This window comes from Bifidobacterium xylocopae (assembly GCF_003315615.1).
In the GTDB taxonomy this organism is placed as follows: domain Bacteria; phylum Actinomycetota; class Actinomycetes; order Actinomycetales; family Bifidobacteriaceae; genus Bombiscardovia; species Bombiscardovia xylocopae.
Genome location: NZ_PDCH01000002.1, coordinates 114,206 through 219,084 on the forward strand (window position 1 = coordinate 114,206; position 104,879 = coordinate 219,084).

Sequence of the window (104,879 nt, forward strand, 5' to 3'; positions counted from 1 at the left end):
CATGGCGGCAGCTGGGGTTGCCGACTGAGAACCTATAAGGCGATGGAATCGGGCGTGCGCTATGAGCGTGGGGAGGTCCCTCCTCCCCACGCTTCCGGCGCGCGCCCGATTCCGATGGGATGAGTGGTTCAGTCGGCTTCGGGCCGGGCGGGCTGGTTCGTGCGTTCGTTGAGGGCGGGCATGCCGGCGGTGTCCGAAGCATAGAAGCGTTTCAGGTCGTCGGCGAACTTGTGGTACCCCTCCGTACTGGTGTAGACCATATGCCCCGCAGGATAGTAGGTGAAGGCGATGTTGCTGCGCAGGGAGGGGGCCAGGCCCAGGTGATCGATGTCGTACTCGGTCTGCCCGAATGGGGTGGCCAGGTCGTAGATGCCGTTGCAGACCAGGACCTTGAGTGTGGGCAGGCGGCTGATGGCGGCGGCCAGATCGGGCGTGACCTTGGGGAAGGGCGTCTTGTCGCCGAAAGAGGACAGGGTCCGGGGCGGCAGCTGGTGCCACCAGGTCCAGCCCTTGCCTGGCTCGGGTGAGTTCCAATCGAAGCCGGCGAAGGACTTGCGTTCGGCCCGTCCCTGCCAGCCCAGGTCGTCGCGCAGGTAGGCGTTGGCCAGGCTGGAGTATGGCGGCTCCAGGAAGTTATCGTCGACCACGAAGGTCTCGGTCTCGGATACGCGGTCCATGTCCAGCCCACGGACACGGCCGTCATAGCGGCCGACGATGCTGTCCTCGTCCCGTAGGAGCTGCTTGCGGAAGCGGTCGTCCATGACCCGCAGATTGCAATCGGAGACGTACCGCTCGTCCAGACCGGTCAGCTCGGCGTAGCGCCTGGACACAAGTGCGCGTTCATCGGACCCCAGCCGGTCGCCTTTCCACAGGGCTTGGCGCAGGGGTCCGTTCGCGAAATCGCGTGCGGTCTGGAGGTGTCGGGCCATATCGATGCCCTGACCCGCCTTGCCGTGGTATTTGGCGATCGCGGCGTAAGTGGGGAAGTAGCCGATGTAGTACTGGTCGGACGTGTCGAAGGTGAAGGCATAGTCCAGGATGTTCGACAGGAGCGTCAGGCCGTTCAGGGCCACACCGTCCTGCTGGAGGCGGAAGGCCAGCGCCGCGCCGCGTGTGGTGCCGTAGGACTCTCCCAGGATGTATTTGGGGGAGTTCCAACGGTGGTGGCGGCTCAGCCAGGCGCGGATGAAGGCGGAGAAGCCCTTGACATCGCCGTCGACCGACCACAGTTCCTTCTTGGCCTCCTCTGCTATCTGGGAGAATCCGGCGCCGGCCGCATCGACGAAGACCAGGTCGGAGGCCGGCAGGAGGGTGTCGGTGTTGTCGCTCAGTTCGTATGGAGCAGCCGGTTGGGGTGCTGCGTCGGGGATGTTGATGCGTTTAGGCCCCACGGAGCCCATCATCAGGAAAGTGGAGGCCGATCCGGGGCCGCCGTTGAAGATGAAGGTGACGGGTCGTTTGATGTCGGCTTCGCCCGATTCGCCCACAGCGGTGAATGCCGTGTAGAAGATCGAGGCCGCCGGTCTGACGGTTTCGGTGTCGATGGTGATTGTGCCCGCAGTCGCGTCATACCGCCATGCATGCCCGTCGATGGTGATCGAATGATGGGTCACGTGCTCCTCGTCAGGCTGCAGGGTTTCGCCTGCTTTCGCGCTTGTCTGGTCCTTGCCGGTCGTGTCGCTCTGTTCGCTCATGCCTGCTCCTCTGATCCGATGTGTTCCGATGCGGTTCGACCCGTTCGGGCCGTGCCTGCAAGGATGTTCACTCCGATATGAAGTGCCCCCAGCCTACAACCCATCCGTGGCGACGGCCCGGTCTGGTCCGGCATTCGGTCACTGCCGTGCATGGCTGGTATCTGCAGTTTCCATGGGCGGCGCAATGGCACATCGGGGATATACCGGCCATGGCCTAAGCGCGGAGGAGTGGGATATGAAGTATTCAGAATCTTGTAGCCCCGGAGAGAGTCGAACTCTCGTTGTCAGATTGAAAGTCTGGTGTCCTAACCGTTAGACGACGGGGCCGAACGAGACCAGAATACCCGCCACCCCCGGACTAGGCAAACCGCCCGGTGGGCCTCGGCCTCATCCCACCTCCTGGTCGCGCCTGTGGAAGAGCTCCATCTGCTCCTTGATCCAGACGCGCTCGGCCGGATTGATGTCGGCGGATTCCAGGTATTTCTGGTAGACGGGGTAGAAGGTCCGCAGCACCGGGTAGAGGGCGTAGAGCGTGCGCTCGGGCTTCTGTTCGCGCGTGTGGCGTGGGTGGGCGTCGAAGGTGTTCTTGAACCGTTGCATATACCGGCGGAAGGAGGCGAAGGAGGTATCCATGCGTCGGGCGGATATACCGGCGTTCATCTCCTTGCAGTAGACGGTCTTGAACCCATGGTCTATCAAATGGAGGGAGACGTCCACATCCTCGTGCATGATGTCGGCTTTATCCCGACAGACCTCACCGCGGATGGCGCTCCAGGCCGAGGAACGCAGGGCCATGTTCGAGCCGAAGAGCAGGTACTGTCCGTCGTCGGCCCGGTACACGGAGCGGCGCACCCTATTGTCTCCTTTGAGACCGATCTCCTTGCCCGGCATGTCATAGTAGGCCACCGGTCCAGTCGCCCCCATGGCCTGCGGGTCCCGCTCGAACAGGGAGCCAACCACCTGGACCCAGTTGGGTCTGAGCATGCAATCGGCGTCGATTCGGCCCAGTACCTGGCCCCGGGCCTGGTCCAGGCCGAAGTTCCGCGTAGGGATGAGACCTTGCTCTGCGTCCTGGTGGAGGAGGCGGACAGGTGTGTCCGGGTGGGCGTCGATGAAATCGCGAACGATCTGGGCCGTACGGTCGGTGGAATGGTTGTCCACGACAAGCACTTCGAGCGGGGCCACCGACTGGGTTGTGGCGTTCAGTATGCAGTCGGCGATGCGCTCTTCCTCGTTCCAGGCTGGCACGACAACGGAAACGGTCAACATAGCCATCAGGATACTTGCCCGGGGATACAGTGCCGGGTGGATCGGACCGCCTTGTCAGCCTGGCCGGGATAATGGTAGGCATGAGCGATCGCGAGAAACAGCAGTTCGACCTGGGTTCGGTGTTCCCGGACAAGGGTGACCCGCGCCGGCCGCCGGAATGGTTCGGCAGGGGTCTGCTCTATACGGCCATCGCTGTATTCCTGGCCTGGTTCGCCTATAGTTCGTGGTCCAAGGTCGAGTTCGTCGTCCTGGACGTGGTCATCGCCACTTTCATCGCACTGGCCATGGAACCCTTGGTGCTCCTGCTGGTCAAGCACGGTTGGAAGCGGGGCGCCGCTTCGGGTGCAAGCCTGGCCGGGCTGATCGTTGTCGTGATTGGGCTCATGGCCCTGTTCGGCAACATGTTCGTCCAGCAAGTCATCGGTATGGTCCGAGGGGCCCCGGCCTTTTATGACCAAGTGGCGCAACTGGTGCGGGACAAGACCCACCAGGAGCTGCCGGCCATGCAGGACCTCGGCGGCCAGATCGCCAACAACATCCAGACCTCATGGGTCACCGATTTCGCGGGACAGGCCTACTCCACGACCGTCGGCCTGCTGGGCTCGCTGCTGAACATTCTGACGGTCCTGCTGGTCACCTACTACATCTCCGCCGCAGGCCCCAAGCTGCGCCGGAGCCTGTGCCAGTGGATGAGCCCGTCAAGCCAGCGCCGCTTCGTGTCCGTGTGGACCATCGCCCAAGATCAGATCTCATCCTTCCTGTTCTCCCGAACCATCCTGGCTTTGATCTCTGCCGCGTGCATGTCGGTCTTCCTGGTCTTCCTCAAGGTGCCCTACTGGCTGCCGCTGGCCCTCTTCTGCGGATTGGTCTCCCAGTTCGTGCCCACAATCGGCACTTACGTCGGCGGCGCGCTGCCGGTGGTGGTGGCCTGGGGGTCCAACGGGTTGGGTGTCGCACTGGCCGTGCTGATCTATATCATTCTCTACCAACAGGTCGAGAACCTGATCCTCGCTCCAAAGATCTCCCAGCGGACCATGGATCTCAACGCGGCCATCGCCTTCCTCTCAGTCCTGGCCCTGGGCGCGGTCTTCGGAGCCCTGGGCGCCTTCCTTGCCCTCCCTGTGGCGGCTTCGTTCCAGATCATCTTCAAGGCCTCCACCAAACGGTACGACCTGATCGACTCCCCGCTGATGAACGATCCGACACCCACCAAGAAGTCCATGGTCGTGGAAGGTGCCGAGGCTATCAACGAGCATGTGATCAAGCCTGTGACCGGCCATATGCCCCGCTCGGTGCGGGGTGCAGCCGGCAAACGTACGGGCACTACAAAAGACGGGACCGAGCGCGCCCGTGACGAACTCAGCCGCCTGCCTGGCAGTGAGGCGGATTCCGCCGAGACTGTGGCCATCCCCAAGCATCTGGTCAGCCCCGATGGGGCGCATGCCCTTGTGGGGACTGACCGGGACGGGGACGGGGAGGAAGCGCAAGCTGACCGACCGCCGGAACGAGACACACAGCCCGAGGGCGGCCATCCTTCGCCCAACCCCCGCAAGGAGTGGCACTGAATGGCTTTCCTTTCCGTCGTTGATGCACTGATGCTCATTCTCGGCTCCGTCGGCATCATCTACCAGGCCGTCTGTGTCGTCACTTCCTTTGTGGCCAAGCCGGTCGTCTTCCCCGACGCCCCCATGGACAAACGATTCGCCGTCCTGATCTCCGCACGCAATGAGGAGCTGGTTGTCGGAAAGCTGATCGATTCCATACGGGGGCAGACCTACCCTTCCGACATGGTGGACATCTGGCTGGTGGCGGACAACTGCACCGATGATACAGCGGGCCTGGCCAGGTCCAAGGGCTGCCATGTAGTGGAGCGCAGCAACCAGGAGCAGATCGGTAAAGGTTACGCCCTGTCATACCTGTTGGACCGCATCATCTCCACCGGCGCTTCCAGGACCTACGATGCCTTCTTCGTCTTCGACGCCGACAACCGGCTGGACAAGCATTACATAGCGGAGATGAACAAGGCTTTCCAGGCCGGTTTCAAGATCCTGACCTCCTACCGCAACTCAGTCAATTTCACCGACAACTGGGTGTCCTCCGGATCCGCCCTATGGTTCATTCGTGAGTCACGTTTCCTGAATTCCTCGCGTATGGTCTTCGGGTCCTCCTGCCATGTGGGTGGAACTGGATTCATGTTCTCCCGCGAGGTGATGGAACGCAACAATGGCTGGAAGTTCCATCTGCTGACCGAGGACCTGGAGTTCACCATGGACTCCGTGCTCCATGGCGACCGGATCGGCTACTGCGGCACGGCCATCCTTTACGACGAGCAGCCGGTCACGTTCAAGCAGTCCTGGCGTCAGCGTCTGCGCTGGTCCAAGGGCTTCCTCCAGGTCTTCCGTTATTATGGCCCGGCGTTGATCTCCCGGGCGGTGCGTGAGCGCGACTTCTCAGCGGTCGATCTGACCATTCTGATCTGCCCCCTGACCGTGCTGTCCGTGGCCCGTTTTGTTGTCGGGGTCCTGTTCGCCGCTTTCGGCTTCGTCACCTGGACCAGCCAGATCGAAGGCCTGCTCAAGGCCGTTGTCTATGCGACGATCGGTTTGCTGGCCATGATGGGACTGGCCGCCCTGACCGTGGTCGCCGAGCGTGACAAGATCGGCGCTTCCAACAAGGAGCTGTTCGCATACTGCCTGTCCTTCCCGATCTTCATGCTGTCCTACGTGCCCATCTCCTTCCAGGCGATCTTCGCCAACCCGGGTTGGAAACCGATCGAGCACAACGGAAAGTAATGATGGCCGACAGACCCATGCCGTGGCTTTGCGGGTACTGACCGCCCTGATGGGGTCTATGCTCTAAGCATGAGTCCAAGCCAGAACATTCCCATAGGCGCCGCACCGGCGCCGCTGCTGCCTCCGTCCGACCCTACGGCCGCCGTGTCCATCCGTGGCCTCTGCAAGCGTTTCGAGTCCAAGCTGGCCGTCAATGGCCTGTCCCTGGATATACCGGTCGGCTCCTTCTACGGGCTCGTGGGTCCCAATGGGGCTGGAAAGACGACCACGCTGAACATGGCCACAGGCTTGTTGCTGCCGGATGCCGGCAGCGTCTCGGTCATGGGACGCGACGTATGGAGCGACGTCAACAGGGCCAAACGTTCGATAGGCGTCATGCCCCAGGCCGGGCAGGTCTTCGACCGTTTGACCGGCCTGCAGCTTCTGGTCTACTCGGGCATGCTGCGTGGCATGAAGCGGGCCGAGGCCGTGGCGCGGGCGAAGGACCTGCTCGCCGCCTTCGATCTGGTTGATGCGGCCGATCGTATGGTGTCCGACTATTCGTCGGGCATGGGCAAGAAGATCTGTCTGGCATCGGCGATGATCCATTCCCCCCGTCTGCTGGTCCTGGACGAGCCGTTTGAGTCGGTCGACCCGGTGTCCTCGGCGAACCTGAAAGACATCTTGGCGGAGTATGTCTCGACGGGCGGCACGGTCATCGTCTCCTCGCATGTGATGGCGTTGGTTGAGAGGATGTGCACGCATGTGGCGGTCATCAATGACGGTCATGTGTTGGCCGACGGTACCGTGGCCGAGGTCGCGGCAGGTGAGGATTTGGAGGATCGGTTCCTGGATCTTGTTGGAGGAAGGCACGCGGCGGCCCGGATCGACTGGCTGAACGGCGGTGCCGATCCGACCGGCCCGGCCGGTCTGGGCCATGATGTGAGGCCTGCGGAAGGGGATGGTCCGACGGGCGAAGGATTGGATCCGGCAGGCATCCGGTCACCGGGCGGGCTCAATGGTTCGCAAGGCAGTGATCCGGGTGACGGGGCGGGGGCCCGATGAGCGAGATCCTCACCATCGCCCGCCTGCGCTGGGCGTTGACCTTCGCTACGGTCAAGAGGTCCTCCTGGCAGCTGGTGGGGGCCACCATCGCGGTCATCCTGGCACTGCAGGCCGTCGCGGGGTCCTGGTTCCTCGCGGTGACCGAAGGTGAGGGGCTTGATAGAACGTCGGCGGCGGATGTACGGGTGACCATGGTCTGCGCCCTGGCGGCATTGAGCGTCACGGTCATCATGTTCCAGCTCATGGTCATCGGCGAGGGATCGACCCTGAGTCCCAGGCGATTCGTCCTTTTCGGTATCCCGGATCGCCGCCTGCAGGCCGGCCTGATGGTCGCCGGTTTGGTGGGCCTGCCGGCCATATGCGCCCTGATCTGTTTTCTGGCTTTGGCTTTCCTCTGCCGAGGGTTGGGGCCTGTAGTGGTGATCGTGTCCATCCTGGCGGCTCCGGTCGCGGTGCTGACCATGATGAGCCTGTCAAAGGCCGTTCTGTCCCTGGCCACATCACTGGCTTCCTCCCAGCGTGCCCAAAACGCGCTCTACCTGGTGGTCTTCATCCTGTTCATGCTCATCTGCTCCCTACCCCAGACCATCTCCCCGGCGGCGGATGCCGGTACCCTGTCTGTTGCACAGGTAAGGCCTTTCGCCGACATCCTGGCCTTCACACCGTTGGCTGCGGCCTTCCAACTCCCCTTCGACGCGGCGAACGGCGATTGGGCTTTCCTTCTGCTTCGTCTGCTCATTCTCGCACTGACCTGCTGGTTCTGCTTCGCCATATCCACCTGGTGCCTGCGTCATCTGCGCCTGAGCGAGGGCCGGACGGGGGCACGGAACAAGGCGCACGGGCTGGGAGTGTTCACCCGGATGCCGGACTCGCCCTCGGGTGCCATCAGTGCGCGTCTGGTCATTTACCTGCGTCGCGACCCCAGGCAGCTGCTTTACTTCCTGCTGCCGGTCATCTTCCTGGTCGTCTTCGGTATCCAGGGTCGTGGGCTGCCTGGACTGGCCTGGCAGGGGGTCTTTCTGGGGGCGCTCTTCCTCTGCATGTACACCGCGAACAACCTGGCCTACGACGGGCCGGGGATCCGCATGCAAGTCATGGCGGGACTGCCGGGTAAGGCGGACCGTAAGGGCCGTGTGCGTGTCTACCTGTGGATCATGTCCACCTACATGATCGTCGAGTGCTTCGTGGCCGCATTCATATCCGACTACTGGTGGGGCGGGCGACATCTGGCGTACGCCTTGGTGATCGCCTGTGTCGTGGAGGGGGTGCTCATGGCCGGCATAGGTTTGGCTCAGGTGCTTTCCTGCCTCCTGATCTATCCAGTGGCCCCTATCGACAAGCCTTTCTCTTCGCCTCAGGGCCGGGCCATGGCCCAGGGCTTCTTCCCGTTCGTGCAGCTCCTGGGCAACATCCTGGTGGTGCTGCCGACAATCATCGCTTTCTTCGCCCTTGATGGCACAGGGGCCGGTGGGAGGCCGGAGTGGCTGCTGGCACCGATCGCACTGGTCAACGGCCTGGCGGTGCTGGCCTTGGGCGTCAATTGGGGCGGTCGGATTCTGGATCGACGGCAGTTGGCCATCGTCGCCATCCTGGACAGGTACGCATCCCTATGACCCTGGTGGCCGGCCCATCAGGCCGCTGGCGCTTTCGGCGGCCCTCCCGCTAAGCTGGCAGAAGGAACCATGGGGTCCGGCCGCCGGAAGGTCGGTGGGACGGTCGGTCGCACGCATGATAGGAGAGGCGAGTGGGAGCGCATGCCCGAGGAGGACGCCGCACATGGCGCCCGGTCATGGCCGCCGCGACGGTGATTGTGGTCTTCGCCGGCTACCTGGTCGCGGACGCGACGGATGTGATTCCCGGTCCTTTGACGCTGGCGGGTTCCGCCGTAGGTACCGGACCGCGGTACCGGACTGAGGCTTTGGCCCCAGCCGTCGTGGGCGCGGACCTGGAATCGGACACCCCGGTGGATGCGTCCGCGGCCCAGCGGGTGATCGACGGATTCGCCGCTTCACCAGGCGTCGGCGGCGACTATTCGGTGGTGATCGCCAACCGTGATGGTTCCGTGGCCGCTGAGCATGCCCAGGGGACCTTGCGGCAGCCCGCCTCCACCCTCAAGACCCTGACCGCCGCAGCAGCGGCATTGAGTCTGGATATGGGGTCGACACTGACCACCTCAACATATTTGGACCGTTCGGCAGGACCGGACCCGCGCCTGGTGCTCCAAGGGCATGGCGATATGCTTCTGGGCTCGGGTGATTGTGATCTTTCCCATGTGAATGGCAGGGCCGGGCTGGGCACCCTCGCCAAGGAGACGTCACAGGCACTCAGAGCGGGTTCCATCGGTAAGGTGAGTCTGGCGTACGACCCGGGATTCTTTGGCCCCGAGCGCTCGCCCCAAGGCATCGACGAGAATAATCCGGGTGGAGTTTATTTCACTCCCACTTCGACACTCGCGGTCGACGAGGGTCGCATGCGCTCGGATGCGGACCGCTCCGCCGACCCCGACGGCGGTGGCGTCTACCTGTCTCACGACCAGGACCCCGAGATGCGGGCGGCGGACACTTTCGCCCAGCGCCTGGCCGAAGAGGGCATAACCGTTGTGGGCGATCCGGCTGTCGGGCAGCTGCCTGCCACTTCCAAGCCCAAGTCCCTGGCCAGCGTCGAATCGGCACCGCTGGGCCAGCTCATGGCTTACATGCTGCGCAACTCCGACAACAGCCTGGCCGAGCTCTTCGGTAGGTTGACCGCCGTAAAGCTCGGCAAGGAGAACTCCCCTAGGGGTGCGGTCCAGGCGGTCCAGGAGGCCCTGGGCCGGGAGGGTGTGAATCTCGGGGATGGAGCACGGATGGCCGACTGCTCGGGACTGACGCCCGGTTCCCTGGTGAGTGTGGCCACCTTGGCCGCGATTCAGCGCCTCGCCTGCGATGGACGCCATGGCAGGCTGGCGCCGCTGGCCGAAGGTATGGCGGTTGTCGGCCTGGTGGGCACGGCGGCCGGCCGGGGCAAGGGGAGCGACCCGAATGGGCTGGTCAGGGTCAAGACGGGGAGTCTGGACCAGGTGACTGCCATGGCCGGCAACGTCTCCCGGATGGGTGGAGGCCTGCTGGTCTTCTCGGTCATCGTCAATAATCCCGGCGATATGGGCGGCGCGGTGCAGGCGGTCAACACACTGATGTCCGCCCTTCCCAAGCTCTAGGCTCGCAGGAGGGGGAAGTAGCCATGGTCTATGCGGCACAGATCAAGCAGGGCATAGGTGCCCTGCGTACCAGTCTTGAGGAGGCGGGTCTGGGGCGGCAGTCGGAGCGCTTCGCCAGGCATGGCGAGCATGCCCCGGCCCCTGGCGCGCCGCTGGTTCTGGTGGCCTGCTCGGGAGGCAGGGATTCTACGGCTCTGGCGGCCTTGGCCTCTATCGTCTGCCCTAGCCTGGGGCTCAGATGCGGTGCTGTCATCATCGACCACGACCTTCAGGAGGGATCGGGGCTGGTCGCTGCGGAGGCCGGGAAGCGCTGCGAGGACCTGGGGTTGGATCCGGTCATGGTCAGGCGGATACGGGTGGGTAGAACCAGGGCCAAACTTGAGGCCGATGCCCGCGAAGCCCGGTATGCGGCTCTGACCAAGGCCGCCATGGAAGCCGGTGCGGCGGCCATCCTTCTGGCCCACACCAGGGACGACCTGGCCGAAGGGGTCCTGATCGGTCTGATCCGCAGCTCGGGTGTCGGTGCACTGGCTGGCATGCAGGCGGCTTTTCGACGACAGGGCGTGCTCTACCTGCGCCCTATGCTGGATCTGGGCCGGGAGCAGACCACAGCCATCTGCCGCCTGCTGAAGCTGAACTGGTGGGATGACCCGACCAACGGCGACGATGTACCGGCGGACCGCGCCCTCCCGTCCCACTACCCCTTGCGTTCCCGGATTCGTCACGACCTTTTGCCTGCGTTCAGCGACCTGGCCGGGAGGGACATGTCGGATCGGCTGGCCAGGTCCGCGCAGCTGGCCCGCACGGATGAGGATTACCTGTGCGCCCAGGCGGACCAGCTCCTGGCCCGGGTGCGCCGCGAGCCCCTGGAACGGGAACGGAACGAAGGGGTCCTGGTGCGTATCGATGCGCGGTTGTTGGCGGCCGCTCCGGCTTCCTTGCGCTATCGGGCGTGGGCACGGGTGTTGACGGATTTGGGGGCGCAGGTCTCCAGCAGGCAAATTGTCAGTCTCGATGCCTTGGCCGGCGACTGGCACGGGCAGCGTGGCCCGGTCCTGTCCGGGGGGTTCTCGGCCGATCGCCAGCGACACGTCATTCTCATATGCAAAGATGGGGACCATGCGCATCGCTGATATTCAGTCCCACATCGACCACGAACTGCTGACCAAGAACCAGATTCAAGACCTCATCCGCAAGACCGCGGCCCAAATCAGTCGCGATTACGCGGGCAGGGACCTGCTGATGCTGGCGGTGCTCAAGGGTGCCGTCAACACCTTGGCAGCCTTATCCCAGGAGGTGAGCATCCCCGCCCAGTTGGAATTCATGAGTCTGTCCAGCTATGGATCCGGTACGACCTCATCCGGCAGCATCACGGTGCGCCAGGACCTGGATTGCGACGTTCGCGGGCGGCACATTCTGATTGTGGAAGATATCATTGACTCCGGTCGGACCTTGCGTTGGCTGGTTGATGAGATGAAGTCACGGGGGGCGGCATCCGTCGAGGTGTTCGCCCTGCTCGACAAGGTCTGCCGGCATGAAGTCCAGGTGGACGTGAAATACCCGGGCTTCGTCATTCCCGATGAGTTCGTCGTGGGCTTCGGTCTCGACTATGACGAGCGGTACCGGAACCTGGACTCCATCGCTGTGTTGAAGCCGTGCGAATACCAGGATGAGGATCAAGGAGAGCAGTCATGACCTATCCGAAAGGCCCCCAACGGCCGCCGTCCGGTGGCGGACGACCAGGCAAGGGCAACAACCCCTTCAACTTCAAGGGCAACGGGGACGGTAAGGGGCCCGGCAACGGCAAGTTCTGGCAGTCGCCTTGGCTCTGGGGCGTTCTGGCGGTCCTGATCGCCTTGAGCCTGTTCGGATTCTTCAACGCCCAGGGCGGTGTGCAGACCATCGACACCCGTGACGGGCTGGAGCTTCTGGCCAAGTTCGATGCCAAGGACAAGGACTCGGTCAACACCATGGTCAAGTCCGCTGAGATCACCGAGGGCAAGCAGGTGGTCGAGCTCAAGCTCAAGAACGACTTCGTCAAGAAGGACAACGGCGTAGCCGGCAAGCGAAGCCAGAAGAACTACGGCAAGGACGTCCAGTTCTACTATGTCAAGGACCAGGGTCCGCAGGTGGCGAAGGCCGTGGAGTTCGGCCACCTGGAGGAGGGTTTCAACTCGGTTGTTCCCCAGACCAGTATGTTGAGCTACCTGCTCACCTCCTTCCTGCCGGTCATCCTGCTGCTGGTCGTCTTCTGGTACTTCTTCTCCCGCATCGGCGGCTCCGGCGGCGGCATGCTGGGCATGGGCAAGAAGAACAGCGGCAAGCTCCTGGAGGGCAAGACCCCCAAGACGAAGTTCTCCGATGTTGCCGGAGAGGAGGCCGCGGTCCAGGAGGTCGAGGAGATCAAAGAGTTCCTCAAGGACCCCTCCAAGTACAAGGCCCTGGGTGCGCGCATCCCGCGTGGCGTCCTGCTCTATGGCCCTCCGGGAACTGGTAAGACCCTACTCGCGCGCGCCATCGCCGGTGAGGCTTCCGTGCCCTTCTATTCGATGGCGGGTTCGGACTTCGTGGAGATGTTCGTCGGCTTGGGTGCCTCCCGCGTGCGTGAGCTCTTCGACGAGGCGAAGAAGAACGCCCCGGCCATCATTTTCATCGATGAGATCGATGCGGTGGGCGGTAAGCGCGGCGGTGGCGGCATGGGCGGCCATGACGAGCGCGAGCAGACCCTGAACCAGCTCCTGGTTGAGATGGACGGGTTTGACAACGACACCAATCTGATCATCATCGCCGCGACCAACCGGCCGGACATCCTGGATCCTGCCCTCCTGCGCCCCGGCCGCTTCGACCGTCAGGTGGCAGTCGAGGCCCCCGACCTCGAAGGACGCGAGGCCATCCTCAAGGTGCATGCCAAGGGCAAGCCCTTCGTTCCTGACGTGGACCTGCACACCGTGGCTGTCCGCACGCCCGGCTTCACCGGGGCGGACCTGGCCAATGTGCTCAACGAGGCTGCCCTGCTGACCGCTCGTTCCAACGCCCAGCTGATCGACAACCGAGCCATCGACGAGGCCATTGACCGCGTCCTGTCCGGGCCTCGACGCCGCACCCGTGGCATGGCCCTGGACGAACTGCGCAACACGGCCTACCACGAGGGCGGTCATGCCTTGGTGGCTGCTGCCATGCACCACACGGACCCGGTGACCAAGGTCACCATCCTGCCGCGAGGCCGGGCCTTGGGCTATACGGCCGTCATGCCCACCGAGGACCGATACTCCCAATCCCGTAACGAACTCCTGGATCAGATGGCCTATGCCATGGGAGGCAGGGTGGCCGAGGAGGTCGTCTTCCACGACCCGACGACCGGTGCCTCCAACGACATCGAGAAGGCGACGCAGATCGCCCGGCAGATGGTTGTCGAGTTCGGCTTCTCCTCCAAGCTCGGGGCCATAAAGTGGGCGGATGAAAACGATCAGGACCAAGGCATGGATGCGTTGAAGCCGCGGAAGTACTCAGACGAGACCGCTCGTCTGATCGATGCGGAGGTCCTGCAACTGGTCGAGACGGCTCACGATGAGGCATGGAAGGTCATCTCCGAAAACCGGGACGTCCTTGATGAGCTGGTCCGCCAGCTTTTGGTCAAGGAGACCCTGGGGAAGGACGAGCTCGCCGCCATCTTCTCACATATGCGCATGTCGCCCGAGCGGCCACTATGGCTGTCGAAGCCGAACCGGCCGGACTCGGAACTGCCGCCGGTGGAGATTCCCGAGTCCTTGAAGCGCAGCGTCAACGGACAGGACGTCCGCTAGGCGCCCGCCGGTGATAGTCAACGGTCCGTCGGCTGCCTCCAGCCGACGAGCCTTTCGGAAGGGAGCCACGCATGGATTCGATACGGCTGAGCGATATCCGCGCCAGCTCCCGGCCTCATGCGGGCGATGAACCCTTCTCCTACTCGGTGGATGCTGAGCTGTATTTGGATGTCCGCGCGGCTGCGGATGGGGACGACCTGACCGAAACGGTCGACTACACGCAAGTGGCCCGCAGGATCGTCTCCCTGATAGAGGGCATGGATGCGCTTCTGGTTGAGACGGTGGCCGTCCGGGTGGCCGACTCCATCCTCCTGTCGCACCAGGTGTGCCGGGTCGAGGTCACTGTGCGGCGTCTGGATGCAGGCAGTCGTGCCGGCATACCCATGGGTGCTGTCGAGGTCAGGTTGGCGCGATCTGCCGACGACGATGAGCCGCAAGCGGCCACATCGGCCTCCATCGCCGCCGCCCAAGCCGTAGAGCACGCCCGCCGCCGGCGCTCCCAACAGGGCCATCCGTCCTTCGACGATGTTTCCGGCAAGGACGCGGGCGCAGGGGACCCCGAGGGGGCAGTCCACCAAGCGGTGATCGCCATGAGCGGTAACATCGGCCCCGTCCGTGAGGCCATGCGCACGGCGATCGTATCCTTGGACGGTGTTCCCGGCAGCCAGATTCTCGGTATCTCCCCGCTGTATATGAAACAGGGAGGCAGTGTACCAGACCGCCTGTGCGCGGTCGTCGTGATTGAGACCGCTTTGGGGCCGGCCGACCTCATGTCGGCCCTATGGATGATTGAATCCGCCCATGGCCGCTCCCATGGCCTGCGACTGCCATCCTTCCCCTTGGAGCTGCGTCTGATCGACGAGGATGGGAGACAATGGGAGAGCGAAGACCTGCTCGGTGATCGCCCCAGGTCCCCGCAGTGGACAGCGGCCCGGGCTTCGGTCTGGAGCCTTCCGGATGATAAGGCCTGGCAGCAGGCGGAGGTGCTCAAGCCCTGGTCCGCGGTGGACCCGCAGGCCCGGCTGTGCGGAGAGCACGGGGGGCCGGTGGATGAGCTGGCGGCCGCCGCACCGGACCGTGACCAGGTCACCCTGGTTTCCGACTCGTGGATTCTGGGAGGTTCGGTATGAAAATGCGGCGCACTCCGCCTACCTACTATCTGCTGGCTGTGGGGCTTGGGCTGGTTGGTGGCGTCTTGCTGGTCCGTGCCGGCGAGCGCTGGAGACTCGATCTGTTGGGCGCCCCCTGGCTGGTACCGGCACTCCTGCTGATCACCGGCCTGATTGTCCTGTCCATGGCGGTGCAGGTTCACAGGTATGCCAAGGGTGAGCGCAAGGAGATGGACCCACGGTTCGCGGTCAATGCCCTGCTGCTCTCCAAGGCCCTGGGGCTCGCATGTGCGGGACTCCTGGGTTGGTACGCGGGACAGGGGCTTATGTGCCTGCCTCATCGGGAGGCCCCATATTATGGGCGTGTGATCGTGGAGTGCCTGGTCGCTGCCCTGGTATGCCTGGTCGACATCATCATCGCAGTGGCGGGGGAGTGGCTCTGCCAATTGCCGCCCGACGACGGTCCGGACAGCCCTGAGTCCAAGCGCCGGGCCGAGCAAGGACGACTGGCCGGAGCCGCCGAGCGCAAGCTGTCAAAGAGCCGCCAGCACCGATCCTGACGGCCCTATCGGGCTGGAGCGGAGTTCAGCCGGCCTGCGGCACCCGCAGCATGGCCTCCTGCGCCATGGCCGCCAGCAGGTCGCCGTCCTGGTTGTAAACCTTGGCTGAACATAGGGCCCGTCCATGGCCCGCCACCGCGCTGTCCTGGACAAAGAGGAGCCAGGAGGCCATGTCGATGTCCTCATACCACCACATGGCATGGTCTATGGAAGCATAGGAGATGCCGGGCGTGGCGATCGACAGACCCGTCCTGCGCAGGGCCGGCTCCATCATCAGCTGATCGCATGCCAGTGCCAGCAGGGCCCGCTGCATGGTCTGCCCCACGCCATCGGTTTTGCCGTCCGCACGCAGCCAGACCAACTGTCGGCCGCTGTCCCGCGACTGGGCGTCCTTGTAGGGGCCGAGCATGATCGTCGGGGTGATGTGGCGGATGTCGAAGGGGGATTGGTTGGCATAGTAGGCGGCGAAGGCGGACTTGTCCGCATACGGTGCCATAAGGTCCCGGGCCGAAGTCAGTTCCTCTGCGTCTGGCAGGCCGGTCGGCATGGAGTCGGCATAGCGTACGCCGCCCTGACCGCTCTCTTGGAAGGAGACCATGGCTTTGAGTATGGGGCGCCCGGGCTGGGAGACATCCACCATGCGGGTTGAGTAGGACCGGCCGTCACGCAGGTCCTCGACATCGAAACCCACTTCCTGGTCCAGGAGACCGGTTCGAATGTAGTAGCCGTGGACCGAGTTCGGTTCCCTGCCTTCGGGCACGGTCCCGGCGGCGGCCAGGATGGACTGGGCCATGATCTGGCCTCCGTAGATGCGGCCGGTTGGAAAGGGCAGGGAGTCTGCCCGCCAGGTTGATGCCGACCGTCCACGCCCGGTTTCCTCCGGGCTGAGCACTCGGATGGCCTGCTGTAAGGGCGTTTCATTCATAATGTCTCCCAACCGTCGCCGTCCTGCAGTTCCGCCCGTGAATTGGGCGACCGTGACGCTGTGAGCAGTCTATAGGGAGGTGAAAACAAGACACCCGTGGGGCGATCGCGAACGACCGGAGCCTACGGGTGTCGTGCCATGCCTGATGTGCCGGTTGCGCAGACCGAGCTCAGCGTGTCAGCTTGCGGTGGATCCGATGCGGACGGGAGGCTTCCTCGCCCAGGCGGGCCACCTTGTTCTCCTGGTAAGCCTGGAAGTTGCCTTCGAACCAGTACCAGTTGGCCGGATTCTCATCCGTGCCCTCCCAAGCCAGGATGTGGGTGGCGATGCGGTCCAGGAACCAGCGGTCGTGGGTGATGACCACAGCGCATCCGGGGAATGCCAGCAGGGCGTTCTCCAATGATTCCAAGGTCTCCACGTCCAGATCGTTGGTGGGCTCATCCAGCAGCAGGAGGTTGCCGCCCTGCTTCAAGGTCAGGGCCAGGTTGAGCCTGTTGCGCTCACCGCCTGAGAGCACTCCAGCCGGTTTCTGCTGGTCCGAGCCCTTGAAGCCGAAGGAGGCCACGTAGGCGCGGGTGGGCACCTCGATGCCACCCACCTCGATGAAGTCGTTGCCGTCCGAGACGACCTCCCACAGGTTCTTGTCGGGGTCGATGCCTTCGCGGTTCTGGTCCACGTAGGAGATCTTGACCGTGTCACCGACCTCCAGCTTGCCGGAGGTCAAGGGCTCGAGTCCCACGATGGTCTTGAACAAAGTGGACTTGCCCACGCCGTTGGGGCCGATCACACCCACGATGCCGTTGCGGGGCAGGGTGAAGGACAGGTCGTCGATCAGGACGCGCTCGCCGAAGGCCTTGTGGATGTGCTCGGCTTCCAGCACCTTGGAGCCCAGGCGGGGCCCCGGCGGGATCTGGATCTCGGAGAAGTCCAGCTTCTGGTTGCGCCTGGCTTCGTCCTCCATCTGCTCGTAGCGCTCCAGACGTGCCTTGTTCTTAGCCTGCCGGGCCTTGGGGGAAGAGCGGACCCAGTCCAGCTCTGAGTTGAGTCGCTTGGCCAGCTTGGCGTCCTTCTGCCCCTGGACCTCCAGGCGCTTGGCCTTGGTCTCCAGGTAAGTGGTGTAGTTACCCTGGTAGGGGTAGAGCTGGCCGCGGTCCACCTCGCAGATCCATTCGGCGACATTGTCCAGGAAGTAGCGGTCGTGGGTGACGGCCAGGACAGCACCCTTGTACGAGTGCAGGAACTGCTCCAGCCACAGGATGGACTCGGCGTCCAGATGGTTGGTGGGCTCGTCCAGGAGCAGCAGGTCAGGCGCTTCGAGCAGGAGCTTGCATAGGGCCACGCGGCGGCGCTCACCGCCCGAGATCACTGATACCGGGGTGTCGGGATCAGGGCATTGGAGGGCGTCCATGGCCTGCTCCAGCTGGGAATCCAGGTCCCATCCGTCGGCCGCGTCGATTTCCTCCTGGAGTTTGCCCATCTCGGCCATCAGGGCGTCGTAGTCGGCGTCCGGGTTGGCCATCTCCTCGCCGATCTGGTTGAAGCGGTTGACCTTGTCCATGATTTCGCCGAAGGCTTGCTTGATGTTCTCGCCCACGGTCTTGTCTTCGTCCAGGGGTGGCTCCTGCTGAAGGATGCCGACCGTATAGCCGGGGGTCAGCTGGGCCTCGCCGTTCGAGACGGTATCCAGGCCGGCCATGATCCTGAGCAGGGTGGACTTGCCCATGCCGTTGGGGCCGACCACGCCGATTTTAGCTCCGGGCAGGAAGCTCAGGGTCACGTCGTCGAGAATCGCGCGATCACCGAAGGACTTGCGCGCCTTGATCATTTGATAGATGAACTCAGCCAAGAGGCAACCTCACAAAACTGTTGGAATTCGGGCGAATGTCACTGCTGCCATGCTATAGGGGGCTTGCGACGTGCGGACCTTACGTTCGCCCCTGGGCAAGCCCATGCCTCGACCTCGTCTTCAGGCAGGAGGCTTTGGGCCGACTAACGGATACGCCTACGGCTCCACCCCTATGCAGACGGGCCCTGCCGGGATAGAGTTACGCTGAGCGTTCCGCCCGACGTGTGCAGGTCCAGGGGCGCCCACGGCCTGATGGCTCCCTGTGGTGGGAGGCGTCATAGGGCCGGTCCCAGACTGTGCGCACGGGCCGCGGCCACCGCGGGTGAATCTCTGAGGAGCGTCATGACAACACGAACAACGAACAAGACGGCACATGCCGGAACCGTCGGCCAAGTCCACCGCCTGCGCTGGCGGCCGGTCGACATTGCGGTGGGCGCGGCCCTGGGCGTGGTCTCCGGGCTGATCTACTGGGCGGCCTCGGCCCTGTCCTCGTGGATTTTCCCATTGATGACCGCCCTGCTGCCGGGCGCGGCTTCCCTCCTGCACGGCCTCTTTTACTTCCCGGTGACCATGAACCTACTGATCATCCGCAAGCCAGGGGCCGCGGTGTATGCCAATGTGGTCGGTGCCCTGGTCGAGATCCTGTTCGGTAATGCCTATGGTTCGGGCATGATCATCATCGAAGCCGTCGTGCAGGGCCTGTGCGCAGAGATTGTCTATGCTCTCTTTTTGTACAGGCGCTGGACCCTATCGGTCACCATCGCCGCCGGCCTCCTGGTGTCCATGGTCTATAACGCCTTCCTCCTGGCCTTCTTCTACCAAGGTGTCTCCTTCCTCAGCCCCAGGGGCTTGATCGGTACGGCCTGCGAGGCCGTCAGCGGGATAGTGTTCGCGGGATTCGTCAGCTGGCTGCTCTTCAAAGCCATCGCCAGGACAGGCGCCCTCGATCGGTTCGCCTCCGGTCGCCAGATCCATGCCGAATAGAAAGGTCCTGCGGAGATGCGTGCACGAATGATCGGTGCCCTGGGCGCGGTGGTGGTAGCGGCCCTGGTGCTGGAGGGGTGCGGCTCCACGACCCCCGGGGGGCACCCAGGATCGGCTGATGAGCGGGGAGCCGTCACAGTCAACAACGTCGAGCCGGTGTCTGACCTGACACCCAGCAAGGTGACCGATACGGCCGGATGGAAGGTAGTCAGCCTCCTGTTCGACGGACTGGTCACTTTCGGCCGGGAAGGCAAGCTGATTTACGCCGACGCCGAATCAATCACCCCCAACCAGGATGCCACCGCCTATACGATCAAGCTCAAGCCGGGCCTTGCATTCTCCGACGGTGAGCCCGTCACGGCGCGCTCGTACGCACGCTCCTGGTCCTACGCCGCCAACGCCGCGAACGGGCAGACCGGTGGATCCATCTTCTCTGGCATCGCCGGTTACGGGCAGCTGCAGGATCCGCATGGCGACAGGGATGCCATCCTGTCCGGACTGTCCGTGGACGACGAGCGGACCCTCCAGGTCAGGTTGTCGGCACCCGATTCCTCATTCCCATACAAGGTCGGCGACATTTCCTTCATGCCACTCCCGTCGGTGGCCTACCGGGACATGACGGCCTTCGGGCGGCATCCCATCGGCAACGGCCCCTACCTCTTCCAGTCGTGGACACCCAACCAGGCGATCAGACTGATCAGGAGCCCCAAGTACCACGGGCCGCGCCATGCCCGCAACTCCGGCATCACCTTCCGCGACTATACAGATCCGAACACTGCCTACGCTGATGTGGAGGCCGGGAACCTTGACCTGCTGGACACCGTTCCCACTTCCTCCCTGGCCAGCTACCGCAAAGACCCCCGGGTGCGTTCCTTCTCACAGCCGGGGCCGTCCTTCAGGTCACTGGCCATTCCCTCCGGTTTGGCGCATTTCCAGGGTGAGGAGGGGAGGCTGCGCCGGACGGCCATTTCGCATGCCATAGACCGTGCGGAGGTAGCGGGCAAGGTCTTCCATGGCTCGGTCACGCCCGCCACCGACTTCACCGCTCCGACCATAGCCGGTTACTCCAAGCAGCTGGCGGGTTCGGAAGTGTTGGGATATGACCAGGCCAAGGCCAGGGAACTCTGGAGGCGGGCGGACGCCATTTCGGCCTGGAGCGGCGTGTTCGGCATCGCCTACGCTTCCGACAGTGGAGACAAGGATTGGGTGGACGCCCTGATCCATGCCCTGCATCGGACGTTCGGGATCGAGGTCAAGAGCGACGTCTTCCCCACAGCCAAGGAGTTCAGGACCGCAATCAACAACAGGCAGGTTCACTCGGCCTTCAGCTCGGGCCGTCAGTCCGACTACCCCCATCCCGAGGGTTATCTCTTCCAGGGCTACTCCTCGTCGGCCGCCGACGGTAAAGGGTTGAACTATGGCGATTACAAGAGCGAGGCCTTCGATGCTTTCCTGGCTCAGGCAGCCCGGCAGACCGACCAGTCAGCCGCTTTCGACACCTACCTCCGGGCGCAGTCACAGCTCTTACACGACCTGCCCGCCATACCGCTGTGGTATGCGAAGGTCTGTGCCGTCGCGAACCCGGCCATGGGGCATGTCGCTTTCAACCACATGGGTCTTCCCTCATACACGGAACTGACCAAGCGAGCGGGCTAGTCCGTGGCCCTCATATTCGGCCTGCCGGTCGGGGTGCATGACCCCGGCGGCATGGCCGGGAGGGGTTGACGAGCGTCTTTGCTAGACTGTCGCTGTTGGCTATTTCGCCAATGTGGGGCCCTAGCTCAGTCGGTTAGAGCAAACGACTCATAATCGTTCGGTCCAGGGTTCAAGCCCCTGGGGCCCCACTCGAGAAACCAGCCCCGCCAGTACCCGGTCGCTCACGGGCTCGTCCCGCATCCTGGCCGGCGGGCATGGGATGTGATTGGTCGTGGTAAAACCAGTGAAATCCTCGCCAGGGTGGTTGCATTCGCTCCGATTGCGCTTGACAGGCGTACGCGCGAAACCCGCTGCGCTCGCTCTCCATGCCCCTCGTTTCAAATGGTCCCTGGCCCTCAAAGCGGTGCTCTGCGGGCTCGTGGCCGGTATCCTGGTCGTGCTATATCGCAAAGGTGTCAGCTACGGGACCGCCTTCGCCCGATGTGCATACTCACTCATTCTCCAACGCCCCCTGCTTGCGTTGCCATGGGTGGCGGCCGCCGTGGCCGTGGGACTGTTCGTTGCTTGGCTCATCAAGCTGGTGCCCATGGCCTCTGGATCGGGCATACCCCAGGTCGAGGGCGTGGTCCTGTGGGGGCTCAGGATGAGGGCGTTGCCGGTTTTGGCCGTGCGTTACACGGGTGGGTTCCTGTGTGCCTTGTTCGGTATGTCACTGGGACGTGAAGGTCCTTCCATCCAGATAGGGGCGGCCGGTTCCCAAGTCGCGTCGCGTGGCATGCGACAAGGGAACGATGCGGAGAACTATCTGGTGACAGCCGGAGCGGCCGCTGGTTTATCGGCGGCCTTCAACGCCCCGCTGTCCGGTATGGTATTCGCCCTGGAGGAGATTCACCGGTCATTCTCCCCGGTCATCCTGCTCTCGGCGGCGGCGGCCTCCCTGTCCGCGGATTTCGTCTCGAAGAACTGGTTCGGGCTGAGGCCGGTGCTGGATTTCACTGCCATGCCCATGCTTTCGGTCCCGGAATACTTGCTTATGATTCCGTTGGGTCTGATCGCCGGACTGGTCGGTTCGGCATGCAACAGGCTGCTTCTGGGTGCCCAGGACGCATATGGCGTGCTGCCTGCCTGGAGCCGGACTGTAGTTGCCTTTCTCATTGCCTTGCCGGTCGGGATTTTCCTTCCTGCCGTCCTGGGCGGAGGGGAGGACCTGATCGGCTTGGCTGAACGCACACACGAGGTCAGCCCGTCGGTGGCCAGTAATCTCCTCCTGCTGCTCGTCGTTAAAATGATGTTCACCGCCGTCTGCTTCGGTTCAGGTGCTCCAGGGGGCATTTTCATGCCCATCCTCGCAGTGGGTACGCTGACAGGTGGCCTATGCGGTGTGGGGGCGGTGGCGCTGGGTATGCCCGTCCGCATGATCTCGGTCTTCGCCGTCTGCGCCATGGCGGGGGCACTTACCGCATCCGTCAAGGCGCCAGTCACTTCCATCCTGCTCACGGTGGAGATGTCGGGAAGCCTCGTTCACATGCTGCCGGTCGCCCTATGCGCGTTCACCGCACTCCTGGTCTCCGACCTTCTGAAGGTCCGGCCCATCTACGAGGCATTGCTGGAGCGTTCCATGAGACGTCGAAGGCAGGGGCAGAAGGAAGGAGCGCCGCCTTCGGCCCTGGGGGTTGTGACGATGGAATTCGTGGTGGAATACGGCAGCAGGGTGGCCGGGCGCCGGATCGGACAGGTGGACTGGCCCGGGGATGCTGTCGTCGTAGGTCTGCGACGGGGTGATGAAGACATGGTACCGACGCCGGAACGCCGTTTGCTGGCCGGAGACTACATCTACCTGCTCTTCGATGGCCGCCGTCTGCCGCACATACGTAATGCCATGGCCGACATGTGCCGTTGATCGATGTCAATTGGCCGGTGCCGGTTCAATCCCTGTCTTCCGCCGCCAGCCTGTCTGTTAGCGGGGGGAGGGGGTGAACAGGATATTCGAATCTTGTGGTAGGGGTGAGTTCCACATTCCAGATGTGAGACCAATAGGGAGTTCCCCAGACGGTCGTTCGGGCCTGTGAGGGACCATTGTTGCGGATAGAAAAAGCGGGCTTCGGCATAAAGCCGAAACCCGCCTTCCCCGCAGTCTGACTCTCGCATCCGCGGATGGCGAACCACCCGTTTCAGCCGGGGGAATAGAGCCAGATCGCGTCTTTCATCCCTTCGGACCGGAAGCCCGACTTGCGTCGGACTGCGGGACAAGATGATGAGCCCCAACCATTGAGCTCTCATCCGGATGTCCCGCTATATTGCCGGATATACCGATCCGGGTCCAGATTCTGTGCGAATCCCCTTCATTTATATGGCAATGACCGCCTCTGCATGATGTGAATGGCCCCAGTAGCCGCGCTTCCTGCAGGCAGCGCTCACATTCATATCAGCTAGGCTTCAGGGCAAACATTCGAATTTCCCCTGTGGCTAGTCATTCATGCGTTCCCCAACACATGCGAGATTGCTCTCTGCTGTGAGAGTCTATCGTACGATTTCCGCGGCTGTCAATCGCATCAAAATTTGGTAAGGCAATGTGAGTACTGGAATGGCTTGATTCCAAGGCTCAGATGCTAATGTGACACTCCCGGGACGGAGTGTCGTGAAAACTGGGGAATAGGTGAAGGACGTTGTTGTTGATAGCAGTGAGCATGGTGTCTTACGGCATGCGACGGTCCTCCGGCCGGCGATGTCAGATAAATCCGGGGCGGAAACTCCGGGGGCGGCGCTATACTCAACCATTGGTTCCGGTTCACGTCAGCCATAGGGGCAGGCGACCCGGGCCCTTCGACCCTAGGAGAAACCATGAAGCAGGGTATCCATCCCGATTACCATCCCGTGCAGGTGACGTGCTCGTGCGGCAACACCTTCGTCACCCGTTCGACAGCCCCCGGCGATCACATGACGGTTGATGTGTGCTCCAATTGCCATCCCTTCTACACCGGCAAGCAGAAGATCCTCGACACCGGTGGCCGTGTGGCCCGCTTTGAGGCCCGCTACGGCAAGAGGAACGCCAACAAGTAGCGCTTTCAACGCCAGCTTCCCAACCGGGTCGTCCGTTACGCCCGGTGAGGGGCTGGCGTTTTTCTATGTCATGTGCGGTGTGTGCGCTGCGTGAGGCTGTATCGGAGCGCTCACTTGAGGGCGGGCGCCGGAAAGTCGGGAAGGGAAGGCGGAGATAGCAATGGAGAACGAGCAGTTTCCGGCTGCGCAAACGGCTCTGGAGGAGTATGAGAGCCTTGAGCGGCGGATGAGCCAGCCAGAGATCGCCTCCGACCCGGCGCAGATCCGCAAGCTGGGCCGGCGCCATGCCGAGCTGGGCACGATCGTTGAAGCCTACCGGGTCTGGCAGGAGCTGAGGGAGAACTACGAGGCCGCCGAGAGCATGGCATCAGAGGATCCGGATTTCGCGGCCGAAGCCAAGAGCCTGGAAGCCCAACTGCCGGCGGCCGAGGAGAAGCTGCGGACCGCGCTGATCCCCAGGGACCCGGACGACGCCCGCGACACGATCATGGAGATCAAGGCCGGCACCGGCGGCGAGGAGGCGGCCCTGTTCGCCGGCGACCTGATGCGCATGTACACGCGCTACGCAGAGAAGCGCGGCTGGTCGGTCGAGGTCATGAGCCAGAACATCACCGAGCTGGGCGGGGTCAAGGACGCGCAGGTCGCCATCCGCTCGCGTGGGACCGTGGCGCCCGAGGACGGGGTGTGGGCCTCGCTCAAGTACGAGGGTGGCGTCCACCGGGTGCAGCGCATCCCCGTGACCGAGTCCCAGGGGCGCATCCAGACATCGGCGGCCGGCGTGATCGTCTTCCCTGAGGCCGACGATGACGACGACGAGATCAAGATCGACCAGAAGGACCTGAAGATCGACATCTTCATGAGCTCCGGTCCCGGCGGACAGTCGGTCAATACTACGTATTCCGCAGTGCGCATGACCCATATCCCGACCGGCATCGTGGTCTCCATGCAGGACGAGAAGTCGCAGATCCAGAACCGCGCCGCCGCCCTGCGGGTCCTCAAGTCGCGCCTGCTGGCCATGAAGCACGAGCAGGAGGCCGCCGAGGCCGCCGACATGCGCCACTCGCAGGTGCGTTCCATGGACCGCTCCGAGCGCATCCGCACCTACAACTTCCCCGAGAACCGCATCGTCGACCACCGCACCAACTACAAGGCCTACAACCTGGACCAGGTCCTCGACGGCGACATCCAAGCCGTCATCGACTCGGATGTGCAGGCGGACGAAGCCGACCGCCTTGCCGGGCGGGAGTGAGAGGGGGTTGGTAGGTATGAAATCTGCTATATGGTTCACTCGCCTGCGGGTTGCTTGTAGCGGATAGGTTGTGAGAGATTGTCACACTTGTAAGGGTAGGGGCACTGCATGCGGTCTGGTGTTTCCTGTACGTAAGTACTTATTCTTGCTGTGCAACCATATTCGGGTTTTTAGATGTTGGTCAGGCGTATGAAGTATTAAATGAGAACGTGGAACTCTGTCTCTATAGTGCCTGCGGCTGTCAGAGATGTGACGATAGAGCATATTGCGTTCCGGCAGGAGCTATATAAGTATTTTAGTCAGCGAATAGTGGTTATCGGTCAACGCCGCTTGGATGGAGGTCGATGGCTTGCGTTCTGAACTGTTTTCTGTACTGCTGCTGAACTGTGTGTATGGCGGGTTCTAAGCACTGCTGTGGTAAAGCTCACAAATGCGGCAGTTTGATTTGGCTAGGTGTGCTTCAAGGCTGTTTGATACGAGATGATGAGATACATTCTCAAAGAGAGGAAAACGATGGCAAACTCGGCAGGTGTTGGCTTGCCCTCCCTCTCCAGCGGCGATACGGTCAGGCAGTTTTTAGCTGTAAACAGCCAAATCCTGAAAGTAGCGGGTGTAGAAACATCCGACAATGATGCACGTCTCTTGCTCGCGCAGGCTTGTCAGGTCAACCTGCATGAGCTTGACAAGGCTCTGCTGATGGGGCAAAGCCTGGGGGACTTAGCTCTAGTTGGGCAGAATCACGCGGGAAGTAAGGTGGAGACAGGGTTGACCCAGGAGGTTGCACTAGCTACTCTTCGAGAGTTTGTCAGGCGTCGGGCCCGGAGGGAACCCCTACAGTACATCGTGGGCCATGCCCCCTTCCGTTTCCTTGATTTAGAGGTCGGGCCGGGCGTTTTCATCCCTAGGCCCGAGACGGAAATTGTAGTCCAAGCCGGGTTGGATTGGCTGCTAGGGGAGGGGTCGAGAGGTCCGAAGGGGCCTGTGGTTGTTGACATGTGCGCCGGCTCGGGGGCTATCGGCTTAGCGCTGGCAACGGAGGTGGCTGGATTGCGGGTATGGGCGGTCGAGATTTCAGAGGATGCGGCGGTCTGGACACGTCGGAACTTTGAGCGGTACCAGCATGAGATTGACCGACAGAAGTCCTCATATCGTTTAGTTATAGGTGATGCGACAGATTCAGAAACTCTGGCAGATTTGGATGGCCAGGTCGATTTGATCGTCACCAACCCGCCTTATGTGCCACAATCGCTGGTGCTCACCCAACCAGAGGTGACGCACCACGATCCTCCCCGGGCTCTCTATGGGGGATCGCCTGACGGCCTGCTCATTCCTGAACGCATTGTCGCGCGCGCTGCTTCGCTTTTGCGTACCGGTGGCTATTTCGTGATGGAACACGACCCTTCACAAGCTGAAGTTTTGCGACAAAGCGTGGAATCTTGGGGCTTTACTGATGTCACAACTGGCGTAGATTTGACCGGGCGCCCAAGGTTTTTGAACGGTATACGGTGATTGTATATAAGCATGCAGAGTTGAAACTGCCTGCCTATCATATATTGAGCAGATCTTTCATTCGTAAATGTGTATATACATGTTGTTAGAAATGGTGTGTAGGTGCACTATCCCCAATAGTCGCGGCATTACTACTGTATTTACTGCATGCATATGTGGCCAAGATTGAATATAAACTAATCCTTGTAGGTTCAGGGCAATTTTATAACTTTTATAATAATTGCTCCATATTTAATGGATGGTCAATAATCGAGCAAGTCGAGGCTGCTGGGTCCCTCAAGTCGAGGCTGCTGGGTCCCTATTGAAGTTTCCGGTATTTGCTACTGTTTCCTTTCGAGGTTTCCACCGGATACTTTTCACGCGTCTTCTCAAGCTTATTGCGCACGATAGTGTCCATATCAACCCCTAACACATGTGACATCTCGATGCTATACGTCAGTACATCCGCTAGTTCATCAGCCACATGCTCCATATCACCATCCCGGGCTTCTGCGCTCCACTGAAAGCGCTCCAACAGCTCTGCTGCCTCAATAGAAATCGACTTAGCTAACGTCTCCGGTGTGTGAAATTGCTCCCACTCCCTCTCCCGAGCGAATTCCATCACTGTCTCAATAGTCTCATCACTTAGCACGGTTTCACTGTATCAGCTTAATGATAATCTCTCTCGTATAAGCATAAGGCGAATGAAGCTTATTGCAGCTTCAGACTGGATGATATCTTCGGGTTCGAGCTTTATGCATAATGTATAACAACAGTTCAGCGAAACAGCGCATCATATGATGAATTGTTGGTGATATCGCTCGGGCCGCAGTTAGCCACCTCCGATACCTATTTTCTATATGCTGATGTTTAGCCTTCCCTGTGGATGGACAAGAACATATCACTTGGAGCTGCGGATTGCTTCCCGGTGAACTCCGACCGCATGTTTTCACTACGTCGATGCAGAGACAATGTATAAAGGGCCGCAGACACTGGTGGCGCTGATAGGCAACACCAGTCACCAGTTCGTGCTTCCCGTCTACCAGCGGTCTCACTCCTGGGAGGACGAGCAGCGCGACCAGCTGTGGCATGACGTGGCTGCTACCGGGCGGCAGGCCAATTGTATGCATTGCACCGGTTTCGTGGTCTGGGTTCAGGATGGCCCATGTCCGCCTCCGGGTTGGACAAACTGTTGTTGATTGACGTGCAGCAGCGTATGACCTGCATGCTGCTGTTGGTCGCCTTGGCCGAATATGCGTGCGACCACGGTGATGATGAATCGCTGCTGTTCTCGTACAGGCAAATCATGGATAGCGGATACTTACTTGGCGGATAAACACCAGCGGGGCAGCGACCGCTATCGACTGGAGCTCTCCCAGGGAGACCATGCCAGTTTTAGGTATCTGATGGACCACGTGCTGGACCCGGAAGTGGAAGTGATTGTGGGTTCGCGGCGCATAGTGGACATTCTCAACCTCTTCCGCTCGCACTTGGCTGGCATCGGCAATCCCAATATGGTCTGGCATGGGACAGCGCGACTGCAAGTGGTGTCGGTGTCACTGACCCAGGCATCGACGAACTCCAGCTGATTTCCGGATTCATGAACTCTATGGGTAAGGACCTGGTCACGGCAGACCTGGTGCGCAACTACGCGCGGATGAACCATCCCTCTCGACCAGCAGCAGTCCTTGTACGGTAAGATTGAGTTGGAGTTGGGTGAGGAAGTCTACGTGGAAGTATTCGATGATTTTCTCCACGATTGGCTAACCGTGGTGAAGACACCTGCTCCGCTGGTCTCGCGCGATGTGTACTGTACGCTCAAGCAGTATACACAGGAGGCGGGCTTTGACTGCGGCGAACGCATAGTGAGTGATGAGGGGTAACGCGGAAGCCTTCGTGCAGATCACGCGTGGTACTCTAGAAAGCAAAGAATCCAGACTGGCTTTGGCGGGTATCGCCGCCCCGCGCTTGTTGGTGATGAACCCGTTGATTATGGCTATGCTTGAGGACTACGCCGAAGGGGCGTGGGTGTGCTCGCACGACGACCTGATCGCCATGCTGCGCACCGTGGGAAGCTTCCCCTTCTGGCGGATGGTCTGCAATGTGGCCAGCAACAGCTTGAACAAGTTCATTCCCTCCCTGATCAAGCGCCTGCGCGAGACGGGGAAGAGCGGCGGGAATTACCGGGAAGCCTTCGAAGCGATACTGCTGAGTGAGTCCGGCAGAGCCTGGCGTATACCTGTGGACAAGGAGTTTGAGCAGGTACTCATAAGACGCCACAGCTGCAGCTGTCCCAGCTTCTACATGCTTGCGAAACTGGAGAACAGCCACCACAGCAAAGACGAGCGTGACTTTTCGGCCGGCACCTACACCATCGGACACGATATGCCCCGCAACGCCCTGAACCAGCCGGAATGGATGGCCATGCTGGGTGACGATCACTAGAACATGTACGAGCAGTATGTGGACAACCTGGGTAACCTGCCGCTTACGGCCTACAATTCCGAGCTCTCCGACGGCTCATACAAGCAGAAGAAGGAGTGTACGGTCGGCGGATACAAGAACGAATACCTGACCATATCTGGGGAAATCCGGCAGGCCGATGTGTGGAGGGAGGTAGTAATCCTCGTCCGGGCCGAGCAGCTGGCCGAGCGGCGAAGCAGATCTGTGGTCTGCCTGACTTACCTGTGGAGGTCATCGAATCCTATAATCCGTGTGCTAGCAGTGAACACTCTATCAGCCCGACTGTGACGCTGGCTATGGCGGGTTCGGTCGACTATCTGCAATCCGGCCCCATCATCGTGGGCAGGACTCCCGGCTCCGTAGTCTCTGCTATGCTCACCGATACGTTCACAATCCTCCTGAGCAATGGCAAGGAGTACCATAGCCCGCCGCCGCTCTACAGTAGGGCCAGGGAGATGGAAGGTCTCGGATGAAAAGCCTCCGACGGCGGCCTGTTCGGGTGGAATGGTAGTGAGGACGACCGCTGCTGGACGAGGTGCGCGCCGTTATCTGGGATCCGCTGACCATACCACCAGCCGCATCATCGAGTTACGCAACCTCTTCTGGCCTGACTTCTACGACTACTACGCCACCCGGCCTGACTTTGTCTCCGCCTTCCGCGACCTCAGCAGCCGATCGCGCAGCAACGGCAGCAGCGCCACCTTCAGCGGCGGCATACCCAATACCAACCAAGACACCCTCTTAGGCCAGCGAAACAACTACATAGCAATAGTCCTCTACTGCCAATCCAACGAACTTTATTCCTGACTCCAACGAGACCGTCCCGAAATCAAATCCGCTCTCTTAACCCTCCTCGGAACCCTTCACTGGTCCGTCTCAGCCGCCACCACCCGTCACTCCTTGTTCTTCGAACTCCAGGTCTACTTCGATGAAGATTGTATTAAGCTCCAGGAGTGGTTGGCTAACCCTTGCACTAAGGATGTGTTCAGTTGGATTGAATATGAATCGCAAGGTTACGGCAGAGCGATAGGGATTTGCTGTCTAGGTTTAGAGAGGTACGCATGTTAACCAATATGATGCTGTGCGCTTATAATGACTCCGTGGAAGGGACATTTTACGAGGGGTCATTCATCATCGTCGGTCTTGCCGATAGAAGTTACATGGCTTGGACCTGGATGATGAATAGTACTTACCGCCGGGTGCTCGTAGGAAAGGGTGATGATTTCGGCGTTACCTTTATCGATTTCAGGCACATCGTTATCGGCGAGAACGACTTGTATGCGTCCTGGTTGGACATCGGTAAGAGAGACTATTTTTCGGTAGATAGCCTTCCCGATTGCTGAGGAAGAGTCTAAGGCGAGTTGTGGGGTGTCGATGATTAGCAATAGTGGATATGGAGTTTCGTCCCAATGCCTGGTTGCTACAGCGAGTATAGATAACCAATATGCCATTTGAATAGAGGTGATTTTTCCGCCTCCGTGGACCATATCTCGGAACGAATGCTTATCGTAAGTGGGGAGGTAGGTATCGGCATTGATATCCAATTGTTCGGCATCGGGGATTCCGAACTCATGAATATTTTTACGAAACTCCTTACTGATCTCACCGATTACATCTTGTTTCCAATCAAGTCTGTCGGATTGTTCATCAGACAAGTATTTGCGTGTTGTTCGCCGATGCTCTTCAAGACGATCGACATTTAGCAACTTATCTTTGTATAGATCCCACTGTTGGAGTTGCTGCTCCAGCTCATTCTTTCTGGCGTCTGCAGAGCTGATTTTCATGTTCAAAGCTGTGTACATTTGTAAATTTGGTGTTACAATATCGTTGGTTTGGCGGTTGATATCGTGTTCTAATTGCATGTAACGGGCTTGTCGTTCCTTGACTCGTTGCACTAGAGAATTGTGTTCTGAATGCAGAGCGGCTAACTGGGATTCAGTTTCTTTGATTTGCCGGTCGACTTCATTCAGTTCATTTTTCAATGCCTGATTTCCATTATGTTCAGTGTCAGGCTGCATGCATACGGGGCAGGTCCCGCTTTTGACTTCTCGATGTAAGGGTTGAAGACATCTAGGACAAATTGTGAAATCTGTTTCAGCAAGTATGTCAGCCGCATCGAGCGATTGTTCAATCCGCATCTGGTGAGTTTGCAATCCAGCTAGCTCGGTTTTGTAGCTTTCGATGATTCGCTCTATAGACGATAATGACTGTTTTGCCTCAGAATAGGACTCCCGTGCTTGGTTTATGATATCCGAGTATACGAGAGTGCTTTTGCCGAATGATGACGCCATGTCCATATTCATTGCGTCAAGCTGATGTCGGCTTTCGAGTGCCTCTTTTTCAATTCTTGTCAGTTCTTCTTTTAACTCTTCCTCTGTTTTGAGCTTTGTGGAATCCAAGAAATCCTTTATGGATGCGTTCTCCTGCTGAAGATTCTGAATATTCTCGGCGAGTTTGCTGAGTTCATGCTTTAAGTGTTGAATCTCCGGAGTACTGATGCTGAGCAAAAGCTCAAAAACAGTGACTCGGGTGGCGTTCATATATGGTTCAGTACTTTCGGCAATGTCATTATTGATTTTTCGTTGGGGTATGTAAATATAATTTAGAATTCCTGCAAAAGTAAGCCTTCTGCTTTTACCTTTGCCCCGTTTCGAACTCACCATCAGATCCGAGCCCAGATTCATGCTTTTCAACAGTATGTCGCTTAACGTTGATTGATTGCCCTTAGACGGGTCATGCTTTATCGGGACTTCGCCGTAATCGTTTTCGGTATTGGTGTTGAGAACTTGTACAAAGTGGGATTTGTCTCGGACCGTCCTGCTTATATGGTAGCGGTCGCTATTTACTGTTATATCGATGGATACGCTTTTTACATGGTCATAGACAACTTCAGCAATTTCCGCATCTCCGCCCAGTGAGTACTTTATGAGTTCGAATAAGGTCGTCTTGCCTACACTCGTTGTCCCTTTAAACACTGTGAGGTCTTTCTTGAACTCATAAATTACCGGTCCATTATCCGTAGAAAGCTTGAAAGAATGAATACGCATGGCTGTTGTCATGTCAATTTCCTACTTGATTAGAGCGTCAAATTGCTTGTTGGTGAGAACTTCATCGATTCGTTGTTGTATCTCTTTTTCCTTGCTGCCGTCAGTAGCTGACACGACAAGTGCTGCAAGCTGCGATGTTTCCGCCCATTTAAGCGTGCCTTGCACCTCAGCGGCGATTATCTTCCCGTGCTTGGTTAAAATAACTTTCGTTCCTGTTCTCAGCTTTCGTGCAGTAACTAATTCGCGCGATACTAGGGCATTAATCACTGGTGCGTACCTAAGGACCTGCACATTCATATCTTTTGGCAGCGTTAGTCCGCTGTTTATGCCTTGCAAGCCGTCTGATATGTACTTGCCGGGGTAAACGTGCAGGAAAAGAAGTGGATTAAGCAGTAGAAAATCGAGTTGGGCCAACCGTTTTAACGACATCCCGTTTCGAGTTCGTGCTTTGTGATCTGAATAGATTGCCAATATGAGAACGAGCCGAAGCTGATGGTATGCGTGAATGGGTAGTAGGGAAGTCCTCCAAGCAACTGTGTCTGCCACTTCATCGCCCTTCCTTGGCTCTGATGGTGTCTTGTAAACGCCTCAGCTCTTGATCGGCATCGAACGAAGGTGAAAACCATATTTTGCATTCTTCTGCAAGTTCGCTTGCCAGTCCAAGTAACTGTCTTTTGTCGAAGCCCCGAGCTTCGGGAGCGCTGGCCAGCTCCTTGCACTTTTCACCAAGTAATTTCCAAAATACTGCACCCCATGTTTGGTTTGGGTCAGTGCTATTTTGTGCTTGATCAGTAAGTTCATCTGCGGCTTCTTGTAATAAATCGGAGACCACGAACAAATCATCAGAATAATCGGGAAGAGAATAATGTGTACGCTTCCAGTCGTTGAATTTGAGTCGTAACGCATCGGCTCGTTCAATCCCGTTATCGTTGCATCCCCCTCTTGCCATTTTTATAGCCATACGATTGGCCTTTACTCTGTGAGGTAAAGAGCGGTACCATTCAGGATTGTCAACTACCTGTTTGACTACAGTGTCTAAATCATAAAGATCGATTCTTTTTGGTTTTAGCTTGGCCCTATTGTTGGTCCCGCTGTCTGCAGCACCTATGGAAGTGCGCATTCTATTCTGAACTAAAGCCAGAGAATATTCCCATACACCATCGTCGATTGTGTTGTTTCCTTTTGCTTTGGCGATGGGGAGAGCGTATCTTGTGGGCGCGAGGTCGGGGAAAACGTCCCGCCTGGGTAAACCGGTAGTAAAGCTTAATTGTTTCGCAAACTGTTTGACTAAATCAATATCGACACTCAGGTTTACATCACTATATATTGAATGAGTTTTTCATTTTCGGCTTCGAGTGTTTTCTCTAATTGAGTAAGCAAGCGGTCAATACACTCGTTATCCTCGATGCTGAGCTTGAAATCGGGGCTATTGAGGCGTGAACATATCGTTGCGAGCCGTTTTGAATCCTTCAATACTCCACTAGAAGTACACAATCGGCATTGCGGTTTCTGGTCCAGGTAGAGCCAATTGGCGTATAAGTGAAAGATACCTCCTTCATCAACAAGTTGACCCAAGGACGAAAAGTGCGGTACATCCGCCTCTCTGTGCTTTGCCGAAACGATTGTTAGGGCACCATCGTCATCAATTGCCCAATCTTCATATAGCTCGCAATACATCGTGTAATGCACCACGTCAGGTAGATTGCCGTTGGCGTCTAATACTGATGCGTATTTAGTAAGTAAATCAGCTGTCGCAATCATTGACTGCCAAGTGTAGCGATCAAGAGTTGCCTCGCCGAATTGCTCCAGCTGTGGTTTTATGAGCAGCTGCTCAATATCATAATTAGCTTGCATAAGGACCGCATACAGTTTGGAAAGTCACTAAAGTGAAAAGCATAGTAGAGTTCTGTTGATTTTGACTCATCGTGCTCCTTCTGTCATAGTGATCCCCAGCCATTGCTATTTTAACTTAATCAGCCGGTTAGGGATTGGCGTAGTTACTGGGTAATATCCACTAGTCTATTCTCCATGCGTTGACTTAGGCATTAAGCATTCCATTCTTGGGGCCAGTTGGAAGGATGAGGGAGTTCTTCTAGTGGTGGGAGGGAGTCTATGATGTCTAGGGTTTTCATACTTACTGTTATGACGCTTTCTACTAGGTTTACGATGTAGCGGGGGTCGTCTGAGTAGTTGTTCGGGTCATTGATGATTCCCGAGCCTGATTTGCTGTCGACTGTGACCTGATATCGGTCTATAAGCCATCCAATGGCGCTTTTGCCATTAATGACATAGTCGTATGCACGGAGAGGAATGCCTTCGATTGTCAGGTTTTCTGCGACTTTCAACACACTTCGATCAGTTTCTTTCTTTCCGGTCTCTGGATTTTTCAATTTCTTTGGGTATGTTAGTTTCAAAGTGCGCCCGGGGTTTTCTTTGTCTCCGATTTCTAGAACAGGCCAACGATCGATTTTTTCATAGTCGAGGTGGAGACGAGCAAGTTCCTTACCCGCTTCTGAAAAAGCGTTAAAGTTTTTTGCTAGAGGAATTCGTGGAATTTCTTTTTGCAAGTTACTAGCGAAACGATTCCGGTATTCTGGACTATGTAGAACTCCGTAAATATAGTAGAAAATGTCTTCTTTGGTTATATTGTGCTTTGAGTAAGCCCGGTTGAAGATAGCTAGTCCATTATCATTGATTGCGTTTTGGCGGACATAGCCGTGGCTGTCTTGCTTCTCCGACTCAAGATTGAGGGTGATGGTATCGTCGTCAGCTTTGGATGATTCGTATATAAACATTGGAAAGCACTGAGCGTCACCGATAAAGTGTATATCGGGGACAGTCCTACTGATAAGGGCATATCCGTTAGAGACGCATATCTCTAGATTCTCTGCTTCTGGATACGGAAACATCTGCGGTTGAAGATAGACGCAGTTGTTAAATTGAGAATCCATATATATCCATTGCTTAAAGAATGGACGGTAAGAAGACAAAGCTATGTGGTCTTCATTGAATTGGGCAGTTTTACCGTGCTTAAGGTCGTTGTATATTTCCCTTGTCCATTTTATTGACGTACTGTCGGATGTCACGAACTGTTTCACGTCCCGGGAACGGTCTGACTGCTCCCACCTGTGTAACTCGGACAAGTAGGTATTGATTGTCTTTTGCATGTTGTCGGCGACAACCTGGCGTTCTGAGTTGTAGCACCAGGGGTCACGGTTGGTTTTGACTCCTGACGACCAAGTTGAAAAGAGGCCAGTGGATTTCTTGGTATTGCCTTCCTGAATCCCTAGGGGTATGAAGTCCTGGTAGCTGTCGTCGCGGTGATTGAGCCAGTCGCCGTGCTTGTCCTGGGTCAGCATTTCCCACTCGGGGTCGGCTGCGACGGTTTCTTTTAGGTTGTCGAGCTTCTGCTGGCGAGTGAGGTAATCGCCGATATCGCGGTAGTGAATCCTTCCGTGATCAGACGAATGCGGGTTTTTAACTAGTAGAGTTACCGCTATAGTCGTTTTGGTGCCACTTCCGAAAACGTTGTCCTTCTCTTTGCGCCTGGTTTCGCCTTGCGTCCTAGCGTTCCCTCTCAGATTGTATACATAAATGTCGTTGAATTCTTCGCTGAAGCAGCGTCGCACTCCAGCGCCCGCTGCGCCTGTGAGCCAGCCTCCATTGGTCACGAAGCAAACGATTCCTGATTCACCGATGCGGTCAGATGCCCAACGGAAGGCGCGGATGTAGTGGTCATATAGAGAATTGTTCAGCGTTGCATCTGAATGCTTTACGTATGTCTCCTCGACCCGAGCGTCAAGTGCGGGATACTTTGTGTTCTGATTGCCGCTATTGCTGCTATCTCCAGCACGATAGGGTGGATTTCCTACGATTATTTTGATTGGCAACGCTATCTGCTGCTGGACGCGCTCAGTGTTCTCAACGAACATGCCCAAATCCAGTTGGTCGTCGGCCTCATGCATCTGGAAGGTATCGGTGAGCAAAGCGCCGGGGAAGGGCTTATATTCCCCGCCTATGCGCTTGTGATAGGACTGCTCGATATTGATGTCCATGATGGTTGCGGCCAGGGGGACTATCTCGTTGGAATGCAGATCGTGTTCATACTTATATGGAAGATCGGCTTCGGCTATTAACGATTCATCTTCGATGAGGCGACTCATGTATGTGCCGGTGCCGGCGAATCCATCGAGTACATGGACGTTTTTATCGCTCAATGATTGATTGAATTCGCGTTGCAAAGCGCGTTGCACCATGTGGAGCTGTGCATCTACCACTTCGACCGGAGTATATACGATTCCTAAACTGTCCGCTGTCTCCTTGAAAGCTTTAGTGAAGAACTCGTTGTAGATTTCCTTGATAAGGTTCTGTTTTGCCGCGTCACTTTCGATCTGGCTGGCTGACAACTGTACAGAAGCGTACAGGTCGTGCAGGGTCGCGTTGTCGATAGCAGAAGGCAATCCCGCCTGATATAGCGAATCCAGTGCCCGATCCAGACCTTGAACGATGGGATTGCCTTCCAGAACTGCTTCATTGGTGAAGAGCGTCTCGAAGATGGGCTTGGTGATTTCGTGCTGGGCGAGAACGGCTATGGCTTCGGTAGAGGAATACCCTGGGTTCAGGGAGTCTCGCAGCCCTTGCACGAAGGATTCAAAGGGGCCCTTGGCGGGCTCCTTGTCTACCAACTGTGCGATCTGCTCGGCACGGTGCTGAGTGATATGGGCAATGTCGTCAGTCCACTCGCCCCAGTAGATTTTCGTACCGCATTTACGCACGATTTCGGCATTGATGGCGCGTGCCAGTTCTCCGATTTCTAGGTCGAGCTCGGGCTGTACCGCCTGGTTTTCTGGCGATGGTTCATTTCCCGACATCTCAGCTTGCTCCGGCTGACCAATACGGGATGTGGGTGTCTGCTTGTGCTTGTGCAAGTGGAGCTTGCTTTTATCCAGTACGTCAACTTCGACGATTCGTTTGAGAGATTCAGTGTCGCCGAGAGCTGCAGCATTAATCTTGGCATCGAGGCGTTCGTCGTGGCTTCGTAGCGCTCGGACTACATCCCAGACGATGTTGTATGCCCCTGAGGAGAGTACTGTGTCTGGATCAGCGTCAAGTGGAATAACCACAGGGATGATAATGTAGCCGAATTCCTTTCCTTCGGCCTTGCGCATTACGCGACCGACGGACTGAATGATGTCCACCTTGCTGCGTCTGGCAGAGAGGTACATGACGGCATCCAGGCCCGGTACGTCAATGCCTTCGGACAAGCAGCGGGCGTTCGATAGGATATGGCATTCGTTTTCTGCTGTATCGGCTGCGAGCCAGTCAAGCTTGGTCCTGCGGCTCTGCGCATCCATACCACCATCAACATGGTCGATCTCTACATGGACGTCCTTACCTGCGTCGAGCATGTCCTGATTTTCGCTGTTGGGTTCGAGTGATGCGGTGTAGTCGTCGATAACGGTGCGGAACTTGCTGCTCAATGCTTTCGAGGCTTTAATTGACGCTGCGAAAGCAATGGCGTGGTGTAGTACGCGTTGGTTGTCCCCATCCAGGGTATAAGCAGCGTGTTTTCCGTTGGACACCAGCTGGTCGACACCGCGAGCATGACGGCGGTCAAAGAGTGCCTTCCAGCAGCCCACGAACTTCGCCGCGTCGTCGAGAGGCACTTCTGAGCCCGCTGCGCCGTAACGGGCTTGCATAGGTTTGCCCATCATGTCTTCGGACACTTGCATGACTACGATTTTGTAGTCTGTGAGGAGTCCCTGGTTCACGGCCTGGCCGAAGCTTAAACGATAGGCAACCTTGCCGTATGTGGATACATCGTCCATGCTGGCGACTTCTACCGCGCCTTCAGTGGCTTTATTCTTGGCACCCTGGTCGAAAATACGCGGAGTCGCTGTCATATAGAGGCGTTTGGCGGAGCGTATGAACGTTGAATCATGAATCTTCTGGAATGACGCCTCTCCATCCATGGCGCCTGTCGTGCGGTGTGCCTCGTCGCAAATAGTGAGATCGAACTCGGGGAGACCCAGCGCCTGAGCTTCGTGGACAACGTCTATGCTCTGATAGGTGGAGAAGATGACGTTGAGCGCATCGGCGCTTTGCTGAAAGCGGTTCGCCACTGTTTCGGGGTTGGTGGTGGCCGGGAAGGGTATGTCAGTTAGCTGTCCGTATGATTCATTGTTCACCTTGCTGGCTTTGCCATCTGAGCACACCACATAAACGTTGATTTTGCCGCGTACCTGATTGACCCAGTCCCGCATGGACTGTGAGATAAGGCCTATTGAGGGAGCGAGGAACAGAACCATCCCGCCGGTGCCGACCATTTCTTCACTCAACCGGAGCGAAGTCAATGTCTTTCCCGTACCGCAGGCCATGACCAGAGAGCAGCGATCATCGGAAGCGAGTTCGTGTTTCACGGCATCGATGGCGGCTCTTTGGTGTGGGCGGGCAGCGTAAGTTGTGCGCCCTGTCTGTTCTGAGCCTTCTATGAATGCAGTCCAGTCCAGGTTTGAGTGCCTAATCGTATCCAGGTCAAGGCGAACGAGCCCAAGGTCGCTGTGAGCTATGAAGTAGCTCTCTAAATTAGCCGTGTACGCTTCTGCTGTGTCCGCGAGCATATAGTGGCTATAGTTATCATCGGCTATCGCATTCATGAAGAAGGTGGATACGTCTCCTGCCGCAAGCTTGCCTTTGGAATAGCACTTGGCTTGTATCGCCCAATAAGAGCCATCGCGGTCAAGCGCGACGAGGTCGATGCCGGTGTCCTGCTTGCCGGGATTCGTCGGAGCGTCGTTCCATAGCCAGACCTTTGAGATTCGATTCTGCCAGGATGGATCGTTCTCCAGGAAGAACTTCACTGCTTCTTCGAATCGAGTTCCCTGCTCGCGCTTGTCGACGGATTCGTCGATGATGCTGGCGAAGATCTCATCAATGGTCATTGCAAAAACCTCGGCTTTCATAGACGCTGATTTTACGATACCGTAACGTCTGGTGAAAAGGTTTATTGGCTTATTCTGCGCCTAAAAGGCAAATGCTGTGTACCAACTGCTGCGTAGGACTCAATTTGACACAGTTTGGATATGCTGTGAAAGGTTAACGGTGCATAAGCGTTGTTGAAAGGGGTGATTGCATGGCAGCGACGGGGCGGGAGCGGGAGATTCTGGGGCTCATCCGGCAGAATCCCATGATCAGCCAGAGGGAGCTGGCCCAGCGGTGCGGGATTACGCGTTCCGGGGTAGCGGCCCACATATCCAACCTGGTCAAGAAGGGTTATCTGCAGGGCAAGGGCTATATCGTATCCCCGCCTTCGTACGTGAGCGTGATCGGCGCGGTCAACATGGACATTTATGGTCTGGCTGATAATCCGGTGGTCTCCTCCAGCTCGAACGTGGGGCGCATCACCTTCGCGCTGGGTGGCATCGGTCGTAACATCTCCTATGATCTGAACAAATTGGGCGTGCGCAATTACCTGATCACCGCTTATGGCAACGATCACAACGGCGATTTCTTCAAGCAGGATGCACTCACCAACGGTATGGACATCACGTACTCCCAGCAATTTCCCGGTACCAACACCTCGACCTACCTGTCGGTCAGCGGCCCGGACGGCGGCCAGTTGATGGGTTTGGACGACATGATCGTCGGCGATCTGATCACCCCTTCCTTCTTGGCTGATCGCGAGCATGCGATTGCCAACTCCACCTCAGTCGTGGTGGACACCAGTCTTTCTGCACAAGCCATAGCCTGGGTCTGTGAGCATGCGACCGTTCCGGTGTTTGCCCGCGTCGTCTCCGTCAACAAAGCCGAGAGGCTCATCCCTTCGCTTGGCCATATAGACACCGTCTCGCTCAGTACGGCGGAGACCGAGGTGCTCACTGGCATCAAGGCTGTGGACGAGGCCAGTGCGGATGCATGCGCCGAGTATCTCCTGGGTAGGGGTGTCAAGCGCGTCTTTCTCTTCCTGGATGATGTGGGGATGCTCTACCGGACGACGCCGGATCGTCTGTATCTGCCGGCACCCGAACGAAGAAGAGCACATGTGAACGGCGCTGCTTCCGGCGCGCTCGCCGCCCTGGTGTGGGCCCGGGGAGAAGGTATGGGCTTCGTCAAGAGCGCCCAGGTGGCGGCCGCCCTGGCTTCGTTGAGTATGGACGGTCTGGCGTCAATCAATCCCGCGTTGACGGTCGAGGGCCTGGAACGACGGCGGATCGAACTATTCGGCTGACGATGTTGGGCCGTGTGGCGCGCTTCCTCGCTGTCCTGTTAGGCGAGGTGTGCGTGGTGTGTTCTTTTTTCCCCTGGCTTGCGTCTGCCGTGTATCGGGCATGGATTTCTTGCACGTCTTGCATGCCTCGCTTAGTGGGCGGGGCGTAACCTACTTGAATTCCCTGCCTTTAGATGGGCTGTGGCCACCGCAACAATGGCTGAGTTCGGTGATTCCTTCTGGTGGCATGCGAAGCGGAGCCTCGTCTTGCGACACATGGCGAAGCGCGATATACTAACAATTGTTTATCTACATAAACTATTGCCAGTGTTGACAAGGTTGTGCCAAAGGAGGATGAGATCCATGGCGGATTACTCATCGCAAGCAGTCAATGACAGCGGCGGCGGCCGATATGTTGTAGTCATCGGCGGTATGAACATGGATATCTGTGGGCGTCCATCGGATCGGATCGTGGACCGTGATTCTAACCCTGGAGTGGTGACCCTCTCCGTCGGTGGCGTCGCTCAGAACATGGCGCAGAGTCTGGCGCATCTCGGTGTGCCCACCCATCTGATTACGGTCTATGGCGACGACGCCAACGGTCAGGCCATGCGCGAGTCCTGCGCTGCCAACAGCATCGATCTGGGTCATGCCACCATGCTCGAGGGACGTCGCTCATCCACCTACCTGTTCGTCACCGATGAGACCGGTGACATGCTGGTGGCGGTGAACGACATGGACATCTGCCGACAGATCACACCCCGTTTTCTGGCTGAGCGGCTGGACTTCATCAACGGTGCGGCGATCTGTCTCCTGGACGCCAACCTCGAGCCGGAGACCCTGCGTTGGATTGGCGAACACGTCACGGCGCCCCTCTTCGGCGACACGGTCTCGTCCATCAAGGCCGAGCATTTCGCACCGATACTAGGGGACATGACCGTGCTCAAGCCGAATGCCCTGGAGGCAGGTAAACTGACGGGCATCGATGTCGAGGATCTGAATTCAGCCAAGACGGCTGCAAGGATCCTGCTGGACAAAGGTGTCAAACGTGTCTTCATATCCATGGGGGTGCAGGGGATCCTGTGCGCCCGCCGTGATGCGTTCGGCTCCGATGAGATGGTGCAGGTGCCGCCTTACCGTACGCGGATCGCTACGGCCAACGGCGCCGGTGATACCGGCATGGCCGCGATCACCTGGAGCTATTTCGACGATCCCGAGCGTGATTTGGACCAGGTCGGGCGCATCGCCCAGGCCGCGTCCAGCATCGCCTTGGAGTGCACCCGCGCCGTGCCCGACATCTCAGTCGAGCGCATTCGTCGGAAGATGGCGGTCGATGCCTTGGTGGTTTGAAACCGAAGCGTGAGCGAGACAGACCTGTTTAAGACAGCATTCCAGTAAAAGGAGAACAATGGTAAAGAAGCAGCTCTATTCCTTGATCGGTTACGAGGAGTCCGTCAAGACGATGGAGGCCGGCGCTGACCATATCGGTTTAGTGCCCATGCAGAACGGTGGCGTGCCGGCTCACCGGGTGCCTTTGGAGCGGGTGCACCGGATCTTCGACGAGTGCCATAGGCGTGGTGTCGTGACCGTGGCCATCATGCTGACGAACGACCCCGAGGAGATGCTGGACCTGGCCCCCAAGGTCAAGCCGGACATCCTGCACATCGCCGGGGACGGGTATGCGGCTGACGAGGACTTCGCCCGTCGACTCCAACAGGTGGCTCCTGGCACCAAACTGATGCAGGCCGTGCTGGTAGATGATGAATCCGCTGTGGAAAGGGCCAAGCGATACGCTCGGTATTGCGATTTCATTCTGACCGATTCCGGCTTGGCGCCCGATACCGGCATCGGTGCGAGCGGGCAGACCCACGATTGGTCCATTGACGCCAGGATCGTCAAGGAGTGCGGCAAACCGGTCATCATGGCTGGTGGCCTTGGGCCGGACAATGTGGCTGATGCCATCCGGCAATGCCATCCCTACGGTGTGGATTCCTTGACTAAGACCAGCATCAAATATGAGGGTGGTCGTATGGAGAAGGACATTGAGAAGGTCCGTGAGTTCTGCCGTAATGCCGATGCCGCTGCGGCTGAGATAGGGTGATTGAGATGGATTACAAAATGCTACAGCCAGTTAAAGTCGTCTGTTCGGACGATTTGGGCGCCAGCTTGCTGGACATCCTTAAGACCGAGGACTATGAGCGCCCCCTGGTCGTGACGGACTCTTTCGTCAGCGGCATGCCCAGGGTGACGGACGCCTTCCATCACTTGCGCGATGGCGGCGTGGACCTGGCCGTCTTCGACCAGGTCAAGTCCGACCCCCAGTCCGGTACGGTAGCCAAGGGCCTGCAGGCGTTCAACGCCCACGATGCGGACAGTATCATCGCGATTGGCGGCGGCTCCTCGATGGATGTGGCCCGTGGGATCAACATCGTCCGCGTCAACGGCGGCGAGATCCTGGAGTACACGGATCCGGCAAAGCCGATTAAGCCCTGCAAGGGGATGATATCCATCCCGACGACTGCGGGCACGGGCAGTGAGATGTCCAACGCCTTGGTCGTCACCGATGAGGCCACGTCCAGGAAGATGACGATCCTGGCCGATCCGGCGGTCAGCGAGTACGCAGTCCTGGATCCTGATCTGACCGTGAGCCTGCCGGCGGGCATGACGATCGCCTGCGGGTTGGATGCGTTCGGCCACGCGGCCGAGGGTTACCTGTCCCATTTGTCCAGTCCGGTCACCGACGCCATCTGTGAGAAAGTCATGTTCCTCCTGTATAACTACTTGCCCCGGGCCGTGCATAACGGCGAGGATCGGGAGGCGCGCGAGCGTGTCATGGTGGCCGCGGACCTGGCTGGTTGGATGCTGAACAACACCGGCACCATCGTGGGGCACTCGATCGCCCACGTGTTGGGGTCCAAATACCACATCGTGCATGGGGATGCCGTCGCCTACGCACTGCCGTCGGTCATGGAGTTCGTCGGCCCAGTCAGGCCTGGGAAGGTGCGTGAGATAGGGCAAATCCTGGGGGCCACCTATCCCGAGGATGCGCCCGAGGAGCAGACGACGCTCATCGCCTGCCGTGCCTTCAAGGACTTCCGAGATCGGATGCTGGGCATGCATCCCTTCGAATCGTATGGGTTGAGCCGTGAGGAGCTGTTGACGAACGCCCAAGCGGTGGCGAATGAACGCTTCGCTGGGAACACCCCGCGTACAGTGGACCAGCAGGCTGCCCAGGTGCTCTTAAGAGGCTTTGGAAGTCGATGAGCGTAGTAAACGGTAAGAAAGAGAGTGATACATATGGTCAGGAAGATAATACTGGATTCGGATCCAGGGCATGACGACGCCGTCGCCATCCTGCTGGCCGTCGGCAACCCCAACATCGACCTGTTGGGAGTGACGACTGTCGGCGGTAACCAAAGTCTGGATAAAGTCACCTATAATGCGCGCGCGGTGCTCGAAGAGGCCCACGCCACCGACGTACCCGTGCATGCGGGCTGCGACCGTCCGCTGGTCCGTTCTCAAGAGGTGGCCGCGACCATTCACGGTGAGAGCGGTCTGGACGGCGTGGAGCTGCCCGAACCCACGCGGCCCCTTGACCCGGGCCATGCGGTCAACTGGCTGATTGACACGATCATGGCGGCCGAACCCAAGTCGATAACCCTGGTGCCAACGGGCCCCCTGACCAACATCGCCATGGCCGTGCGTATGGAGCCTCGCATCGTTGACCGGGTCAAGGAAGTCGTCCTGATGGGCGGCGGCTACCACGTGGGCAACTGGAGTGCGGTAGCCGAGTTCAACATCAAGGTCGACCCCGAGGCGGCACACATAGTCTTCAATGAGTCTTGGCCTGTGACCATGGTTGGTCTCGACCTGACCCATCAGGCCTTGTGTACGCCCGAGGTGCAGCAGCGGATTGACGGGCTGGGTACTGACCTGGCTCACTTCGTTTCAAAACTCATGGACTTCTTCCGCAAGTCCTATCAGGACAACCAGGACTTCGTCGATCCGCCTGTGCATGACCCCTGCACGGTCGCCTATCTGATTGACCCTTCTGTGGTCCAGACCCGCCGCTGCCCGGTGGATGTGGAACTCCATGGGGATCTTACTCTGGGCATGACCGTCGCCGACCTTCGGGGACCCGAGCCCGCAGCCAAGGATTGCAACACCAAGGTTGCCACAAAGCTGGACTTTGATAAGTTCTGGGATCTAGTGACCGAAGCCATTGCGAAGATTGGATGAATACGATGGAACAGACTGTAAGAGGAACTACGAAGGAACCAAAGGGCAAGTCCATTGCAGCGCTGATGACAGCGCTTATGGCCGCTATCTTTGCTTTCCAGCTTAATGCGTCTATGCTTTCACCTGCGCTGACGACCATGCAGAACGAGCTGCATACCGACAGTGCGCAAATCGGTTTGACACAGACGGTCTTCTTCACTGCTTGCGCTGTCTTCTCTTTGTTTCTGCCTCGTTTAGGTGATTTGTCCGGACGCAAGAAGGTTCTCATCTGGATGCTTGTTCTGACCGCTATAGGCTGTGTGATTTCAGCTTTGGCCGTCAATGTGCCGATGTTGATGGTTGGCCGTGTCGTGCAGGGGGTTGCCGGGCCAATTGTACCGATGACTTTGATTATGTTGCATAATGAAGTTACGGATGACATACGGTATGCCAAACTTATGTCGATCCTGACGGCCGTCAATGGTGGCATCGGAGGTGTGGATGCCATTCTGGGAGGTTGGTTAGCCGGTACTTTCGGCTTCCGCTCCGTTTTCTGGTTCATGGTCGCAATTGCAGTCATTGCCATCGTTCTGGTTTTCGTCTTTGCCTCCGAAAGCCACGCGGCTGAGACGCCTCGCATGGATTGGCCGGGGGTGGTATCCCTTTGCGTAGCCTTCCTGATGGCATATTTGGCCATTAACGAGGTCGAGAAGCTTGCACAAGCCAACTGGGGAATTGTTGTGGCCGAAGTGGTCATTGCCATTGTCTTCTTTGTGGTCTTCTGGCAAATAGAAAAAAGGGCAAAAGCCCCAATGGTCACGACCCACTATCTCAAGCAACGTCGTACCTGGGGACTCCTTCTGACAACCCTGTTGACTATGACGGGTGTCTTCGCCATTATGAACGGTGTCGTTCCTGCTATGGCTCAGGATGTCAAATTCGGAGCCGGCATGTCGGCTAGTGTAGTCTCATTCGCAACGCTGACCCCTTATGCTCTTGTTGGTCTGGCTTTCGGCCCTGTAGCTGGCGTACTGGCATCTAAATTCGGCTATCACAAGGTGTTGCGCATGGGGCTCCTCGTCACAGTGGTTGGGCTGCTTTTCGGTATCTATGTATGCAAAGTGCCGAGCGTCTGGGCTCTGGTTGTACTCTCCTTGGTGTTGGGGATATCTTACGCAGGTACAGTCAACATTATGCTCAACGGTCTGGGTGTCGTTCTTTCTCCGGCGGACAACACCGGTTATCTGCCAGGTCTGAACTCGGGCGGATTCAACCTGGGCGCAGGCCTGTCGTACGCGGTGCTTTACGCCTTCATGAATGCTTTCGCCACGCCGTCCAACGGCACAGCGGGCTATGTGGCCAGCATGATCGGAGCCGTGGCACTGCTTGCGCTCGCCTATGCGGCCTCTCTGCTCATTCCCAGGCATGGGGATGATTGATGATGTGACGGACTAGTGCCGCTACATTCTCCCCGGGCTCCGTCGGATGGCTGTTTGCAGTTGCCGGCGGGGCCCTTGCGTGCATCGTGAAAACCGACTGGATGCGTGGAGCTTGCCGACGTATGCGGAAAAGAGGTTTCCTGGCGCTGCGCGGGCTTTGGTCAGCGTAAACTGATACGCGGTAGAGGCACAGGTTCGGAGGCGGGGATGCGACAGAGGGCCTTGGGTCTGATCAAGAACGAGACCGTATTCGTCATAGCCGCTGTCATCGCCTTTATCTCATGCTTCTTCGTGCACCCTGACCGCATGTATATCGGTTACATCCATTACAAGACCCTGGCACAGCTGGGTTCACTGATGGTTGTTGTGGCAGGCTTGCAGCGAATCGGTCTCTTCCACCGGATCGGGTCCAGCCTCCTTGCCCGTGTGCATACGGTGCGGGGACTGGCCCTGGTCCTGACGGCCCTGCCGTTTGTGGCCAGCATGCTGATCACCAACGACGTGGCCCTGGTTACCTTCATACCCTTTGCGATTGCGGTCCTGGTCATGGCAGGTATGGAGGACCGCATTTTCCTTCTGGCCTCCCTGATGACCCTGGGGGCCAACCTGGGTTCCATGCTCACCCCGATCGGCAACGCCCACAACCTCTATCTGAAAGCCCGCTCGGGCATACCCACCTCCGGCTTCCTGGCTCTGATGGCACCCTACACGTCGGCTTCGGCCGTGCTCCTGGTCCTTACCATCTTCCTCGCCTTCCCCTCGGAACGAGTGCATACCTTGGACCACATGGGGGCCTCAGGCATTCGGCGTTCGGTCCTGGCGCCCGCACAGGGCAGGACCCATCCCGACGTGCATATGGAGCCGATGCCGGGGTGGCGACTGGGCGTCTACGCCGCCCTCTTCCTGGTATGCCTGCTTGGTGTGGGCGGCATCCTGCCCCAGTGGGCCATGCTGGCGATCGTGGTCTTGGGTTTCGCCATATGCGACCGCCGCGTCTTCCTGCAGGTGGATTGGGGTCTCCTGCTCACCTTCGTGGCTTTCTTCATATTCATCGGCAACGCCCGCCGTATACCCGGCTTCTACAATCTGGTCTCAGGTCTGGTCGGCTCCCACCCCCTGGCCACTTCCGTCGTTTGCAGCCAGATGATCAGCAACGTGCCCACAGCCTTGCTGGTGTCCGGCTTCTCCTCGGCCTGGCGGCAGATCATCGTCGGTACGAATCTGGGGGGTCTGGGCACCTTGATTGCCTCGATGGCCTCCTTGATCTCATACAAGGCAGTGGTCAAGAAGTATCCCCGTTCCAAGGGGCGATATCTCTCAACCTATACGCTGCTTAACCTCCTCTTCCTTGCTGTGCTTTGGCTCCTGGCATGCCTGATCGGATGATACGACAACGCCAACACGCCGATGTGAGTCTGCTCACATAGCGCTGTAAGCGCATCACCTGCGTTTTTGCGCGGGTAGCCTACCTATACTGAGCAAGGATGCGGGCCGGCCGCCTTCGGCGGGGGCTCCTGTGCGGAAAGACCGCGCAGAACAAGGGAGCGAAGATGGCCGGAAGTATTTTCACCAAACGGAATGCAGGATTGCTTGCGGGTGTATTCACCTTGGCCATGCTCTCCCGCTTCGATTCGATCATTTCACCGTCCATCGCATCGATTCAGGCATCCTTCCCCAACGCCGAACCGTCAACGGTTGAGTCGATCGCTACGGTTGGAGCCACCGCGGCGGTGGTCTCGGCCTTGCTGTTCGGCAAGCTGATGGAGTGGCTGACCTTTAAAGCCGCGGGGATGATCTCCTGTGCTTTCATAGCATTTGGCGGCCTGATGCCCTTGGCCTTCCACTCCAGTGTGGGTCAGTTGCTGCTGTTCGCTGTCATCGCCGGTTTCGGCGCCGGCATCCTGACAACTGTCCTGCCCAGTCTCACCGCACGTTTCTTTCATGGCAGCCAACTCTCGGGACTGATGGGCAAGGTTCTGGCCATGCAGGACGGGTCCTCCATGGTTGTCCTGGCCGTCGGTGGCCTATTGGCCGCGGGCGGGTGGATTCGCAACTATTGGCTCTATGGACTGGCCTTGCTGGGCTTGGTCCTGGTCGCCGTGTTCGTCCCTGGTGTCAATGCGGCCGACCCCGAGCAGGTCTTCACCGATCAACCCGTCAAGGCAGGTGCTGATGCGGTTGCCGCTTCCGACGGCGATCAGGCAGGGGCGGGCCGGCGTAAGCAGAGTGTACCGGCTTTGGCGGTCTGCATCCTCATCGGCTTCCTCAGCATCTTCCTGGTGGCTGTGCTGTACAACAAGCTTTCGGTCTATATAGCTCAATACCATCTGGGCGGCGCGGATGCGTCCGGTTTCGCCCTCATGTTCAACACCGGCTCTTCGGTTGTGATTGGTCTTTCAATCAACCGTCTACGGCATTTCCTCCGCGATTACACCCTCCCCTTCGCTTTCGTCCTGATGGCCGTGGGGGCGCTTGTCCTGCTCGCCACCCATGCCTTCCCTCTGGCCTGCCTGGCGGCCTTCCTGGTGGGTTCGGGCTCGGCGGTCATCATGGCTTCCTGCCCCTTCCTGCTTTCCAACCTGGCGGAGCGGCGTCGTTATCCGCTGGTCATGGGTGTTTTTTCCGCGATGACCAGCCTCGGCTTCACCGCGTCGACGTGGGTTTTCAAACTGGCGGCCGACTTCCTGGGCGGCGATCCTCTCCAGGTCAGCCTGTGGGGGATGGTCCTCATCGCGCTCGTCGCGGCTGGGGCTTTGGCGCTGGGGCGTTTCCAGCCACGCATCGAAGCCCGGTACATACCACGGTGATGGGTCGGCGGAGGCAGGTCCAGTTACCGGGAGACGAAAGGGTTGTCGTTGATGATATAGCGGCGTAGCCGTTGCTTGGCTTTGGATATGCCGATTCGAGGCGTCGACTCGATATGCTCGCCAGGTTCCAGGGGTGCGGCGACCAGGCGGAGGGGAGGCAGTCGCAGGTCGTGGCCATAGAGGGTCTTGTCGATTGCCAAGGCCTGGCATAGTTTGGCCGGACCGTTGGTAAGGTCGCGGATTGCGTGCGTGCCATGACGGTGTGCGCTCAGGATGTCAGCACCGGCCATGGGTTCAGCGGCACGAATCAGGACTCCAGCGCCAAAGCCGTCCGCTTCGCAGACGATGTTGCAGCAATAATGCATGCCATAGGTGAAGTAGACGTAGAGATGACCGAAAGGCCCGAACATGGCTCGATTCCGCTCGCTCAGGCCATGGTAAGCATGTGAGGCGGGGTCCTCCTGGTCGTAGGCTTCAGTCTCCACTATGCGTACAGTCGCCTGGCCGCCGTCTTCGTAATCGCGAACCAGGAGACAGCCGAGGAGCCGCTGGGCCGCCTCATCCACGGGGCCGTCCAGGAAGTCAGGGAAGGTACTGGTGCCTGTGTGTGCAGGAAATCGCACAGGGACGCGGGTTATGGCAGCCACTCCATTACTCCTCGTTGCAGGCCGCTTATGGTCGTTCATGCTGTCCAATCCTATACCGCACCACTGCGCCCGCTTCCGCCGTGCGATCACGGCTCCGCTTGGGTCGAATCGGATCCTTCGAAGGTCAGCCGGTGGCGGACGGGGCGGAATGTCGCGGCGCGTCTTGCTATTCTCGCTTGGATGACTTATCCCAACGATCCGGAGGATGTGACCATGCGTCCGCTACAGGCCACTGACCTGGACGCGACCATGGAACGGCATATCAGAATCAAAGCGCTGTTGGAAAGGCGGAAAGACGCCATCTTGGAGCAGCTTGACGATCCCGGTCTGGACCCCGGCCGCCGTAGCCGACTCGAAGCACGCAAGGAGGACGTCAAGAGGGACATAGCCTCGATCAGGGTGTGGGGGAGTGAAAGGGATTATGAGCGCATGTGGAGGAAGTATCAGAAGGGATAACGGTATCTCGGCTCACTCTGCAAGTCATGGGGTACTGCGATGCCGCGAATTTGAAGCTTTTGCGTTTGCCGGATCATGCCCCCCCCCCCACTTCCCGCTCGGGAGTATGGATTGTGCCTGGTGACCCCGGCCGGACTCGAACCGGCGACCTACAGATTAGAAGTCAGTTGCTCTATCCAGCTGAGCTACGGGGCCGAACCCTTATATTCTAACCATGCCGTTTCGCTTGCGTGCTGGCGGCGCGTCATGTGGCTGCCCAGGCCCATGCCTTACGCCCTGGGAGTACGGAGCGGGTTCCGGGCATGGCGGGGCGGGTTGCCCCTGCGCTATGGTGGCAGCGTAGGGAACGCGGCCGTCAGCTGCGGATTCGAACAGTTGGCGTGACGGCTGGGGGAGGAGACCATGACAGAACGGACCCCGCGGCAAACCAGGCAGAAAGAGGCCATACGCCGAGTTCTTCGTGCACAGAGTGAGTTCGTCTCCGCCCAGGAGTTGCACACGCTTCTGGAACAGGCGGGAGAACCCGTCGGGCTGGCGACCGTCTACCGCCAGTTGGCGGCCTTGGCCAAAAGCGGTTCCGTCGACACCATCGAGCACAAAGGTTCCCAGCTTTACCGCCTGTGTGCGGCCCAGCGCCGACACCACCACCATCTGGTCTGCGAATCCTGTGGCCGGACAGTGGAGATTGACCCGCCGAATGAGGAATGGCTGCGCTCCTTGGCGTCGGCCCAAGGCTTTACGGTGGCCTCCCACACACTGGAGGTCTATGGGCTTTGTTCAGCCTGTCAGGGGCTGCTTGCCTAGCCCTTCGCCTTGTCTGGCTCCTGGGCGTCTTCCGGTTCATTGGGGGTGTGCGTCTCCGTAGGCGCTGTCCGAGGCGCTGGGGTCGTCTGTTCCTTATGGTTTGCCCTGCCATGGTTGTCGGAGTCGGTTTTGCCTGTGCCGGCTTTGTCCTTACCGTGTCTTCCGGCTTTGTCTTCCTTGGCTGGCCGAAGGGTCTTAAGCGCCTCCAGGGCCTGTGACGCCTTCAAATCGGGCAGGTACGCCTGCAGGACAGCCAGGCCGATTTGGACCAGCTGTGCCGGGTCGGGGTAGCAGATGTAGACAGGGTGTTCGGATGGCTGGAACTTCTTCTTGAAGAAGAACAGAGACTTGAAGCCGTATGCCGGTTCCATCAGGTCGGCCAGCAGCTGCATGGCGTGTTGGAGGATGAGCGGTGTGTTCTCGCCCTGGTTGTCACGTTCGGGGTTCATTCCCGCCAGGGGCGCGGCGGACAGGCTCATGAACTCCACCTGTCCTTCGTCCCGAAGCCGTTCGGCCATGCGGGCGATCAGGAACTCCATGATCCCGTTGGGTGAGTCGGTCCGGTGGCGCATGAAGTCCAAGGTCCAACCGATCACCTTGCCTTCGCGATAGGTGGGCATCCAGGAGGTGACACCCAGGACCGTGCCCTCGGAATCGATCGCGTACAGCAGTGCCACGCGGGGGTCGCGCAGCTCGTCGAGGCCACCCAGGGTGAACTTCATTTCGGGCAGGGCCTTGAGTTCGGCCCACTGTTCGGAGATGGCCACGATCTGTGACTGCACGTCCCATGGGGCGTCGTTGAATGTGGACAGCTCGTCGTGGTAGCCGCTCTTTTTGGCCTTGTTGATGGCCGTACGGATGTCCTGCCATTTCTTGCCGCGCGTCTCCCACTCCGAAGGTGTGACCACCATTTCTGAGCCCACCTCGAGAGAGGTCCATCCGTGTGCGGTCAACTCGTCGCGCTGACCCTTGTGGATGGAGTAGAAGACCGGCGACCAGGAGTGATCGGTGCAATAGTGCCAGAACTCGTGCAGGTCCGCCGTGTACTCGTCCGGATCCCCGAAGGGGCCGGTGGTGGTCAGTGCGATGCCGTGCAGGACCCGGTAGGCGATGGCCGATCGTCCGGAGGGGGAGAACCAGTAGTTGTTGCCTTCCCAGGTGGTCATGAAAGTCATGGATTCGCCTCCGGCCTCGACCAGGGTGTTGGCCTCCAGCCGCTCGTTCTCGTTTTGGAGCACCGAGCTACGCATCCAGGAGAGCAGGACCGCCAGTACGATCAGCCAGAAGACGAAGCCGACGGCGTTGTTGATCACCAGACCGGTGAGGGTGTGGGGTATGAAGCGGGGGCGGAAGCGGCTGGCTACGCCATTGGTCAGGTAGCGGGTCGGCAGTTCGGCCAGAGCCATGGTGAGTGTGGGTCTGGGTTTGAAGGAGCCGGGTGAAAGGGTGACTGCGGAAAGGTAGAGGGCGGCTGTGGCCAGTGCAGCCAGAGCTATGACAGTGGAGCCTGCGCGTAGACGGCTGGGTTTGGTGCGTACCGGGAAATAGCGCATGTAGCGGCAGATGAAGTAAGCAAACACCAGGGGTGGCATGGCTATGGCCAACAGCGAGGGGATGGCGCCGTGGCGCACCGCCCTGGTCAGGCCCTCACCCATGGTCAGGGGGACCAGCAGGTAGTAGACCACGGCTAGAGCCACGGTCAGACCGTTGAGGACCAGGCTGGTCATGGCCGCGACACGGCGACCGTGGTATATGCCCCAGGAGACGACCAGCATGACTGCGGTGGGAACCAGGAGGCCGACGAAGGTCGAGGCGGTCACGGGGCGCGTCAGACCGTACTGGGCATAGCAGGAGGCTTCGGAGTTGGTCCGCAGGCAGGCGGCGAGTCTGATGGTGCTGCTGGGGCCTGGACCCATGAACATACCCAGCGGGGTGAATACGCCGGCGCGCACTTTCGAGGAGGCCGTGATGATCGGCCCCAGGGCCAGGACCGTGGAGATGGCTCCCAACATGTGGCGGGTCTCGTAGGAGGAGCGCCGTCCGGCAAGGGCGCGGTCGGTGATGGGGCCATGCCAGATCCGACCGGTCAGGTGTCCGATCAGAGCGGCGGCGAGGGCGCAGTAATTGCCGGGATTTCCGGTGTACAGCACCAGTAGGATCAACGAGGTATAGCCGATCAGATTGATTCGTCGCCGCCACAGGAGGTTGCTGAAGGCGCCGGCGGCCATCAGGGCCCCAATCACCAGGATCACCGGGTTGAGCGACATCGGTATGCGCACAAACCATGGCCAGTGGGATTGCACGTCGTTGATGGCGGCGCAGATGGCCAGGCCGGCCGCGGCGCCGGAGACAGCCGAGATGAGCGAGGCCAGGATCATCCGCCTGCGGCCCAGCCTGGTCTCGGCTATGCACAGGATCAGGAGGACCAGGGCTGCGTCGATGATGAGCTGGAGGGGGCCGGAGGTGACGAAGAGTGTGGTCAGGAGCTTGCCGAACTGCTCCGTGAGACCGGGCTGGTGGGGGACGCCACCCTGTGAGGGCGGGGTCGGCCTGGTCAGGAAGTCCGCCAACGGCATGCCGGCGCGCTTGGCTCGTGGCACTTTCAGCAGCAGGTATGCCAGCCATGCGAACGCGTTGATGACCACCAGGGCAAGGGTGGAGCAGACGGCCACGGCATGGAGGCGCAGCCAGTGCCTCAGGTCGTCCATGAGGACGGACAGGGCGGATTTCTCCATGCTGCTGGGTCCTACGTGCGTTGCGCTCATGCTTGCTCTTTTCGTTCCTACTTGTTGATGCTGATACGTCTGATGCCGCTGTATTGGTCAAGATCTTTGGACATGGGCCCCAAGCCCATCCGCTCACCCATCCACTCCAGGCCCGGTTGCCAGCTCGCCTTGACCGCGTGCCAGTCGTGACCGCTGTCCTTGGCCACGACCGCCTCGACGTCCATGCCGGCCTTGTAGGCCGCCTGGGCGATTTCGGTCATGCTGCGGATGGACTCGGGGTCGCGTTCCCCCGCTCCGGTGAAGAGGAGCTGATGGGATGGGGCGTGGCGTGCGATGGCCGTGGTCGGGACCTGAGCCTGGAAGGCTTGCGCATCGCCATGGAAATAGTCGCGAATCATCGCGTCCTTGGATCCCTGCTTGGGTTCAAGCTCTCCGTCGGCCGGCAGCATGGCACCATAGATGTGAGGGTGGCGGGGGGCCAGCTGCGTAGAGCAGGTCCCACCCTGGGAGAAGCCGCCGATGGCCCACATACCGGCATTCGTGGCTACGGGAAGGTTGCTTTTGATCCAGTCGGGCACATCACGGGTTAGGTAGGTCTCGGCCTTGCCGTACACCGGCGAATCCACGCACAGGCTGTTGCGTTTGGATCCTCCGTTCTGGTCGGGGGAGACGACGATTGGAGCCAGGCCGTTGTGCCTGGATGCATAGGCGTCCAGCATGCCTTGGATGCCGCCGGCGGTGAACAGTCGATCAGGGGACCCGGGCTGGCCGGCCAGGAGAACGAAGACCGGCAGGGCGGGTGGCTGGTCACTCAGGGCCGCCGGCGGTAGGTAGATGTCGGCTGTGCGGGCGCCGAAGCGGGAGATATGGTTCGGGATATCGAAGGAATAGGACTTTCCCTTGGAGGGGTGTCGGGGGACCTGGCCTTTAGCGGCCAGTTCCCGCCATTGCTTGACGCTCATCCGGGCCTTGGCCGGTTGCGTGGGGGCGAGACGGGGATAGATGGGTACCGCGAAGACGGAACCAAGGGTGGTGTATTCGCCATAGATCATGTCCACCCGTAGTGCGGTGGCCAGGATGACCGGCAGGATCATCAGCGATGCCAGGACGCGCCTGAATCCATGATTCAGGACAAGGCTGGCGATTACGAAGCCCATGGCCGCGAACCCTGCTGCGACGGCCCAGATGACCAACCAGCCCAGGCTTACGTCGAAGAGCATGAACACATCTGAGACCAGCCAGGTCGCCAGTAGACCCGCCGCACCCACGGTCAGGGTCGTGATGAGCTCGCGGGTCAGAGCCTTCCATCTGCGTTCGACGAGTTGGGTGATGAGCAGCGCCAGCAGCCCCAGGCCGGCCAGGCCGAACACGGCGAACGGGAGCCAGCCTATGAGCAGGTGGATCCTGGCAAACCATTTGAGCATGACGACCTTTCCTCCCCATCAGTCTATCCCCGGCAACGATTGCTCCGGCGGTCATGGAGCGTCCCAGTCGGCACGGGAGCTTATCACGGGGCCCGGAGCGGAGCGGCGGTCCGGTGGTGCTTGCTATGGTTAATGATAACAAGTCTCAATAATGCGCCGGCGGGGGTTCACGAGCTTCTGCCTATGAGAGAGAAGAACATGGAGGCAGGCGAGTGTCGAATGGACGAGCCCTTGCGTATGCGGAACGGATTCTGTGTCGGTCACGGCCCATTCTGGGGGCTGTCCTGGCCATGGCCTTGATTCTGCCGTTGGCTGGTTGCGGGGCGGCCAAGAGCGCGAGCGGTCCGATATCGGTCGTCTCCGGCATCGGGCAGTGGGCCTCCATGGCCAGGCAGTTGGGGGGGGACAAGGTCGATGCCCGACCGGTGATCGCCAATCCCAATGCCGATGCACATGACTACGAGCCAACCACCCAGGATATCGCCCTGATCGGCCGGGCGGACCTGGTCGTGGTGAACGGGGCCGGTTATGACGCCTGGGCCGGGAAGGCGGCCGATGCCGCGGAGGTCATGTCGGTCAATGTGGCGGACAGCTCGGGGCACAAGTCCGGCGATAACCCTCACCTGTGGTTCTCGTCCCAGGCCAGGGCCAAGGCCGCCCGCGCGATCAGCTTGGCTTACCAGGAGCTGCGGCCCGCCGATAAGGACTATTTCAGCCACAGGTACAAGCTCTGGCAGGAGGGGGAGCGCGATCTCTCCGAGCGCATGGAACAGGCCGCCGTCCGCATCGGGGGAGGGGGTTACGCGGCCACGGAGTCGGCCGCCGACTATCTGGCACAAGATCTTGGGCTGTCGGATCGCACGCCCGCCGGGTATCTGCGTGCAGCCGCGAACGAAAGCGAACCATCCCCGGCCGACATTCAGGAATTCAACGGGGTGCTGTCCTCTTCGCAGGTCAAGCTTCTGGTCTTCAATGACCAGGAGGCCAACGAGATCAGCAGACAGCTGGTCTCAGCGGCGGACCGGGCCGGGCTGCCGGTTGTGCGGGTCAGCGAGCAGATGCCGGCCCGGTTCGTGAATCTGGAGGATTGGATCGGCGACCTGGCCGATGCTTTCGGCCGGGCTGCCGACTGAATGACGAGCCAGGCAGTGGGAGCCCCGCGTTCACTGGTCGGGGGCCTTGTCTTGGAGACTATGGAGAATGGGCCACTATGTGCGAAGAACCAAAGGCTGTGACCAACCCATCGGACGCTGAGCATACGGTGAGCGTTACTGATGTCGGCGTGGCCGGGACCTGCCAGGATGCCGAAGGGGTAGGCACCGGAGCCAGGCGCGGCCGGCTTGGGTTCCGCCTGCATGGTTCGATGACCCTACCCGCCTGGGCGTACGTCCTGCTCTTTATCCTGTTCGACGCGTTGGCCGTGGCCATGCTTCAATGGGGTGTGACCCTGTCGTCCTCACGTGTGGCGCTGTCCAACCCCTTGATCGGTTTCTGGGGATTCGTTTCGGCCATGTGGACCAGCCAACGGTTCGTCTTTGTGCTGAACCTGCTGGCCATAGGGCTTGTCTACCTGATTGTGCTCTTCCTGACGAATCGCTTCTGGGTTGCCACGCCGGTCCTGTTGGTGGCCGCCGCCCTGATCTCGGTGATCGAGCACTTCAAAGTGGTCTCGCGTTACGAGGCGGTCCTGCCTTCCGACCTGGATTTCCTGCACGCGGACGCAGGCAATATCATGACGTTTCTGCCCGCGGGCTCCACCTGGGTCATCGTGGCCGCCCTGATCGCGATCGCTATCATGATCCTGGCCTCGGTGCTGCTGGGCAGGGCCGACCGACGCCGGGGGCGAGTGGTGGCGACCGGCAACAGGCGCCTGGGTGCCTCCATCCGCTTTGCCGGTGTCCTGGTGCCGGCCCTGGTCCTGTCCCTGTTCATGTCGGCGGTGGGCACCTACGGCAGCTGGGCCAATTCCTTCTCCCGATGGATGGGCGACCTGCCATCCATGTGGGATTCGGTCTACGACTCCCAACGCAACGGCACGTTCATCTCCTTCTCCCGCCAGCTCAACCCCAAGGTGATGGACCGCCCCTCTGATTACAGCCAGGCGACAATGGAGACCCTCGCCCGGCGTTACGCCAAGGAAGCGCAGGCCATCAACGCCAAGCGGTCCACCTACATGGATGAGTCCACGGTCGTCTACATCCTTTCGGAGTCATTCTCGGATCCCACCCGGGTGCCCGGATTGCATGTGAATATGGACCCCATGCCGAATATCCGCGCACTCAAGCGGAACACCACATCCGGCCTCATGCTTTCCGCGGGCTATGGCGGTGGAACGGCGAACATGGAGTTCATGGCCCTGACTGGACTGTCCATGGCGAACTTCGACCCCTCGCTGACCAGCCCTTACCAGCAGGTGGTGCCCGACCTCAAATGGGTGCCCACCGTCAACCAGATTTGGGGGGCGCCGAAGAACTCCCAGGCTTTCCACCCCTATGAGCCCTCCATGTATTCGCGTGCACAGAACTACAAGACATTCGGGTTCTCGCACTTCTACTCGTTGGCAGGCCGGGACGTGATCGCCCACCAGGACCATATCGGCTCCTCCCCGTATGTCAGCGACAAGTCCGCCTACGACTCGGCCCTGGAGAAGATGGGGTCCAGCAGGGCCCGCCAGTTCGTTGAAATCATCACGATGCAGAACCACATGCCCTACAACGATTGGTATGTCGGCAACCCCTACCAGGTGTCGGCCGACGACGGTTCGCAGCCCCTGGGCGACGATGAGGCCAGCTCCATACGCACTTACGCCAAGGGTGTCAACCTGACCGACCAGGCCACGCGGGGCTTCCTGGATTCAATCGAAAGGATCGGCAAGCCTGTCACCGTCGTTTTCTACGGGGATCACCTGCCCGGAATCTACACCACGGCCGGCGCCGATCAGAACAACTCACTGGCCCTGCATCTGACCGACTACTTCATCTGGTCGAACAAGGCCTCGGCGGCACGGGACACCAACCTGGAGGGTTCGGCCTACACGTCGCCCAACTTCTTCACCGCGCAAACGGCCGAGCACATGGATGCCAAGGTCTCGCCCTACCTGGCCTTCCTGACCAGGCTGCGGGGCAAGGTGGCAGCCATGGAGCCGCCGGTGGTCAACCAGATTCAAGGCTGGGAGCGCATCCCCGACGGCCAGACCATCTACCTGGACGGCCATGGCAAGCCCATGGACGCGCGAGGATTCGATAAGGAGACCAGGCGGCTCCTGCACGACTACAAGCTCATCCAATACGACATCATGGCCGGCAAGCACTACCTCAAACAGGCGTCATTCACACAGGCGCCCACCCGCGCAGCCGACGAGGCGGCGGCCCGCAAGGCCCAGCAGCGTCGGGAGGCCAAGAAGGAGAACGGCGGTTCCGAATCGCCGCAGGCCCCCGTGCAGAACTCGGCTCAATGAGTTGCCGATTCCGATATGTGGACGCGGATGTGCCCAGGGGTCGTCCCCGGGGCGCGACCAGTTGGCTCGGCGATAGGTAAGCATAGATTTCTTCTATAGCGTCCGGCTTGCCGGCCTTCCGGGGGAGGTCCTAAGCTGGCGGTCAGCCGGGGCCGGGTGGCACAGGTCCGGCCGATCGAGGAAAGAACGCGGGAGCGAGGGTACGTGGACAGGCATGAGACGCAGACGGGACGGGCGGTCATCACCATGTCGCACGTAAGCAAGGTCTACCACTCGGATGAGGAGGGCGATCGGACGGCTCTGGCGGATGTGAGCCTGACGGTTGACAAAGGTGACGTCTTCGGCATCATCGGCCTGTCCGGCGCTGGCAAATCCACCCTGGTGAGGTGCCTGAACGGCCTGGAGGACTACCAGGGTGGCTCGGTCAAGGTCCGGGGCCGTGAGGTCGGCGATTTGGACGCCCGGGGGCTGAGGGCCCTGCGCCAGAGGACCGGCATGATTTTCCAACACTTTAACCTGATGCCCTCGCGCACCCTGCTGGGTAATGTCGCGCTGCCCTTGGGGAATTCGGGTTTGGGCCGCAGCGAGCGTGAGGCCCGGGCCCGGGAGCTCCTGGATTTGGTGGGGCTGGCGGACCTGGCCGACTCCTATCCGGCCGAGCTTTCCGGGGGTCAGCAGCAGCGGGTGGCCATTGCACGCGCTCTGGCCAACAAGCCCGATATCCTCCTGTCCGACGAGGCCACCTCCGCGCTCGATCCGAACACGACCAAGTCCATCCTGGCCCTCCTGCGCCGCTTGCACGACGAACTGGGCATCACCGTGGTCATGATCACCCATGAGATGGCTGTCGTCCGTCAGATCTGCAACCGGTTGGCCGTCATTGACCAGGGCAGGATCGTTGAGGAGGGTAGCGTCTTCGATATCTTCGCCAATCCCCAGGCGGCACTCACGCGCTCATTCGTCGCCACCACATCCAACCTGGACAGGGTCGGTGAACTGATCGAGGCCGGTTCCCCGATTGTCCAGCTGCGGCCCGGGCAGATCCTCCTGCGGATGAGATTTACTTCCAGGACGGTCGACCAGGCCATGGTCTCCACCATCTCCCGCCGCTTCGACCTGGATGTCAACATCATCTTCGGTGATGTGGATGTGGTCTCCGGTTCCCAGCTGGGGGGGCTGGTGGTCCGCCTGGAGGGGTCGGCCGCTCATGTGGCGCAGGCCATGGAATACATGAAAGCCCACGATGTAGGAATCGAGGTGTTGGACCGTGGCTGACATGCTCTCATCCTGGTTCCCCAATGTCGCCAGTCGTCTGCCCGAGTTCTTCGACTCCTTTGTGCAGACCCTGATCATGGTGGGTGTCTCCGGTGCCGTCTCCTTCGTCCTTTCGGTCGCGATCGGCGTGGGCCTGGTCGTCACCCGGCGCGGAGGCATCAAACGCAACGGTTTCCTGTTCAACTTACTTGATAAACTCATCGACCTCTTCCGCTCCATACCCTTCATCATCCTGGCCGCCGCCCTGGTGCCGGTCACCCGGTTGATGATGGGCACGGCTATAGGGCCAAGGGGTGCCGTCTTCCCCCTGGTCGTGGGCATCACCCCCTTCTTCTCCCGGCAGATCGAGTCCGCCCTGTCCTCAGTGGATCCGGGACTGGTGGAAGCCGCCGAATCCATGGGCATGACCGGCTGGCAGATCATCCGCCACGTCTACCTGCGTGAGGGTATTCCTTCGATCATCCGCGTGAGTACCATCACGATCATCTCCCTGATCGGCGAGACCGCGACGGTAGGCATCGTCGGTGGCGGCGGCCTGGGCGACTTCGCGATCCGCCTGGGCTATCAGAGATACATGTACGACGTGACCTGGGCCACGATCATCGTTCTGGTGGTCCTGATCGCAGTCATCGAACTCTTCGGCCGCCTCCTGGCCGAGGTCGTCGAGCACTGAACGGTCCGACCGGCAGCGGTCGCGGAGCCGGGGGCAAGGGAAGGCAAGGAACCATGGCAAGGAAGTCGTCTGGCAGGAAGCGCAGGGCTAAGGTGGAGCTGACAGTCCTGTCGGCCCTCATCGTCCTGGCCCTGGTCGCCGTCTGCGGGGTATCCTACCGCCTGCATGGCGGCCACGAAGGCGACACCGAGGTCAGGATAGCGGTGATCGGTTCCTCGGATGACCAGATCTGGCAGGCCGTACAGACGGAGCTGGACCGGCGTGGCGACAGGATACACATAACCCTCAAACCCTTCCAGGACGCCATATACCTCGATCAGGTCCTGAGCAACCGGGAGGTGGACCTGAATGCCGGTGAACACTATGCTTTCCTGGAAAGCGACATCAAGACGAACGGCTATCGCCTGACCCCGATAGGAGATACGTACATCTCGCCGATGAACCTGTATTCGAAGCGCTACAGAAGCGCGCACGACTTTCCCGAAGGCGCCAAGGTCGCCATCCCCAACAACACCACCAACATGGGGCGGGCGCTGAAGGTGCTTGAAAGGGCCGGGCTGATCGGCTTGAGGGACCCAAAGACCACAACGCCGGTGCCCGAGGATATTGTGGATAATCCCAACCATTTGGTCATCGAGCAGACGGACCCGGCGGGAATCGTCAACCTGCTGCCTGACTATGCGGGGGGAGTGGTCAACGCCAACTTCGTGATCGACGCCGGTATGAAGGTGACCGATGCCATCTATCAGGTGCCGTACGATCTGAAGGATCCGGCCAACCATCCGTATGTCAATATAATCGTCGCCAATTCCGACCGCAGGTCGGACCCGGTCTGCCGCAAGGTCGTGGCCGCCTACCATTCCAAGGCGGTGGCGGACACCATCAACCGCATCTACAAGGGCGCCTCGGTGCCTGCTTTCGCCTACTGAACCGTGCCGGTATCCGTGTCTGGGCGAGACGCGGGGCCCTCGCCCAGACCTTGGGGCACAATAGGATGGTGGTGGACGGCGCGATTCGGTTGCGCCTGAGTGTGCGGACCGACCGGCGGACCGAGAGGCGGGGAGAGCATGGGTGAAATAGTGGACATCGACCAGGAATCACTGGCCGGCCTCAAACGGGTGATCGCCGCCGGCGGCCTGGCGGTCATCCCCACCGACACGGTCTATGGCATCGTCTGCGACCCCTTCAACGACCGGGCCATCGATGCCCTGTTCGCGGCCAAGGAGAGGCCGAGGACCAAGTCCTTGCAAATACTGCTCCCATCAGTGGCCGACATCGATCGGTTGGGGTTGGACTTGCCTGCCCCTTTGGACAGCTTGGCCGCACGTTTCCTGCCGGGTGCCTTCTCTCCGGTCTGTCGGGCCAGGACCGGCTGCCGTCTGCGGACCCTGCGGCATGATGCGGATGGTCGTACCCAGGCTGTGCGGGTGCCTGCATGCGAGCCTTGCCTGGCGGCCCTCGCGGCAGCCGGCCCCCTGGCTGCGTCCTCTGCCAACATCTCGGGCCAACCCAGTGTGCAGACGGTCCAGGAGGCATACGGGCAGTTGGGGGAGCGGGTGGACCTCTACCTGGATGGCGGTCCTACGCCCGGTCCTACGCCTTCGACCGTCGTCGCGGCCGATGCTGGCGCCCCGGCCGGATTCGTCGTTCTGAGGGAGGGCGCGATTGCCTCAGCCGCCATCGCCGCCGCCCTCTCCGGTTCAATCGGGGATGACCGCCGATGAGGGTCTACCTATTCATTGCGGCCATCGCCGGCGGGGCCACCTGGCTTCTGACGCCCCTGATCCGTCACCTGGCCATCAGGATCGGAGCGGTCGGTCAAGTGCGCGCCCGTGATGTGCATACAGTGCCCACTGCACGTATGGGTGGCCTGGCCATGCTCCTGGGATTCGCGGTGGCCATGCTCTTCGCCTCCCGCATCACCTTCATTTCAGGCCTCTTCCAGGTCGGTCACCAGGCATGGGTCGTCCTGGGGGGCGCGGTGGCCATCTGCCTGCTGGGCATGGCTGATGACCTGTGGGACCTGGACTGGATGCTCAAGTTGGCCGGTCAGCTCCTGGTCTCGGTCTTCGTCTCATGGGGGGGTCTGCAGATCATCTCCCTGCCCTTGGGTTCCCTGGTCACCGCCTCGCCCTCTTTGTCCATGGCCATAACCGCATTCCTGATCGTGGCCTCGATCAATGCGGTCAACTTTGTGGATGGCCTGGATGGACTCTCCTCGGGCATCGTGGCCATCGGTGGCATCGCCTTCGCGATCTACTCCTATGTGATCGCCAGGTTCTCGCCTTCCTACGCCTCCATGGCCACCTTGATCGACGTGGCCCTGGTGGGCATCTGCGTGGGTTTCCTGCTCCATAACTGGCACCCGGCCAAGCTTTTCATGGGCGATTCGGGCTCCATGCTTCTGGGCTACCTGATCACCTGCGCTTCGATCGTGGTCACCGGCCGCCTGGACCCGGCGACCATTCACACTTCGATCTATCTGCCGGCCCTTATGCCCATCCTCCTGCCGATCCTGGTTCTTTTCCTGCCGGTGCTCGACATGTGCCTGGCCATCGTGCGTCGCCTGAGCAAAGGCCAATCGCCCATGCACCCCGACCGGATGCACCTGCACCACCGGATGCTCAGGATCGGGCATTCGGTGCAGTCTGCCGTGCTGATCCTGTGGGGATGGGCCGCCCTCTTCTCATTCGGCTCCCTGTCCATCCTATTCGTGCCGGTCCGCTACGCTTTCCTGGGTCTTTTGGCTGCTGCGGCACTCCTCACCGTCGCCACCCTCTTCCCCTACTATCTGCGTCGGTTGCCTGAAATCAAGCGGGAGAACGCCGCCATTTCCGCCGCCAAGGCCGAGCACGGAGCCTCCCGGTCGACGCCGGGGAAGCGTGGCGGCGGCGGGCGGTACGGCGGCTGACTTTAGTGTCGTAAGTCCTGTTTCCGTCGCTGGGCGCTTGTATCATGCCGTTATGGCTACACTGAATCCTTCCTCAGATCAATCCTCCTACCAGCCTCTCCCCACCAAGTTCCAAAAGCTCGGCTTGGCCTACGACGATGTCCTTCTGCTGCCCAACGAGTCGGACGTCATTCCTTCGCAAGTGGACACCAGCACCCGTCTGACCAGGCGTATCACGATGAAGTCGCCCATACTTTCGGCGGCCATGGATACGGTCACCGAGGCCCCTATGGCGATTGCCATGGCCCGCAACGGCGGCATCGGTGTGCTCCACCGCAACCTGAGCATCGAGGACCAAGCCAACCAGGTCGATCGTGTAAAGCGGTCCGAGTCGGGCATGATCTCCGATCCGCTGACCGTCACGCCGGACGCCACGCTGGCCGAGTTGGATAAGCTGTGCGCCAGTTACAAGGTCTCCGGCCTACCCGTCGTCGATGGTGACCGGCGGCTCGTGGGCATCATCACCAACCGCGATATGCGTTTCGTCAACGCGGACGACTACGACCGGCTCAAGGTCAGGGATGTGATGACCAAGGACCACCTGATCACCGGGCCGGCCGACATCACCAAGGACGACGCTCATGCGATCCTGGCCAAGTACAAGGTGGAGAAACTCCCGCTGGTCGACGGTCAGGGCCGGTTGTCCGGGCTGATCACGGTCAAGGACTTCGTCAAGACCGAGCAGTACCCCAACGCGACCAAGGACGAACAGGGCCGGCTACGGGTGGCGGCGGCCGTGGGCTTTTTCGGTGACTCATGGGACCGCATCACCGCGCTGAAGGACGCGGGGGTGGACGTGCTGGTGGTGGACACCGCCCACGGCCACGCCAAGCTCATGCTTGACATGATTCGCCGTATCAAGGCGGACCACGCCTTCGACGGCATCGACGTGATCGGTGGAAACGTCGCCACCCGCGAAGGCGCCCAGGCCCTGATAGATGCGGGCGTCGACGCGGTCAAGGTGGGTGTGGGCCCAGGTTCCATCTGCACCACGCGCGTGGTCGCCGGCGTGGGCGTTCCCCAGCTCACGGCCGTCTACGATGCCTCCCTGGCATGCAAGGCGGCGGGTGTGCCCCTGGTCGCCGATGGGGGTATCCACTATTCGGGAGACATCGCCAAGGCCATCGTTGCCGGTGCCGACACGGTCATGCTGGGCGGTCTATTGGCCGGCACGGCCGAGGCGCCGGGCGAGAAGGTGCTTCTGCACGGCAAGCAGTACAAGGTCTACCGGGGCATGGGATCCCTGGGAGCCATGGCTCCGCGCGGCAAGAAGTCCTACTCCAAGGACCGCTACTTCCAGGCCGACGTCACCTCCTCCGACAAGGTAGTGCCCGAGGGTGTGGAAGGCGAGGTGCCCTTCCGCGGGCCGCTCAACTACGTGCTCTACGAGCTGGTCGGCGGCCTCCACCAGACCATGTTCTACACGGGTGCCCGCACCATCGGCGAACTCCAGGAGAAGGGCCGCTTCATCCGCATCACGGACGCCGGCCTGCGTGAATCGCATCCCCATGACATCGTGATGACCAAGGAAGCTCCCAATTATTCCGGTTTCCACGACTGACATGGCGCGCCGACCGCAAACGGTCGTACGCGCGCGGTAGATTAAGGGGTTCGGTTTCCGCCTGGTGCGGGCCGGACCCCTGAGTCGTGGAACATAGTGGAAGGAAGCGGACGGATGAGCGATACAAGTGAGGAGACCTTCACCCCCGAAGAATCGCGGATGATTTGGATAGACTGCGAGATGACGGGTCTCGATATATTCCATGACGAGCTGTGCGAGGTATCGGTCGTGCCCACCGACTTCAACCTGAAGGTGCTTGACCAGGGCATCGACCTGGTCATCAGGCCCTCGGATGCCGCAGTGGCCCATATGGATGATTTCGTCCGTCATATGCACACCTCCTCGGGCCTGGTTGATGAGTGGAACAAGGACGGTCTGAGCCTGGAGGAGGCCCAGCGGCAGGTGGTGGCTTATGTCAAGCGATTCCTGCCTGAACGTGGCAAGGCCCATCTGGCCGGCAACTCCGTGGGGTCGGACAAGAAGTTCCTGGACCGCTACATGCCCGACCTGATGGGGCTGCTCCATTACCGGGTCATCGACGTCTCCACACTTAAGGAACTGGCCCGACGCTGGTACCCAGCGGTGTATGTGAACAAGCCCGCCAAACATGGCGGCCACCGGGCCCTGGCCGACATCATCGAATCCGCCGACGAGCTCCGCTACTACAGGGACATGTTCTTCGTACCCGCCCCGGGCCCTGACGCAGCCGCAGCCAAGGCCGGCGCAGGGCAGGTGGAGCGGACTTCGCTCCTGCGCTCATACGAGGCCGAAGGCAGGCCGGTTGAGGATGCCTCCACCCCGCAGAAGAGGGATTATTAGACCAGTCGGTCCCGGCGGGTTCCTCTGAAGGGGGGGGGCTTATTCCGGCAAGCCGGGAGCCCCCCCCCCCTCGGATTGTCCTTTCGGCTCGTGGGCCTGTACCGCACGCGTGGCAGCATGAGGGTATGCAGCAATCCGAAGCCCTGACCATTCTCGACGCCGGCGCCAATGCTTTCATAACCGGTGCGCCCGGCGCAGGCAAGACATACGTGCTCAATGAGTTCATAGCACGTGCCCGCAAGCGCGGGGCCACAGTGGCTGTCACTGCTTCGACCGGCATCGCCGCCACCCATATCGACGGACAGACCATTCATTCCTGGTCGGGTGTGGGCATCTCCAAGGTCATGACCGCCAATCTTCTCAAGCGCATCCGTTCCCGGCGCAAGCGGCAGATCGGCGGAGCCGACGTTTTGGTCATCGACGAGGTATCGATGATGCATGCCTGGCTTTTCGACATGGTGGACCAGGTCTGCCGGGCGGTGCGCCGCAGTCCGGAACCGTTCGGTGGCCTGCAAGTGGTGCTCTCCGGCGACTTCTTCCAGCTGCCCCCGGTCTCCCGTTCGGGGCGCGACAACGATCTGATTGCCGCCAATCCGGAATTCCAGGCCTCCCGCGCCGCATATGCCGAAGCCGGCAAAGACCCCGAAGGCTTTGTCACGGAATCCCTGGTCTGGCCCGAACTCGAGCCGGTCGTGTGCTACCTGACCGAGCAGCACCGCCAGGATGACGGTCAGCTGCTGACGGTCCTGACCGATATCCGCGAGGGGGCGGTCAGCCAGGAGGACCATGAGGTGCTTGCCGGCCGCTTGGGTACCGGGCCCGAGCCAGGTCAGGTCGCCGTCCACCTTTTTCCCGTCAACAGGCAGGCCGACAGCCTGAATGACCTGCGCCTGTCGCAGATAGTGGAGGAGCCGCACGAATATATGGCGACCCAGACCGGCGACCCCAAGCTGGTGGAACGGCTGAAGAAGAACATGCTGGCCCCCGAATGCCTCCAGCTCAAGACGGGTGCCGCCGTGATGGCCCTGCGCAACGACCAGGACCACCAGTATGTGAATGGCTCCATTGGTAAGGTCAAGGGGTTCACACCCAGAGCCACATCCAAAGCCAAGGGCGGCTGGCCCATCGTGGCATTCGAAAACGGCAACACCGTGACCATGAAGCCGGCGGCCTGGGAGATGATGGACGGCGACACGCTTTTGGCGGCGGTCAACCAGGTGCCTTTGCGCTGCGCTTGGGCCATCACCATCCACAAATCCCAAGGCATGACCCTGGACGCCGCTGTCATGGACCTGCGCCGCACCTTCGCACCCGGCATGGGATATGTGGCCCTCTCCCGGGTGGAGGCCCTGGACGGGCTCTACCTGCAGGGAATCAACGAGCACGCCTTCCTGGTTTCGCCTGAGGCTGTGATCCTCGATTCGCGGCTGCGCGCCAACTCCCAGGCTGCCTGTGCCCGCCTGGCCGACGAAGGTTCCGACTCCTTCACCAAGCAGGCCATCGGCCAGGCTGAGGACGAGTTCGGCCAGGACGTCCTCTTCTGAGCCGGGGGGTCACCATTCGGCTCTGTTGCCATCCACAGGAATGGGGCATGACAGGCGGGCCATGTCGCGCACGCGGATGCCGTGTTCGTGGGTGGGGCCGGGGTAGGAGCGCAGGAAGTAATCGCGGTCAATACGGGTCATGCGCATGCCGCATCGTTGATAGAGCGCCAGGGCCTCGAAGCTGGTGGACCCGGTACCCACCTTCAGCCGCCTCATCCCCAGCTCGGCCGCCCGTTCCTGTGCGAAGCCCACCATCCGAGTGGCCACGCCCCGTCTGCGGAGGGGCTCGGCGACCGCGATATTGACGACTGCCAAGGTCTCAGGCTGCCTTGGGAACAAAACAACACCCCGCCAGTTCATCGCCGCCATAAAACCGGTGGAGTTCGCTGCGGTGAAGATGGCGCTCGTTGCTGTCCACCGACGGGTCCGCCGCCGACAGCAGCCGCATGGTAACCGGGTCCGCCGTGCCTACGCTGGCTGCACTCGTGCGTGTAAGTTCCATGGACGCCTCGCCTCTGCCTGCTTGTCGGGTCACCTTAGCATGGGCCAAGCGGCTGTACAGGGGCATGAGGGCTGCTGCAGGCTGAAGCAGCGGGCTCGCTTGTCGCTCAAAGCGCATATTCTGGGGCTATGAAATCCACAGCACTACGCATGTCATCGCTCTTTTTGCGCACCCTTCGCGAGGACCCGGCGGACGCAGACGTCGACTCGGCCCGGCTCCTGCAGCGTGCCGGTTACATCCGCAAGGCTGCCCCGGGTGTCTGGACCTGGCTTCCGCTTGGACTGCGCGTCCTGAAGAAGGTGGAGGGCATCGTCCGTGAGGAGATCGAAGGTATCGGCGCCCAGGAGGTCCACTTCCCGGCCCTGCTGCCCCGAGAGCCCTACGAGGCCACCCACCGCTGGGAGGAGTACGGCGATAACATCTTCCGACTCAAGGACCGCCACGGGGCCGACTACCTGCTGGCGCCCACGCACGAGGAGATGTTCACCCTCCTGGTCAAGGACCTGTATTCGTCATACAAGGACCTGCCGGTCTCGCTCTATCAGATCCAGACCAAGTACCGCGACGAGTTCCGCCCCCGTGCGGGTCTGGTACGCGGTCGGGAGTTCATCATGAAGGATGCCTACTCCTTCACGATCGACGAGGAGGGTCTGCGCAAGGCCTATCAGGATGAGCGCGGCGCCTACGAACGCATCTTCCGCCGCCTGGGCGTCGACTACGTCATCGTGCATGCGGTCTCCGGGCCCATGGGCGGTTCCGAGTCCGAGGAGTTCCTGGCGCCGTTGGCCATCGGCGAGGACACCTTCGCGCTCGCCCCCTCCGGTAAGGCCTGGAACGTCGAGGCGCTGACAACGCCGGCAGTTCAGGATGTGGACCATTCCTCAACGCCCGCGATGGAGGCGCGTGAGACTCCGGATTCAAAGACCATCGAGGCCCTGGTGGCGCAGGCCAACGCCCTTTACCCGCGTTCCGATGGCGCCGAATGGACCGCCGCCGACACGTTGAAGAACCTGATCATCGCGGTTAAGCACGTCGAGGATGAGGAGCACGAGAAGCCCTGGCGCGAGATTGTCGCCATCGGCCTGCCCGGCGACCGCCAGGTGGACATGAAGCGGCTGGAGGCCCAGTTCGCGCCGGCCGAGATCGAGGAAGCCACCGAGGAGGACCTGAAGGCCCACCCCGAGTTCGTCAAGGGCTACATCGGACCCATGGCGCTTGGCCCACAGGCGCGCGAAAAGGAGGGCATCGCCGAGCCGGCGCGCTACCTGATGGATGCTCACGTGGCCCGAGGTTCGGCCTGGATCACCGGTGCCGATCAGGAGGGTATGCACATCTTCAACGCCGTCTATGGCCGCGATTTCGAGTCGGATGGCACGGTCGAAGCGGTCGAGGTGCGTCAGGGCGACATGAGCCCGGACGGTTCAGGGCCTTTGAGTTTCCAACGTGGCGTGGAAATTGGCCAGGTCTTCCAGCTGGGCCTGAAGTATTCGAACGCTCTGGGCCTGAAGGTCCTGGACCAGAACGGCAAGGCCGTGCCGGTCTGGATGGGCTGCTACGGCATCGGTGTCTCCCGCGTCCTGGCCTGCATCGCCGAGGCCCACCACGACGAGCGCGGTCTGGCCTGGCCCGCCGCCGTGGCCCCCGCCCAGGTCCATCTGATGGCTACCGGTAAGAAAGCCGAGGCCTTCGATGCCGCCGAGCAGCTGGTGTCCGAGCTGGAGGAACGCGGCATCGAGGTCATCTACGACGACCGACCCAAGGTCTCCCCAGGCGTCAAGTTCAAGGATGCCGAACTCCTGGGCGTGCCACTGGTGGCCATCGCCGGTCGTGACACCATAGCCAACGGCACCATAGAAATCCGCAACCGGGACGGCTCCGACTCCGTCCAGGTCCCCGCAGCCGAGACCGCTCAGACCCTGGCTGATCGCATAGCGGCCCTGCGATAGGGGGAATCTGGAATAAACGCGGGGTGGGTGCAGGTTTATGGCACCCACCCCCTTTTTGTTTGCCGACGGCCACCGGTTCATCCTCTTAGGCATATGTTCTTGGCCCCGACAAGTGATGATGGCGCATTAGCGTACCCCCCCCCCCCCAAGTATTCCTATCGCATATGTGACGGGAACAGGCTGCCTGCCTTGGTGCTTGTCGGTTGCAGGCCCAATATCGTAGAAGCCTGATGATGCACACGCCCTGATGCGCCGGTGCTCGGCAACTTATACGCGGCGCCGTAGGGCGGACGGGGGGCGAATCGCGCTTACGGCTCGAAGGTGAGCTCCAGGGGGAGGTGGTCCTGGCGCTCACCGGTGTCGAGGGGGCGGCAGGAGGTGATGGACTTGGCGACCCGGTCAGAGGACAGCCAGTAGTCGATCCTCCAGCCGGAGTTATGGGCCTTGGCGGTGGGGACGCGCTGGGCGAACCAGGTGTAGATGGACCGCTCCTCACGCCCGTCCTTGAAGGTGGGCGACGCATCGCCGTGCAGGAGGCGGAAGGAGTCGGTGAAACCGGCATCCAGGAGCTTTCCGAAGTGAGCGCGTTCCTCGTCGGTGAAACCGGCTGAATGGTGGTTGGACTGTGGGTTGGCGAGGTCGATCTCGTCGTGGGCCACGTTGAAGTCGCCGCCGACGAAGACCGGCAGGCGCTTGTCGAGCCGACGGAGATAGTCGCGGAAACGGTCGTCCCAAACCTGGCGGGCCTTGAGCCGGATCAGACCGTTGCCCGAGTTCGGCGTGTAGACCGTGACCACGTAGAAATCCGGGAATTCGAGCGTCAGCACCCGCCCTTCGGAGTCCATGGTGTCGGGGGCGCCGATTTGCGGCCGTTCCACATCGGGGGAGGGCAGGGACTTCTTGTAGAGCATCATAGTGCCTGCGTAGCCCTTGCGGGCCGGGGGCTCGGACGTGTTGTAGACGATCTCGTAGTCAGGGAAGCGCTGGCGCAGAATGCCCAGCAGCATATCGGTCTTCTTGGGGACCGAGGAGTTGAGCTTGGTCTCCTGGATGGCGAAGACATCAGGGCTGGCCTGGGCCACCTCTTCGACGACGGCCTGCGACAGGGCGCTACGGTCGCTGGAGCCGGCCAGTGCGGCGTTCAGGGAGTCGATGTTCCAGGAGATGAACTTGTAGGCCATGTCTGGTCCTCTCTGCATTGATGTGCGACCTCCAGTCTAGGCAGCGCAGCTGACCGGTTGGCTGGAACCTATCCGGCGACTTATCCACCGGTATGGGCCGATGTTCCATGTTCGACCACATTCTCCGGCCGGGATGTGGCTGTGCCCGGTGACGGTGCACCATGGTGCCTACCGCGCGGTCCGGGCCGCAAGTGGTTGGTCGTGGCGGGCCGTGGGTTGAAGCTGCCACCGCCGGTCGACCTGCTCGGTCCCGCGGTCCACTCCGTTGCAGACGGGCGGTGTGGAGCGATGCAGTGACAGCGGTGTGCACAAGGGAAATGGGAATCGGAAGGAACGAAGATGGCAATGCACCAGACGAAAATGACGATGACGGGTTTCGTGGGAAAGGACCCCGTTTCGATAGGACGTGAGGGGGCCACTCCGGTCTGCACCTTCCGCCTGGGGTCCAGCGACGGTTATTACGATGCGAAAACCCGGGCCTGGCGGGAGTTCCCGACCACCTGGATGACGGTCAAGGCCTTCAAGGCCCTGGCCAACAACGTGCTCCAATCGGTCCACAAGGGCGACCCCGTCCTGGTCACCGGTTCGGTATCCACGGAGGAATGGGTCAAGGATGGGGCCAAACGCAGCTCCCTTGTCCTGGAGGCGGAGAGCATCGGACATGACCTGAGCATGGGGGTCTCGGGCTTCCGTAGGGTCAGAGCGGGATCGCCGACGGAGGGGAGTGCTGGTCCTCCCTCAGTGCAACAGGCGTCTGTAGGCCGGGATGGGGCGGGTTGGAGGCAAAAGGCGCAGGATGACGATGCGTCCGTATCCACCGGATCGGACGGGCCTGCGATGGACCCGTTTTCCGGCCATGACCCGATGGCTCTGACCGGCGACAGCCCGGATATGCGGAAGACGTCCGGCCCGGCCGTGGACGTCTTCTGATTACGGATGGCAGGGAACAGCCGGGCCGGGCGGCGGACGGTCACCAGATGCTGACGCGCTCCTGAGGTTCCCGCCACATCCGATCGTCCTTGGTCACGTTGAAGGCCTCGTAGAACTTCTCTACATTGGAGACGATTCCGTTGGTGCGGAACTCGGCCGGTGAATGCGGGTCGATCTGCAGGTACTGCTCGGCCAGTTCGTCGCGCTCCTTGGACCGCCAGATGGATGCGTATGAAAGGAAGAAACGCTGCAGGCCGGTGTAGCCGTCCATCTTGCCGGCCCGCGACAGGGCATGGGAGATGCCTTCAGGGGAGGCGTCCTGGTCGATGCCCGCATCCTTCTGCAGGGCGAAGGCGTAGGCCTTGAGCGCGATGTTGACGCCGCCCAGGTCGCCGATGTTCTCGCCGATGGTCAATGCGCCGTTGACGTGTGGGACTTTGTCGGGGGTATCGGCGTATTTGTCGGCCAACTGCTGGGGGGTGAAGCCGTTGTATTGCGCAATCAGTTTGCCCGTGCGCCCTTCGAAGTTGGCGCGGTCCTGCTCGGTCCACCAATCATGCAGGCGGCCGTCGCCGTCGTACTTGCTGCCCTGATCGTCGAAACCGTGGCCGATCTCATGACCGATCACGGAGCCGATGCCTCCATAGTTGGCAGCGTCGTCCGCCTCTGGATTGAAGAAGGGGGGTTGCAGTATGGCGGCCGGGAAGACGATCACATTGAGTGAGGGCTCATAGTACGCGTTGACGGTCTGCGGGGTCATCAGCCACTCGTCCTTGTCGACCGGCCGGCCCGCCTTGGCGAATTGATAGCCGGACTCGTACAGGGCCGCGCGTTCCATGTTCTCCACAAGGCTCGCCTCGGCTGCAGGACGGAAGGCCGTGTAGTCGCGCCACTTGCGTGTGTATCCGATCTTGGGTTCGAACTTGGACAGCTTGTCCAACGCCTTGGCCTTGGTGGCCTCGCCCAGCCAGTCGGAGGTGGAGATCGAGGCACGGTAGGCGTCGATCAGGTTGGCTACCAACTCCTCCATACGTTCCTTGGAGGACTCGGGGAAGTGGCGCTTGACGTATTCCATGCCGACTTCCTCGCCGCAGACCCCGTTGACCAGGGAGACGGCACGCTTCCAGCGGTCGCGCATCTGGGTGGTGCCGGAGAGGACCTTGCCATAGAAGTCGAAGGCGGTCTGGTCGAAGTCCTGGCTCAGGTAGGAGGCCTGGCCGACCAGCGTGTGCACACGGGCCCACAGCTTCAAATCCTCCAGGTCGCTGGCCTGCCAGAGGGTATTGAGACCTTCCAGGAAACTGGGCTCATGGACGATCGTATGGGCCATGGCTCGCATGATGTCGACAGGCTGGGCTTGTGCCCCCTCGGTGGTGTCGTAGGCTTTCTGCCAGGCCAGCGTCCACGCTTCGATGTCCAGCTGGGACAGCGTGGCCTTCAGTTCGGAGAAAGCGGTGGGGTTGTATGTCTTGTCCTCGTCACGGGTGGAGACGTTGTCCCAGTGCTGGGCGGCGATCCGGGTCTCGAAGGCCATGAACCGGCCGGCCTGCTCCCGGCCTTGGGCCTCGTTGTCCGCGTATCCGGCCAGTTGGAGCAGACGGGAGACCATCGTCACATAGCCCTGGCGGATCGGCTCGTAGCGGTCCTCCCGATAATAGGCCTCGTCGGGAAGGCCGATGCCGCCTTGGGCGATGTGGATGACGTTGTGCTCCGGGTCACCGGGGTCGCCATAGACACCCATGTCGAACAGATCGGGGCCGCCGGCTGGGCTCATTGATCCCAGTAGTTTGGTCAGGGTCGGCTTGTCCGATACGGCGTCGATGGCCTTCAGCCGGGGGAGCAGGGGGTCGAGGCCTGCACGCTCGATCGCGTCCGTGTCAAGGAAGGAGCGGTATATGATCGCCGATTTGGCGGCCGGGCTGTCAGGGTCCTCCAGGATATCGCGAATCTGCGCCTGGGCGTCCTCGGCCAGCTGGTCGAAGGAGCCGAATCGGGAGCGGTCGGCCGGCAGGTCGTAGGTGTCGATCCAGGGGCCGTTGACGAAACGGAAAAGGTCGTCCTGTGGTCTGATGACTGATGAGAATGATGCCGGGTCGAGTCCGGACTTGAGTTGAACGTTGGTCATACTGTTCAAGCCTAACCGCCGGTCCTGCCGCGGGCAAGACAGTCAGAGCAATTGGGCGGAGCGGGGCCGTCGCAGTTTCGTGCCTCGCGAAATCAACGTCCGAGCACCGCTGGAAGCCGGCTACGGCCTAGACTGGTGAGGTGCCCTGGCGTAGGGTCGGGCAACAGAAGGAGTCAATCATGAGCGCATACAACGAGGGTCCTCAGGGGCCCTACCGTCCGGAACAGTATGGCAGCCAGGGCCAGAGCGCGGAAGGCCCCTACCAGCCGGCCCCCGGAGGACCTGTGCCGCCCAAGGATCCCTTCCGTCTGATAGTGGAGGACCTATCGGTCAAATCACTCAACCTTGTGCGTACGGTGATCGGTCTCGTAGGCGCAGTGGCGATGATCATAGGCCTGGCCTTGTTAGTCGCGCCAGGCAAGACCCTGATTGTCTTCACCGTCGCCCTGGGTGTCTACTTCATCGTTTCAGGACTGGTCCGCCTCATCACCTCGATTGTGGCCCAAGGCCTTCCCGGCGGATGGCGGGTTCTGGGTGTCCTGGTCGGCGCCCTCCTGTCCATCGGTGGCGTGGTGATCGTCAAGAACACGACCCTGTCCGCCTCCACACTGCTGGTTCTGGTCACCCTGATCGTGGGCCTGGGATGGATCATGGAAGGCATCATGACCCTGGCTGAGTCCTGGGCTGTGCCCCACTCCGGTTGGGCGATCTTCAGTGCGGTGGTCTCCATCATCGCCGGTGTCTTCATCCTGATCAACCCTCTGGGCTCCACGGCCGTCCTGGTGATTTTCGGCGGCTGTGCACTGCTGGCCTTGGGTGTCGTCTCCCTCATCCGAGCTTTCACTTTCGGTCGTCGGCGCTGACCCTCGCCGCGGGGAACCCCAGGGCATAGAGTGGTTGCAGCGTCAGTGTGAAAGGATCGGCAAACGGTGATTGAGATCAAGACCAGGCAAGAGATCGAGCAGATGAAGCCCGCTGGAAGGTTCGTGGGTGCGATTCTCAAGCAGCTGCGGGGCATGGCCAAGCCGGGCGTCAATCTGTTGGAGCTGGACGACTATGTCAAGGGCCAGATTGAGTCACGCAAGGGGGCCGAATCCTGCTACGTGGATTATGCGCCTGACTTCGGCACCGGTCCCTTCGCCCATTACATCTGCCTGTCGGTCAACGATGCCGTCCTGCACGGCGTGCCTTTCGACTACACGCTCAAGGACGGCGACCTGCTCTCCATGGATCTGGCCATCAGCGTGGACGGTTGGGTGGGGGACTCGGCCATCAGCCTGGTGGTCGGTGACCGTAAGGATCCGGAGGACCTACGTCTCATCAAGGCGACGGAGGATGCGCTCCAGGCCGGCATCGCGGCGGCCCGGTCAGGCAACCGGTTGGGCGACATCTCGGCTGCGGTCGGGGATGTGGCGCATGCGAACGGGTACAGTGTGAATGTGGAGTTCGGCGGGCATGGTGTCGGTCATGTCATGCATGGAGACCCGATGGTCCCCAATGACGGATCTGCCCATCATGGGTTCAAGCTGCGGCCCGGCCTGGTCATCGCCATCGAGCCCTGGTTCATGGCCGGTACCGATGAGATTTTCCAGGATCCCAAGGACGGTTGGACGCTGCGTTCGACGGATGGCTCCAGGGGGGCTCACACCGAGCACACCATCGCCATCACCGAAGGCGACCCGGTCATCCTTACCGCCCGCGACGAGTGAGTGTGGGGATGGATGCACGTGTCTGGCGAGGTCGTTTTGGGACCCGTCCCCGGTAGAGTGGGACTCACGATGAACACGCAGATCAGACCAGGTATGAACGCCGTCACGCATGACCTTTGACCTCCTGCCCGAGAATTGGACCGAACGGCAGTGACGATGCAGTGAAGGATGACGGTAGGATATGGCGGAATTCGATTTTTCCCAGGCCCTGAACGCGGCGCGGGCCAAATATGACATGATTGCGAAAGCCCTGGATCCGGACGCCCTGCGTCAGCGGGTCCAGGAGCTGGAGCGGGAGGCTTCGGCCCCTGGGCTTTGGGATGACCAGGGGCATGCCCAGCAGGTCACCACCCGTCTGTCCGCCATCCAGGGTCAGCTGAAAAAACTGGAGTCGGCGTCCAGTCGTCTCGACGATGTGGAGACGCTGGAGGAACTGGGGCGCGAGGAGGGTGATCAGGACACCCTGACCGAGGCCCAGAACGAGGTCGAATCCATCGGCAAGGATCTGGCGGATATGGAGATCCAGACCCTCCTTGATGGTGAATACGATGAGCGACCGGCAGTGGTGACCATCCGTTCCGGCGCGGGCGGGGTGGACGCCGCCGACTGGGCCCAGATGCTCCTGCGAATGTACCTGCGGTGGTCGGAGCGCCACGGATACAAGACCAAGGTGATGGACACCTCATACGCCGAGGAGGCGGGCATCAAATCCGCGACCTTCCAAGTCGATGCCCCCTACGCCTACGGCCGGCTGTCGGTCGAGGGGGGCACCCACAGGCTGGTGCGCATCTCGCCGTTCGACAACCAGGGTCGTCGGCAGACCTCCTTCGCTGCGGTCGAGGTCATCCCCCTGGTGGAGCCCACCGACCACATCGACATTCCCGATTCGGACATCCGGGTGGACACCTACTGCTCGTCCGGACCCGGCGGGCAGGGTGTCAACACCACTTATTCGGCTGTGCGCATCACTCACTTGCCGACCAATATCGTGGTGACCATGCAGGACGAGCGCAGCCAGATTCAGAACCGTGCCGCCGCAATGGCGGTCCTCCAGTCCCGCCTCCTGGTCATGCGCCACGAGGAGGAGGCCAGGAAGAAAAAAGAGCTCGCCGGCGACATCAAGGCTTCCTGGGGGGATCAGATGCGTTCCTACGTGTTGCATCCCTACCAGATGGTCAAGGATCTACGGACCGGATATGAGACCTCGCAGACCCAGGCCGTGTTCGACGGCGACATCGACGCTTTCATCGAGGCCGGTATCCGCTGGCGCCACCAGCAGCGCCGGCAGGATCAGGCAGAGCGCGAAGGGCGCTGACCGTCGGAGCGGGGTGCACGCCGGGGGAGCGTGTCGCTTCTGCGAGGAAGGTGTCCTGCACGCTGTGAGTGTGCGCGGGTCCGGGCTAGTCTGGGAGTCTGGCTTCGTCAAGGAATGGAGAGGGTATGGCACTGATTTCGCTTAAGGACGTGACCAAGATCTACCCCAAGGGGACCAGGCCCGCCCTGGACGGCGTGAACCTGCAGATCGACCGTGGTGACTTCGTCTTCCTGGTGGGTGCCTCCGGCTCCGGCAAGACCACCCTACTGCGTCTGCTCCTGCGCGAGGAAGAGGCCACGGAAGGGGAGATCCGTGTGGCTGGAAACGATCTGCGTCGTTTGAAGAACCGGCAGATTCCACTCTATCGGCGCTCCATCGGCTTCGTCTTCCAGGACTACAAGCTGCTGACCAATCGCACGGTCTGGCAGAACGTGGCTTTCGCCTTGGAGGTCATAGGGGCCAAGCGTTCCACGATTAGGACCATGGTGCCGCAGGTGCTGAAGACCGTCGGGCTGACCGGCAAGGAGGGTTCATATCCGCATGAGCTCTCCGGCGGCGAGGCGCAGCGCGTGGCCCTGGCCCGTGCCTATGTGAACCACCCGGGGATTCTGCTGGCCGATGAGCCGACCGGTAACCTCGATCCCACGACCTCCCTGGGCATCATGGAGGTCCTCGACGCGATCAACCGTACCGGCACGACCATCGTGATGGCCACGCACAATGAGGAGATCGTCAACTCCATGCGCAAGCGTGTGGTCGAGCTGCACAGCGGCCATATCATGCGTGATGAGCGTCATGGATCTTACGATTCGGCCAAGTTCTTCCCCGATGCGGACGTGGAGGCCCGTGCCCAGCGGGCCCTGGGCAAGACCGACGTGCGTCCGCCGGCTGTCAGCTCCGCGCCTGCGATGGCTGAAACGCAATTCGGCGACGAGGGCATAGCCCGCCTGGCATCTTCGGTCCACTCGGGCAGGACCGGTCGCTATGGGAAGGCTTTCGCCCCCCTGGAGGAGACCCTGACCTGGGGCAAGGGTTTGCAAGTGGAGGAAGCGGACCGGACTCAGCCCCCGGAGGCACCGGAAACGCCAGGGCCTGAGAAGGCCGAAACCGACGACCCGGACAGCAGGTTCCGCGCGCCGAACACCGATGCTGGAACCGTGGAGGCCGAGCGGGACGACGGGGCCGAAACGGAAGGTCGTGACTCCATGGATGAAGACAACGGCGGCAAGGAGTCGAGTGAGGGCCAGTCGCAATCCGACGAGGGCACCCGAGGAGGAGATCGATGAGATTTCGGTTCATACTGTCCGGTACCTGGGACAGCCTCAAACACAACGGTTCGATGATACTGTCAGTGATGATGGTCACCTTCATCTCCTTCCTCTTCATCGGTGCCTCCGGACTCATGCAGGCCCAGATCGCCAAAGCCAAGGGCGATTGGTACTCCCAGGTGGAGGTGGTGGTATGGCTCTGCCCGGATGGTGCCTCTCAGGCCGCCTCGTGCGCGGCTGGCAAGGCGCCGACCAAGGCCCAGATCGTCCGGTTGGAGAACACGATTCATTCGGAACTGGGCGATTCGGTCTCCAAGATCTCCTATGAGAGCCGGGAGGATTTCTACAAGAACACTTTCCTCAAGCAGTATCCGAACGGCAACTACCAGGGCAGGACCCTGACCGCGGCGGACATGCAGGACTCCCTTCGGCTCAAGCTCACCGACCCGACCAAGTACCAGGTGGTCTCGGAGGTGCTATCCGGTCGAGACGGGGTGGAGGACGTGCAGGACCAACGGCAGATCTTCGACCCGGTCTTCAAGATATTGAACCGTGCCACGGCGGTGACCGTCGTATTGGCGGCTGTCATGGTAGTGGTGGCCATTCTGCTGACCGGTACGACCATCCGCATGTCCGCGGCATCACGCAAAAACGAGACCGAGATCATGCGCCTGGTGGGGGCTTCCAACTGGACCATCCGCATGCCGTTCATCCTGGAGGGTGTTGCCGCTTCGCTACTTGGCTCAGTAATGTCGGTCGGCGCACTTTCCGCAATCGTGAAGCTGTTCATCACGGATTGGCTGGCACAGACCGTACAGTGGATGCCCTACATCAACCAGCGCACGGTCTGGCTGATGGCACCGGCGCTGGTGTTGGGCGCCCTGGCGCTGTCGGCTCTGGCTTCGACGGTCTCACTGCGGCGCTATCTGAAGGCGTGATGACGAGGCCTCCCCGGACGTGATGGTCCGGCGAATAAATCGGGGTGTCCGTCCCCGCCTATCAGGTCGGGCACATACAATAAGTGCTTATCAGCGTGTAATGGAAGGGTTTTCTAAGGTGAAGCAGTTGAAACGGGTACAAGCCGTCACGGGATTCGCAGTGGCTTGCTGCGCACTGCTGGCTGGGGCTGTGACCTCTGCGGTTGTGGATGTCCCCCAGGCCCAGGCGGTCACCTGGAGCGAATACCAGCAGAAGGTCAACACCAACGAGTATCTGAAGAGCAAGCTCGCAGGCGTCTCCTCCGCCTTGTCCGACCAGATCGAAGCCCTGAACGATCTGAACAACAACCAGATTCCGGCCGTTCAGCAGGAACTTACCCAGGCCCAGCAGCGGGCCGAACAGGCGAAGAGCCAGGCGGCGGCGACGAATGAACGCCTCGAGGCGGCCAAGAGGGACAAGCAGGCGCTGCAGGAGAAAATCAAGGAGACGGGCATCGAGTATGACGATGCCAAGGATGCCGTGGCGCAGATGGCCCGCAAGAGCTTCCATGGTTCGGATGCCTCCGAGGTGATGAACCTGGTGACCAAGTCGACCGACACCAAGGAGTTCGTCGGCAAGATGCAGTCCGATGCGGCCGTGTCGCGCTCCGAAGCCAACGCGGCTTCGGATGCGGCGCACACGATTTCCACGTCCATGAACCGCAAGGAACGTCTGGAGGCGATTGAGAAACAGATCGCCTCACTGAAAAAACAATCCGATGAGGAGGCCGCCGCCGCCCAACAGGCCGCCGAGTCCGCCCAGGCCAAGCAGGAGCAGCTCAAGAGTCTGCGTGACCAAGGAGCCCAGGCCCGGGAGTCGCTTGAGGCCCAGAAGGGGAGCCTGTCTTCCCAGTCCGCCAGGGAGGCCGCCGACATCGCCTCCATGCAGTCCGAGATTGACTCCTGGAATGCGCAGAACGCGAGGGCTGCGGCCTATAGTCCCGGTGCGGGCGGCCGGCAGCAGGTCGGTGGCGGTGGGGGTGCCGCCCCTGCACCCTCCGGTCCGGTCGGGGGCGGCTCGGCTTCCGGCATGAACTATGCTGTGCCTGGTTCCTGCCCTGCAGGTTCTGGTTTCTGCTACGGTCACAACACGGGCAACTCCGTCGGCGGTTCCGCCTACCCATCCCGCCAGTGCACCCTATGGGCCTATATCCGCCGCTCCCAGCTGGGGCTCCCGGTCGGCTCCTACATGGGCAACGGCGCCGATTGGGCCAATACCGCCCGGAGCCTGGGCTACCTGGTCAACAACACGCCCCACGTAGGCGCTGCCATGGTCTTCGCCCGCGGACAGCGGGTCGGCTCCTGGAACGCCGACCCCTCCTATGGGCACGTCGCGGTGGTTGAGCGTGTCAACGGGGATGGTTCGGTGCTGATCTCCGAAGGCGGCACCGGCTTCCCCACCTTCCCGGCCTCCGAGGTCGTCTACAACGCAGGCGCTTACCAGTACGTCCATTACTGATCGGCGCCCGACAGCGTCGCTTGGCCGAGGGCGCCATCCCAAGCACGGGGTGGCGCCCTCGTGCTATCGTCGAAGCCGGTCCGTCATCGGACGATGACGGCTGAGACATATGGCCGGAAGGGGGTTCACATGGCCAAGGAACAAGGCACCAAGCCGATCGCCCAGAACCGCCGGGCCAGGCATGATTATGCGATTGAGGACGAGTACGAGGCGGGCATCGCCCTGACCGGCACCGAAGTCAAATCCCTGCGGGAGGGGAGGGCTTCCCTGGCGGAGGCATTCGTGTCGATAGACCGCTCGGGTGAGGTCTGGCTCGAAGGCGCGAACATCCCCGAATACCTCAACGGCACCTGGAACAACCATGCTCCCAAGCGCAAGCGCAAGCTCCTGCTCCATGCGCAGCAGATCGCCAAGCTGGCCAGGCAGACCGAGGCCAAGGGCTACACGATCGTGCCCCTGAGTCTGTATTTCAAGGATGGTCGTGTCAAAGTGCAGATCGCGTTGGCCCGGGGCAAGCATGAGTATGACAAGCGTCAGTCCCTGCGTGAGGAGCAGGATAAGCGCGAGGCACTGCGGGCCATGCGCTATAGGAACCTCCGGGGCTGATAGGGTCCCACCGGACGACCGCCGCCGCCGTGCCCTCGGGTGCGGGACGGCGGTCTCGTCGTAATGGGACAGGCAACGATGCCAAACGCCGCTATTGTTTCGAACATATTACGTATACAAATGCAGCATAGTGCATAATTGATATCACAGGCAAGTGCTAGATGCCTCGACCGGGCGGAGGAAGGGACCGTGATTATGAAATCGTTCAAAGCCATTGGGGCAGTTGTCATCAGTGTGGCGATGCTGGCCGGGCTGGGGGCCTGCGGCACCACAGACGAACCGAATAAGACCGCTGGGGTCGGCAAGTCCGGAACCTCATCAGGTTCGCATCCGGCTCCCTACGATGTATCCGGCATCAGGAAGGACGGGCGGATCGCGGGCATGGTCCCGCAGTCGGTGGCCGGCGACGGCAAGTTCACGGTGGCCATGCAGACCTCCTACGCGCCCAGTGAGTTCATGGACGAGGACGGCAAGACACCGATCGGCTATGACGTGGACCTGTCCAAGGCCCTGGCCCGGGTCATGGGCCTGGAGCCCGATATCGTCTCGGCATCCTTCGATTCAATCATTCCGGCCATCGGCTCGAAGTACGATGCCGGCATCTCCTCCCACACCATCACCAAGGAGCGGGAGCAGGCCGTTGATTTCGTCAGCTCCTTCAAGGCGGGCACGGCCTTCGCGGTTCAGAAGGGGAACCCGAAGCATCTCAAGGCGGGTGACCTGTGCGGCTCCAAGGTCGGCGTGCAGACCGGCACCATGGAGGAGCAGGGTGCCGACAAGCTGGGCAAGGCGTGCGTCGCCGGGGGCGGGAAGCCCATCGAAGTGCAGTCCTACAAGCGGCAGACCGACGCGGCCACGGCCTTGATGACCGGTAAGGTGGACGCCTTTTACGCCGACTCCCAGGTGACCGGCTATGCCATCAAGCAGACCAGGGGCAAGATGGAACGGTTGGGCGAGGATTCCGACATCGTGCTCCAGGGGATCGCGCTGAAGAAGGGTGATGGGCAGATGGTCCAGGCCACGCAGCAGGCCATGCAGAAGCTGATCGACGACGGCACCTACGGCAAAATCATGGACCACTGGGGCGTCAAGTCCGGCGCCGTGGACAAGGCCGAAGTCAACCCCGAGGTCGCGCAATAGGCCTGGCCTTTGGCGGATGCTGGCGCGTTCGGGGAGGGTCCGGGCATGATTTGGTCCGACCGGGGGGGTTGGCCGGGTGCGCCGCTGTCGCCGAAATCGGTGCTTTCGGACCCGATGCGTATATAAATACTATATGGTGTATAATGGATACCGAGCAGATGCCCACCGTCGCCTGCGGGCAGAGAGAGGAACGGATCATGAAGTCATTCAAAGCCCTTGGGGCGGCCCTCATCAGTGTGGCCATGCTGGCCGGACTGGGGGCCTGCGGCACCACTGACGAACCGGACAAGGCCGCCGGCTCCGCCAAGTCACCGTCCGCAAGCTCGCACCCGGCTCCCTACGATGTATCCGGCATCAGGAAGGACGAGCGGATCGCGGCCATGGTCCCGCAGTCGGTGGCCGCCGACGGCAAGTTCACGGTCGGCATGGAAACCACCTATGCCCCGGGTGAGTTCGTGGACGAGGACGGCAAGACACCGATCGGTTTCGACGTGGACCTGTCCAACGCGCTGGCGAAGGTGATGGGCCTGAAGCCCGAGATGGCATCAGCCTCCTTCGACGCGATCATTCCGGCCATCGGCTCGAAGTACGATGCCGGCATCTCCTCCTTCACAATCACCAAGGAGCGGGAGCAGGCCGTTGACTTCGTCACGTCTTTCAAGGCGGGCACGGCCTTCGCGGTTCAGAAGGGGAACCCGAAGCATCTCAAGGCGGATGACCTGTGTGGCTCCAAGGTCGGCGTGCAGACCGGCACCATGGAGGAGCAGGGTGCCGACAAGCTGGGCAAGGCATGCAAGGCGCAAGGCAGGAAGCCCATCGAAGTGCAGTCCTACAAGCTGCAGACCGATGCGGCCACGGCCGTGATGACCGGTAAGATCGACGTGTTCTACGCCGACTCCCAGGTGACCGGCTATGCCATCAAGCAGACCGGTGGCAAGCTGGAGCAACTGGGCAAGGACTCGGATGTGGTGCTCCAGGGGATAGCAATCAAGAAAGGCGACACTCGGATGGTGGACGCCACGCAGAATGCAATGCAGAAGCTGATTGACGACGGCACTTACGGCAAAATCATGGACCACTGGGGCGTCAAGTCCGGGGCCGTGGACAAGGCGGAGGTCAACCCTGCGGTGGAGGGCTAGACCCCTTCGCTCGGATTCGGGCGGGCCTGACGATGGATCCGCCCGATTCATGCGGTGATTCTCAAGGAGAGGCAAGGAACAAGCATGCTGGGACGCGACAGGGACGACGGGTTGGACATACCGGGACGGATTCAAGCCCGGCCGGTCAGAAAGCCGGGGCCTGTAATCGCGGCGGTCATCGTGGCCGTACTGGTGGCCATGCTGGTCCACGGGCTGGTGACCAACCCCAACTTCGACTGGCCCACGGTCTGGAAGTACCTGTTCAACGAACATGTGCTCGACGGCATCAAGTGGACCCTCCTGCTCACGGTCTACGCCATGGTCCTGGCCACGGTCCTGGCTGTCGTCCTGGCCGTCATGCGCAAGTCGGTCAACCCGGTCCTGCGCTGGGTCTCCTGGTTCTTCATCTGGTTCTTCCGCGGCACACCCGTCTACACCCAGCTGGTCTTCTGGGGTCTGTTCGCCGTCCTGGTCCCCAAGCTGGCCGTCGGCATCCCCTTCGGGCCGGAGTTCCTCTCTTTCAACACCCAGGACGTGCTTAACGCCACCATTGCCACCGTGCTGGGACTGGGACTCAACGAGGCGGCCTACCTCTCCGAGATCGTGCGTGCCGGCATCGAGGCCGTGGACACCGGTCAGACCGAGGCGGCGCAGGCCCTTGGCATGCCGCGCTCCATGATCATGCGGCGGGTCATCCTGCCCCAGGCCATGCGCATCATCGTGCCGCCTACCGGCAACGAGACGATCGGCATGCTCAAGACCACCTCCCTGGCCCTGGCTGTGCCCTTCACGCTTGAACTCCAGTTCGCCACCAACGCCATCGCCAACCGTATCTATAAGACCATTCCATTGCTGATCGTGGCATGCATCTGGTATCTGCTGATCACCTCCGTGCTGATGGTGGTGCAGGCCCAGCTGGAGAAGCACTACGGCAAGGGCTTCAACGCCCGCCCCCTCGCCGCCAAGCACGGATCCGCCGGCGAGGGCGGCCGGGGGACCGGTCCTGATGCCAAACAAGAAGTAGATAAAGTCAATCAAGTTATGATGGCGGGGTTGAACGCATGAGCGGGGTCATGACACCAGGTGCAAGCCAGGAGGGCCGCCGGCCGGCCATCGAGATCAAGGGCGTCCACAAGGCCTTCGGCGACCTGCATGTGCTCAAGGGCATCGACCTGGAGGTCATGCCCGGCACGGTCACTGCCATTCTGGGACCCTCGGGATCGGGCAAGTCCACCCTCCTGAGACTGATCAACCAGCTGGAGGAACGCACGGCCGGCGAGATCATCGTCGGCGGCGAACTGACCGGTTACAAGAGGATCGGCGACGGGGGCCTGCAGCGCCTGGACGACAAGGCCATCGCCCGCCAGCGCTCCAAGATTGGCATGGTCTTCCAGCGCTTCAACCTCTTCCCCCATATGACCGCCCTGGGAAACGTAATGGAGGCACCGGTCCATGTAGGCAAGGTCCCCAAGGCCCAGGCCAAGCGCGAGGCCATCAGGCAGCTGGAGCGTGTGGGGCTGGGAGACCGTCTGGATTACTACCCCTCCCAGCTTTCAGGCGGACAGCAGCAGCGAGTCGCCATCGCCCGTGCCCTGGCCATGCATCCGCAGATCATGCTGTTCGACGAGCCGACATCGGCCCTTGACCCCGAGTTGGTGGGGGAGGTGCTGGGGGTCATGAAGCAGGTGGCCGCCGAGGGCATGACCATGGTCGTGGTCACTCATGAGATGGGCTTCGCACGCGAGGTGGCCGGTCAGATCGTCTTCATGGACGATGGCGTCGTCGTCGAGCACGGCGGCCCGGAGATCATCGACCGCCCGTCCAGCCCGCGCTTCCGGGAGTTCCTGCGTACGGTCCTGTGAGCCGTATGTGGACATTGGGCCAGGAAGGGCCGCCCAAGGCATACCCGGCAGACTTGTGGTTTACACTGGTGTCCCATGTGTGGAATCGTAGGATACGCCTCAACCATCTCAACAGCCTGCGGCAAGCCCCTTGAGGTCTGTCTTCAAGGCCTGGAACGCCTGGAGTACCGGGGATACGACTCGGCCGGGGTGGCCCTGGCGGCCCCCGGCATGGACCAGGTGGCCGTCCGGAAGAAGGCCGGGCGTCTGGCCAACCTTCAGGCCGACATCAATAACAGGCCCCTGCCCGACGCCACTGTCGGCATCGGTCATACCCGCTGGGCCACCAACGGCGAACCCTCCGACGTCAATGCCCACCCCCACACCAGCCAGGACGGTCGCATCGCCCTGATCCACAACGGGATCATCGAGAACGCCTCCCGGCTCAAGTTCGACCTCCAGGCCGAAGGCTTCACTTTCGCCTCCTCCACCGACACCGAGGTGGTCGCCAAGCTCCTGGGCAGGATCGCCAACGAGATCGTCGACACCACCGGCCGACCCGACCTGTTCGAAGCGGTGCGCCGCACGGCCCGCATGCTGACCGGCGCGTTCACGATCCTTGCCGTGGACGTGCGCCAGCCGGACATAGTGGTGGGTGCGCGCCACGACTCGCCTTTGGTGGTCGGCCTGGGCGAGGGTGAGAACTTCCTGGGCTCGGATGTGGCCGCCTTCGTGGCCTACACCAAGCAGGCCATGGAGTTGGGCCAGGATGAAGCCGTGTGCGTGAGCGGCGGCTCCGTCACGGTCACCGACTTCGAAGGCCACCCGGTCACCGACTCGCGTCGTTTCACCGTGGACTGGGACGCCTCCGCCGCGCTCAAGGGCGGCTGGGACTCATACATGGACAAGGAGATCCACGAGGACCCCAGGGCCGTGGCCGACACCCTCCTGGGCCGCTACGACACCGACGGGGACCTGAACCTGGACGAGGTGCGCATCGACGAGGAGACCTTCCGCCAGGTCGACAAGATCATCATCGTCGCCTGCGGCACCGCCTCCTACGCCGGGCTGGTCGCCAAATACGCCATCGAGCACTGGGTGCGCATCCCGGTCGAGGTGGAGCTGGCCCACGAGTTCCGCTACCGGGACCCCATCCTGACCCCCCGCACCCTGGTCGTCGCCATCTCCCAGTCCGGCGAGACCATGGACACCTTGATGGCCCTGCGCCATGCCCGCGAACAGGGTTCGCGCGTATTGGCCATCTGCAACACCCAGGGCTCAACCATTCCGCGCGAATCCGACGCGGTGCTCTACACCCACGCGGGCCCCGAGATCGCGGTCGCCTCCACCAAGGCCTTTGTGGCCCAGGTGGTCGCCGCCTACCTGCTCGGCCTCTACCTGGCCCAGGTCAAGGGGACCATGTTCCGCGACGAGATCCACCAGATCGTGGATTCCCTGAAGGCCATGCCGGCCAAGATCCAGCAGGTGCTCGACTCCCAGGCCGACACCGTCGAACGCGCGGCCAAGAGCCTGGCCGACGCCCGGTCCTTCCTTTTCCTGGGCCGCCATGTGGGCTACCCGGTGGCCATGGAGGGCGCTCTGAAGCTCAAGGAGATCGCCTACACCTTCACCGAGGGCTTCGCGGCCGGCGAGCTCAAGCACGGGCCGATCGCCCTGGTCGAAGCAGGCGAGCCGGTCGTGGTCATCGTGCCCAGCTCGCGCGGCCGCGACCTGCTCCACAACAAGGTCATCTCCGCCATCGAGGAGGTCAAGGCTCGCGGCGCCTTCGTCATCGCCATAGCCGAGGAGGGCGACCCCGACACCGAGCGGTATGCCGACGTGGTCTTCTGGAGGCCCGCCTGCCCCACGCTCATGAGCCCCTTGGTCGACGTGGTGCCTCTCCAGCTCTTCGCCCTGGATATGGCGCGTCTGAAGGGTCTGGACGTGGACAAGCCGCGTAACCTGGCCAAGTCCGTCACCGTCGAGTAGGCGGTCCCGTGGCTGGCGGGCGGCACCGGTGGGTGGCCGACGAGCCGGACATCCCCTTCGAGCTGGGCACCCTGTATGAGGACGAGCGGATCATAGTGGTGGACAAACCCCACTTTCTGGCCACCACCCCCAGGGGTATGTGGTATCGGAGCACGGCCCTGATGCGCCTGCGCCAGCGGCTGGGTGAGCCGCAGATCACCCCCGCCCACCGCCTGGACCGGGCCACGGCCGGGGTCCTGGTCTTCGTACGCGACCCCGCCGCCCGCGGCCCCTACCAGATGCTCTTCCAGGAACATAAAGTAGACAAAGTCTACGAATGCCTGGCCCCGGCCCGGCCGGTCCACGCCCCGGCTCTCGGCAGCATGACGCGCATGAACCCGCCCGCCGCATTCCCGCTCCTGCGCCGCTCGCATATCGACAAGCACCCCGGGCATATGCAGGCCCTGGAAGTGCGAGCCGAACCCAACGCCACCACTCTCATTGACCTGGACCGCCAGGCGCCGGCGCGCCTCCTCGGTCCGCGGAACCGGGGGAGCGGTCCGCTTTACCGGGTGTACCGTCTCCGCCCGCGCACCGGGAAAACCCACCAACTCCGCGTCCACATGAACGCCCTGGGCCTGCCTATCCTTGGCGACGATCTCTACCCCCAAGTCATCGACCGCCCTTATGACGACTTCATCCACCCCCTCCAACTGGTGGCGCGCCGCTTGAGCTTCGTGGATCCCTTCAGTAGGCAGCGGGTGACTTTTACCTCGCGCATTCTACTGGATTTTGGCAGGTAATCGCTACTGGTGTGGGTCGGCAGCTTCGCAGGATGTCGCTGTGCCTCGTATTGCTTCCCACCCCCAACCCATGCCAGCGGTTTGTGAACGCCTACCTCGTTTCGACCTGAGCTTGGTTGACCTTGGGCATACTCCTGTTACCTGCTGTCCTGCGGGCTTGAGATCAGGATTGGGTGGTTCGGCTGGTCGGAGCTGGGTTGCGTGGCCGGGGCAGGTTTGGGTCGGTGGTTGCTTCCGCTTGCGCCGGGCACACATGTGGAAGGGGCGTGGGTAAGTGCGGAGCTGAAGCCGATCGCTTGAATGCCCCCCCCCCCCCTGCTCCTAGGATCAGGCGACTGGTGAAAGGCGTTGCGGAACAGGTATGGCGGTATAGGGGGATATGAAGGTCTCTGGCTGCCGGGGCTGGTAACCCGGGCCGGTGGTGGGTATGGGAACGGCCCGGTGGTGTGTGTTGCCGCCGGGCCGTGGTCTGGGTGTCGCTCCTGGGTGTTTAGGCGCTGATGGTGGTGTGTCTGCCTGGCTGGTGTCTGCGGGCGTGTTGGTGGGCTGTTGTGGTGAGGGCGGCCAGGGTGGTGAGGAGTAGGAGGGTTTCTCCGCTGAGTCGTTGGATGGGTATGCTGCCGGCTTTGGGTAGGGTGTATTGGTGGGTGTAGGTGTAGGTGAGTGGGTAGTCGGGTTGGGGTTGGCCTCCTAGGGTCCAGTGGATGTTGGCGGTGACCTGTCCGTCGGGGTGTGCCGGTGCTGTGGTGTCCCAGGTGTGGTTGCCGGTGTTCCAGGCGGGTGGGGGTGTGGCGTCGCTCCTGTCGAGGGTGATGCCGGTGACCGCGATGGTGCGCAGGCCGGCGGGGACGGGCGTGTGCTTGTCGGCGTTGTCATAGTCGGGTGGGTTGGTGCCGTTGCTGCCGTTGCCGAGCTGGCCGTACCGATTCCATCCCCAGCTGTAGGCGTGTCCGTTGCTGTCGATGGCGAGGCTGTTCCCGAAGCCTGCGCTGATGGTGGTCCAGGTGGTGTTGGGGTCTGGGTCGGTCACGCGCGCGGGCGTGGGGTGGGGGGTGGGTCTGCTGTCGCTGCTGCCGTTGCCGAGCTGGCCGTAGTCGTTGTATCCCCAGCTGTATGCGTGACCATTGTTATCGATGGCGAGGCTGTAGTAGTCGCCTGCGCTGATGGTTTTCCAGGTGGTGTTGGGGTCTGGGTCGGTCACGCGCGCGGGCGTGGGGTGGGGGTTGGTGTCGCTGCTGCCGTTGCCGAGCTCGCCAGCTCTGTTGTCTCCCCAGCTGTATGCGTGGTGGTCGCTGTCGATGGCGAGGCTGTGGAAGTTGCATGCGCTGATGGTGGTCCATGTGGTGTTGGGGGCCGGGTCGGTCACGCGCACGGGCGTGGTGCGGTTGGTGCCGATGCCGCTGCTGCCGTTGCCGAGCTGGCCGTGGTCGTTGTCTCCCCAGCTGTATGCGTGTCCGTGGTTGTCGATGGCGAGGTTGTGGTAGTCGCCTGCGCTGATGGTTTTCCAGGTGGTGTTGGGGGCCGGGTCGGTCACGCGCGCGGGCGTGGGGTGGGGGTTGTTGTCTCTGCTGTTGTTGCCGAGCTGGCCGAAGTCGTTGATTCCCCAGCTGTATGCGTGTCCGTTGTTGTCGAGGGCGAGGCTGTGCTTGCCGCCTGCGCTGATGCTTGTCCAGGTGGTGTTGGGGGTCGGGTCGGTCACGCGCCCGGGCGTGGGGTTGACTCCGCCGCTGCTGCCGTTGCCGAGCTGGCCGTAGCCGTTGTATCCCCAGCTGTATGCGTGTCCGTTGCTGTCGATGCCGAGGCTGTGGTCGTCGCCTGCGCTGATGGCCCTCCAGGTGGTGTCGGGGGCCGGGTCGATGATGCGCGCGGGCGTGGGGTGGGGGTTGAGGTCGCTGCTGCCGTTGCCGAGCTGGCCGTACCGGTTCAATCCCCAGCTGTATGCGTGTCCGTCGTCGCCGATGGCGAGGCTGAAATCGGCGTACCTTGGGTTCTGAACCAAAGAGTCGCTTGCGCTGACCTGGGTGAAGCGCACGCCGGCCGGCGTGCGCACGCGCACGGGGATGTAGCTGCCGATGCGGGAGCCGTCGCCGAGCTGGCCGTAGTCGTTGCTTCCCCATGCGTAGGTGTTGCCGTCGCTGCCGATGGCGAGGCTATGGGCGTAGCCTGCGCTGACCTGGGTGAAGGTGATGCCGCTGGTGGGCGGTGAGGGTGGGGTGATGGTGGTGTGGGTGCCGGCCGTGTTGGCGGGTCCTTTGGTGGGGGAGAGGGTGAAGCCGTCTACGGTTTCACTGGCGGGTACTCCGCCGCGGAGGAGTGGGTTGGTCTCTGCGGGGTCAGCGTGGGCGGGACGGGCTGTTAGCAGACCCCCCCCCCCCAGGACAATCATGGCCAGGGCCAGGCAACTGGCACTAACGACACGGAAACTACGCATGAGTGGTGGACTCCCCTTGAATGTGTGTCGGCTGTGACCCCAATGGGGTCCCGTAGCTGCATTTTCCCCTGTGCTTACGCAGGTCGTCGGCTCCCCAACCGGCTTTGACCGCATACTGATTTACAGTATAGCATCGCAACAGGGCAGCGACCTGTCCACGACGCTAGCCGGGGGCCGATTTGCACATGGTTGCAGTTAGAGTTGGGATGGTATATCCATACACCCGTGGCGTGGCTGGCGAGACAATGTTCCATGGCACAATCTGCTGGGCCTGCGCCGGCGCGGACATGGGCGGACAGTACAGCAGAAAAGGACGCATACAGCATGCCGGGAGCAAATCTGACACGGACCGAAGCCGAAGAGCGGGCTGGGATCGTCTCCAACCCCAAGTACACGGTCAGCCTGGACCTGACACGCGGGCCCAGGACCTTCCTCTCCGAGGCGGTCATCAGCTTCGACGCCGCAAGACGCGGAGCCTCCACCTACCTGGACCTGATCGCCTCGCGCGTGGAGTCGGTCGAGCTCAACGGGGTGGAGCTGGACCCGGCGGAGGTATACCGGGACAGCCGGATCGAGCTCAAAAAGCTCAAGGCCCACAACGAGGTGAGGGTCAAGGCCGTTTGCGATTACTCGCGCACCGGCGAGGGACTGCACCGGTCCGTGGACCCCTCCGACGGCCGCGTCTACCTGTACACCCAGTTCGAGGTGCCCGACGCTCGCCGCATGTACGCGGTCTTCGACCAGCCCGACCTGAAGGCCAGCTTCGACTTCTCGGTCGTCGCGCCCGAATCCTGGATTGTGCTCGCCAACATGCCGGCTCAATCCACCGAGGCCGTGGACCAGCGGACCGAGCCGGGCACCCTGGAGCAGGCGCCGGCCGAGGGCTGCAAGCGCTGGGTCTTCCAAACCACGCCCACCATGAGCTCCTACCTGACCGCCATCTGCGCCGGCCCCTACGCTCAGTGGACCACCGAATACGCCAACGAGGACGGCCGCACGGTGCCGATGGGCCTGTACTGCCGCCAGGCGCTCAAATCCGCGCTCGAGAAGGACGTGGACTACCTGTTCGACATCACGCAGAAGGGCTTCGCCTTCTACGCCAAGACCTGGGGCGTGCCTTACCCCTACGCCAAGTACGACCAGATCTTCGTGCCCGAGTACAACGCCGGCGCCATGGAGAACATCGGCCTGGTCACCTTCCGTGACCAGTACATCTTCGAGTCCAAGGCCACCGGAGCCAAGGTCAACCGCCGCGTGGAGACCATCCTGCACGAGCTGGCGCACATGTGGTTCGGCGACCTGGTGACCATGAAGTGGTGGAACGACCTGTGGCTCAACGAGTCCTTCGCCGAGTTCATGTCCACCCTGTGCACGGCCGAGGCCACCGAATGGTCGGACGACTGGGCCACCTTCTGCTCGGGCGAGAAGTCCTGGGCGCTGACCGAGGACCAGCTACCCACGACCCATCCGATTGTGGCGCCGATCAACGACCTGCACGACACCGAGGTCAACTTCGACGGCATCACCTACGCCAAGGGCGCCTCCGTCCTAAAGCAATTGGTGGCCTATGTGGGCCGCGAGCGGTTCTTCCAGGGCATCCACAACTACCTGGACAAGCACGCCTACTCCAACGCCACCCTGGCCGACCTGCTGACCGAGCTGGAGGCCACCTCCGGGCGCGACCTGAAGTCCTGGTCCGCCCAGTGGCTGGAACAGTCCGGCATCAACACGCTGACCTCGAATGTGGAGACCGACGCCGAGGGCAGGATCGCCGCCATGACCATCGGGCAGACCGCACCCGAGGAGAGCCCGGTCCTGCGCCCCCACCGGCTGGCCATCGGATTCTACTCCAAGACGGCCGAGGGCAAGGTCGAGCGCACCGACCGCTTCGAGGTCGACATCGACGGCGCCTCCACGACCATCGACGAGGTGGCGGGCAAGGTCCGGCCCGACTTCATCCTGATCAACGACGACGACCTGACCTACGCCAAGCTCCGCCTGGATGCCGACTCCTTGGACTTCGCCCGGGCCAACCTGCCGGCCTTCGAGGACCGTCTGGCCCGCGCGGTGGTGCTGCTCAGCTTCTGGGACATGACGCGCGACGGCGAATACCCGGCCGAGGATTTCGTGGACTTGGTCCTCAAAACCCTGGCCACCGAGCATCAGTCCACCACCTTCCGTTACGCGCTGGGCCAGCTGTCCACCACCGCCCACTCCTACAGCGCCCCGGCCCGCCGGCCCGAACTGCTCGAGCATGTGGCGCAGGGCCTGTGGCAACTGGCCCTGGCAGCCGAGCCCGGCTCCGATGAACAGCTCCAGCTGACCCAGGCCTACCTGGGCTACGGCGACGACCAGGAATTCGAGGACCACGCCCGCGCCCTGCTTGCAGGCTCCAGCGAACTCAAGGGCCTTGAAGTGGACAACAACATGCGGTGGGCCGTGGTGCACGCACTGGCCGCACAGAACATGGCCTCCGATGCCGACATCCAGAACGAGCTGGACCAGCGAGACACCACCGAGAACCGGGAGTTCGCGATGGGCGCCCGCGCGGTCCGTCCGACCAGGGCCGCTAAGGCCTGGGCCTGGGACCAGGCCCTGCACAACGCCGATCTGACCAACGCGCAGATCGAGGCAGCCGCCGATGGTTTCTCCGGCTCCGGCGACGAGGACCTGTTCGCCCCCTACGTGGACAAGTTCTTCAAGGCGGTCGACTGGGTATGGGCCCATAAGACCTTCCACATAGCCGAGACCCTGCTGAACCCGCTGTCCGCGGGCGGTCTTTACCCCTACAAGGCCGATCCGGCCGCCCTGGTGCGCGCCGGCGAGCACTGGCTGACCGACCACGAGGACGCCCCCAAGGCCCTGCGTGGCATGATCATCCAGAACGTGGAGGCCTCCCGCCGGGTCCTGCGCGTGCGCACCTACAACCAGCACGTCTCCAAGTGACGGCCTGACGGACCCTCGGGCCCTCCGCCCCCGGCGGCGGACACGAAGGCCCCGCGAAGACTCCGGGTGGAGAATTCGCGGGGCCTTTACCGTTGGGGAACGGTGCGGGGCAGGCTGGACTATGCTGGTCGCGTATGCTTTCACGGGCCCGTTCCGGGCCTGTTCGTGCGTGGCTGGAGGAGTGCGATAATGCCGAGGCTGTTTGGGACTGATGGTGTACGTGGATTGGCGAACCGGGCTCTGACGGCCCAGCTGGCCCTGAACCTCGGCGATGCGGCCGTGCGTGTGCTGGGGGTCGGCGGGGAGCGGACCGAAGGTAGGCGGCGGGCCCTGGTCGGGCGCGACACCCGCGTCTCCGGCGATTTCCTGGCGTCCGCCCTGGCCGCCGGCATGTCGGCCGGCGGCTTCGATGTGATAGATGTCGGCATCATCCCCACCCCCGGCATCGCCTACCTGACCTCGGTGCTCAATGTCGAGATGGGGGCGGTCATATCCGCCTCCCATAATCCCATGCCCGACAACGGCATCAAGTTCTTCGCCCGTGGGGGTTTCAAACTGCCCGACGCCAAGGAGGACGAGATCGAATCGGTCCTGGGCCAGGACTGGGAGCGGCCCACCGGCGCCGGCGTGGGACGGATTTCGCGTGACGAGGTGACCGCCACCAACATGTACATCGACCACCTGGTCGAGGCCGTGGCCCCGGTCGGTCCCGACAAGACCCAGCCCAAGCCCCTGGCGGGTCTGCGCATCGTGGCCGACTGCGCCAACGGCGCGACCTCCGTGGTGGCCCCCGAGGCCCTGAGGCGGGCCGGAGCGGACGTGGTGGTCATCAACGCCTCGCCCGACGGGTACAACATCAACAAGCACGCCGGATCGACCCACCCTGAGCAGCTCCAGGCCATGGTCAAAGCCTCGGACGCGGCCATGGGCGTGGCCTTCGACGGCGACGCCGACCGCTGCCTGGCCGTGGACGAGGACGGCAACATGGTCAACGGCGATCAGATCATGGGCATCCTGGCCCGCGCCAAGCAGCGCGAGGGCAAGCTCTCCGGCGAGACCCTGGTCGTCACCGTCATGAGCAACCTGGGCCTCAAGCTGGCCCTCAAGGACATGGGCATCGCCACGGTGCAGACCGGCGTGGGCGACCGCTACGTGCTGGAGGAGATGCTGCGCGGCGGTTACACGCTGGGGGGCGAGCAGTCCGGCCATGTGATCAACCGCGAGTTCGCCACCACTGGAGACGGCACGCTCACCGCCCTGACCCTGGCCAAGGAGGTCATGCGCTCGGGCAGGAGCCTCAAGGAGCTCGCCGCCGACTTCCCCCAGCTGCCCCAGCAGCTCATCAATGTGCCGGGTGTGGACAAGGCGGCCGCCTCAACGAACGCGAAGGTCCAGGAGGCCGTCCGGCGTGAGGAGGAGGCTTTGGGCGATACCGGCCGTGTCCTCCTGCGTCCCTCCGGCACCGAGCCTTTGGTGCGTGTGATGGTCGAGGCTGCCAGCCAGGGGCAGGCCGACGAGGTCTGTCGGCGACTGGCCCAGGTGGTCACCGACGAACTGTCCCTGTAGGGCGCGAGAATAAACGTCAATGCGGCTTTGGGCTCTCGGCCGTCCGGCAGCGGTCGGACGGCCGAGGTCAATTGTGGAGGAAGTCATGTTTACCAGGAATGCGAATGTGGATGCCGAACTCAACCGCGAGGTGGAGCTGATGCTGGCCCAGGACGCCGAGGACGGCATCCTGCCTATCGTGCAGTTGGGTGAGCCTGTCCTGCGGCGGAAGGCCGCCAGGTATGAGGGCCAGCTCAAGCGCAAGATCCTGGATAAACTCATCGAAGTCATGCACAGGACCATGTTGGAGGCGCCGGGTGTCGGCCTGGCGGCCCCCCAGATCGGCCTGGGGCTCACCTTCGCGGTGATCGAGGACCACATCCGTGACAGCGAGGATGATCCCCGTGAGATCACCGAGCTGCCCTTCCGGGCCATCATCAACCCCACATACGAACCGATCGGCGACAAGACCGCCTCCTTCTACGAGGGCTGCCTCTCCTTCTCCGGCTACCAGGCCGTGCGCAAGCGCTGGCTGGATGTCAAGGCCACCTGGGAGGACGAGTCCGGCAAGCGGCATGAAGAGGACCTGCACGGCTGGCCCGCCCGCATCTTCCAGCACGAGACCGACCACCTGCACGGTGAGGTATACATAGACAAGGCCCTGACCCGCTCCCTGTCCTCGGACGAGAACCTGAGCGAATACTGGGCCTATGACCCGGTACCCACCCAGGCCGCCGAGGAGCTGGGGTTCGACCTCTAGCTAGGGCGGCCTCCCGGTCCGCCACCGGGAAGGGGCGGTCGGGGAAGGACGGTCCAAGAGTGGGTCTCATGTATTGTGGGGCCGGCGGAGAATCGACGTCTCGCCGGCCCCACAGATAGTGGTCCGCCTCGGATTGTGCGGCGGTGAGGTATCGTCTCACAGCCGCAGGGTGATGCCTTCGGTGAGCTGGGGTCCATCGCCTTTGAGTGGGCCCACCTGCCAGGAGTGCAGGCGGGTCGACAGGGCCAGGCCCTGCCGGGCTGCGGTCGGCAGAATTTTCGCGCCGTCCACGGCCGTGTCCAGCCAGTCGTCCACCAGGGCTTGGTCGATCAGTACGGGCATGCGGTCGTGGACCTCGGCCGCCCGTCCCTGCGCCTGCGTCGTCAGGATCGTCGCTGTCAGCAGCCAGGGGGATCTGTCGTCCGGTCGCCACCACGAATAGAGTCCACCGATCAGCAAGGGTTCATCGCCCGGGGGTCGGAAGTAGTAAGGCTCATGGGTGCGGGTCCACTCATAATAGCCGGATGCGGGAATCAGCGCCCGGTGGCTGCGAGCGGCCTCGGCGTAGGTCCGTTTGTCCAAAGCCGACTCAATGCGCGCGTTGTGGGTGGGGTAGTCCAATTTGGGGGAGGCGGCCCATGGCGGCAGTAGGTTCCATAGGGCCGCGTTCAGGTGCCTCCGTCCCTGCCCGTCCTGGGCAATCAGCGCGATGGGCTGCCCGGGCGCGATGTTCCAGGAGGGGCGGGGGAGCTGCGGGCCGGGGGCGGCTGCAAAGGTCCGACATAGTTGCTCATAGTCCAGGTCCGCCGCGAATCGTCCGCACATGGCTCCCAGTCTACCGGGCCGTCCCCCTTGGCTGGAAGGTGTTGCGGGGTTGTGCGGGGGCGGTCTGGTGATTAGAACTGATAGGGGGAATATGCCCCTGTGTCGTTGAAGGAGGGAAACCATGGATGAGAAGACATTGGTGGACAGGCTGAGCAAGGCCGAGACGGTAGACGAGATCGTCGCCCTGGGCAAGGAGGCCGGCAAGGAACTGTCCTACGAGCAGGCCGACAAGCTGATTAGCCGCGTCATGCAGACCAAGAACGATGCCGCCGAGCTCAGCGGTGACACCATCGAGAAGATCGCCAAGGAGGTCTTCGGCATCTGAGATGTCGGCAGTTGCCTGCTCTACGGTGGGTGCAGGGCCCCGCATGGCCGAATGGTTCGGCCATGCGGGGCTTCTGTTTTGTGTTTCACGGCTGCTTGTTCGTCAGTCCAGATGAGTGGAGGCTCGCCGCCCGGCCGGGCACCGGATGCCTGCGAGGTATGAAGGATTAGTTCGATGGTGATGTGCTGATGCATGGCCTGGCGTGCTTCGGTGTTGCGTTCTGCGTCGTATCCTATCCGGTGGCCAAGAGGGATCGGGGCGGGCCGGTCCGTCCGTAACCGCCTGTAGGAGGAGCCGCTGGCCCTGCCGTGCGCGGAAGGCCGGACCGCCTCTCGGAGCGAGGTTGCGGGGGCCATGGCCTCAGGGTCCGCCTGTACGGCGTGGAGGAACCCACCGATTTGTCGGTGTGAAGTCATTGTGTGATGTCGCGGGCGGTGGCGGTGTATTGCCGGACCCGCGGATACCGGATCCGTTCTCGCGTCCCGTCGTCTGTTGCGAACTGTTTGCATGAAGGCGGAATGCCCCGTTCTCCTGCGGACGTGTTACTCTCAAAGTGAAATAATGGATAATGTCATACATTTTCATGGCAAGGGCCGTTCCCCCGCAGGAGGGGTTGGACAAGGACGCGAGAGGGTCATTCCTCGCTTGCTGACTGCATGTATGAATGGGGGAGGATGTCGGTCGTGCATCAGAGGTTCAACCGGGGTAAACGCTCATTTGTCGCTGCGGTACTTGCATTTGTCACGTTAATTCTCGGAGGCGGGGGAGTCGTCTGTCTCGCGGCCCCCCTGTGGAATGACTCCGGTGCGGCAGCTTCCTCTGTTGGCAAGGTGGCGGCTGCGCATGCTGGACTTAATCCTTCACCTCATGTGCCTGCGCGGGGGGCCGGCGCCAACCGCGCGCCGTCGCTTCAACCGCGTGATGTTCCAGGGGCGGGCAGCGTCACGGCAGGGTGCACGGCGCAGGAGCTTGTCCAAAATCTCATTTCCGGCAGTTCCATCACCGTTACCAATGCGCAAATAACCGGAAGCTCGGCTGCTTGCGGAATTTTCAGTAGTGGGACCTCCAGCATCGACATCGATAGGGGCATCATCCTGTCGACAGGCGACTTGACGGACCAAAGCAAGAGTCAGTTGGGCACGTCTGGGGATACCGACATTCAGAACATGAAAGGTGAAACGACCTATGACGCCATGACACTGGAGTTCGATTTCGTTCCCAAATCATCGTCATTGACGTTCAACTATGTTTTCGCGTCTGAAGAGTATCCGCAGTATGTCGGAAGCAGTTACAACGACGCTTTCGGTTTCTTCGTCAATGGTGTCAATGCGGCCTTGATTCCCGGAACATCGCTTCCAGTAAGTATCAACAATGTCAACAACGGGAACTCGTCAAGTTCCTATCCTCCCGCTAATTCCGGTTACTATGTGGATAATTCCTCGAAGTCGATACCGGGACTGGGTGCAAATGCGTTCGGTGGGCGCACTGTCGTACTTCCAATACATGCACAAGTAAATCCTAATATGTCGAATCATATAAAGATGGTTATCGCTGATGTGGGTGACGCGATGGTAAATTCGTTCGTCGCCTTGCAGGCAGCCAGCTTCAAAGCCGAATACAGTGTGGGCTTCGATCTGGGTGGTGCAAGCGGGTATACGCCAGCCACACAAATGGTTTCGGAGGGCGATACTGTCATGGAGCCTTCGGCTCCCAACCGGACCGGTTTCCGTTTCACAGGCTGGTATACCCAATACGGCAGTCCTTGGAATTTCAATACACCGGTTACGTCCAATATGACCTTGACCGCGCACTGGGACCGCCTAGACAAGAAGTACACGGTGCATTTCGACTTGGGCGATGCTCCCGGTAGTGCCCCGGCTGAGCAGACAGTGGACGAAGCGGTGAATCCGTATCCGGTCAGGCCGGCCGATCCTACATGGAAGGGTCATTACTTCGTTGGATGGTTCGACGACAAAGGCGAGGTTTTCGACTTCGGCGGCCCATTGTCCAGGGATGCTACGCTGACGGCACGATGGAGTAAGTCCTCGTTCGGTTTATCGCCCGTACAGGGTATGACGAAGGGCGGCACGCCGGTCACGGTCACGGCACCTGACGGCGTGAGGGTGCAGTTCAGCGAAGTCTCCGCCGGCGACGGTTTCAGCGCCGCTCTGAGCACGGATGGGTACATCTACACCTGGGGCCAGAACAACAAGGGTCAGCTGGGCGATGGGACGAGAACGAACCGGACCGTGCCCAAGCGCGTCGATACGCCTGCCGGGGTGAGATTCTCGAGTGTATCCACCGGCTACCTATACACGGCGGCCATCAGCTCTGACGGTCTTGTATACGGCTGGGGCCTGAACTGGGGGCAATTGGGCAACAACTCGGGTGCTAATACATCCGTGCCTGTGCGTTTCCAATCGCCCAAGGGCGTGAGGATCAGTCAGATCGCCACGGGCTATTATCAGATGCTTGCCTTGGGTGACGACGGCAATATATATGCCGCCGGTTGGAATGGCGAAGGCCAGGTCGGCGACGGTACGAAGACGACACGACTGATTCCCGTGAAGCTGGAACCCCCCACAGGGGAACGGTATGTCCAAGTAGCTGCCGGCTACCACCACAGTATGGCGTTGACCAATACAGGCAAGATATATGCATGGGGATACCGCGCCTCAGGTCGTCTGGGCACGGATGGCAGCAATCCCACTGTGCCGCAGTTGGTCAACACGCCTGCAAACATGTACTTCACCCGCATTGCGGCCGGTGGTGATTTCTCGGCGGCCATCAACAGCGACGGGGATGTCTATGCCTGGGGTGCGAACGACTACGGCCAGTTGGGCAACGGCACGACGGTCAGCGGGACACCGGGCAGGGTGGATTTGCCTTCTGGTGAAGCGGCCAGTGCGATTGCCGCGGGGGACGAGCATATGCTCGCAATCACGACCAGCGGCCACCTGTATGCATGGGGCGACAATACCCAAGGCCAACTGGGCATCAATTCCACAAGCAATATTGTGTACCCGTGGGCTGTTACCTTGCCCGCCTCCGCCACTGCCGTGAATATGGCCGCCGGCGTCAACCATACGCTAGCCACCAGCAATGATGGCCGGATATATGCATGGGGCGGCAATGCCTATGGTCAGCTCAACGATGGTACGGTGGCGGCGAAGTCCAGCCCTGCGGCGGCCCAGGATCTGACGCTCGGCATCGCTTCCGTGGAGTTCGACACGAGCAAGGCGACAGGAAGTTTCGACGGTAAGAGCAGCAAGTGGAAGGGGAAGGCCCCTGCGCATAAGGTGGGGAAGGTCGCGGTCAAGGTCCATTGGTCGATAGGCCATGACGAGCAGCCGGTGCAGGTGCTGTCCTATGAGTACCTCGACAAGTACACGGTCCATTTCGACTTGGGTGATGCGCCCGGGAGTGCACCTGCCGATCAGACGTTCATCTCGAACGAAGGCAAGTCCGTCGATCGTCCAGCCAACCCCACCTGGAAGGGCCACCAGTTCATGGGGTGGTTCACGGGCCAGGGGCGCCCCTGGGACTTCTCCACGGTCATCGACGATGACGTGCAGCTGACGGCGCGTTGGGATGCATATGCCTTTGCCATGACGCCTAAGAGCGGGCCCAGGGAAGGTGGCACAACCGTGTCCATCCGCTCCGGAGACCGGCCGAACGTGCGTTTTACGCGTGTGGTGTCTGGTTCTGATTTTTCGGTTGGTTTGGGTGCTGATGGTTTGTTGTATGCGTGGGGTTCGAATTATAAGGGTCAGTTGGGTGATGGTTCGTATCGGCCCGCCGCCGCGGGTAAGGCGGAGGTGGCCGGTGTGTCGAGCGTGTCGCCGGTGCGGGTGCGGACGCCTGTTGGTGTGACGTTCTCCCGGGTGGTGGCGGGCCCTCAGTCGGCGTTGGCGTTGGGTTCCGATGGTTCGGTGTATGGCTGGGGGGTGAACTGGGGCGAGCTTGGTGACGGCAGTGATGTCAATCGTGGCGCGCCGGTGCGGTTCGGTTCGCCGAAGGGCGTCAGGATCGTGGGGCTGGCCGCGGGTGATTACCATGCGTTGGCGTTGGGTGATGACGGGAAGCTGTATGTCAGTGGGTACGACAACGCGGGCCAGTTGGGTGTCGGCGGCGGCAACCGGGTGTCGCCGGTGGTGTTGGATGCGCCGGCCGGCCATCGGTTCGTGCGGGTGGCCGCCGGCGGCATGTACAGTCTGGCGTTGACGGAGGACGGCCGGTTGTATGCGTGGGGTGCGAACGGTCAGGGCCAGCTGGGTATGTCGGGTTCCGGTCCCGACAGTCCGCGGCTGGTGGAGACCAATGGCGTGTCGCTGCGTGAGGTGATGGCCGTGGGTGGTACGTCGGCGGCTGTGGGTTCGACGGGCGACGTGTATATGTGGGGCGCGAACGGTGATGGGCAGTTGGGTGACGGCTCGAGCGTGGATTCGAGTTCGTTGCGCAAGCTGGTTTTGCCTGGCGGGGCCCGTGTGGCGGGTTTGGCGTTGGGTTCCTCGCATGCGGTGGCCGTGGATGCCGCCGGTAGGGTGTATGCGTGGGGTGCCAATGGTTCGGGCCAGTTGGGTGATGGTTCGTCGTCGGGTTCGTCGTCGCCGCGGTTGGTGTCGTTGCCCTCGGGTGTGGTGGCCGCCGGGGTGGGTGCCGGCAGGGCGCAGAGTTTTGCGGTGGGTGCCACGGGTGAGGTGTATGCCTGGGGCGCGAACAACGCCGGCCAGTTGGGTGACGGCGGCACCACCAACCGCACCACACCCACCAAAGACCAAGCGGTTCAAATGACGATAACGAACGTCAAGTTCGACGGTACGACGGCCTCCGGCACGTTTGATCCGGCACAGGGCAGGTGGGCAGGCACAAGCCCGAAGCATGCGAGTGGCGATGTGACGGTGAGAGTGGAGTGGGCGATCGGCCGGGCTCAACAGGATCCAGTGCTCTTCACCTATCATTATTTCTACGCCTACACGGTTCATTTCAATCTGGGTGATGCCTCCGGCACGGCTCCTGGCAAGGCTGAGCTGCGGGAGGATAGTGGTCTGTTGCTCAAGCGCCCGCAGAATCCTTCCTGGGGCACGCACATATTCATGGGTTGGTTTACAGCCAAAGGACAGCCCTGGGACTTCGCACAGGATGTGTCGAGCGATATGACCCTGACCGCCAAGTGGGATACCTACCGGTTTACGCTGACTCCACCGAAGGGCACGAAGCGGGGCGGCACGGATGTCGGCATCAGTGCCGGCGGGGGCACCGGTCCCCGGTTTGCCCAAGTCGTAGGCGGTCAGACTTTCTCCGCCGCTTTGGGCGGGGATGGCGCCGTCTATACCTGGGGAGCGAACGACAAAGGACAGCTCGGCGTAGGGGAAGGCACGGGTTTCGTAGCGAAGACACCGATGCGGGTGCATGCTCCGGCCGGGCTGACGTTCACCAGTGTCGCGGCGGGTCCCCTGCATGCGATCGCAGTCGGTTCCGACGGCCAGGCCTATGCGTGGGGCTGGAACTGGGGTCAGTTAGGTAACAACGACCCGGGCAAGGCCAATACGAATGTGCCGGTGCATTACCAAACGCCACAGGGTGTGAGGATCGTGCAAGTGGCTGCCGGTTATTACCATTCCCTGGCCTTGGGCGACGACGGCAAAGTGTATGCAGCAGGCTGGAACGGCTATGGGCAGATAGGCAACGGGAGCAGCAACAGCGGCCAGTATGTTATCAAGCCCGTAGCCATTGACCCGCCTGCGGGTAAACGCTTCGTCGATATAGGAGCCGGCCGGTTCCATTCCGTGGCCTTGACCGACGACGGGAAGGCCTGGGCCTGGGGTTCGAACGGCTCCGGCCGGTTGGGCACGACGAGCAGTGATACCACGACACCGCAGCCGGTGTCCATGCCCAAGGGTGTGCAGTTCGCGCAGATCACCGCCGGTGATGCGTATTCCGCGGCTGTAAGCACCAGTGGGGATGTGTACACATGGGGCGACAACGAGCAAGGGCAGCTCGGGTTTGGCAACAACGCCAACAAGAGCGCTCCCAGCAAGGTCGGTCTGCCGGCGGGCACGCGCGTCCAACGGATCGCGACCGGCAATGGCCACATGCTTGCATTGACCGATACCGGTAAACTGTACGCCTGGGGTTCCAGCGCCAAGGGGCAGTTGGGACGGGGCGATACGACGGGGAGCAACACCCCGGTCGAGATCTCGGTGCCCAAGGGCAAAACCTATGGGGCCGTGGGGGCCGGCTACGAGCACAGTCTCGCCACCAGCGGGACCGGGGAGCTCTATGTCTGGGGGTCCAACAGCGACAGCCAGCTCGGTGACGGCGGCAGTAAGAATCGCAACGCGCCGAAGCCCGTGGATAAGTTCGATGTGCACATCACCGGGGTCAAGTTCGACGGCAACAACGCAACGTACCCGCACATGGACACCGCGAAGAATGCGTGGACCGGTAAGACTCCGGCACATGCCACCGCAGGGAATGTCGATGTCGCCTTGACATGGGATGTGGCAGGTGGCGAGCAGTACCCGGCCACACTTTCCTACCGGTATCTGGATGTCTACACTGTCCGGTTCTCCTTGGCTGGGGCGCCCGGGAACGTACCTGCGCCCCAGGAATTCACCGAGGGTGATGGCAAACCGGTCGTCAGACCGGATTCGCCGTCCTGGAAGGGCCGTTCCTTCATGGGGTGGTTCAACGCGGCTGGGGAGCCGTGGGACTTCGGGCGGTCTGTGACCGCAGACATGACGCTCGCGGCCCGCTGGTTCGCTCCCGGGTTCTCGCTTGCGCCCAACCAGGGTCCGTCCGCCGGGGACGAGCCTGTGACGCTCAACGCGCCTGAGAATGCCGGCACGCGTTTTACGCGTGTGGTGTCTGGTTCTGATTTTTCGGTTGGTTTGGGTGCTGATGGTTTGTTGTATGCGTGGGGTTCGAATTATAAGGGTCAGTTGGGTGATGGTTCGTATCGGCCCGCCGCCGCGGGTAAGGCGGAGGTGGCCGGTGTGTCGAGCGTGTCGCCGGTGCGGGTGCGGACGCCTGTTGGTGTGACGTTCTCCCGGGTGGTGGCGGGCCCTCAGTCGGCGTTGGCGTTGGGTTCCGATGGTTCGGTGTATGGCTGGGGGGTGAACTGGGGCGAGCTTGGTGACGGCAGTGATGTCAATCGTGGCGCGCCGGTGCGGTTCGGTTCGCCGAAGGGCGTCAGGATCGTGGGGCTGGCCGCGGGTGATTACCATGCGTTGGCGTTGGGTGATGACGGGAAGCTGTATGTCAGTGGGTACGACAACGCGGGCCAGTTGGGTGTCGGCGGCGGCAACCGGGTGTCGCCGGTGGTGTTGGATGCGCCGGCCGGCCATCGGTTCGTGCGGGTGGCCGCCGGCGGCATGTACAGTCTGGCGTTGACGGAGGACGGCCGGTTGTATGCGTGGGGTGCGAACGGTCAGGGCCAGCTGGGTATGTCGGGTTCCGGTCCCGACAGTCCGCGGCTGGTGGAGACCAATGGCGTGTCGCTGCGTGAGGTGATGGCCGTGGGTGGTACGTCGGCGGCTGTGGGTTCGACGGGCGACGTGTATATGTGGGGCGCGAACGGTGATGGGCAGTTGGGTGACGGCTCGAGCGTGGATTCGAGTTCGTTGCGCAAGCTGGTTTTGCCTGGCGGGGCCCGTGTGGCGGGTTTGGCGTTGGGTTCCTCGCATGCGGTGGCCGTGGATGCCGCCGGTAGGGTGTATGCGTGGGGTGCCAATGGTTCGGGCCAGTTGGGTGATGGTTCGTCGTCGGGTTCGTCGTCGCCGCGGTTGGTGTCGTTGCCCTCGGGTGTGGTGGCCGCCGGGGTGGGTGCCGGCAGGGCGCAGAGTTTTGCGGTGGGTGCCACGGGTGAGGTGTATGCCTGGGGCGCGAACAACGCCGGCCAGTTGGGTGACGGCGGCACCACCAACCGCACCACACCCACCAAAG

The 104,879-nt window shown here is 61.3% G+C and carries 82 protein-coding genes and 3 tRNA genes (1 of these 85 cut by a window edge); 64 read left to right on the forward strand and 21 right to left on the reverse strand.

Annotation, left to right across the window (positions count from 1 at the left end):
- A protein-coding gene (locus CRD59_RS01865) for a rhodanese-like domain-containing protein (protein ID WP_201736516.1) crosses the window boundary here: on the forward strand, positions 1-38 show its 3' portion. It extends 340 nt beyond the left edge of the window; 38 of the gene's 378 nt are visible here — the last part of the coding sequence; its start codon lies off the left edge, out of view; its stop codon occupies positions 36-38.
- Between the two features lie 90 nt (positions 39-128).
- Here CRD59_RS01865 and CRD59_RS01870 read toward each other — a convergent pair whose 3' ends face one another.
- The 3 genes from CRD59_RS01870 to CRD59_RS01880 all read right to left on the reverse strand — a co-directional run bounded on the left by CRD59_RS01870 (position 129) and on the right by CRD59_RS01880 (position 2,963).
- Positions 129-1,694 (reverse strand): S10 family peptidase, encoded by a 1,566-nt coding sequence (locus CRD59_RS01870; RefSeq protein WP_113852903.1) that lies wholly within the window; start codon positions 1,692-1,694, stop codon positions 129-131.
- 255 nt (positions 1,695-1,949) lie between these two features.
- A tRNA-Glu gene (locus tag CRD59_RS01875) sits at positions 1,950-2,021 on the reverse strand.
- A gap of 60 nt (positions 2,022-2,081) precedes the next feature.
- Positions 2,082-2,963 carry a glycosyltransferase gene (locus CRD59_RS01880; RefSeq protein ID WP_113852904.1) on the reverse strand — a complete coding sequence of 294 codons (882 nt, stop codon included), beginning with the start codon at positions 2,961-2,963 and terminating at the stop codon, positions 2,082-2,084.
- Positions 2,964-3,043: 80 nt separating this feature from the next.
- Between CRD59_RS01880 and CRD59_RS01885 the strand changes: the two genes are divergently transcribed.
- The 10 genes from CRD59_RS01885 (at position 3,044) to CRD59_RS01930 (ending at position 15,467) form a co-directional block, all read left to right on the forward strand.
- Positions 3,044-4,528 (forward strand): AI-2E family transporter, encoded by a 1,485-nt coding sequence (locus tag CRD59_RS01885; RefSeq protein ID WP_113852988.1) that lies wholly within the window; start codon positions 3,044-3,046, stop codon positions 4,526-4,528.
- Positions 4,529-5,755 (forward strand): glycosyltransferase family 2 protein, encoded by a 1,227-nt coding sequence (locus tag CRD59_RS01890; RefSeq protein WP_113852905.1) that lies wholly within the window; start codon positions 4,529-4,531, stop codon positions 5,753-5,755.
- Between the two features lie 69 nt (positions 5,756-5,824).
- Entirely contained in the window at positions 5,825-6,799 is a 975-nt protein-coding gene (locus CRD59_RS01895) for an ABC transporter ATP-binding protein (protein ID WP_113852906.1), read from the forward strand.
- Positions 6,796-8,412, forward strand: a complete 1,617-nt coding sequence (locus CRD59_RS01900) for an ABC transporter permease (protein ID WP_113852907.1) — start codon at positions 6,796-6,798, stop codon at positions 8,410-8,412. The genes CRD59_RS01895 and CRD59_RS01900 overlap by 4 nt, the downstream gene beginning before the upstream one ends.
- Before the next feature lie 176 nt (positions 8,413-8,588).
- Positions 8,589-9,995, forward strand: a complete 1,407-nt coding sequence (locus CRD59_RS01905) for a D-alanyl-D-alanine carboxypeptidase (RefSeq protein WP_113852908.1) — start codon at positions 8,589-8,591, stop codon at positions 9,993-9,995.
- A gap of 23 nt (positions 9,996-10,018) precedes the next feature.
- Positions 10,019-11,128, forward strand: coding sequence for a tRNA lysidine(34) synthetase TilS (gene tilS, locus CRD59_RS01910; protein WP_113852909.1), 1,110 nt, complete (start codon positions 10,019-10,021; stop codon positions 11,126-11,128).
- Positions 11,115-11,690 carry a hypoxanthine phosphoribosyltransferase gene (gene hpt, locus CRD59_RS01915; RefSeq protein WP_113852910.1) on the forward strand — a complete coding sequence of 192 codons (576 nt, stop codon included), beginning with the start codon at positions 11,115-11,117 and terminating at the stop codon, positions 11,688-11,690. The genes tilS and hpt overlap by 14 nt, the downstream gene beginning before the upstream one ends.
- Positions 11,687-13,798, forward strand: coding sequence for an ATP-dependent zinc metalloprotease FtsH (ftsH, locus tag CRD59_RS01920; protein ID WP_113852911.1), 2,112 nt, complete (start codon positions 11,687-11,689; stop codon positions 13,796-13,798). The genes hpt and ftsH overlap by 4 nt, the downstream gene beginning before the upstream one ends.
- Positions 13,799-13,869: 71 nt before the next feature.
- The gene (locus CRD59_RS01925; protein ID WP_113852912.1) at positions 13,870-14,928 is read left to right on the forward strand and encodes a dihydroneopterin aldolase; all 1,059 of its coding nucleotides are present in this window, start codon (positions 13,870-13,872) and stop codon (positions 14,926-14,928) included.
- Positions 14,925-15,467 (forward strand): DUF3180 domain-containing protein, encoded by a 543-nt coding sequence (locus tag CRD59_RS01930; protein WP_113852913.1) that lies wholly within the window; start codon positions 14,925-14,927, stop codon positions 15,465-15,467. The genes CRD59_RS01925 and CRD59_RS01930 overlap by 4 nt, the downstream gene beginning before the upstream one ends.
- 25 nt (positions 15,468-15,492) lie before the next feature.
- Here CRD59_RS01930 and CRD59_RS01935 read toward each other — a convergent pair whose 3' ends face one another.
- The gene (locus tag CRD59_RS01935) at positions 15,493-16,392 is read right to left on the reverse strand and encodes an acyl-CoA thioesterase (RefSeq protein WP_113852914.1); all 900 of its coding nucleotides are present in this window, start codon (positions 16,390-16,392) and stop codon (positions 15,493-15,495) included.
- 169 nt (positions 16,393-16,561) lie between these two features.
- Positions 16,562-18,238: an energy-dependent translational throttle protein EttA gene (gene ettA / locus CRD59_RS01940; protein WP_113852915.1), complete on the reverse strand. Its 1,677-nt coding sequence runs from the start codon at positions 18,236-18,238 to the stop codon at positions 16,562-16,564.
- A gap of 342 nt (positions 18,239-18,580) precedes the next feature.
- Here ettA and CRD59_RS01945 point away from each other — a divergent pair, with 342 nt between their 5' ends.
- The 7 genes from CRD59_RS01945 to prmC all read left to right on the forward strand — a co-directional run bounded on the left by CRD59_RS01945 (position 18,581) and on the right by prmC (position 26,696).
- Entirely contained in the window at positions 18,581-19,222 is a 642-nt protein-coding gene (locus tag CRD59_RS01945) for an ECF transporter S component (RefSeq protein ID WP_113852916.1), read from the forward strand.
- Positions 19,223-19,237: 15 nt separating this feature from the next.
- Complete coding sequence (locus tag CRD59_RS01950) at positions 19,238-20,878, forward strand: peptide ABC transporter substrate-binding protein (RefSeq protein ID WP_236632664.1); 1,641 nt, start codon at positions 19,238-19,240, stop codon at positions 20,876-20,878.
- 114 nt (positions 20,879-20,992) lie between these two features.
- Positions 20,993-21,066, forward strand: a tRNA-Ile gene (locus tag CRD59_RS01955).
- A gap of 200 nt (positions 21,067-21,266) precedes the next feature.
- Complete coding sequence (locus tag CRD59_RS01960) at positions 21,267-22,778, forward strand: ClC family H(+)/Cl(-) exchange transporter (protein WP_113852989.1); 1,512 nt, start codon at positions 21,267-21,269, stop codon at positions 22,776-22,778.
- A gap of 941 nt (positions 22,779-23,719) precedes the next feature.
- On the forward strand, positions 23,720-23,938 hold the full coding sequence (rpmE, locus tag CRD59_RS01965) for a 50S ribosomal protein L31 (protein WP_113852918.1): 219 nt from the start codon (positions 23,720-23,722) through the stop codon (positions 23,936-23,938).
- A 160-nt stretch (positions 23,939-24,098) separates the two neighbouring features.
- Entirely contained in the window at positions 24,099-25,187 is a 1,089-nt protein-coding gene (prfA, locus tag CRD59_RS01970; protein ID WP_113852919.1) for a peptide chain release factor 1, read from the forward strand.
- 480 nt (positions 25,188-25,667) lie between these two features.
- Positions 25,668-26,696 carry a peptide chain release factor N(5)-glutamine methyltransferase gene (gene prmC / locus CRD59_RS01975; RefSeq protein ID WP_236632666.1) on the forward strand — a complete coding sequence of 343 codons (1,029 nt, stop codon included), beginning with the start codon at positions 25,668-25,670 and terminating at the stop codon, positions 26,694-26,696.
- A 298-nt stretch (positions 26,697-26,994) separates the two neighbouring features.
- Here the strand turns inward: prmC and CRD59_RS01980 are convergent, their stop codons facing one another.
- Positions 26,995-27,327, reverse strand: coding sequence for a nucleotide pyrophosphohydrolase (locus CRD59_RS01980; RefSeq protein ID WP_113852920.1), 333 nt, complete (start codon positions 27,325-27,327; stop codon positions 26,995-26,997).
- 543 nt (positions 27,328-27,870) lie between these two features.
- Between CRD59_RS01980 and CRD59_RS07935 the strand changes: the two genes are divergently transcribed.
- The 6 genes from CRD59_RS07935 to CRD59_RS02005 all read left to right on the forward strand — a co-directional run bounded on the left by CRD59_RS07935 (position 27,871) and on the right by CRD59_RS02005 (position 29,945).
- Positions 27,871-28,011, forward strand: a complete 141-nt coding sequence (locus tag CRD59_RS07935) for a hypothetical protein (protein WP_161522251.1) — start codon at positions 27,871-27,873, stop codon at positions 28,009-28,011.
- Positions 28,001-28,264: a hypothetical protein gene (locus CRD59_RS01985; protein ID WP_127920924.1), complete on the forward strand. Its 264-nt coding sequence runs from the start codon at positions 28,001-28,003 to the stop codon at positions 28,262-28,264. The genes CRD59_RS07935 and CRD59_RS01985 overlap by 11 nt, the downstream gene beginning before the upstream one ends.
- Before the next feature lie 283 nt (positions 28,265-28,547).
- Positions 28,548-29,120 (forward strand): hypothetical protein, encoded by a 573-nt coding sequence (locus CRD59_RS01995; protein WP_113852923.1) that lies wholly within the window; start codon positions 28,548-28,550, stop codon positions 29,118-29,120.
- Between the two features lie 3 nt (positions 29,121-29,123).
- Positions 29,124-29,426 (forward strand): GmrSD restriction endonuclease domain-containing protein, encoded by a 303-nt coding sequence (locus CRD59_RS02000; protein WP_113852924.1) that lies wholly within the window; start codon positions 29,124-29,126, stop codon positions 29,424-29,426.
- Positions 29,423-29,611, forward strand: coding sequence for a hypothetical protein (locus CRD59_RS07795; RefSeq protein WP_127920925.1), 189 nt, complete (start codon positions 29,423-29,425; stop codon positions 29,609-29,611). The genes CRD59_RS02000 and CRD59_RS07795 overlap by 4 nt, the downstream gene beginning before the upstream one ends.
- A 37-nt stretch (positions 29,612-29,648) precedes the next feature.
- On the forward strand, positions 29,649-29,945 hold the full coding sequence (locus tag CRD59_RS02005; RefSeq protein ID WP_145961767.1) for a hypothetical protein: 297 nt from the start codon (positions 29,649-29,651) through the stop codon (positions 29,943-29,945).
- 317 nt (positions 29,946-30,262) lie between these two features.
- Here CRD59_RS02005 and CRD59_RS02010 read toward each other — a convergent pair whose 3' ends face one another.
- From CRD59_RS02010 to CRD59_RS02030, 5 genes are all read right to left on the reverse strand, one after another.
- Positions 30,263-32,197: an AAA family ATPase gene (locus tag CRD59_RS02010; protein WP_113852926.1), complete on the reverse strand. Its 1,935-nt coding sequence runs from the start codon at positions 32,195-32,197 to the stop codon at positions 30,263-30,265.
- A gap of 9 nt (positions 32,198-32,206) precedes the next feature.
- The gene (locus tag CRD59_RS02015; protein WP_127920926.1) at positions 32,207-32,656 is read right to left on the reverse strand and encodes a hypothetical protein; all 450 of its coding nucleotides are present in this window, start codon (positions 32,654-32,656) and stop codon (positions 32,207-32,209) included.
- A 76-nt stretch (positions 32,657-32,732) separates the two neighbouring features.
- Positions 32,733-33,305, reverse strand: coding sequence for a hypothetical protein (locus tag CRD59_RS07800; protein WP_127920927.1), 573 nt, complete (start codon positions 33,303-33,305; stop codon positions 32,733-32,735).
- A 191-nt stretch (positions 33,306-33,496) separates the two neighbouring features.
- Positions 33,497-34,039 carry a hypothetical protein gene (locus CRD59_RS02025; RefSeq protein WP_113852929.1) on the reverse strand — a complete coding sequence of 181 codons (543 nt, stop codon included), beginning with the start codon at positions 34,037-34,039 and terminating at the stop codon, positions 33,497-33,499.
- 191 nt (positions 34,040-34,230) lie between these two features.
- Entirely contained in the window at positions 34,231-39,147 is a 4,917-nt protein-coding gene (locus tag CRD59_RS02030) for a type ISP restriction/modification enzyme (protein ID WP_113852930.1), read from the reverse strand.
- Positions 39,148-39,317: 170 nt separating this feature from the next.
- Here CRD59_RS02030 and CRD59_RS02035 point away from each other — a divergent pair, with 170 nt between their 5' ends.
- The 8 genes from CRD59_RS02035 to CRD59_RS02070 all read left to right on the forward strand — a co-directional run bounded on the left by CRD59_RS02035 (position 39,318) and on the right by CRD59_RS02070 (position 48,855).
- The gene (locus CRD59_RS02035) at positions 39,318-40,412 is read left to right on the forward strand and encodes a PfkB family carbohydrate kinase (RefSeq protein WP_113852931.1); all 1,095 of its coding nucleotides are present in this window, start codon (positions 39,318-39,320) and stop codon (positions 40,410-40,412) included.
- Between the two features lie 342 nt (positions 40,413-40,754).
- Positions 40,755-41,741 (forward strand): carbohydrate kinase family protein, encoded by a 987-nt coding sequence (locus CRD59_RS02040; RefSeq protein WP_113852932.1) that lies wholly within the window; start codon positions 40,755-40,757, stop codon positions 41,739-41,741.
- Positions 41,742-41,799: 58 nt separating this feature from the next.
- On the forward strand, positions 41,800-42,492 hold the full coding sequence (locus CRD59_RS02045; protein WP_113852933.1) for a phosphoribosylanthranilate isomerase: 693 nt from the start codon (positions 41,800-41,802) through the stop codon (positions 42,490-42,492).
- Between the two features lie 17 nt (positions 42,493-42,509).
- Positions 42,510-43,655, forward strand: coding sequence for an iron-containing alcohol dehydrogenase (locus CRD59_RS02050; RefSeq protein ID WP_236632667.1), 1,146 nt, complete (start codon positions 42,510-42,512; stop codon positions 43,653-43,655).
- Positions 43,656-43,688: 33 nt separating this feature from the next.
- Complete coding sequence (uriH, locus tag CRD59_RS02055) at positions 43,689-44,630, forward strand: uridine-preferring nucleoside hydrolase UriH (RefSeq protein WP_113852935.1); 942 nt, start codon at positions 43,689-43,691, stop codon at positions 44,628-44,630.
- A 5-nt stretch (positions 44,631-44,635) separates the two neighbouring features.
- Positions 44,636-46,048, forward strand: coding sequence for a uridine transporter UriT (gene uriT, locus CRD59_RS02060; protein WP_113852936.1), 1,413 nt, complete (start codon positions 44,636-44,638; stop codon positions 46,046-46,048).
- Positions 46,049-46,255: 207 nt separating this feature from the next.
- Positions 46,256-47,434, forward strand: coding sequence for an SLC13 family permease (locus CRD59_RS02065; RefSeq protein ID WP_113852937.1), 1,179 nt, complete (start codon positions 46,256-46,258; stop codon positions 47,432-47,434).
- Between the two features lie 164 nt (positions 47,435-47,598).
- On the forward strand, positions 47,599-48,855 hold the full coding sequence (locus CRD59_RS02070) for an MFS transporter (protein WP_161522252.1): 1,257 nt from the start codon (positions 47,599-47,601) through the stop codon (positions 48,853-48,855).
- Positions 48,856-48,878: 23 nt separating this feature from the next.
- Here CRD59_RS02070 and CRD59_RS02075 read toward each other — a convergent pair whose 3' ends face one another.
- On the reverse strand, positions 48,879-49,478 hold the full coding sequence (locus CRD59_RS02075; RefSeq protein ID WP_236632668.1) for a DNA-3-methyladenine glycosylase: 600 nt from the start codon (positions 49,476-49,478) through the stop codon (positions 48,879-48,881).
- Positions 49,479-49,682: 204 nt separating this feature from the next.
- Here CRD59_RS02075 and CRD59_RS02080 point away from each other — a divergent pair, with 204 nt between their 5' ends.
- Positions 49,683-49,958 (forward strand): hypothetical protein, encoded by a 276-nt coding sequence (locus tag CRD59_RS02080; protein ID WP_127920928.1) that lies wholly within the window; start codon positions 49,683-49,685, stop codon positions 49,956-49,958.
- Positions 49,959-50,076: 118 nt separating this feature from the next.
- Here the strand turns inward: CRD59_RS02080 and CRD59_RS02085 are convergent.
- Positions 50,077-50,153: transfer RNA gene (locus CRD59_RS02085), tRNA-Arg, on the reverse strand.
- A gap of 207 nt (positions 50,154-50,360) precedes the next feature.
- Here CRD59_RS02085 and CRD59_RS02090 point away from each other — a divergent pair.
- Positions 50,361-50,762, forward strand: a complete 402-nt coding sequence (locus CRD59_RS02090) for a Fur family transcriptional regulator (RefSeq protein WP_113852941.1) — start codon at positions 50,361-50,363, stop codon at positions 50,760-50,762.
- Here CRD59_RS02090 and CRD59_RS02095 read toward each other — a convergent pair.
- Positions 50,759-53,527 carry a bifunctional lysylphosphatidylglycerol flippase/synthetase MprF gene (locus CRD59_RS02095; RefSeq protein ID WP_113852942.1) on the reverse strand — a complete coding sequence of 923 codons (2,769 nt, stop codon included), beginning with the start codon at positions 53,525-53,527 and terminating at the stop codon, positions 50,759-50,761. The genes CRD59_RS02090 and CRD59_RS02095 overlap by 4 nt on opposite strands.
- A gap of 17 nt (positions 53,528-53,544) precedes the next feature.
- Entirely contained in the window at positions 53,545-54,912 is a 1,368-nt protein-coding gene (locus CRD59_RS02100) for an alpha/beta hydrolase (protein WP_113852943.1), read from the reverse strand.
- Positions 54,913-55,124: 212 nt separating this feature from the next.
- On the opposite strand from CRD59_RS02100, the gene CRD59_RS02105 reads away from it, so the two are divergent.
- From CRD59_RS02105 to CRD59_RS02150, 10 genes are all read left to right on the forward strand, one after another.
- Complete coding sequence (locus CRD59_RS02105) at positions 55,125-56,045, forward strand: metal ABC transporter solute-binding protein, Zn/Mn family (protein WP_113852944.1); 921 nt, start codon at positions 55,125-55,127, stop codon at positions 56,043-56,045.
- A 230-nt stretch (positions 56,046-56,275) separates the two neighbouring features.
- Entirely contained in the window at positions 56,276-58,369 is a 2,094-nt protein-coding gene (locus CRD59_RS02110) for an LTA synthase family protein (RefSeq protein ID WP_201736524.1), read from the forward strand.
- A 204-nt stretch (positions 58,370-58,573) separates the two neighbouring features.
- Positions 58,574-59,644: a methionine ABC transporter ATP-binding protein gene (locus CRD59_RS02115; RefSeq protein WP_236632669.1), complete on the forward strand. Its 1,071-nt coding sequence runs from the start codon at positions 58,574-58,576 to the stop codon at positions 59,642-59,644.
- Between the two features lies 1 nt (position 59,645).
- Positions 59,646-60,317 (forward strand): methionine ABC transporter permease, encoded by a 672-nt coding sequence (locus CRD59_RS02120; protein WP_201736525.1) that lies wholly within the window; start codon positions 59,646-59,648, stop codon positions 60,315-60,317.
- 53 nt (positions 60,318-60,370) lie between these two features.
- The gene (locus CRD59_RS02125; RefSeq protein ID WP_113852947.1) at positions 60,371-61,246 is read left to right on the forward strand and encodes a MetQ/NlpA family ABC transporter substrate-binding protein; all 876 of its coding nucleotides are present in this window, start codon (positions 60,371-60,373) and stop codon (positions 61,244-61,246) included.
- Between the two features lie 138 nt (positions 61,247-61,384).
- Positions 61,385-62,041, forward strand: a complete 657-nt coding sequence (locus CRD59_RS02130) for an L-threonylcarbamoyladenylate synthase (protein ID WP_113852948.1) — start codon at positions 61,385-61,387, stop codon at positions 62,039-62,041.
- A complete protein-coding gene (locus CRD59_RS02135; protein ID WP_113852949.1) occupies positions 62,038-63,228 on the forward strand; it encodes an MraY family glycosyltransferase in 1,191 nt (396 codons plus the stop codon). The genes CRD59_RS02130 and CRD59_RS02135 overlap by 4 nt, the downstream gene beginning before the upstream one ends.
- A gap of 52 nt (positions 63,229-63,280) precedes the next feature.
- Positions 63,281-64,828, forward strand: a complete 1,548-nt coding sequence (gene guaB, locus CRD59_RS02140; RefSeq protein ID WP_113852950.1) for an IMP dehydrogenase — start codon at positions 63,281-63,283, stop codon at positions 64,826-64,828.
- A gap of 114 nt (positions 64,829-64,942) precedes the next feature.
- Positions 64,943-65,647, forward strand: a complete 705-nt coding sequence (gene orn, locus CRD59_RS02145; protein ID WP_113852951.1) for an oligoribonuclease — start codon at positions 64,943-64,945, stop codon at positions 65,645-65,647.
- A gap of 125 nt (positions 65,648-65,772) precedes the next feature.
- Complete coding sequence (locus CRD59_RS02150) at positions 65,773-67,191, forward strand: PIF1 family DEAD/DEAH box helicase (RefSeq protein ID WP_113852952.1); 1,419 nt, start codon at positions 65,773-65,775, stop codon at positions 67,189-67,191.
- A 9-nt stretch (positions 67,192-67,200) separates the two neighbouring features.
- Here CRD59_RS02150 and CRD59_RS02155 read toward each other — a convergent pair whose 3' ends face one another.
- Positions 67,201-67,506, reverse strand: coding sequence for a GNAT family N-acetyltransferase (locus CRD59_RS02155; protein ID WP_161522253.1), 306 nt, complete (start codon positions 67,504-67,506; stop codon positions 67,201-67,203).
- 4 nt (positions 67,507-67,510) lie between these two features.
- Positions 67,511-67,693: a hypothetical protein gene (locus tag CRD59_RS07940; RefSeq protein ID WP_161522254.1), complete on the reverse strand. Its 183-nt coding sequence runs from the start codon at positions 67,691-67,693 to the stop codon at positions 67,511-67,513.
- A gap of 128 nt (positions 67,694-67,821) precedes the next feature.
- Between CRD59_RS07940 and CRD59_RS02160 the strand changes: the two genes are divergently transcribed.
- Positions 67,822-69,639 (forward strand): proline--tRNA ligase, encoded by a 1,818-nt coding sequence (locus tag CRD59_RS02160; RefSeq protein WP_201736517.1) that lies wholly within the window; start codon positions 67,822-67,824, stop codon positions 69,637-69,639.
- Positions 69,640-69,947: 308 nt separating this feature from the next.
- Here the strand turns inward: CRD59_RS02160 and CRD59_RS02165 are convergent, their stop codons facing one another.
- The gene (locus CRD59_RS02165) at positions 69,948-70,820 is read right to left on the reverse strand and encodes an exodeoxyribonuclease III (RefSeq protein WP_113852955.1); all 873 of its coding nucleotides are present in this window, start codon (positions 70,818-70,820) and stop codon (positions 69,948-69,950) included.
- A 339-nt stretch (positions 70,821-71,159) separates the two neighbouring features.
- Here CRD59_RS02165 and CRD59_RS02170 point away from each other — a divergent pair, with 339 nt between their 5' ends.
- On the forward strand, positions 71,160-71,750 hold the full coding sequence (locus tag CRD59_RS02170) for a single-stranded DNA-binding protein (RefSeq protein WP_113852956.1): 591 nt from the start codon (positions 71,160-71,162) through the stop codon (positions 71,748-71,750).
- A gap of 40 nt (positions 71,751-71,790) precedes the next feature.
- Here CRD59_RS02170 and CRD59_RS02175 read toward each other — a convergent pair whose 3' ends face one another.
- Entirely contained in the window at positions 71,791-73,875 is a 2,085-nt protein-coding gene (locus tag CRD59_RS02175; RefSeq protein ID WP_113852957.1) for a M13 family metallopeptidase, read from the reverse strand.
- Positions 73,876-74,054: 179 nt separating this feature from the next.
- Between CRD59_RS02175 and CRD59_RS02180 the strand changes: the two genes are divergently transcribed.
- The 13 genes from CRD59_RS02180 to CRD59_RS02240 all read left to right on the forward strand — a co-directional run bounded on the left by CRD59_RS02180 (position 74,055) and on the right by CRD59_RS02240 (position 88,100).
- On the forward strand, positions 74,055-74,738 hold the full coding sequence (locus tag CRD59_RS02180) for an HdeD family acid-resistance protein (RefSeq protein WP_113852958.1): 684 nt from the start codon (positions 74,055-74,057) through the stop codon (positions 74,736-74,738).
- A 66-nt stretch (positions 74,739-74,804) separates the two neighbouring features.
- Positions 74,805-75,584, forward strand: a complete 780-nt coding sequence (map, locus tag CRD59_RS02185) for a type I methionyl aminopeptidase (RefSeq protein ID WP_113852959.1) — start codon at positions 74,805-74,807, stop codon at positions 75,582-75,584.
- A 181-nt stretch (positions 75,585-75,765) separates the two neighbouring features.
- Complete coding sequence (prfB, locus tag CRD59_RS02190; RefSeq protein ID WP_113852960.1) at positions 75,766-76,899, forward strand: peptide chain release factor 2; 1,134 nt, start codon at positions 75,766-75,768, stop codon at positions 76,897-76,899.
- Between the two features lie 125 nt (positions 76,900-77,024).
- Positions 77,025-78,185, forward strand: coding sequence for a cell division ATP-binding protein FtsE (gene ftsE / locus CRD59_RS02195; protein WP_113852961.1), 1,161 nt, complete (start codon positions 77,025-77,027; stop codon positions 78,183-78,185).
- On the forward strand, positions 78,182-79,105 hold the full coding sequence (ftsX, locus tag CRD59_RS02200) for a permease-like cell division protein FtsX (RefSeq protein ID WP_113852962.1): 924 nt from the start codon (positions 78,182-78,184) through the stop codon (positions 79,103-79,105). Before ftsE ends, ftsX begins: the two co-directional genes overlap by 4 nt.
- Positions 79,106-79,205: 100 nt before the next feature.
- Positions 79,206-80,603, forward strand: coding sequence for a CHAP domain-containing protein (locus CRD59_RS02205; protein ID WP_113852963.1), 1,398 nt, complete (start codon positions 79,206-79,208; stop codon positions 80,601-80,603).
- 129 nt (positions 80,604-80,732) lie between these two features.
- Positions 80,733-81,209 carry an SsrA-binding protein SmpB gene (gene smpB, locus CRD59_RS02210; protein WP_113852964.1) on the forward strand — a complete coding sequence of 159 codons (477 nt, stop codon included), beginning with the start codon at positions 80,733-80,735 and terminating at the stop codon, positions 81,207-81,209.
- Positions 81,210-81,404: 195 nt separating this feature from the next.
- Positions 81,405-82,349, forward strand: a complete 945-nt coding sequence (locus tag CRD59_RS02215; RefSeq protein WP_113852965.1) for an ABC transporter substrate-binding protein — start codon at positions 81,405-81,407, stop codon at positions 82,347-82,349.
- Between the two features lie 197 nt (positions 82,350-82,546).
- A complete protein-coding gene (locus tag CRD59_RS02220) occupies positions 82,547-83,488 on the forward strand; it encodes an ABC transporter substrate-binding protein (protein ID WP_113852992.1) in 942 nt (313 codons plus the stop codon).
- A gap of 84 nt (positions 83,489-83,572) precedes the next feature.
- Positions 83,573-84,553 carry an amino acid ABC transporter permease gene (locus CRD59_RS02225; RefSeq protein WP_113852966.1) on the forward strand — a complete coding sequence of 327 codons (981 nt, stop codon included), beginning with the start codon at positions 83,573-83,575 and terminating at the stop codon, positions 84,551-84,553.
- An 8-nt stretch (positions 84,554-84,561) separates the two neighbouring features.
- Positions 84,562-85,350: an amino acid ABC transporter ATP-binding protein gene (locus CRD59_RS02230; RefSeq protein ID WP_201736526.1), complete on the forward strand. Its 789-nt coding sequence runs from the start codon at positions 84,562-84,564 to the stop codon at positions 85,348-85,350.
- Between the two features lie 75 nt (positions 85,351-85,425).
- Entirely contained in the window at positions 85,426-87,318 is a 1,893-nt protein-coding gene (glmS, locus tag CRD59_RS02235) for a glutamine--fructose-6-phosphate transaminase (isomerizing) (RefSeq protein ID WP_113852968.1), read from the forward strand.
- A gap of 32 nt (positions 87,319-87,350) precedes the next feature.
- Entirely contained in the window at positions 87,351-88,100 is a 750-nt protein-coding gene (locus CRD59_RS02240) for a pseudouridine synthase (RefSeq protein WP_113852993.1), read from the forward strand.
- A gap of 490 nt (positions 88,101-88,590) precedes the next feature.
- Here the strand turns inward: CRD59_RS02240 and CRD59_RS02245 are convergent, their stop codons facing one another.
- The gene (locus CRD59_RS02245) at positions 88,591-90,531 is read right to left on the reverse strand and encodes an RCC1 domain-containing protein (RefSeq protein WP_161522255.1); all 1,941 of its coding nucleotides are present in this window, start codon (positions 90,529-90,531) and stop codon (positions 88,591-88,593) included.
- A gap of 324 nt (positions 90,532-90,855) precedes the next feature.
- Here CRD59_RS02245 and pepN point away from each other — a divergent pair, with 324 nt between their 5' ends.
- The 3 genes from pepN (at position 90,856) to CRD59_RS02260 (ending at position 95,782) form a co-directional block, all read left to right on the forward strand.
- Entirely contained in the window at positions 90,856-93,477 is a 2,622-nt protein-coding gene (pepN, locus tag CRD59_RS02250) for an aminopeptidase N (RefSeq protein ID WP_113852970.1), read from the forward strand.
- 189 nt (positions 93,478-93,666) lie between these two features.
- A complete protein-coding gene (glmM, locus tag CRD59_RS02255) occupies positions 93,667-95,043 on the forward strand; it encodes a phosphoglucosamine mutase (protein WP_113852971.1) in 1,377 nt (458 codons plus the stop codon).
- A gap of 85 nt (positions 95,044-95,128) precedes the next feature.
- A complete protein-coding gene (locus tag CRD59_RS02260) occupies positions 95,129-95,782 on the forward strand; it encodes a peptide deformylase (RefSeq protein ID WP_113852972.1) in 654 nt (217 codons plus the stop codon).
- Positions 95,783-95,938: 156 nt separating this feature from the next.
- Here the strand turns inward: CRD59_RS02260 and CRD59_RS02265 are convergent, their stop codons facing one another.
- Positions 95,939-96,607, reverse strand: coding sequence for an SOS response-associated peptidase (locus tag CRD59_RS02265; RefSeq protein ID WP_113852973.1), 669 nt, complete (start codon positions 96,605-96,607; stop codon positions 95,939-95,941).
- A 121-nt stretch (positions 96,608-96,728) separates the two neighbouring features.
- Between CRD59_RS02265 and CRD59_RS02270 the strand changes: the two genes are divergently transcribed.
- Positions 96,729-96,932, forward strand: coding sequence for a hypothetical protein (locus CRD59_RS02270; RefSeq protein ID WP_113852974.1), 204 nt, complete (start codon positions 96,729-96,731; stop codon positions 96,930-96,932).
- A 674-nt stretch (positions 96,933-97,606) separates the two neighbouring features.
- The coding region (locus CRD59_RS02275) for an RCC1 domain-containing protein (protein ID WP_236632671.1) at positions 97,607-104,879 on the forward strand (7,273 nt) is incomplete at its 3' end.

Bases quoted from the DNA above. Each gene is read 5' to 3' on its own strand.
- CRD59_RS02175 (WP_113852957.1), bottom strand. From the start codon at position 73,875: ATGACCAACGTTCAACTCAAGTCCGGACTCGACCCGGCATCATTCTCA.
- CRD59_RS02110 (WP_201736524.1), top strand. From the start codon at position 56,276: ATGACCCTACCCGCCTGGGCGTACGTCCTGCTCTTTATCCTGTTCGAC.
- CRD59_RS02125 (WP_113852947.1), top strand. From the start codon at position 60,371: ATGGCAAGGAAGTCGTCTGGCAGGAAGCGCAGGGCTAAGGTGGAGCTG.
- CRD59_RS02170 (WP_113852956.1), top strand. From the start codon at position 71,160: ATGGCAATGCACCAGACGAAAATGACGATGACGGGTTTCGTGGGAAAG.
- CRD59_RS01950 (WP_236632664.1), top strand. From the start codon at position 19,238: ATGCGTGCACGAATGATCGGTGCCCTGGGCGCGGTGGTGGTAGCGGCC.
- CRD59_RS01905 (WP_113852908.1), top strand. From the start codon at position 8,589: ATGGCCGCCGCGACGGTGATTGTGGTCTTCGCCGGCTACCTGGTCGCG.
- orn (WP_113852951.1), top strand. From the start codon at position 64,943: ATGAGCGATACAAGTGAGGAGACCTTCACCCCCGAAGAATCGCGGATG.
- CRD59_RS02040 (WP_113852932.1), top strand. From the start codon at position 40,755: ATGGCGGATTACTCATCGCAAGCAGTCAATGACAGCGGCGGCGGCCGA.
- ftsH (WP_113852911.1), top strand. From the start codon at position 11,687: ATGACCTATCCGAAAGGCCCCCAACGGCCGCCGTCCGGTGGCGGACGA.
- CRD59_RS02160 (WP_201736517.1), top strand. From the start codon at position 67,822: ATGAAATCCACAGCACTACGCATGTCATCGCTCTTTTTGCGCACCCTT.
- glmS (WP_113852968.1), top strand. From the start codon at position 85,426: ATGTGTGGAATCGTAGGATACGCCTCAACCATCTCAACAGCCTGCGGC.
- CRD59_RS01995 (WP_113852923.1), top strand. From the start codon at position 28,548: ATGAGGGGTAACGCGGAAGCCTTCGTGCAGATCACGCGTGGTACTCTA.
- CRD59_RS02150 (WP_113852952.1), top strand. From the start codon at position 65,773: ATGCAGCAATCCGAAGCCCTGACCATTCTCGACGCCGGCGCCAATGCT.
- smpB (WP_113852964.1), top strand. From the start codon at position 80,733: ATGGCCAAGGAACAAGGCACCAAGCCGATCGCCCAGAACCGCCGGGCC.
- CRD59_RS01925 (WP_113852912.1), top strand. From the start codon at position 13,870: ATGGATTCGATACGGCTGAGCGATATCCGCGCCAGCTCCCGGCCTCAT.
- CRD59_RS02050 (WP_236632667.1), top strand. From the start codon at position 42,510: ATGCTACAGCCAGTTAAAGTCGTCTGTTCGGACGATTTGGGCGCCAGC.
- CRD59_RS02010 (WP_113852926.1), bottom strand. From the start codon at position 32,197: ATGACAACAGCCATGCGTATTCATTCTTTCAAGCTTTCTACGGATAAT.
- CRD59_RS02180 (WP_113852958.1), top strand. From the start codon at position 74,055: ATGAGCGCATACAACGAGGGTCCTCAGGGGCCCTACCGTCCGGAACAG.
- prfA (WP_113852919.1), top strand. From the start codon at position 24,099: ATGGAGAACGAGCAGTTTCCGGCTGCGCAAACGGCTCTGGAGGAGTAT.
- CRD59_RS01895 (WP_113852906.1), top strand. From the start codon at position 5,825: ATGAGTCCAAGCCAGAACATTCCCATAGGCGCCGCACCGGCGCCGCTG.
- CRD59_RS02120 (WP_201736525.1), top strand. From the start codon at position 59,646: ATGCTCTCATCCTGGTTCCCCAATGTCGCCAGTCGTCTGCCCGAGTTC.
- CRD59_RS02205 (WP_113852963.1), top strand. From the start codon at position 79,206: ATGGAAGGGTTTTCTAAGGTGAAGCAGTTGAAACGGGTACAAGCCGTC.
- CRD59_RS02035 (WP_113852931.1), top strand. From the start codon at position 39,318: ATGGCAGCGACGGGGCGGGAGCGGGAGATTCTGGGGCTCATCCGGCAG.
- CRD59_RS02130 (WP_113852948.1), top strand. From the start codon at position 61,385: ATGGGTGAAATAGTGGACATCGACCAGGAATCACTGGCCGGCCTCAAA.
- prmC (WP_236632666.1), top strand. From the start codon at position 25,668: ATGATGAGATACATTCTCAAAGAGAGGAAAACGATGGCAAACTCGGCA.
- guaB (WP_113852950.1), top strand. From the start codon at position 63,281: ATGGCTACACTGAATCCTTCCTCAGATCAATCCTCCTACCAGCCTCTC.
- CRD59_RS02220 (WP_113852992.1), top strand. From the start codon at position 82,547: ATGAAGTCATTCAAAGCCCTTGGGGCGGCCCTCATCAGTGTGGCCATG.
- CRD59_RS02090 (WP_113852941.1), top strand. From the start codon at position 50,361: ATGACAGAACGGACCCCGCGGCAAACCAGGCAGAAAGAGGCCATACGC.
- CRD59_RS01880 (WP_113852904.1), bottom strand. From the start codon at position 2,963: ATGTTGACCGTTTCCGTTGTCGTGCCAGCCTGGAACGAGGAAGAGCGC.
- CRD59_RS02095 (WP_113852942.1), bottom strand. From the start codon at position 53,527: ATGAGCGCAACGCACGTAGGACCCAGCAGCATGGAGAAATCCGCCCTG.
- CRD59_RS02100 (WP_113852943.1), bottom strand. From the start codon at position 54,912: ATGCTCAAATGGTTTGCCAGGATCCACCTGCTCATAGGCTGGCTCCCG.
- CRD59_RS01930 (WP_113852913.1), top strand. From the start codon at position 14,925: ATGAAAATGCGGCGCACTCCGCCTACCTACTATCTGCTGGCTGTGGGG.
- ftsE (WP_113852961.1), top strand. From the start codon at position 77,025: ATGGCACTGATTTCGCTTAAGGACGTGACCAAGATCTACCCCAAGGGG.
- CRD59_RS02045 (WP_113852933.1), top strand. From the start codon at position 41,800: ATGGTAAAGAAGCAGCTCTATTCCTTGATCGGTTACGAGGAGTCCGTC.
- pepN (WP_113852970.1), top strand. From the start codon at position 90,856: ATGCCGGGAGCAAATCTGACACGGACCGAAGCCGAAGAGCGGGCTGGG.
- glmM (WP_113852971.1), top strand. From the start codon at position 93,667: ATGCCGAGGCTGTTTGGGACTGATGGTGTACGTGGATTGGCGAACCGG.
- CRD59_RS02030 (WP_113852930.1), bottom strand. From the start codon at position 39,147: ATGAAAGCCGAGGTTTTTGCAATGACCATTGATGAGATCTTCGCCAGC.
- rpmE (WP_113852918.1), top strand. From the start codon at position 23,720: ATGAAGCAGGGTATCCATCCCGATTACCATCCCGTGCAGGTGACGTGC.
- CRD59_RS02135 (WP_113852949.1), top strand. From the start codon at position 62,038: ATGAGGGTCTACCTATTCATTGCGGCCATCGCCGGCGGGGCCACCTGG.
- CRD59_RS01870 (WP_113852903.1), bottom strand. From the start codon at position 1,694: ATGAGCGAACAGAGCGACACGACCGGCAAGGACCAGACAAGCGCGAAA.
- CRD59_RS02270 (WP_113852974.1), top strand. From the start codon at position 96,729: ATGGATGAGAAGACATTGGTGGACAGGCTGAGCAAGGCCGAGACGGTA.
- uriH (WP_113852935.1), top strand. From the start codon at position 43,689: ATGGTCAGGAAGATAATACTGGATTCGGATCCAGGGCATGACGACGCC.
- CRD59_RS01945 (WP_113852916.1), top strand. From the start codon at position 18,581: ATGACAACACGAACAACGAACAAGACGGCACATGCCGGAACCGTCGGC.
- CRD59_RS02165 (WP_113852955.1), bottom strand. From the start codon at position 70,820: ATGGCCTACAAGTTCATCTCCTGGAACATCGACTCCCTGAACGCCGCA.
- uriT (WP_113852936.1), top strand. From the start codon at position 44,636: ATGGAACAGACTGTAAGAGGAACTACGAAGGAACCAAAGGGCAAGTCC.
- CRD59_RS07800 (WP_127920927.1), bottom strand. From the start codon at position 33,305: ATGCGCACTTCCATAGGTGCTGCAGACAGCGGGACCAACAATAGGGCC.
- CRD59_RS02225 (WP_113852966.1), top strand. From the start codon at position 83,573: ATGCTGGGACGCGACAGGGACGACGGGTTGGACATACCGGGACGGATT.
- CRD59_RS02000 (WP_113852924.1), top strand. From the start codon at position 29,124: ATGTACGAGCAGTATGTGGACAACCTGGGTAACCTGCCGCTTACGGCC.
- CRD59_RS02260 (WP_113852972.1), top strand. From the start codon at position 95,129: ATGTTTACCAGGAATGCGAATGTGGATGCCGAACTCAACCGCGAGGTG.
- CRD59_RS02265 (WP_113852973.1), bottom strand. From the start codon at position 96,607: ATGTGCGGACGATTCGCGGCGGACCTGGACTATGAGCAACTATGTCGG.
- CRD59_RS02025 (WP_113852929.1), bottom strand. From the start codon at position 34,039: ATGCAAGCTAATTATGATATTGAGCAGCTGCTCATAAAACCACAGCTG.
- CRD59_RS02070 (WP_161522252.1), top strand. From the start codon at position 47,599: ATGGCCGGAAGTATTTTCACCAAACGGAATGCAGGATTGCTTGCGGGT.
- CRD59_RS01885 (WP_113852988.1), top strand. From the start codon at position 3,044: ATGAGCGATCGCGAGAAACAGCAGTTCGACCTGGGTTCGGTGTTCCCG.
- tilS (WP_113852909.1), top strand. From the start codon at position 10,019: ATGGTCTATGCGGCACAGATCAAGCAGGGCATAGGTGCCCTGCGTACC.
- ftsX (WP_113852962.1), top strand. From the start codon at position 78,182: ATGAGATTTCGGTTCATACTGTCCGGTACCTGGGACAGCCTCAAACAC.
- prfB (WP_113852960.1), top strand. From the start codon at position 75,766: ATGGCGGAATTCGATTTTTCCCAGGCCCTGAACGCGGCGCGGGCCAAA.
- hpt (WP_113852910.1), top strand. From the start codon at position 11,115: ATGCGCATCGCTGATATTCAGTCCCACATCGACCACGAACTGCTGACC.
- CRD59_RS01890 (WP_113852905.1), top strand. From the start codon at position 4,529: ATGGCTTTCCTTTCCGTCGTTGATGCACTGATGCTCATTCTCGGCTCC.
- CRD59_RS02080 (WP_127920928.1), top strand. From the start codon at position 49,683: ATGACTTATCCCAACGATCCGGAGGATGTGACCATGCGTCCGCTACAG.
- CRD59_RS02230 (WP_201736526.1), top strand. From the start codon at position 84,562: ATGACACCAGGTGCAAGCCAGGAGGGCCGCCGGCCGGCCATCGAGATC.
- CRD59_RS01935 (WP_113852914.1), bottom strand. From the start codon at position 16,392: ATGAATGAAACGCCCTTACAGCAGGCCATCCGAGTGCTCAGCCCGGAG.
- CRD59_RS02215 (WP_113852965.1), top strand. From the start codon at position 81,405: ATGAAATCGTTCAAAGCCATTGGGGCAGTTGTCATCAGTGTGGCGATG.
- CRD59_RS02245 (WP_161522255.1), bottom strand. From the start codon at position 90,531: ATGCGTAGTTTCCGTGTCGTTAGTGCCAGTTGCCTGGCCCTGGCCATG.
- CRD59_RS02065 (WP_113852937.1), top strand. From the start codon at position 46,256: ATGCGACAGAGGGCCTTGGGTCTGATCAAGAACGAGACCGTATTCGTC.
- CRD59_RS01900 (WP_113852907.1), top strand. From the start codon at position 6,796: ATGAGCGAGATCCTCACCATCGCCCGCCTGCGCTGGGCGTTGACCTTC.
- CRD59_RS07940 (WP_161522254.1), bottom strand. From the start codon at position 67,693: ATGGAACTTACACGCACGAGTGCAGCCAGCGTAGGCACGGCGGACCCG.